Origin of the sequence: Bacillus cereus group sp. BfR-BA-01347, from assembly GCF_022663835.1 — a bacterium.
GTDB classification, from domain to species: Bacteria; Bacillota; Bacilli; order Bacillales; family Bacillaceae_G; genus Bacillus_A; species Bacillus_A thuringiensis_K.
The window spans coordinates 57,672-173,014 of sequence record NZ_JAKUGG010000014.1 but is presented as its reverse complement, the minus strand read 5'-3'; the positions used below and the strand labels follow the sequence as shown (position 1 = coordinate 173,014).

Sequence of the window (115,343 nt, the reverse complement as noted above, 5' to 3'; positions counted from 1 at the left end):
CCTAATTAAATTGACATAAATTGTCCCCTTCCCTTGACCATCCTATGTGATGGTCTATTTTATTTTCCAAACACAAAATAAGTCTATCTACACTTAAACAAAAAATTCAGAAAATATTGTAAAATTAAGTATTTTTTCGGTATAATTACTTTAGAAAGAAATTTCGCAAAAACAAAAGGGGGATTTTATTGAAACAAACAAAAGCAATCTTAATCGCATTATTTCTAGGTCTAGTTGTTGGACTCACTCTAAATTTAGCTGCTCCATCTATCTTTGAGCCACTAAATCAATATGTGTTCAACCCAATTGGTCAATTGTTTATTCGACTTATTAAAATGCTAGTTGTTCCCGTTGTGTTCATTTCTATCGTACTTGGTGCTGCCGGTCTTGGAGATCCGAAACAACTTGGAAGAATCGGTTTAAAATCAATTTCATTCTTCCTCGTAACAACTGCGGTTGCCATCTCTATAGCGGTTACATTTGCACTTATTATAAAACCAGGAGCTGGCGGTAATTTTAAAACAGAAGGCCTTAAGTATGAAGGTGCAAAAACTGAAACATCTTTCGTCGACACATTGCTAAATATCGTACCAGATAACCCAGCAAAAGCGATGGCTGACGGAAACATGTTACAAATCATTGCCTTTGCCGTATTGATTGGACTCGGTATAGCTATTTTAGGAAAACGAGTTCAAGGTATCCATTCATTACTTGAACAGGGCAACGAATTAATGATGTATCTTGTTAATATCGTTATGAAATTAGCCCCAATTGGAACATTCGGTTTGCTCGCTTCATCCGTTGGTAAAATGGGTCTTACAGGCGTCGCTGCGATGTTCAAGTATATGATTGTCGTTATGTTAGTACTCATTATTCACGGGGTCTTTGTATATGGCGGCTTATTAAAGGTATTAGCAAAAGAAAGTATTGTTCGTTTCTTTAAACATTTCGGACCAGTAATGGCAATTGGATTTAGTACATCTAGCTCTAATGCATCGCTTCCATTTGCAATGAAAACAGCACAAGATAAACTTGGCGTTCCAAAAGCGATAAGCTCATTTGTACAACCACTAGGGGCAACTATTAATATGGATGGTACTGCCATTATGCAAGGGGTAGCCACTGTATTTATCGCTCAAGTATACGGTGTTGAACTTACATTACCCCAATTAGCTATGGTTGTATTAACTGCTGTACTAGCTAGTATCGGTACTGCTGGTGTACCTGGTGTTGGACTTGTAATGCTTACAATGGTTTTAAATCAAGTAAATCTGCCAGTAGAAGGCATCGCTTTAATTATCGGTATTGACCGTATTCTAGATATGTCTAGAACAGCTGTAAACATTTCTGGCGATGCAATTTGCGCAATGATTGTCGCAAAATCAGAAGAAAAATATAATACGGATCAATCGGCAGCATCTTAAATCAAAAAAGGAGTGAATTATTTCACTCCTTTTTTGATTTACTCCCTTTTTTAGAACGATATTCTTTTCCTTTATTATCATTACCAGTTTCAAATTCAGTGCTAAATTCCTGATTAAATTGGCCGGACTTTGGTGACCCTTGATTACCGCTCCCTTTACTACCGTTACGATTCGTCATACTTCTCCCTCCTTCCTTGTATTAGTAGTATGGCGCTCTATCTTTTTTCATACACATTTTATTTATTAACATCTATTACACACGAAAGAAGATCTCCCATATATAAGGAAGATCTTCTATTTCATCACGTAAACGTTTTCTTGTTTATAATCACTTAAATAAGTTTTTGGGAAATTGAAATCATTACATTCATTTCATCTTCTGAAAGTGCAGAGAATCTTTCTTGTAAATATTGTTTTTTCGCATCTTCCATTTTCGAAACTAAATCTTTCCCTTGTTCTGTAATCTCTAAATACACAACTCGGCGATCTGATGTAGAACGTGAACGAGTTACAAAACCTTTATTAATTAATTTTTCTGTAACAGCTGTAATATGACTATTCGACACATTTAATTCATTTGCTACACGCGATACCATTTCTTTATTCGTACGATTTAATATTCTCAGAACGATGAATTCATTCCACGGTATGTAACCACCGAATATTTTTCCAATATCATTACGCAACGTGCGAAACATAGCAAACACATTTGTCGATAGTTCTTCCATTAATTGCTCTCGATTTTGAGACAACTTTGACAGCTCCTTTTATTTCATTTAGTTAAATAAAAACCTTATTAATAATTTTACATGAAATCTTACTTTTTGTCACCTTATTTTCCCATAATTCGTAGTTTTTTAATATGTATTTCATGATAAAACGAAGTCACCTTTCAGAAAAAGGGGGTATTTTAATGCATGAGAAGGAGAGGTTCTCAAATCTCAGCCTAAAAGATAAAACAATTATCATTAGTATTATTGCTCTTTTTCTCATTATAGTTTTTGCATTTATATTTTTTGTATATGTAGGAATCTTTCAAATTACAGGTATAGCGTATAGTTCACGTACTACTTTACTTCTCTTTTTTATTAATCACTTTCTTAGATAGTATTACATTATTTATTTTCAGTTTCTTCAAAGCGCTGCTATATCCATTGACTCAAAACATGCCAAATTTGATTTCTATCACTCTTTTCTCATTCATTGAAATTACACTAGATTGGTTCGTCATTCATACTGCTGATGATTGGATAGAAAGCGTACAAATGTCTAACTTAACTGAATTATGTGTCGTACTATTCTTTTTTCTATTAAATAAATTATTAAGTGACAAGAAAGAGTAAGAATACAAGTTTTTCTATATAAAAATTGGTACAATGAAAGCAAATCTTACTAAAGAGGTGTTAATTATGAACTTACAACAATGGGCTGATAAAGGTATGTCCTTTGATACATATGTGAATGAAATGAAAGTAAACCAATACGAACTACTACACATTTACAATAACTTTTTAATTCCAAATGAATTACTTCCTGTATTAGAAGAACGTCAAAATGATGGCTGGCGTGTTATCGTATTAACTGCTGATTGGTGTGGCGATGCTCTTTTATGCGTACCTGTTATGAAACGCATTTCTGAAGTTGCAAATATTGATATGAGTTTATTAATTCGCGATGAAAACTTAGAATTAATGGATCAATATTTAACAAATGGAACAGCACGTGCGATTCCAATCTTTATTTTCATTGATAAAGACGGAAATGAACAAGCTGTTTGGGGACCACGCGCTCCAAAAGTACAAGAATTAGTAACTTCAATGCGCGCTACATTACCTGAAAAAGAAGATCCAACATTCGAAGAAAAACAAAAAGAAATGTATGCTAATTTCCGTGCTACATTAGCTGATGATACTTCTCTTTGGGAACATGTAATGGAAAACATGATGGAAAAAGTAGTAAAATAAAAACCTGCCGAGCTCGGCAGGTTTTTTATTTTACAAAATTATAATCCTTTTTTCTGAGAATATGCGGCATCTACGCACTCTGCTAGACGCTCTATCTCCCCCATATAGACTCCACGAGTCATCCACCCAGTCAACTTATACATAATCTTATATAAAAAATTATTCGGTTCAAATTCTATAATTAAAGTAAGTGATGTGCCTTCTTCATCCTCTTCTAACATATAAGTTGCGACTGTATAGCCTTGCTTCATTTCACATCCAATTGATACGATATAAGGTGCTTCACACTCTAAAATTTCTGCCTCAAACTCATATATTTTCTTACCCATCTTTTGCACAGATATATATTTATCCCCTTCACGAGGATTGTTTATATCTACATTTGGAGGATACCTGTTTTCTACCATAAAGGTACTCCATTCCAATATCTTCTCATCATTATTTACATAATCAAAAACGACATCAATTGGTGCTGGAATTACTATTTCTATTGCAAAACTCACTAAACTGCTCCTCTCAAATACCCTATAAATTTTATTTATCCCGCTATTTGCCGGGCAGTAAGACCCCCACCTCAAAATTCAGCGTAAGCAAAGAAGTTAGGTGGGGGGCGGGCTGCCCGTAAAAGCCCGATTGGTTTAACTAATAAAATCATTATGTCATATTTTACATAGTGAAATACAAGTAAATGAGAGCGAAAATTTTATTTTCTCCTCCTATAAAAGAAATCCCCTATAGAATAGACTTTTTTCAAGTGTCTATTCTATAGGGGATTACCGATAATTTATTCTTACATAATGAAGAAATAGAATACCGCAGCTAAAATGAAACGATAATAAGCGAACGGTGTTAGTTTTACACGAGATAATAATTTCAAGAATGAAACAATTGCAAGCATCGCAACAACGAATGCAGTTACAAATCCTGTTACAAATAGCGTTATATCTGCTGAGCTTAATACATCCCAGCTTTTAATTAAATCTAAGCCACTTGCAGCTACCATCATCGGTACCGCTAAAATGAACGTATATTCAGCTGCCGCTGTATGCGACACGCGAGCTAATAAACCACCACTTATTGTAGAACCAGAACGAGAAAATCCTGGCCAAAGAGCTAAACATTGGAACATTCCAATTGTAAATGCCTGTTTATATGTGATTTCATCTAACGTTCTTGCTGTACTTGGTTTCGAAAACTTCTCAGCAACAATCATTAAAATACCACCGGCTACTAAGCTAATAACAACTGGTCCTGGACCAAATAAAACCTCTTTAATAGTGCTATGGAATAATACGCCAAGTACCCCGGCAGGAATCATCCCGATAATAATATGTAATAAATTTAACGATGGTCCGTCTGTTACTTTACCTATTCCAACTAACGACCATAGACGCTTCCAAAATATAACAACAACTGCTAAAATCGATCCCAATTGGATAACAACTTCAAAAACTTTCGCTCTCTCATCGTTAAATCCAATTAAATGTCCTGTTAAAATCATATGTCCTGTTGATGATACTGGTAGAAACTCTGTTAACCCTTCAACAGCACCCATGATTAAACCAATTAACCAATCAGCCACAAGTAGTGCCTCCTTAATAACAAATAATATGTAATTTTTTCACACCTTATCATAATACCTTATCCCTTTTCAAAGTGCATCCTTTTTTTATTGGCTTCATATGTTGTAGGCGCGTATTTCTTTTCTAATCTTTGATTAAATTGTATGATAGTAAGAGTTTGTTTTTTTATACGGAAAGGGGATTTTATGAAAGAAACTACTTCATTCTCACAAAAGTTAAAGCAATTTGTATTACTATTTTTTCCGATTTTCGTAACGCAAATGTCATTATTTGCGATGAGTTTTTTTGATACAACAATGTCAGGACATGCAAGTCCAACTGATTTAGCAGGTGTTGCAATTGGAACAAGTATATGGATTCCAGTTAGTACGGGGTTAACAGGAATTTTAATGGCTACTACTCCCATTGTTGCACAGCTCGTTGGATCCAAGAAAAAAGAGGACGTTCCCCACGTTGTCATACAAGCAGTTTATTTAGCAATTTGTGCTAGCTTCGTTGTTATCCTCATCGGTTTCTTCGTCGTTTCACCTATTTTAAATGGCATGCGCTTAGAAGAACCTGTGGAACGTATTGCAGCGCAATTTTTAAGTATTATCGCAATAGGAATTATACCTTTATTCACTTACACTGTTTTACGTGGATTTATTGATGCATTAGGAAATACTCGAACAACGATGATTATTACATTACTATCATTACCAATTAACGTAATATTGAATTACCTATTAATTTTTGGTAACTTCGGTTTCCCAAAGCTTGGTGGTGTCGGAGCAGCAATTGCTTCCACTGCAACATATTGGTGCATTTTAATTATTACAGTCATTATTATTCAGACGAAAGAGCCTTTTGCCTCTTTCAACATTTTCAAACAATTATACCGACCTTCTCTTTCGAGTTGGACAGCATTCTTAAAACTTGGCGTCCCTATCGGATTTGCTATCTTTTTTGAAACAAGTATTTTCGCTGCGGTAACGCTCATGATGAGTAATTTTAGTACGACAACTATTGCAGCTCACCAAGCAGCTATGAACTTTGCTTCCTTGTTATATATGACTCCGCTAAGTTTAGCAATGGCAATGACTATTGCGGTTGGATTCGAAGTTGGAGCAAAACGTTACAATAATGCAAAACAATACGGACTGATTGGAATTGGATTAGCCCTTGCCTTTGCTTTATTATATTCGATTCTTCTCTACTTTTTTGATGATCAAATTGCTTCTATTTATACGACAGATGCAAAAGTTCATCATTTAGCAAAAGAATTTCTTATCTTTGCAATTTTATTTCAAATTTCAGATGCAATTGCAACCCCTGTACAAGGAGCTTTGCGTGGTTATAAAGATGTAAATGTTGCTCTAATTATGACTTTAATTGCTTATTGGATAATTGGTCTACCACTAGGTTACATATTAGCAACGTATACAGAATGGGCCGCGAAAGGCTATTGGATCGGTCTTATTATCGGTCTAGCATTTGGCGCTGCCTTCCTACTTATCCGTCTTTTTCAAGTACAACGAAAATATATAACACAAAACAGCCGCTAATAATAAAGCGGCTGTTTTCTTTATGCATATTTTTTCTTGTAACGTATACGATAATGAAAAAGAAAGGTGGATACATATGGACGAAAAAGAAAAAAAGCAATCATTCGATGAAGAATTTGCCCCTGAAATTTCACCTGGGTATCGGCAAGATGTACATAAGCCACCTAAATATAAAAACACTTCGTTTTTAATGGGCATTACCATTTTCGCTGCTGTATTACTCATACTTATCATTTTCGTTTATTTTTGATGAAAGGTGGCTTATTATATGAAGAAACAAGATTCCAATCGTTCAAAAAGAACTGTTAAAGCACAAAAAGAATATGCAGGAGATTCTGTTCATACCCTTAAACAAGTCGAGCAAGGAAATTTATATATTGCTCAAAAAGAACTTGGTCAACAAAATGAAAATCTTTAAAGGCCCTTGATTCCTTGAGGGCTTTTTTATTCCGCATTAAGTAGTACATCTCCAAATGTTCTATTCAGCAATGAATTTCCTTTATTGTATGCGCTGCTTTTGTTCTAGCACCATAAATATATTATTAACCTTTACAATTTTCACTTCATAATTCAATTTCATTTCGCTTCTCTTACCATTTTCAGTACCCACAACATACGCTACAGCTTGATAGAGAAAACTCTCATCTGTCTCTTCACGTATCTCCTCGTTTGTAAATTTATACTCTAAATCTTGAAAACGATTTGGATCATAATTTCCCATTAATTGTTCATACCCTCTATTTAAAAATATTTCTTCACCTTTTCGTTTTACATCTTCTTTATTAGTAAACTCAAATACTGATAGTTGCTCGGTCACAAAATACTCTCCTACCTTTTGCATTTCATTATGAGTTAAATTTTCTATACTTTTGTTCTTTAACTCCTTATTTAATTCGTACTGATCAATCGGTTTAAAGGTAGCAAAAACCTCCTCTTTATATGACCAAAACAATACAAAAGCGATACATAGAGAAATGATTAACAGTCTTTTTTTCGTAATACTCCCGCCCTTCTTCATAATGATAGCTATATTTTAACATATAGAAAGAAAATTCTGATATCATAAAGTAGAATAACTTAACTCAGAAACGAGGAACAATTATGGACTCTTACAAACATTATATAAAAGAAGCTTTGCCTAATCTTTCTATACATTCATATAAACAAAATGAAGAAGGATGGGATAATGTAGCAGTTATAGTAAATGATGAGCTACTGTTTCGTTTCCCGCGAAAACAGGAATATGCAATGCGAATTCCACTAGAAAAAGAACTATGCACAATTCTCACTCAATCACTACAAGAAATCGAAGTTCCACAATATCAGCTAATTTATAAAAATGAATCTGATGAGGTTCCTCTTTGTAGTTACTATACTCTCATTCATGGTGAACCATTAAAAACAGAAACCGTTGCCAAACTGGAGGATACGGAGCTTCAAGCAATTATTACACAATTAGCTACTTTCCTTGCGGTACTACATAGTATTCCTTCACACCAAGTTACAACGCTATGTTTCTCTATTGAAAAAACATGTACCTACTGGAAAGAGCTACAAACAAAATTAAACCAATATCTCACTACTAACCTTACTTCATTACAGAAACTAGCCTTAAATCGCTTATTTGAAAATTTCTTTGCATGTTTAGATACGTCCACTTTTCAAAACACAATCATTCACGCTGATTTTACACATCATCACATTTTATTTAACAAGCAGAACAAAAGCATTTCAGGTGTTATCGATTTTGGTGATGCGCAAATTGGCGATCCTGCTTTTGATTTCGCAGGACTATATTATGATTTCGGACATGAGTTTACTACATCTGTATATGAACAGTACAGTACACTTATTTCTCATCATGACCCATTACTCATTCATCGCATTACTATCTTTTATCAATACAGTCCTTTACTACATAATATTATTTATAACTTTGAGTCAGAGAATGAACTCGAATTCATTACAGGTACAGAACAGCTAAAAACGATATTACAGGGATGAGATTACATTCTCTCCCTATATACTCTCTCCTCATACATCATTAACTTTTTATCCATTTCAACAATAACTTTATACAATTGAAATGCCTGTAAAATTTGCAGTTGAATTTCAAAAGGAGCATTTTGTTCTTTTAACCATTGAAATACTTTTGTTTCATCTTTCATTGATTATTCCTCCCTTTATCCCGCTATTTGTGGGTAGCCCGATTAGTGAGGACTGATAATCAGTGGGTGATGGACACCCCCCCCACTGATTAAAGTTTCACTTTATTAAAGTCTGCTACAAATATACCGTAAATGATGAAAAGCTTTTCATGTCAATAACAAAAAAGGATGCAAAGTTGCATCCTTTAATGAACTATATTTTTCTTCTGTTTCGCTTCTTTCTTTACTTCTTCGCCTTGACATTCACTACGAAACGCACAACTTATACACTCAGAACGAAAATGACGCTCTGTATAATGCTCCGGTTGTTGCAACATTTCTTTCATTCTAGATAAATCAGCCATTCCAGATATAATATCTTCCTGTTTCGGAATGTACTCATACTTAGTTCCTTCTATTAAATTAATAACTTCAATTTTTCCTGGAAGAACGCCGAAAGCTTTATAACTGAATACTGTCATTAGCTTCTGACAAAGAGCAAGCATTTCCTCATCTGCATCGACAACATACTTTTTAATTACAAACGACTCAGCACTCCACTCACCAACTTCAAATGTCAATGACATGTGGACACCTAACTCTTCCATATATGTTTGAAACTTCTCGTATAAAAACAATGGTGGTGTCTGACTATCATCCTTTTCAACAAACTGTAATAAGTGATCCGTTAGCTTCGCTAATACAATATAGTACTCCGTCTTCGAAGCAAACATATTAATCCTTACTTTTTTCCAATACTTTTCTATTAATATTAAAAGTACAATTTTCGTTTGTTGACCCGCAGGTAGCGTGTAATACTCGTTAATAATTTGATTGACAATCATTTGTGCTATTTGTTGCCATTCAAATGAAGAAGGTTCTCTTCTTTTTATATGACGAAAATAAAATTTATGCGGACAACGCATAAAATCATACAAATGATAATCTGTCATCGTTTTGATTGAGATTTTCTCATGCACTTGCTCTTCATCTCCCTTCTGCCATTAAGAAAGGTGTTTTACAAATTCAGCTCCAAACTGTAAACATTTTTCTACATCTTCATCTTCTGGCGTTAATTCTACTTTTAGTCCTTCTAACACAACTGCTGCCCCGCGCTCTTGTAGCTTTTCTATTAAAATGTCAACTGCCACTCCGTATTTCGGATAAGCCGAATCACACGATCCGAATACTGCTGCTTTTTTCCCAGTTAAATCAATAGAATCCATTGCATCATAAAAATCTAAGAAATCATCAGGAAGATCACCATCTCCCCAAGTGTATGCACCTAAAATAATTCCATCATACTGTTCTAATATAGAAGCTTCTGGTGAATCCATAATATCAATAACTTCAATTTCATTTTCTGTTTCACGAATTACGCCGGCAATATGGTCAGCCATTTCCTCTGTATTTCCACTCATACTTGCAAAAATCATTACTAACTCACTCAACTGAACCTCTCCCTTTACTTTGTATCTCTTTTTCTGTTTGAATGCTCTTCTTCTCATCTACATATTCAGACCGAATTACATTTCTTTGCCATTCCATATGCTGATCAACATCTTTATTTTTATCTTTTAATCCCCTCCGCAGAAGGTGAAAATTTTTTCTCATTAACATGTCGCATCCATCCCATTGATAATAATTATCAATTTCAACTACATTTAGATTAATTGACATTGATTATCAATGTCAACAACTATTTTTAAAAAAATGATTAAAATGTACAAGCTTGTCCGTTAGCTATTCATATACTATGAATGAGCATAGTTCTTTCTCAGCCCTCTCTGACGGAAAGAAATAAAAGCAACTGCAATAGAGTGCAGTTGCCTTTTTTTGTTTTTCTATGATTTTAGTAATCTTATAGTCGTCTCTAAAAATAGCTCCACTCCACAAATTAATGCTGATTCATCCACGTCAAATTTCGGATGATGATGTGGATAACAAGTATATATATTTTCATTACCTGTTCCTAATTTAATGAAACAACCGGGTGCTTTTCTTAAATATGCTGAAAAATCTTCCCCACCCATAGAAGGTTCAAGCTTCACAACACGCTCATTCCCAAACAAATGTAGTGCACTTTCTTCTACTATTTTCGTAATATATTCATCATTAATAACCGGATCATATCCATATCGATACGTATATGTATACGATCCTCCATGTGCTTCTGTAATTCCTTTCACAATTTTCTCGATTTTCCCTTCTGCTTCCCCCCTCAATGCTTGATTAAATGAACGAACGGTTCCCATTAAAGTTGCTGTACTAGGAATAATATTGTCAGCCGTTCCCCCATGAAATTGTGTAACTGAAATAACCCTTTGCATAAAAGCACTCGTATTTCTTGATACGATATGTTGTAAATTTGTAATAATCTGTGCTCCGATAGCAATAGGGTCTATCGTTTCTTCTGGCCGCGCCGCATGTCCTCCTTTGCCTTGAATTTCAACTGTAAATACGTCTGGTGCCGCCATCATCGGCCCATACGCAATTCCTATCTTTCCGCTTTCTAATCCAGACATAACATGTAAACCTATTACATAATCAACACCGTCCATTACACCTGCCTCAACCATTTCTTGTCCCCCACCGGGATACACCTCTTCTGCGTGCTGAAAGAATAGACGAATCTCACCTGCAAAATCTTCCTTTATATTTGATAGCACCTCTGCTGTGCTTAATAAAATAGCTGCGTGAGCATCGTGCCCACATGCATGCATCATTCCTTTATTCACAGATGTATAAGATTTACTTGTCTCCTCTTGAATTGGCAAAGCATCTATATCAGCTCGAATCGCAATTACTTTCCCTTGCTTCACACCTCTTTTAATTGCTAGTACACTATACTTCGTCGGTCTCGTTACTTCAAAAGAAGAAAATGAGCATAATGTATCATATATAAATTGCGAAGTTTCTTTTTCATGAAATGATAATTCCGGATACTTATGGAAGTGCCTTCTCCATTTCACGATATTTTCTTCCGAAATTAGATTCTTCCACACTCTATTCATGATAATTTCCTCCTTTTCAAAATAACTAGAAATTTAAAAGTTTACTCCATCTTGAATGATTAATAAAAACAAATACTGTATTTTTACGTATTCTTATAGTCCACTTTTATGTATTCACACAATCTCCTTTCTATTTACATGTCAAACCCATTACAAATTCATGCTGAATGTAATATAATTGCTAAGTTAGGGATTTTCTTTTTTAGTATTTAGTGCTAATATCAAAAAAGAGCCTTTTGACTTATTTTTACCTAAAATGTGGGATTTTGTTTTTTTCACAATAATGTAGGACATGATACCTACAAAGAGCTATTATTTCATTAAGAGAGGGAAAGACATGGAAAGATTAAAAGAGATATGGTCTCGACCACTCACACAATGGGTTGCAAAGACGGTTTATTATCTTGCAATTTTATTTGCATTACTTTGGTTGTATGGATTCCATGATACAAACACAAGTACATTTATTTACAATGAATTCTAGGGTGGGAACGTTATGAAGTTATTAGAACAAATTGAAAAGTGGGCTGCAGAAACGCCTGATCAAACCGCTTTTGTTTGGCGAGATGCGAAAATTACGTACAAACAATTAAAGGAAGATTCTGATGCGTTAGCACATTGGATTTCTTCTGAGTATCCAGACGATCGTTCACCAATTATGGTGTATGGCCATATGCAACCTGAAATGATTATTAACTTTTTAGGATGTGTAAAAGCTGGACATGCTTACATTCCTGTAGATTTATCTATCCCAGCTGATCGTGTACAACGTATTGCTGAAAATTCTGGTGCGAAATTACTTTTATCGGCAACAGCAGTAACTGTAACTGATTTACCAGTTCGCATCGTAAGTGAAGACAACTTAAAAGATATTTTCTTTACTCATAAAGGGAACACTCCAAATCCTGAACATGCGGTAAAAGGTGATGAGAACTTCTACATTATTTACACATCAGGAAGCACAGGTAATCCGAAAGGGGTTCAGATTACTTATAACTGCCTTGTTAGCTTTACAAAATGGGCTGTAGAAGATTTCAACTTACAAACAGGGCAGGTATTCTTAAATCAAGCACCTTTCTCATTCGATTTATCTGTAATGGATATTTACCCATCATTAGTAACAGGTGGTACACTTTGGGCAATCGATAAAGATATGATTGCGCGTCCAAAAGACTTGTTTGCTTCTTTAGAGCAATCGGATATTCAAGTATGGACTTCCACACCTTCTTTCGCTGAAATGTGTTTAATGGAAGCATCTTTCTCTGAGAGTATGCTACCGAACATGAAAACATTCTTATTCTGCGGTGAAGTGTTACCAAATGAAGTGGCTAGAAAATTAATTGAGCGTTTCCCAAAAGCAACAATTATGAATACTTACGGTCCAACAGAAGCTACTGTCGCTGTAACAGGTATTCACGTTACAGAAGAAGTGCTTGATCAATACAAATCACTTCCAGTTGGCTACTGTAAATCAGACTGCCGCCTTCTTATTATGAAAGAAGATGGAACGATTGCACCTGATGGTGAAAAAGGTGAAATCGTAATTGTCGGTCCAAGCGTAAGCGTTGGATATTTAGGAAGCCCTGAATTAACAGAAAAAGCATTTACTATGATTGACGGTGAGCGCGCCTATAAAACAGGCGATGCTGGCTATGTTGAAAATGGTCTTCTATTCTATAATGGTCGTCTTGATTTCCAAATTAAGCTGCATGGTTATCGAATGGAATTAGAAGAAATTGAGCATCACCTTCGTGCGTGTTCTTACGTAGAAGGTGCAGTTATCGTTCCAATTAAAAAAGGTGAAAAATACGATTATTTATTAGCGGTTGTTGTTCCTGGAGAACATTCATTTGAAAAAGAATTCAAATTAACATCTGCAATCAAAAAAGAACTCAATGAGCGATTACCAAACTACATGATTCCACGTAAATTCATGTATCAATCTTCTATTCCAATGACACCAAATGGAAAGGTAGATCGCAAAAAATTATTGAGTGAGGTTACAGCATGACCGCATATGGATCATTTTATTTTTTCGCTATAGTGGGCATTTTATTAATACCTACTATCATAGCTGGATTAAAAGGTAAAATGTTGCGTAAATATAATGCAGTATTAACATTAGTCATGATTGCTATTATCTTCTCAGATAAACCGAAGCAAGCGATTATGTTAGCCGCATTTATTATTTGGCAATATGCCCTAATTAAAGGCTATTTACTTTTAAGAAAACAAAATAATAGTACATTCACATTTTGCATAGCTGTTATTTTATCGATTTTGCCTCTTATTTTGGCAAAAATCGCACCGTTTGCATCGTTTTTACCTGAGTTAAAACTTGTTGTTTTTCTAGGTATATCTTACGTAACATTCAGAGCAGTTCAGATGGTATTTGAAGTTCGTGATGGTTTAATTAAAGAGCTTTCTTTCTTTAACTTCTGGGAATTCGTTTTATTCTTCCCTGCGATTTCAACAGGACCTATCGATCGTTACCGAAGATTCCAAAAAGATATTCAAAAGCCACCTAGCGCTGAAGAATATCAAAATTTACTATATACAGGACTAAATCGTATTTTCCAAGGTTTCTTGTATAAATTTATTATTGCTTACTTAATAAAGCAATATTGTATGGACCCAGCATTCGCTCAACACGATACAATATTTTCAAATATGATTTACATGTATAGCTATAGCTTATATCTATTCTTTGATTTTGCTGGTTATAGCTCTTTTGTAATTGGTGTAAGTTATATGATGGGAATTAAAACGCCAGAAAACTTCAATAAGCCATTCCTTAGTCGTAATATTAAAGACTTCTGGAACCGCTGGCACATGAGTTTATCATTCTGGTTCCGTGATTTTATTTACATGCGTTTCGTCTTTTTTGCAACGAAGAAAAAGTTAATTAAGAACCGTTACACAATTTCGTATATCGGTGCATTTTTAAACTTCTTCATTATGGGAATTTGGCATATCCAAGGAAGCGCTGTTGCGCAGTATATTATTTATGGTCTATACCATGCCGCACTGTTTATTTTATTCGATATTTTCGAACGAAAAAACAAAAAGCATAAGTTTTGGCCAAACAATAAATTTACACGCATCCTTGCGATTGTAATTACGTTCCACGTTGTATGTTTCGGTTTCCTAATCTTCTCTGGACACCTTAACAGATACTTTTAATGCACCCTTCTTATTCCATTAAGAAGTTGCACATATAATAATTTCGGATATAAAGGAGATTTTAAAAATGGCAGAATTCAAAGAGCAAGTCTTAGATATTTTAGAAGAAGTATGTGAAAACGATATTGTGAAAGAAAACTTAGATGTTCAATTATTTGAAGAAGGTATCCTTGATTCTTTCGCTGTAGTATCTTTATTAGTTGAATTCCAAGAGCGTTTAGATATTGAAGTTTCTATTTCTGATTTTGACCGTGACGAGTGGGCTACACCAAACATGGTTATTAAAAAGTTGGAAGAAATCCGATGAACAAAGCAAAATTTGGTCCGATGCTTTTAGCATTGGCCCTTTTTGCTGTATTCTTACTTATTCCAACGCGCTTCCTACTTCCACTTTTAAGTGATGAAAAAGTAGAACAAGCTGCTACTTCTTTAAAAGAAGAAAAAATTCAAAGTATGATTTTACAGCAAAAGATGTTAGCAGATCCAAAATATCTTCCGATGTACGGTTCATCGGAATTCGCACGTATGGATGCTTTCCATCCATCTAATTATTTTAAAGTAAAGCCTGAAGGATTTACGCCATTCCTTCTTGGACGCGGCGGAACACAAGACCTTGTACATGTGTTAAACTTCGCATCTACAATGGATCAATTGAAAGATAAGAAAATGGTATTCGTTCTTTCTCCGCAATGGTTTGTACCACAAGGTATTGACGAAACGCACTTTGCACCTAACTTTTCAAAACAACAAGGTTACCACTTCATTTTCAACAATGATTTAAAACCTGAAATGAAAAAACAAATTGCAAAGCGTTTATTAAACTTTGAGATTGTAAAAAAAGAAACTTTATTAAAAATTTCGCTTGAAGGTATCGCTTATGATGATACGAAGTATAAAGTAAAAGCACTTGCTGCTAAACCTTTTGCTTATATTTACCGTAACATTTTAGATCGTAAAGATTTATTTACAGCTATGTTTAATATTAAACCGCACAAAGAGAAGCTTGACCCTTCATTAAAACAAATGAACTGGGAAGAGGCTCGTAAACATGCAGATCAAACAGGTGCAGCAGAATCTGGATCTAATGAATATGGTATCGAAGATGGTTACTTCAATAGCAAAATTAAGAAAAAATTAAAACAACGTGAAGGTTACTTAAAAAATGATGCTTATGACCAATCGCCAGAATATGAAGATTTACAAATTGTACTTGATTTATTAAAACAATCTGGTGCAAAACCACTCTTCATTTCTGTTCCTGTCAAAGGTCCTTGGTACGACTACGCTGGCTTCCCAAAAGAACGCCGCGAAGCATACTATAAGAAAGTTCATGAGCAAATTGAAAAAGCTGGGTATCCAATTGCCGACTTCTCAAATCATGAATACGATAAATACTTCTTAAAAGATCATATGCACTTAGGTTGGAAAGGCTGGGTTTACATCGACGAAGCCATCCAACAGTTTTATAAAGCAAACTAATGAAAAGACCGCTTGAATTACTCAAGTGGTCTTTTTGTATATATTTTGTAATTGTTCGATTGCATTCTCTGCTTCTTTCATAACTCGCTCCACTACATGCTGAGCTGATTCGATTCGAGCTAACGATGCTGCCTGTCCTGCCCAAAGCGACATATATCCTTCCTTATTTTGCTTCGCTGCCTCTTTGCGTATTTTAGAAGTTAATACGTTTTGCACTGGATACATGGGAAGCCCTTCTTCTTTTCCTTCATGTCTCTCTATAAATTCATTCCGAATACCGCGTGCATATTTCCCGGAAAACGCACGAGTTACAGTTGTGCTCGTATCTGTACTATGTAAAACCGCTTCTTTATACACATCGTGCGTAATACTCTCTTCACTTGTTAAAAAGGCTGATCCCATTTGAACACCTTCTGCTCCTAGTGCCAATGCCGCAACAAGCCCTTGTCCGTTCATTACACCACCTGCTGCGACAATTGGGGTATGCGGAACAGCCCCTACTAACTGAGGTATTAACGCAAACGTACCAATCATAGCATCTCGTTCTTTCCCAATAAACGTTCCTCTATGCCCTCCTGCTTCGCTACCTTGCCCAATAATAATATCTACTCCTAGCTCAGCAAGTACTTTCGCTTCCTTCACATGGGTAGCTGTTCCGATGACTTTTATTCCACTTCTTTTTAAATCATTTATTTCTTCTTTTTCTAACGTTTGAAATGCAAAGCTAACGACCGGTACTTTTTCATCTAATAGCACTTGTAATTGTTCCTTATAGCTTTTTGGAAGCTTTAACGTTCCTTCTACTTCTATACCTAATTCTCTATTCACTCCGCTTAGTAATACTTTCGCCTCATTTACCTTCTCTTCTTCTATTTGTATCTCTTTCGTTACAAGTAAATTAACACCGAAAGGCTTATCTGTTAGTTCTCTTATTCTATAAATCGCTTCACGAATTTGTTCTGGGCTCATATAGCCCGCTCCAAGCGTCCCTAATCCTCCGCTATTACTTACTGCTGCAACAAGTTCTGGCGTCGTAATCGCGCCTGCCATACCGGCTTGAACAACGGGATACTCAATTTTTAATATGTCTGTTACTCGACTTGTAAACATCATTTTCCCTCCTATTTCCCTTATATCTTCTTTATTTGATAAGCTTTCCCCTGCTTTTGCAAGGGTTGAACTTCATATGAAGCGAATATATTGAAAGAGAAGGAGGCTGAGCTTAATGATTTATCCAAATGCATTAAAACAAGGTGATACAGTAATGATCATTGCACCATCTGGTCCACCTACAATCGAAAATGTATTAAAAGGTGTGAATGTATTACAAGAGATGGGGTTATCCGTAATAATCGGGAAGAGCGTTTACGAGAAATATGGATTTTTAGCCGGAAGTGATCAAGTTCGGCTTGACGATATACATGAAGCATTTACAAATAATGAAGTGAAGGCCGTTTTCTGTGCACGAGGTGGTTACGGAAGTGCTCGTCTCCTCCCTCACATTCAATATGAAATCATTCGGCAAAACCCTAAAATCTTTTGGGGATATAGCGATATTACAGCTTTACATACTGCTGTTTCACGTTATGCAAAGCTTATAACATTTCATGGTCCGATGATTGAAGAACTAGGAAAAGGTATTGATTCCCTATCTTTATCCTCTTTCAATCAGCTATTCCATCCGTATTCAACCATTTTATCTGCATCAGAATGTATCGTACCTAGCTCTCACAGTACAGTTACAGGTACGTTAGTTGGAGGAAATTTAGCTGTGTTAACAAGTATAATTGGCTCGCCCTACGAGATAAATACGGACAATACACTTTTATTACTTGAAGACATTGGTGAAGAACCGTACCGCATTGACCGTATGTTAAATCAGCTACTTTTATCTGGAAAGTTTAATGAATGCAGGGGCGTTATTTTTACAAGTTGTCACGACTGCACTCCTTCAAAGCCATCTCAATCATTGCAAGCAATATTATATGAATATTTCGCACCATATCATATACCGGTCCTATTCGGTTTACCAATTGGACATATAAGTCCAAACATTGGGATTCCTCTTGGAGCTACAGCTACAATAAGTACACATAATAAAACACTCTCTATTGCTTCCGGCGTAGCCACCCCGTGTTCAAATTAAAAAGGAAAAGCGATTACGCTTTTCCTTTTATTTATAATAGTTAAAAATTCGTCCAGATGCGATATCTGCAATTTCTTCTGGAATAAATGTTTTACTTATATCAGTGCCAACATTTAATACAGCTGTAGCATCTTTCTCAATGCTACCAAATAACTCTTTCCCACGTATCTTAATAAGGGGCGTTCCTTCTGGCAACACATCTTTTACAAATTCCATTTGTGTAAAGAACGGAACGATCCATCTACCTTCTCCTTGGAAATGACGCAAACGAAGTATTCCTTCTGTTGCCCCGTCCTCTGCTTCTAGTGAACCAGCAACATAAAACTCAGTAGATAAGAGCAATTCATAAAATTCCTTTTGCTTCTGTTTATCATCACCTGCTACAACAAGTACCTCTTCTAATTTCTTTACTGAAATTTGCTCCATATGATGCCACCCCTATTTTCAAAATGATTGTACTTAGATTATACGAAATATTCTTATTTTTTTCTACATAATTCGCAATTATTTTCTTAAAATAATTTTAATACTTCTTTTGTCGTCACAATCGTAGCAAACTCTTCATGTAAATTTACAAGTGTCATATTGTGAATATCTTCTGCACTATACTCCTTACCATCTAAACCTTTACGGTTAAAAGTAGCCGTTGCATCACTCACTAAATACGTTGTAAATCCTAAATTCCCTGCCATTCGTGTCGTAGTTTCCACGCAATGATTTGTCGTTAATCCTACAACCACTACTGCATTACATTTGTTCTTTCTTAATTGCTCTTCTAAATTTGTCCCAATGAACGCGCTGTTAACGAATTTCTGAATAACCACTTCACCAAGTAGTGGTTGCACTTCTTCTTTAAAGTTTACCGTTTCCGCTCTCTCATAAAACATTGACTGAGCATTTTCTTTATTTACATGTTGAATATGAAAAACTGGTCGTTTCCTTTTTCTCCATTCTTCTAATAAAATTCTCATGTTTTCTTCAGCAAAAATATTATTTCTCTCGCCCCAATCTGGTAATTGAAACGCCTTTTGTACATCGATTATGATAAGTGCTATTTGATTTGTCATCATTTCCCCTTAATTTGGCTGTAATTGAAATAGAAAACCAAGTTGTTGTGACGCAGTAATAAAGCAAACATAGGCGCAAAGCTCTACAATTTCTTTTTCTGTCCAATATTGTTTTAATACGTGAAACATAGTATCATCTATTGCTTTTCGGTCATGAACAAATGTATGCGCAAAAGTAACGGCTACGCCAATCTCCTCTGCCTTTTGCACATCATCAGGTCTTCCCTTTGCCATACAGTACGGACATTCATTCCCATACGCTAATGTTCTTCTCACTTGCTCCTTCAACTCTGCTGAAAGAGTTCCTTTATTGTACAGTGTATCTTCTAACGTACTCCACGAATGTAATATATCCGAATTATGCCCTAATAACTTTTGAAACTTTGTATCTCCTACATTTGATAATGAAATTCTCTCCATCATTTCCCCTCCTATTTCCTTCTGTTTTATTGTAAAATAAATAACGTTCACTTTACATTTCATATGAATCTTAATTTATATTTTTCCTTTACAAAAATCATTATTTTACTGGAGGTATATTTACAAATGCAATTAGACCGTGTTGATCGAAAAATTTTAAATGAATTATATAATGATAGTCGCCTTTCGATGCGTGAATTGGCGAAACGAGTAAACTTATCTGCTCCGTCTACTTCAGAACGTGTTCGTAAGCTCGAAAGCGAAGGTGTTATTCAAAAATACACAATCGATATTGATTATAAAAAGGCTGGACTCGTTTTAGATTGTATTTTAGAAATTACTTTAAAAAATGGTGATACAACACGTATGCAACAATTTATTCAGTCTTATCCATCTGCAAGTTTTTGTTACCGAGTAACAGGAAGCTTATGCTACATTGTAAAAATTTCTGTTCCTTCACTCGTTGAACTTGAAGAATTTATCAATGATGTTTCTTCATATGCAACGACCGTTTCTCATATCGTATTATCAGAAGTATCTCTTACTCCTGATATTGAACATATCTTCCCAGAAGATTAATTTATTTTTATTCATAAAATATAAAAAAACCCCTTACAATAAGAATAAAAATAATATATTATGTATTAAAATACATAAAGTTCGAGAAAGGGGCTTTACATTGAAAATCTGGTTTTATGAAAAAACGGCACAATTAGATGACTTGCTTGGTATTTGGGACAATGTTCCAACCATCCCGCGAATTGGTGAAAAAGTGGAGATTTTAAAGACGGTCCGCACTGTTACAGATATTAAATATGTAAAGAACGGTAATAATTTTCGAGTGGAAATTATTACAAATTAAAAAGTAGCTCCTTAGGAGCTACTTTTTAATTATCTACTATGTGCTTTCTTTATAACGATTTTATCTTCTTCTACAGATACTGTTACATAATCATTTTCTTCTAACCTAAGCTTATTTACAGCCTCATCTGGTAACTCTATGGCCATCAATCTATCGGTTACGATCACTTGACTATACACTTCATTCTCTTGTGATGCATTCACTACTTTTTGCTCATTTATAAAACGTACTGGTGGCACGCCAACTTCTTTTACTGTACGCCATTGTTTCCCAATATAAGGAATTAACCAAAGTAATCCGACAAGCGTAAGACCGATACCAATCCATAAATTACTTTGCGCTTGTAATTCAGTAATTGAGATTGTACCACTTTCTTCTCCACTGAAAAATTGTATACTTGTTGCAATCAAATTATTTAGAGCGTGCACAGCTATATTCGTCCATATATTTTTTGTCTTTATGTATAAAAGACACATAACCATACCAAACATGAACGCACCAATAACATCAAAATGTCCTAGGCCAAAAATAATTGAAGATATAATTACAGCTTTTTTAATTCCCCATTTATAAGCCATTCGCTGTAAGAAAAATCCCCTAAAAATAACCTCTTCCATAATAGGTGCTAACACACATGCTGAAATGAAAGTAAATATCGTCATATATACGTTACTCGTATTAATAACATTTCCGTCTTCTAGCATAGTAACTAAGAAATTCGGTAACGTATGTGCTAATATGTAAAATTGAATCTGAGATATGCCAACTGAAAAAATCATCCCCATTATCGTTGCTAATACAATTAATCCCCAAGGTAAACGTCCTGGCTTATCAAAAAAACTGTTGAATACAACATTATTTTTATTTGTTTTTACGTATAGCCAAAGTAACGGAAATACAAAAAATACAGTTATTTGTGAAATAACCTCCATCGTATTCTCAGAAACATTTGCTAGACCTAATGGGATCATTATAAGGAGCACCCCTATAATCATCCATCCAAAAAAGCTACGTAGCCTTATACGTGAAAATGCATAGTGCATATAAAACACCCCCAAAGATAGTAAAAATACAATAAAACTTTAATCAGTACTTTATAGGCAATCCTTTCCCTATAAATAGCAGGATAACTAAATTATAATATGAATATAGTTGAAACTCTTCCTATTTTTCTCAAATCATTTCAAACAGCATATCTCTTAAAATACCATATCGCTGTTCTTCAAGTTTCAATCTAAGTGAATTTTATGTAATAAAAATCCCCGTTTTTACAAGCGGGGATTTCTTTTATTATAATACGTCACGTTTTTGGAATAATGCACTTGATGCTACAAGTAATACAACAAAGTATGCAGCTATAAGTAATAATGAAGTTGTAAATGTAAATTCTGTAAATGTAGGTTCTACTCCCCCACTAATTAATTTATTGCTGTCGTAAGCTCTTAAATCCAAATGGCTGAATACTACAAACTTCGCTACACCTTTTGCAAACATCATTAATACCATGTTAATTGTACCTTGTAAGAATAATAGAAACATCGTAATAATTATTGGTAATACAGACTTTCTAAACACATTTGCTAAGAAAAATGCAAGTGTTGCAAAGAAAAATGGTGATAGCAGCTGATATAATATTGTTTTTAAAACAATTCCTAACGTTAATTCAGTTTTACTACCGTCCATTACAATTACACCAATAATCAAAGCAATTAACGTACTAGCAAATACGATAAATAACATCGTTAATAATACTGTAATATATTTAGAAAATAAAATTGTCATTCGTTTTCTTGGACGAATTAATAATTGCTTAATCGTTCCTTTTTGGAATTCATCTGTAATTGTACGAGAAGCTATTGTAATTCCAAAGATCGTTGTGAATATCATAATTAAGCCGATATTTGAACTCGCAAAATCTAAGTAAGATCCACTTAAGCTACCAGCGTCGCCCCATTTCGCCAATACTACTGTTCCTAAAATCTCCAATAAAGCAATTACACCTATTAAAATATACATACCTTTTTTCGCATGCAACTTTAAAAATTCATTTTGAATTAATTTAAACATTACGCTTTCACTCCCCCAGTAATCGCTAAGAACTCATCCTCTAACGTTTTATTTTGAACAGTAACTCCGTATACAAGCACATCAGCATGAACAAGTTTTTTTACAAGTTGCGGAATGTTGTCTTTTGTTACAGATGCTACAATTACATTCCCTTTTGCTTTGCCTTTAATGATTTCATTCGCTTTCTGAACTTCATCTACTTCAAACGCTACAACGACTGCCTCATCATGTTTCACTTTTTCATGTAAGTTGTACTCTTGAACAAACTCACCTTGTTTAATAATAACGACGCGATCACACATTAATTCAATTTCACTCAATAAGTGACTTGATACGATTACAGCAATATTCTCTTCTTTCGCTAAACGTTGTAAATAATCACGAATTTGGCGAATACCAGCTGGATCTAATCCATTTGTCGGCTCATCTAAAATTAAGATTTTCGGCTGATGAAGTAATGCTTGTGCAATTCCTAAACGTTGTTTCATACCAAGTGAATATGTTTTCACCTTTTTATGAATCGCATGCTCTAATTCAACAAGCTTTATAATCTCAGCAATGCGCTCTTTACTAATTGGTGTAATGGCCATGTTCGCAAAATGCTTTAAGTTTTGCATTCCTGTCATATAATCATATAGTTCAGGATTTTCTACAATCGCTCCAATTTGCTCTAGCGCCTTTTCACGCTCCGAGCGAATACTATGTCCACAAATTGTAATATCGCCCTCTGTCATTGAAATAAGACCTGTCATCATACGGATCGTCGTCGTCTTACCGCTACCGTTCGGCCCAAGGAATCCGTATACTTCTCCTTCACGAACCTCAAATGATAAACCACGAATAATTTCCGTTCCACCAATCTTTTTTCGAACATTCTCTAACTTTACTACTACGTTTCCCAATGCTGATTCCTCCTTTAGACTTCTAGTTTTTTATCGATAATATAAGCAATTACATATATTATTAGAGCACTAACCATTACCATGAAACTTATATTAAAAATGTTAAATCCATTTTCTTGAAACATATTAATAAACAGACTCTTGCTTTCACTATGATATTCTACTCTTCGTAATACTTGGAAAGCTGGAGCTAATTTTCCTAGCAAGGTTGTCGCTAAAGTAATCGCTATATTTATTACTAGAAAAATAATAACAATTAGTATATTTTGCGCCTTTTTCTTTTTCGTAAGTAACTTAACTAGAGTAATTACTAATATAATTTGTAACACACTAAACAAAAACTCAAATAAATCACTTATCATATATATTAAATTATTAATTATGCCTACTTGCATAATCTCTTTTGCCTCTACATATACAGAAGTCGTAGGAAAAGCTAATACATAACTTACGTAGAAAAGAATTCCACATATCCCATACCATATAGCCATTGCAATAAATGAGAAAATAAGCATAGAAATTACATATTGTTTCCCAGATATTGCTGTAAGTCGTAACATTGGATTAGTCAGTAAGCGTGAATATGATTTCATTGTTTGTATAAACATATAAACAATATAAAAGAAAAATATAATCATAATGATTCCAAATATGCCCTCTTGTCTACTGATAGCCGCATCACTTTTTCTTACAATCATTTGTGAAAATAACACAGCTTCAATTAGCACAAAGAGTAAAAAAGTAACAATATATCTTTTCTTATTTACATTCCATAAATAGGAAAGTACTGACTTCACTTACTAAACACCTCCTTAAAAAATTCATGAACTGCTTTTCCTCTCTGAAAACGAATTTCTTCTACATTTTCATATAGAACCATTTCTCCATCTTTTAAAAAGATCACTTCATCAAAAATATTTTCAATTTCATTTATTAAGTGAGTGGAAATTAATATCGTACAATCTTCCCTATAGAACTGTAGAATTAGATCCAATACATGTTCTCTAGAAAGAGGATCAATCCCGCCCAATGGCTCATCCAGTACATATAGCTTCGCTTCTCGAGAAAACGTTAAAATAATCTGCAGCTTCTCAACCATACCTTTTGACAATGCTGTAATTTTTTCTTCTAACGGTATTTTAAATTCTGCAATCGTATCTACTGCTTTTTGAATATCGAAGTCTTTATAAAAATCTCGGTAAAAAAATAAAGCATCTTTTACAGTCATCCAATCATCAAAGACTGGCTTATCGGACATAAATGAAACGATTTCTTTCGACTGTAACCCTACCTTTTTACCATCTATTGTAATCCTACCTTCAGAAGGATATTGCAAGCCTGCAATCATTTTCAATAACGTCGTTTTCCCGCTCCCGTTATCTCCAACAAGCCCAACGATTTTCCCTTCCGTAATCTCTATGTTTAATTCACGGATCACTGCTTTTAATCCATATCTCTTCCATAAGTTTTCTATTTTTAATAGCTTTGTCATTGGCTCTCCTCCCTCTTATCATGTAATGAAGAACGAAGAATTGTAAGAATTTCTTCTTCTGAAAAACCTAAATTGTCCATTCCATCTATAAAAGAATGAAGTAATTCTTTCGCCATCTCTTTTCGCAGCTCCATAATTTTCTCCCCTTCATTCGTTACATACCGTCCCATTCCTCTACGTGTTACAACAACTCCATCCCGTTCTAGCTCTTGAAATGTACGCTGAATCGTATTTGGATTCACTTGTAATTCACTCGCTAATTCACGGACAGAGGGAATTTTATCACCAGGCAATAAATGTCCTGTTACGATCTCTTTTTTTATGTATTCCATTACCTGAATGTAAATTGGTGTATTTGGAGAAAACTCTATTTTCATTTCTTCCCTCCTTTCGTATCGGTGTACTAGTTAAATAATACACCGATACAAAAGGTTTGTAAATACCCATTTAATTACAAAAAAGTTCTATCCGTTAAACGAATAGAACTTCCCAATATAAATCGCTATACAAAATAATAGTGTTATGTAAACAAAATTATAAAGAAAAACTGTCTTATCAATGAATAAGACAGTTTTTCTTTATAATCCTATATTAAAAGTTAAACACGAAGTCATCGTCAGCTAACTTTTCAACGTTCGTTGCTTTTACGTAACCATTTCCTTTTACAGAGAAGAAATCATGGTTTTTCGTATCTGTACGTAAACCATTTAAAACGATTGGGTTAATTTCTTCTTCTTCAAACTTCGGCTCAAGTCCTAAGTTCATAAGCCCTTTATTTGCATTGTAACGAACGAAACGATTTACATCTTCTACAAGACCGATAGAAGTGTAAATTTCTTCTGTATAGGCCATTTCAATTTCATATAGTTCCATTAATAACTCTTGTGTTTCTTTTTGCACTTCTTGTTGCTCTTCTGCAGAAAGTTCTGCGAAGATTTGTTGTGCTAAAATACCGACGAATACGCCGTGAATTGACTCATCACGAATTATCAAGTTGATAATCTCACCACTTGCTGTTAGTTTTCCTTGACCAGCTAAGTAAAGTGGATAGAAGAATCCGCTATAGAATAAGTAACTTTCTAAGAACACACTTGCTACCATTGCCATGTATAACTCTTTTTTTGTTACTTCAGGCTTTAATAAACGACGATAGTAACCAGTAATAATACCAGCTTTTTTCTCAAGTAACGGATGATTGTCTACCCAGTCAAAAATATCATCAATCTCTTCTTCTGTAGCTAACGTTGTGAAAATGTGACTATAACTTTTCGCATGTACTTCTTCCATAGCTCCCATGAAAGCTAATACACTTTTCGCTTGTAAATTTTCAAGATGAACAAGTACAAGTGGCATTCCTTCGCCACCTTGTTTCGTATCTAAAAGTGTTAAACCACCTAATACACGCTTATAAGCAATTTGCTCTTCTTTCGATAATTGCACCCAAGTATTTTTGTCAGACGAAACCGCAATTTCTTCTTCTGTCCAAAACTGAGCGATGTTTTGCTTCCAAAACATTAAACTAAAATCATCTTCTTTTTTGTTCCAGTTTACCGCACGCATTAAATCGCCCCTTCTCTAAATATGATAACTAAGCATGAGCAGGGTTCAGAAAACCCTGCTCATCATGTCTCACTTTTTATATTAAACGGTACAAGCCACACACTCTTCCACGCTTAATTTACGTGTTCTCGTATAATACAGACTCTTTAAGCCTTTTTTATGTGCATAGATGTAGTAACGTGCTAATTCACGTGTTGAAATATCACTATTAACGTAAAGAATTGTACTAATTCCTTGGTCAATATGTTCTTGAATTTCTGCGATTAAATCAATTAATTTAAACTGATTCATATCGTAAGAAGATTTATAGTACCAGAACGTATCTTTTGATAAATACGGCATTGGATAATATGTTGTCGCGTTCGCATATGTTCTTGATTCGATTTGACTTACGATCGGCATTACGCTTGAAGTTGCATTTTGAACGTAACTGATTGATTGTGTTGGAGCAATGGCAAGACGATATGAGTTGTATAAACCATTCTTTTGCACTTGCTCTTTTAAACTTGTCCAATCTTCTTTTGTTGGAATATGAATTCCTTCAAATAGTTGCTGAACTTTTTCAGTTACTGGGCTGTAATCTGTCGTTTCATACTTTTCAAAGTATGTGCCATTCGCATAATCAGATTTATCGAAGTCTTTAAATGTCTCGCCTTTTTCTGTAGCGATTTCCATACTTTTCTCAATAGAATAGTAATTTAACATCATAAAGAATGTACGAGCGAATTCTTTCGCTTCTGCACTTTCATAAGCGATTTTATTTTTTGCTAAATATCCGTGTAAGTTCATTGCTCCAAGTCCAACTGAATGAAGCTCGTCATTCGCTTTTTTCACAGTTGGTGCATTCGGAATAATCGTCATATCAGAAACAGCTGTTAAAGCTTCCATTCCCGCATGAACTGCTTCACGAATTTCTTTATTTTCCATTACGTTTACGATATTTAACGATCCTAAGTTACAGTTAATATCACGACGGATAATGTCATCTGTACCGTAATCATTTATTTCTGAAGTTTCTTGAAGCTGGAAGATTTCTGTACATAAGTTCGACATCTTCACAGTTCCAATATCCTTCAATGGATGTTGATTATTTGCATTTGATTTAAACATTAAGTATGGGTAACCAGACTCAAGCTGAATCATGGCGATTTTAATAAGCATATCACGTGCACTAATATCTAGTGGCTTCTTCTTCACTTTCGGATTGCTCATTAATTCATCGTACATTTCATCAATGTCAATATCATCTAAATGCTTGCCATATTCTTTATAAACCGTATAAGGCGCGAAAACGTGGAAAGGTTCGTTTTTCTCAGCAAGCTCAAAGAACTTACTTGGAACGATAATTCCGATTGATAGAGACTGAATACGGCTCTTCTCATCGGCATTTATTTTTTTTGTATCAAGGAATTCAATAATATCCCAATGGAAAATGTTTAAATATACTGCACCGGCACCTTTTCGTTGGCCAAGCTGATTCGCATATGAAAACGAATCTTCAAGCAATTTCATAACAGGTACTACACCACTTGCAGCGTTGTCGATACCTTTAATTTGCTCACCACGTGCGCGTAGCTTAGATAAGTTTAAAGCTACTCCCCCGCCGATTTTTGATAATTGCATCGCAGTATTAATGTTAAAGCCGATTGAATTTAAACTATCGTCCATCTCTAACAAGAAACAAGACACCATTTCTCCTCTTCTGCTTCTTCCCGCATTTAAAAAGGTTGGTGTCGCTGGTTGGTAGTTTTGTTTTACAATCATGCTTGCGAATTGTCTTGCTTTCGAAACATCACCGCGTCCTAAGTATAATGAAACAATTGCTACACGATCTTCATAGCTTTCTAAGTATTGTTTTTGATCATTCGTTTTTAACGCATAATCTTTGTAGAACTTAGATGCTGCCATATAAGATTGGAACTCGAAGTTTTCACCATAAGCGATGTTATATACTTCCTCTACTTCCTCCAAGCTATACTCGTCCAGAACGTTGTAATAGTAATCATGTTCTTTCATATACTCCATTCGCTCTGCCACGCTATTAAAAGGAACGGTATTCTCTCTAGCTTCTTCCATAAAGACTTCTAATGCCTCTTTATCTTTATGAAGCTGATAAAAACCGTCCTGCATTTGCGTGATTTCATTATTCAGTTCAATGTGTCGCAATCTCCCGCACCCTTTCCTTAAAATATTCTACATCGTTATTTGTTCCAGATAACTCAAATTTTGATACAATAGGCACTTCATATTTAGTAGAAATCTTGTCAGCACTTGCACCGAACATGTCTCCCCAGTTACGATTGCCGCTTGCAGATACGCCTTTTAATTTTTCATTATTGCGCTCTAAAAAGTCTAAAACACGTTCTGGTACATTGCCAAAACCTGTTGTATACGTAATAAGAATAAAGTCTTCATCTATTACTAGATCTTCATCAATTTGAACGGCCGGCATATTTAATTTGTGAATGAAACGCTTCACGTTTCCTGTCATAGAATCATATGCAACTAACATTTCCGACCCTCCCTCTCAAATCTATATTCTCTATATGTTGTTCTTGATTTCTCTATATATTGTATTACGTTTCAAAATAAGACACAAGATATATGTATAAATTCTTTCTTTTTTTAACTTTTACTTTTCGACATGATAGCCGTTTTTTTTCAATACAATGACTATGAAACAACATTCTAAAACTCATGTCAATAAAGTGCTTTTCAAAAAAGTTGTCAACGAATTTAACCTTATTTTTAAAAAAGTTAACAATATATTTTGTCATAAAACGGTAGATGCTGAAGAAATATATTTCTCCAGCATCACGCAAAAAAGAACAGATATGAAACTATAATCTGCTCTAAAAAAAGATTACATTTATCAAATTTACCTTATTAAATATATTATACATATACTTTCGTTTCTCGTTACATACTAAAAGATAACTATTATAGAAAAAGATTATTATTATGGAACTTCAATTTATTTATGAAAAGTTTATTCAGATTGCTCAATGCGCAAAATATCTTTTACAAATATATGATGCGGATTTTCATCTTTATCAATCATTGTACATACAGGAGCCTCTTCATCAAAGTATACAATCATTCCTTCTACGTACTGATATGTATGTTGAACTTGTACAGTTACTTTAATTTCTACTGCTTCTTCATATGCTCTTTTTATTTTCTGAAGCATTTTTGCTGAACATTTTCTTTTCTCTGGATACATAACCATTCCCATAAATCGATTGCCGGCTCTATCTTTCCACATATAATCCCAATGTGGTAAAATGCCTTGTTTAAAATCGCCCATAATTCCCCTCTCCTTTATCTTTTATTTATCCCGCATTAAACGTCCGATTGGTGAAGGCTACTAATCAGTGAGAGATGCCCTGCTGATCAAAATTCCTCTTTATGAACGTGGCGTTTCTGAATATGTATAAATCACTTGCCCGCCTCGCTGTGCGTTACCAATGAAATGTTTAAAGTCTTCTCGATTTACTAAAACTTCTCTGAACGTATAAAATACATCTTTCGTAACAACATACTCCTTTATTTCACCATTTTTCAGCTGATCCAAAATTGTATTTGCTAATTCTTTATCCATGTATTTCACCTCTATGCAATATTTTATTTTATCTTATATTCTATAGGTCAACAACTGTAAAATTATCCAGATGCTATACCTTCATTTCATTTTCATTATTTTTCAAAAGATATCTCTTTAGTATATGTCCACTAAATATCATATACTAACATAGCTACTTCTCTATATCAAACATTTCGACATTCAATTATGCAAAGTTTCACACCGCTATGCTACAATATATGAATAGAACTAGGAGGGATACTATGATTCGGAAAGCAAAAAAGACAGATGCGAAACTGGTAGCACCTTTATTGTATAACGCTCTGCACGAAATTGCTGAAAAAATCACAGGTAGCACAGTTGAGACAGAAGTATTACTAGGACTTGAAACATGGTTCTCAAAAAAGAAAAATCGACTGAGCTATGAAAACTGTTTTGTATATGAGCAAGACGGGGGTGCAGTTGGAGTTATTGTCGCTTATCACGGTAGTGAAGCAACACAGCTTGACGCACCAATTGTACATCACTTAAGAGAATTACATAAAGATGAATCAATTACGTTAGAAAAAGAAGCTGAGCTTGATGAGTATTACATTGATACATTATCAGTTTCAAGTGCACACGGCGGAAAAGGTATCGGTTCTAAATTAATTGAAGCTGCCGAAATCTATGCAACTGAAAAAGGGCATGAAAAAATCGCTTTACTTGTTAATTTAGAAAACACACGCGCCTATTCATTATACGAAAAGTTAGGTTATAAAAAAGATGAAATTGTTATGCTAGTAGGCGAACCTTATGCTCATCTCGTAAAACCATTAAACGTCAAAATTTCTATATCTTAAAAAGAAAGCACACGATTTATATAAATCGTGTGCTTTTATGTTAAATTCGTATTTAATATATTTCCATCCATCGCCTCGTGAAACGTATATGTTGTACATCCCCATGGCTTTCTATGCAAAATAGGAGAACCAGACCATCCCATTGCCCTCAGCTCCGCTCCAATCATCGAATTAAAATAATTATGACCTACAAGAGCAATACTTCCATGTACGAGAGCATAACGATGTAACAGGTAAGCCGCTTGCCTTGCCCTCTCTCTTACTTCCTTATAGGACTCAACACCTTTATGGTAGCCAAGTATCCATAATGTTCGTCCAATGAACATCCATACCTTAATTTTGCATTTCAACCACTTCGGAGCAAAAAAGCATGAAGGGACTTCAGCTTCTCTAAAAAGAGAATTTTGCATAAAAGATAAAGAATCCGTTAATTCAGCTGCTGATTGTACAGCACGCCTTTGATCACTTGTTAAGACAAATTTCGCTGCTTCAATTGCCTCTATTGTTTCTATCGGCATTTTAGCTTTTTGTATCATTGACTCGGAATCATACTGTTTCATCCATTCGTGAAATGAAGTAATTGTCATCGGTTCTCTTATACGACCTAAACAACCATGACGAATAAAAGAAATCTTCATTCTCTTCACTCTCCATTCATCACTTACGAACTTTATTATGCACTAGTTCTAAACATCATACCACGCAAGAAAATAAAGTTATATACCTTTACATCTCCCCACCACTATCATGTGTTATCGAAGCATGGATACCATCCATCCCATCAAAATATGTACTCGTATCATATTGACGAATCTTTTTTAAATGCATATAAGAAAATAAAAATAAAATTAAAGCTATAACACTCCCCACAAATTCAAACATCATTTTACCGCCTCTAATTTCTCCCACTTCAGTAGGTTATTCTACTTTTTCATTATACCTCGATATAAAGATTCCCGCATTTTCGCTATTTTTTTCAAATAACATGGATTTTTTACATATTTTCTTACAAAAAGTGAATATTTTTCGAATTTTTACTTTGGAAACATTTACAAAGTAGGAAATATGGTTCAAAATAGGAGGAAATAAAAAAACCCAAATTTATTCTTTTTTTGGGAAAACTGTAACAAGGAGAGTTGCTTATGCAGATCGCAGAAACTGGAGATATCATCGAATTTAAAGGTGGAATGCAAGGCCGTGTTCAAAAAGTAAATCAAAACTCTGTTATTGTTGATATAACAATTATGAAGAATTTTAGAGAACTAGATATGGAACCTCTTACAGTTGTAAGTCATAAAAACTATACTGTCATTAATCAAAATGCATAATATAATAGAAAGAAAGGGCCTGTATAGTATACAGGCCCTTTCTTTCTATTAACGATTATCAATTGTTTCCGGATATAGATCGTGGTTCATCATGCGGTAGTCAGCCATTTGTTCATACTTCGTCCCTGGGCGACCGTAGTTGCAGTATGGATCAATTGAAATGCCACCACGTGGTGTAAATTTCCCCCATACCTCAATGTAACGTGGATCCATTAATTTAATTAAGTCGTTCATAATAACGTTCATGCAATCTTCGTGGAAATCACCATGATTGCGGAAACTAAATAAATACAACTTTAAAGATTTACTCTCTACCATTTTTTGCTCTGGAATATAGCTAATATAAATTGTTGCAAAATCTGGTTGTCCTGTTTTCGGGCATAAACTTGTAAATTCAGGACAATTGAATTTTACAAAATAATCACGATTTGGATGATTATTATCAAATACCTCTAATATTTCTGGGCTATATTCAAATAAATATTTTGTATTTTGATTTCCTAATAATGTTACATCTTTTAAATCTTCATCTAATCTTCCTGCCATTTTTAAACATCCCTTCTCATTATACACCGCGTTTATTTCCCCATACTAACGCATGAAGCTGAGGCAATACTTTTGCATCATTCATCTCTTTACAATTTACAGCTTTATCAATCAGCCACTCATACTTATCTAATAATTTTTTAATAAGCATCGCATCATCCACTGTTTTTGTATCATCGTTTCCTACTTGCAAGAAAAATGGTACCTTTGGATAACGTTCGTGCATCTTAACTGCATATTCAAAATCATAATCATCGAATACTACTACTTTTAAACTAATATCTTTTCCTGCTAGTTTCTGAATCATAGCATCTAACTTCTGAAAATCTGTTTTCATCGTCGAACTTGGTGGTTTTGGCGAAATTGTTACCTCATCAATTTCAAGTAACCAATCTTGCCACTTACTCCCTTGTGTTTCAATTGCCGTTCGCATTCCATTTTCTTTTAATATAGAAAGAAGAAACTCAATATTTTTCAGTAATGCCGGATTTCCACCTGAAATCGTAACATGAGAAAAATTTTCTCCTCCAATTGCAACAAGCTCACTCCAAATATCTTCTGCTGTCATCTGTCTAATTTGATCTTTAGCTGATCCATCCCACGTAAAAGCAGAATCACACCAAGCGCAGCTATAATCACAACCAGCTGTACGGATAAACATTGTCTTTTGCCCTACAACCATTCCTTCACCTTGAATAGTCGGACCGAATATTTCTAAGACAGGGATTTTACTCATCGAGCATCCACTCCCGTCTTACTTCCGCATAACTAGTCGGTGTCTCAAATAGACGAACGAATTCAACGCAAGCTCCCTTATATTCGTTCACACGATTCTCTTTTGTTAGTGCTTCTGCCATCTTTTCATAAATCCAAACGACCATATTTTCAGCAGTCGTATTCATTGCTGGTAACGTTTCGTTTAAATAACGATGATCTAAATGAATTTCTATTTCATTTTTCCAAATTTCTTTTATATCTCCAAAGTCAATTGCAAGACCTATTTCATTTACATATCCACTAATTCCAAATACAACTTTATATGTGTGACCATGTAAGTTTTTACATTTCCCTTCATAACAGTGTAAATGGTGTGCTGCATCAAATGTAAATTCCTTACTGACCATTACTCTTTTATTATGATATTTGAGTTGTTTACGCTGAATATCCTTGTCCATTTTTTGCAAATTCTCTACGATGCGAAATCCAAAAAAGTTATCCATTAGTTGTTCGCTCCTTCGCGTTCTTGCAGATACGTATCTAATCCTGCTTTACGAAGTTGACATGCTGGACATTCACCGCAACCATCACCAATGATTCCGTTATAACATGTTAATGTTTTTTCTCGAACAAACTCAAATGCTCCAAGTTCATCTGATAATTTCCATGTTTCAGCTTTATCAATCCACATAAGTGGCGTGTGAATGACAAACGGATAATCCATAGATAAATTTAATGTAACATTTAACGATTTCACAAACACGTCACGGCAGTCTGGATAACCGCTGAAATCAGTTTCACATACACCCGTTACAATATGACGTGCTCCCACTTGTTTTGCTAATACAGCAGCAAATGATAAGAAGAGTAAATTTCGTCCATCTACAAATGTCGATGGCAATTCACCTTCTTCATGTGTAATCTCCATATCCGTTCTCGTTAACGCATTTGGAGCAAGTTGATTTAATAGACTCATATCTAGTACCGTATGCTTTATTCCTAGCTCTTTCGCAATTTCCGCTGCACAATCAATTTCTAGCTTATGACGTTGATTGTAATTAAACGTTACAGCTTCTACCTCTGCAAACTGCTCTATTGCCCAAAATAAACATGTTGTACTATCTTGTCCTCCACTAAAAACAACAACTGCTTTTTCTTTTTTCATTACACTCATTCTCCTTCTCTACTATAAATAAGAAGAAAGAACGTTCTTGAACTGTCACAATAAAAAAACAAAACAATACCTAAGGATATTGTTGTTTCCATAGTTTTTTATAGAGGGAGTTCGCGAACCTCTCCCGCGCGGTGCACGGAATTTCTTCTTTCATTGACACAGCTTATTGTAACATATTGTATACTAGCGTAAAAATTTCTGATTTTTCGGTTATTTTTCATTTCATTTCTTTCATTTTATAGTATGATTAATTTAATATAAGAAGAGAGGGGGCATCCCACTGAAATCCTTTATTATTTATCTCTTTTTAAATATATTATTCATCCTGATTACAATGCTCGTATATCATTTATTTTGGAATCAAAAAGGGAAACGCTCTCCTAAATTAAATTCAGCTATATTTATTGTACTCTGTTGCCTCGCTACCGTACTCTGTATTACATTTGCAGCAAAAATAAATAATGGTTTTCAATTTGATATGCGCCATATTGTATTAATTGTCGGTACATTAACGGGAGGGCCTATTGCTGGTGGTTCTATCTTAGTTGTATTAAACATATATCGCTTATTATTAGGTGGGGTAGGTGTTTTCCCATCTCTTATCGGTTCTGTTCTTCTATTTATTGTTCTACTATTAACATATAAATTTTTCAATCGAACTTCTAATCGTATAAAAATAACACTTGCTATTATCTACAGTCTCACATACGGATTTAGTTGGATACCCTTCTTCCTTTCCAAGGTTACAAATAAGACTGATTATATACCGCATATTATTGTGTATGAGTTATGTTCAATGCTTGGTACAATCCTAATTTTATATTTACTACACATATTACAAACTCAAGTTCGTCTCCAAAACGAACTTATAAATGCTGAAAAGTTTCATTTAATTGGTGAAATGGCAGCATCTATCTCTCATGAAATTCGCAATCCATTAACTTCAACGAAAGGGTTTTTACAACTGTTACAATCAGATACATGCACTGAGCAGGAACGAAAATTATATATTGACATTGCCATTAACGGCATCGAACAAGCAAATCATGTTCTTACAGATTATTTAACCTTTGCCAAACCTAGCATTGAAAAAGAGCAAACATTACAGTTAGAAGAAGAATTACTACATGCATTGTCGTTAATTACACCGCTTGCTAATTTAACAAATGTACGTACTCATTATATAAAGCAAAGCACTTCTTTTTTTATCGCTGGAGAAAAGCAAAAACTAAATCAATGTTTATTAAATATTTTAAAAAATTGCATTGAGGCTATGCCAAAAGGCGGTGATCTTTATTTCACATTAGTTCCTGATCATAAGCATATTCAGTTATATATAAAAGATACAGGAGTCGGTATGGATTCGGAACAAGTAAAACGTCTTGGCTCTCCTTTTTATTCAACGAAAGAAAAAGGCACTGGACTTGGAATGATGGTCGTATTCAGTGTTGTTCAAGCTATGAATGGAAAAATTGATATTATAAGTGAAAAAGGAATCGGTACAACCTTTTTATTAACGTTTCCACTCATACAAAAAACGTGATGAAATACTCATCACGTTTTTTCTGTTCCTTCAACTAATTCAGCAAAAGCTTTCACTTTTCCGTGTGGTTGTTGATTTTCTTTACGTGCTTTCCAGGCGCGCTCTTCTTCTCGCTTCTTCTTAGACATGTTTTTTCAACTCCTTCTTTTCTTTCTCCATGTAGTATTCCAAAATAAGAAAGAAAACTATGCACGTATCAAAAAAGAAGTGGTTTCCCACTTCTTCCACTTTAGCGCTGCAAAATTGCATGTTTCGCCTCTTTTAACTGCGTAAGATGTCTTTGTTCATGCAAATCAAGAAATTGAACCCATTGATACAAATTCAGATCATTAAAAACAGGATGCTTTAATCCATTTTCAAATAGATCTTTTTCATCTATAACACTATGAAGTGCGTGTAATAGTTCTTGTCGTGAATGTTCTAGCAATTGAATTCCTTGCTGTTTTTTCATTAAAGTTTCTGTTGGTTGCATTTGCTGAGGAGCTTCTCGTTTATGTGTGCGATCAAGCGTAAGTTGGAGGTCTTTAAATGGAGTCATGTTTCTTTCATTTTTTTGTAAAGCATATACAAGGGCAGACGTGACAGATTGTTCAACTAAATGCAAGTGGTGTAAAATTTGAATAATACTCCATTTATCACGGCGTGGCTTTACATTCACTTCGGTGTCATTTAACATTTCAATTTCTGATAATAGCGTGCTTCGAGTAGACTGTAATGAGTTTACTAAACTTTCTAAACTTACATCCATATTAGATTGAAGCATACTTGTTCCCCCCTTTTGTTGGTCAAAAGAGGTGCTCCTTATTAGAAACACCTCTTTAGTATTCTGAATTTTCTTTTATTATCTCATCATTTTCCCATTATGTCGATGTTAAACATGTGAAAAAAAGTGCATGTTTTTTACAATTTTGTGTCGTCAATCGCATGTAACCATGCTTCAATTTCTGTAATAACACTTTTCACACAGCCTTCGGCAAATGGTGATGTTAAATTTGCAACTTCTACTAATTCTAAGAACGATTTACTTCCACCTTGTTGGCACAGATTCACATAATCTTCCCACGCCTCTTGTCTATTATCTCTTGCACGTTTCCAAAATTGTAGCGCACAAATTTGAGCAAGCGTGTAATCAATATAATAGAACGGTGAGCTATAAATATGCCCTTGACGTTGCCAAAAACCACCGCGCTCTAAATAATCATTATCCTCATAATCACGATGTGGTAAATATTTCTTCTCTATGTTACGCCATGCTGTCTTACGCTCTTCAGGTGATGCTTCAGGATTTTCATATACATAATGTTGATATTCATCAACAGATACACCATAAGGTAAAAACAGAAGTGCTGAACTTAAGTGAGAGAAGTAATATTTATCTGCATCTTCTTCAAAGAATAGCTTCATCCATGGCCATGTAAAGAATTCCATACTCATAGAGTGAATTTCACATGCCTCATATGTTGGCCAATTATATTCTGGAATTTCAAATTTACGACTTTCATATACTTGAAAAGCATGACCCGCTTCATGTGTTAATACATCAATGTCACCAGATGTTCCATTGAAGTTTGAGAAAATAAATGGCGCTTTATAATTCTCAATATATGTACAATATCCGCCACCAGCTTTTCCTTTTTTCGCAACTAAATCTAATAAATCATTATCTAGCATGAAATTGAAAAATTCATCTGTTTCAGCCGATAACTCTTTATACATTGTCTTTCCATGATCAACAATCCAATCCGCATCTCCTTTTGGAGTTGGGTTACCTGTAGCAAACTCATAGTTTTCGTCGTAATAAGCTAACTTCTCTACACCGATACGTGCTTGTTGTCGCTTTCTTAATTCCGTTGTAACGGGAACGATATAATCCAGCACTTGCTGACGGTAATTAGCCACCATCTCCGCATTATAATCTGTACGGTACATTCTTGCATATCCAAGTTCAACAAAGTTTTTGAAACCTAAAGATTTTGCGATTTTCGTTCTCACTTTAACAAGCTCATCATAAATACGATCTAGTTCTTCCTCATTTCCAGCTAAAAATCCGTAGTATGCTTCACTTGCTGCTTTACGTTCGCTTCTTTCTTTTCCTTGCATAAACGGAATCAGTTGCGATAACGTTCTTTCTTCTCCAGCAAAGTCAATTTTTGCAGATGCTAATAACTGTGTATATTGCGATGATAATTTATTTTCTAATTGTAAATCTTTCACGACTTCATCTGAATATGTTTTTAAATCACATTCTGCTAGAGCAAATAATTGTTTTCCATAATACGCCTCTAATTCTTCACGAAATGGAGAATTAATGAGTGCCTTATAATATTTTGTACCATATCCTTGTACAACTGGAGAGAATTCATCAAAGAAATCCTGCTCCTCCTTATAAAAAGTATCCGTCGTATCAACAGAATGGCGAATGTAACAAAGGTTTCCCATTGTACCGAAATCGTTGCGAATTTCATTAATTGAATGAATGACTTGTTTTTGTTCTTCTACAGTTTTTGCGTTATCAAACTTCTCTAAAGCAACAGTAAATTTCTCTTTTAACTCTTCAATATTTGGGCGTTTATATTCATAGTCTTTAAATGACATGAACGAGCCTCCTCTCCATTACATACCTTTATTATAATTCAATACGTATTCTCGAATTCCCTCTTAATTTTCAACAAAATTCGGCAGTGACTGCCCTGAGTTCATTGCAAATAAAAAAGCCTTGGATTTACTTATCCAAAGCTCCTTTGGAACATATTATTTTTCATACTTCCCAATTTTTTTTAATAAATCAAGTAATTCATCTTTTTCATCTTTCGTTAACATTTCAAAAGACTGATGTATAACTTTCTCATGCCCCGGAAAAATAGAAGCAATAAAGGTCTCGCCAGACTCAGTTAATTGCGCGTAAATAACACGTCTGTCATTCGGACATGGGATTCTCTTTACTAATCCCTTTTTCTCCAGCTTATCTACAACATATGTAATGCTGCCACTAGCTATTAAAATGCGCTCACCAATTTGCTGAAGTGGTTGACCGCCTTTATGATATAGCAGTTCTAATACAGCAAATTCAGTTGGATTTAACCCGTTACTTTGTATAGATTTATTTGTAGTATCCATAACAGAACGATGTACACGAGATAATGCAATAAATACTTTTAAAGATTGAGAAATATCTTCTCGTTCATTATTTGATGTCATACAACTTTCAACCCTTCACTTAAATTCTCAGCAATAAAAAGAAAATGCCACTTCATACTTCATGTGAATTCCGAATGAACATTCACTCATTCATTTCCTCTCCCCTAATATATTAAGAATCATTCTTGAATAAAAACATGACAATTTTAACATAGTTTATATATAATGATAATAAAAAAAGAAGGAGTACCACATTTGAAAGTCAAATTCCAAAGCATAATTATATATATATTGCTTGTTATCCTACCGACAATAGGGATTGGTGCTACATTTTATTCGTATCATACATATAAAATGAAACAGGAAAACAAATTATCCGCTCATACAGTTCTCTTTTTATATAGAGATTATTTGGATCATCATCTTGGTGAAGCAATTTCTGCTTTAGACATGCTTGCAAAAGTTGTAGGCACCGAGACTGGTAATATAAATGGCATTAAACAAATTGTACATGATACAGATGGAAACGATGCACGCTTTTCTGGTCTATATTACGCTACACCAGAAGGAGTCATTACAATCGCATCTGAAGATGAATCAAAGCCTATAGATGTTTCAGACCGTAAATATATTCAAGACGTGCTCCAAACTAAAAAAACCACTGTATCATCAGTCATTACTGATCGCGTTCTTGGACATAAAGCTATTATGATTGCTGCTCCCATATTTAATAAACAGAAGGAGCTCTCAGGATTATTATTAGCTAGTTTACGCTTTGATTACATTTCATCTTCTTTAAATGCCATTAAACCACAATACCATTTTGAGGTAACTGATAAACATGATGTAGTTTTTCTAACCGATGATAATAACGACACAAGTGATACGCATTCTAATATGCTTACTACCCCACTCCAAAGATTAAATTGGAAGGTCTCTGTTTCTCCATTACCTATTCATCAAAAAACCTTATACCAGTGGGTTACAATAGAGTGTATCGCTACTTTATTTTTAATGTCTATTTTATTTTTACTTGTTCAATACATGTTGTTAAAACGTCAAACAAAACTTGAAAGACAACAAAATGAACTACAGAAAATTGAATTAGTTGGAACTTTTGCAGCGAGTACAGCACACGAAATCCGTAATCCTCTTACTGGAATTAAAGGACTCGTCGCTCTATTAAAAGAGAAATATAAAGATGAGCAAGATCAGTTCTACTTTTCCGTAATTGAACAAGAAATAGAGCGAATCAATGAAATTGTAAGTGAATTTCTTATTCTCGGAAAGCCAACCGCCATCATCGAACAAACATATGATGTAAGAACAATTCTAAATGAGATAGCATTAATTATTCAATCTGAGGCGAATTTACATAACATTGTATTCCATTTACATTTGCCAGACCATCCTGTTCATATCCGTTGTTCGAAAGACCATATGAAACAAGTGGTTTTAAACATTACAAAAAATGCAATTGAGGCCATGACTTCTAGTGATACACTAACCATTGTAGTAAAAAACAATGAAACACACGCACAATTGCAGATTACAGATACTGGAAAAGGGATTCCGCAACATATTCAAAAACACCTCTTTCATCCGTTCTTTACTAATAAAGATACTGGAACAGGTCTTGGACTTGTCATATGTAAACGAATTGTAGAGATGTATAATGGGCATATTTTTATTGACAGTACAGAAAACGAAGGAACGACAGTTCATATCGAAATTCCGTTACACATAGTATAATTATCCTTATCCTATAAGGGTAATTATACTTATTTCATAAAACCAGCCACAAGCATTCGCCAAAAATTATTTGATTTTCCTTCATACCCGATTTGGAAAATAGGTATTTTTATAATTGAAAACCATTTCGGTGTTTGTTTGTCTTTATAACATTGATATTGTAAAATAAGCTTGTCCAATTCTTGACTAACTTGAATTGTCTCCCTACTATTTAACCCACTTGTTAATCCTAGTTGAATCATTTCTTCACGTTTCATATGAATATCACGTGAAAGCTTTTCTAATGTGTACTTCCTTTTTACAGTAAACATCCATATCCCCCTTATTATACTTCCATGCTCTTAACTTCACTTCTCCATTGACTTTTTTAACTACTTAATCATATGCAAATTTGAAGAATCAGAAATTTTAACATTTTCTCCCTGTAATTTACAAATCTTTACCCTCACTTTGAGAATTATTACAAATTATTCTATCTTTGTAAATACATTCGCAATAATAGACATTTTTTTCATCTTGTTTTTTTATAAATTCTACGTAAACCGGGGATTCTTAATTTTCCACCTACTTTTCTTCGACATTTTTTGTTTAATTTATATAAAAAAGCAAAACATAATGATGATTGATAAAGTGAAACTTTAATCAGTGTTTTTTGTTCAGCCCCCACTGATTATTAGCATTCACCAATCGGGTAGGCAGTGAATCTCCCACCTATCCAGCCCAATGTTGAGGTGGGAGTCTTACTACCACAAATAGCGGGATAACAATAGAAAGGAAATATTTATATGCGAAAATATACGATTGCATTATTCATCATTGTTTTGTTTTTACCGTCCTTCTTATTTCCTATTCAAGCAAATGCTCATACGAATAAAGTTGCTATTGTCATTGATGATTTCGGTAATAATATGAAGGGGACTAATCAAATGTTATCACTTCCCATTCCACTCACTGTTGCTGTTATGCCTTTTCTTCCTTCCACAAAAGAAGATGCAATAGCTGCCCATAAGAAAGGCCATGAAGTTATTATACATATGCCAATGGAACCTATAAAAGGCAAAAAAGAATGGCTTGGGCCGAAAGCAATTACAACTGATTTAAGTGATGAAGAAATAAACAACCGACTTGAACAAGCGATTCAAGAAGTACCGCATGCAATTGGAATGAACAATCATATGGGCTCAAAAGTAACAGCGGATGAAAGAATTGTTCGCCTTATACTTGCTGCTTGTAAAAAACACGGTTTATTTTACTTAGATAGTAAAACTAACCCTAATAGTGTCGTCCCAAAAATCGGAAAAGAATTAGGAGTTCCTATTATTGAAAACCAACTATTTTTTGATGATGTGTATACAGCAAGGCATATTTCAAAACAAGCCCAATTACTCATCAAAAAAATTCAAGAAAAACCTATTATGGTAGCTATCGGGCATGTGGGTCCTCCAGGTGAAATTACATCACGCGTTATTGAAACTTCTATCCCTAAAATTCGTGAGCATGCAGACTTTATTTTCTTATCTGATCTAGCATTATCCCCGCCTCCTGTTTCAAAATAAAGTTCATTACTCACATAAAGTGAAACTTTAATTAGCCCTCACCAATCGGGCTTTTACGGGCAACACCCGCCCACCTAACTTCTTTGCTTTCACCAAATTTTGAGACATGGATTTTACTGCCCACAAATAGCGGGACAAAAAAGTACCTATCTATATATAACAGATAGGTACTTTTCTTTTTAACTTAAATATAATCTACGTGACTCACTCTGAATCCTTTTTTCTCTATTTTTCCGATTAATTGCTTTAATTTTGTTTCATCTAACTCATCTGATATATTTACAATAACGCGGCGGATATATTGATCACCGTTATCTAGCGTAAATAGGCCACCAATATTATATGCTTTTAACAATGTACCAAGCTCTTTAATCGTTCCTTTACAATCTTGTGTTGCAATTGTTAATATATAACCACCTGTTCGCATACCAAATGAATCTTCAATAACATCAAATATATTCGAATGCGTTAACATACCAACAAATTCATTATAATCATTTAGCACGGCTAAAAACGGAAGCCGACGAATTACATAAAAAGCTCTGAAGAAGGAATCCTTTTCAAAAATAAATGCATTAGAATCAGCGAGCATATCTCCTGCACTTACATGCTCTAATCCGCTATTGCATTTTTTTTCTAATAAATCTACTTTATAAATAATCCCCGTGAATTTCTTCTCATCTTCTGCTAATACTGGGATGGCTCGAAATCCCGTTTCGTTCATCATTTGCAGTGCCTCTTCACCAGAATCATTTATCTTGCAAAATGTTACTTGCTGTTTTGGCAGAAAATGATATTTAACTCGCAAAATATGTTCCTCCTTACATGTCAACATGTAATCTATATATAATAAGGAGACCTATATTTTATGAGTGAAATTATTTTTAAAACGCTTTCATTTATTATTAACTTGTAGCCATGTCACATCCATTTTTATATAACAGAGCTCCTTGCACCCTTAATCATTAATAACTTTACATGATAGTTCATTAAATATTCTATACCCTCTAACCATTTTTTCGCTTCTTCTGGCGTTTTTCCCCACACAATCATGCCATAATTATGAACAAGAACTACCCCTCCACCTTCAATGAAATTCGGAACATTGCTTTCTAATAAATCAGCGAATTTTTTTTCATCTTCTACAATTGGAATTGTCATTTCTGTTATACCTTCTTTTCCGAAAACACGCTCCACACTGCGTTTATCGAACGTTACTTCTCCTTCTTCCCCATATAACTCTGATATTAAATGACTATCTACAGTCTGCACTTGTAAAATACATCCTGCACTACTTTTTTTATAAATATCCGCATGCATAAATGACTCTGCAGCTGGTTTTTCTTCATTTTCAAATACTGACTCGCACATGCAATTTACGACAATAAAATCTTCTTCCGAAAATAGCCCTTTATCTCTTCCCTCAACGTTTACTAAAAATGTTAACGGCTCTTTTGACGTACATAGCGATAAGCTAATTTTGGTACCATAAAACCAATCACGAAGTGCCAATTCAGATTTCACATCTTTTAATTCATTCCATTTCTTCAGAAAAAATAACATTTCGTCACCCCCGGCATAATATTCATATAAGGTTCGAATCCTTTCTATGTAAAAGGAGTATTTTTTGATTATTCTAAAAATTTAATTGAATTATCACATGAGAACGCTTTTTTGTCAATATAGTTTCGTCGTTCTTCTTTAAAATAGGCTATTCATATGTCTATACTCCTATCTATTTCCTATTTCATTTTGTACATAAAAAATGCGCTATTCTTTAATTAAAGAATAGCGCATTCTCCTCATTTTTTATTTCTTTATTGCATTATATAAAAATTGCGCATATTGTTCACGTGTTACGAAATTATCTCCTAAAAAATTCCCTTCCCCGTCACCTTTTGATATTTTATTATCTACTAAAGCTTTCACATACCCTTTCGCCCAATGGTCATTTGGTATATCTTGAAAATTCTCTGTACTATTTTCATTTTCTTTTAACTGAAATACTCTTTGTAGTACTACTGACATTTCATATCGAGTTAATACTCCATCCGGACGGAACATACCATTTCCATATCCTGTCATAATTCCAGCTTGAACCACTGCATCAATAGCCGTTTCATACATATTTCCTTTCGTATCTGTAAATGCCGTTTTTGGTTCTAGATTATTTTCTAATTTTAAATACCTTTGTATTAGAAGTGCTACTTGTCCACGAGTAATGTTATCACCAAATCCAAATTCACCATTTCCATAGCCTATAAATAATTTTTCTTTCGCTAAGTAATTAATTGCTTCTTCTGACCAATGTCCCTTTGGTACATCTTTAAATTCTACCACTTCTGTTTTCTCATCTTCTTTAGATGTATTACCGTCTTTACTTTCTACTACATTTTGAATAACAGATCCTGTAAAGAAGATTCCTGTATCCGCGAATGGATCTTTCACACCAAATTCATATACTTTCTCACCTGGTGTACTCCATTTCACTACACCATTACTATACGTACCATTATCGCTCTTCAGACGGATTTTCGTAGAAACCTCACCATCTTTTTCATATACAGGTACTTTTACTTCTTTATTTACTTCTGTTTCCTCTAAAAATACTTTTTGATTTTGGACATTAATATAAGCCGTCTTACTTAGTTCTATAACTGGTCGGACATCACGGATTTCATTTGCAACAAAACTTAGAAATATTAATTTTTTCAAATTGCTAACTGGTGATAAGTCTGAAATATAATTCGCTTCTAAATCAAGCTTTTGTAAGTTTACTAAACTTGATAATGGAGTAATATCTTTTAATTCATTATTAGGTAAATCTAATTCTGTAAGCTGAGTCATTTTAGTAAGTGGTGTCACATCTTTAATTTGATTTTTCCCGACAAATAATTTATTTAATTGCTTCATTTCATCAATACCCGATAAATCTTTAACATTATTACGCGTTAATACTAAGTCTTTTAAAGGTAATGAATATAACGGTTTAATATCTTCAATTTGATTACCTGCTAAAGTTAAGTATGTTACATTTTTCAAAGCGCTTAATGGAGCAACGTTCTTAATTTTATTATTTGCTAAATTCAAGTAATCTAGTTGTTCCATTTTCGCTAATGCTGTTACATCTTCTATTTGGTTGCCTGATAGATATAAACTTTTTACATTTTTCATTTCAGTTAGTGGTGCAACGTTTGTAATTTTATTATTACTTAAATCAAGGGATTCTAAATTATCCATCTTAACAAGTGGCGTTACATCTGCAAATTCATTACCACGCAAAGCTAAATGATTTAATTGCTTTAAGTTCGCAAAGAACGACGGATCTTTTATCTTCGCATTCGCAACTGTTAAAGATTTTAAATTTGGCATATATTTTAATGCACTATAATCAAGTATCTCATTTGTATTTAAAAACAAATCCTTTACTTGTAATAACTCATCTTTCGTAATTGGTGTATTTAAATCTTTTCTATTAAATACTTTTTTATTAACAAGCTCTCTTAATTTGTTATCTGTTATCATATTTTGATTATCAACTGGATTATCCGTTTCCGTATTGCCTGAATTAGAGTTATCATCTGGTTTCTCTGTTTCTTTGTTACCTACAGTTGGATCTTTAATTTCAAATTGAACTTGATATTTGTGATCATATCCAATAGCCGGAATAAGTATATGCATTTGCATATTGTTCTTCTTCTCAAACTCGCCAATTTCAAATTGAACTACTTTCGTTCCATTCTTCCTCTTATCTTCTGACAAAACTTTCACATCATGAAATACACCTGGCTGGTTTCTATCTTCTATTCTAAGATATTGAAAATAATCGCTATCTTGCATTGTTACAGTGACAACTTTTTTGCCAGCTGCAATCGTTACTTTAGGATCTTTTATATATTGAGAAACCATAGATGGCTCGTCTTTTTGGTCCTTATATATTTTAATCTCAGTATCATACGTGCGATCACTCGCTGCTGCTACCGATTGATTTGCTTCAACTTTTAATGCCGCTAATGCTGGAGTAGAGTACGTAGCAAATGGAATTGCTAATGTTGTCGCTACTACTAGCGCCTTCATATAATTTTTTTTCAAAATAATATCCCCTATCATATATAATTTTCTTAATTGATAATACTTATCAATTACTCACAAATAAATGATAATGAATATCATTATCATTGTCAATGAGAATATTACATTAAATTTATATTTTTAAAGATAAAAATAAAAAAAACCCTTTATTCAAAGGGATTTTTTACCTATCGTATGAAGAATTTCACTTTTTTCCTTCTCATTGATGACACCGATTTTTTGCAAAATATTCGCGTACAATACAAGTTTATTATATATTCGTTCTGACATGTTCTCCCTTCTTTCCTTCGACCAACTTTTTTTGTATTGGTAAATTATATGAAAGAGGTGAGAAAATGTGTCCACTTTTTGCATAAATGCAAATCTTTTATTTTACGATTTGCAGACAATAAAACTCCTTCCTAAAAATTAGGCGGGTGTTTATGTGCTTTCACTGTATTTAACAAACTGTCCACTGAATATTATGCTTCATAAGTTCTTCTTCAAAGCTATATGGCATTTTTTTATCACAAATTACGTGTTGAATACGCGAAATTGCTGCTATACGATAATTCCCTTTCACGCCTACCTTCGTATGATCACATAAAATATATGTTTTCTCAGCTAATTTCATCATCGCCTCTGACAGTTTCGCCTTTTCCAATTCAAAACTAGAAACTCCAAAACTAGGTAATAATCCATCAATCGAAACAAATGCTTTATGAAAATGGAATTGCTGGATGACTTGCTGCGAAATAGATCCTGATACGCGTGAATGCTTTGGAGATACTTTCCCACCAATAAATAAAACTTCACCGTGAAACATCTTTTTATTAATAGAAGAAATTAATTGTGTCGCTACTGGAAATGAACTTGTTACAATCGTTAAATTTTTACGATGTACAAGATATGGCACCATTTGAAGTGGTGTACTTCCGTCATCAATTGCAATCACATCTCCATCTTCCACAAACGTTGCTGCTTTATACCCAATTCTCTTCTTCTCTTCTATATGCAGCATCTCTCGTTCTAACATTGGTGCCTCTACTCCAGCGCCTGGAAGTTGAACAGCTCCACCATACACTTTTTTCAGCTTCTTTTCACGATCTAATTCTTCTAAATATCGACGAATCGTTTCTGTTGATACAGCAAATTCTCTCGCTAATTCTGAAACCTTTACTTTCCCTTTAAATTCTACCTTTTCAAGAATGGTTCGCTTTCTTTCTTCTCCTACTACAGACATAGCTTCACCCCATTTATATCTCCCTCATAAACTTCCTTACTTATACAAAGTTATAATTTTCTTTGTAAGTAGCAACTTCTTCATGAATATGAATACCACGCTTTGCTAGCTCATCAAAAATCAATTGTGGATTTTCAAAGGCTTCTTCAGGCGTAACAACACCCACCCTATTTACATTTCCATTTGCAATTAACTCTGCAGCAATCCCAAATGGAATACCGACGTTTCTCGTATACGCTCTTAATTTTTCCCATCCTACAACAGAACCATCAGATAACGGGTGTGTATGATATAACACATGTCTTTGCTTCTCATTATTTTTCATACCTATTACTTCTACATGAAGTGCATATCCATAAAGCTCTGTTTCTTGTCCTTCTTTCGATTGTAATAAATACTGCGAAATACAATCCATAATACCTATTTCTTTCCCGTTTATTTCAATCTGATCATTACGCAATATGCCGTAATCATATAAAGCACGTACAAGTTGCATATTTTGCTTTGGCCAAGTTCCTCTCGTCTCTATCAGTTTGACACCTTTATTTTCTAGTGCCTTTGCTAACGTAATCGTTTCAGAATGCGGAATGATATACTGCGTTGCCTTACCATAAGGCGCTGGCAATTCTATTTCTCTCGGACGCGCAAACGGAAGTACTTGCTTAAATTCACCATTTTCATACACTATACGCGATGGTAAATGTGGATCATATTCATATGTCGTTGTCTCTGTAATTGAAGCAGAAAAAGCAATCGGACGATACGAACCGTGACTTACACGGACGGACTCTACAGTATCCAGTTGATTTGCTGCATGCATTGCCATCATTTGCGTTACACCTGGCGTCATGCCAAATCCAGGTAAACATGTTTTTTCATTTTGAACAAATATAGCATGCGATTCATTTTCTTCACCAAATCCATTTAAGTTCACACCGTGACAGCCTGCTTCTGCAATACAGCGAGTCGACAATCCGTTTAGTTTTATCGTCGTACCGTCCATTACAATGTCATAACCAATCATTTTTGCAACCGTATCCTCGTGATTCGTTACATCTACTTTTACAAAATCAACACGAGGGTCGTTGAGCCATTCTACTACTTTACGGCCCTCTACCTCGTTAAAATCAGCTACAGTAATCGTCTCAAAAGATGAAAATTGAACTAAATCCAAAATAGCTTCGCGACAAATTTTACCTGCTCCACCTAAGCAAAATACTTTCACCCAATAACAGCTCCTTTAGCAATACTATCAACTAAGCGATTAATATCTTCTTCATGTACATCACCGATATTTCCAATGCGAAACGTATCTACTTTCGAAATTTTTCCAGGGTAAATAACAAATCCATAACGCTTTAATTCGTTATATAACTGTTGAAACTCAAACCCCTCTTTTGGATAAATGAAAGATGTAATAATAGGAGATTGATATTCCTCATCTACTAGTGGCTTAAATCCGATTTCTCCCATTCTATTTACTAGTAGTTTTTGATTGTTGTAATATCGATTGTAACGCGCTCTTACTCCTCCCTCTTTTTCTAGTTCAAGTAGTGCTTGATAAAAAGCATGTACAACATGTGTAGGTGAAGTAAAACGCCATTTCCCATTTTGTTTTTCCATCGTTTCCCATTGATCATATAAATCAAGAGATAAAGAGCGTCCTTGCCCTTTACACTTCAATAATTCATCACGTTTTGCGATTACAAATCCGAATCCAGGAACCCCTTGAATACACTTATTCGCACTACTAATTAAAAAATCAATTTGTAAATCAGCAATGTCTATTTCAATCCCGCCGAAACTACTCATCGCATCAACAATTGTAACCTTTCCATACTGTTGTCCTAATTTACATACATCTACAATTGGATTTATAATTCCTGTCGTCGTTTCACAATGAACAACTGCAATATGTGTAATCTCTTTATCTTCTTGCAATAACTTTTCTACTTCTACAATATTAGTAGGTTCCCACTCTTCTGTTTGACTGATCACTACATCAATCTGTAACATCTCTGCCATTTGAACAATGCGCTTACCGTACGCACCATTTGTACAAACGAGGAGCTTCCCATTTCCCGGAATAACAGAACCAATTACTGCTTCAACTGAAAACGTACCGCTTCCTTGCATTAACACTGTTGTATATTTCTCTTCCTCCTTCGTCGCTAACGATACAAGTTTAGCTCTTACTTCTTGCACCATCGTATTATATTCATCATCCCACGTACACCAATCGTATAGCATAACTTCTTTTACTGATTTTGTTGTCGTTAATGGTCCTGGTGTTAATAATAAGTAGTGATTTTCATTCATGATCCCGTGCCCCTTTTATGAAATAATAAGTTCTTGTTTCTCGATATGTTCCATTACGTTTTCGAGCTCCTGCATCGTTTCAATCGTAAAATGAGCCCCATTTTCAACAAACCGATTACGAACTATTTCAATTTTTTCACGAAGCTCTACCGAATCCATACTCTCCACTTCCTCTTCCGTTAAACCGAGCTCACTACTTCCAAGAATTACACCAACTGTCCACATTCCAGCATTTCTACCTTCTTTCATATCTGATACTGTGTCCCCTACTTTTATCATATGGTTCATCGGATACACACCAAGTTCCATTGCATTTTTATAGCACATCCATGGATATGGACGGCCTGCTGGAACATCATCTGGCGTAACAAGAAAATCAGGTTTATATCCTTGTAACGCTGCTTCCTTTGCTACAATTTCCATCATTTCTCTCGTATAGCCCGTTGTTGAACCGATTTTAATGCCTCTCTCACGTAAAGAAGCGATTACTTCTTTTACCCCATCAATCGGCGTAGCATAACTTGGTAAAATAGAAAAGAGAATTTCTTCAAACTCTTCATACATCTCATGAATGTCTGCTTCTGTTGGTAATTGACCGAAGACACGCTTCCACTCATCAGCAATACGAGGCATTTCTGTTAGTGCCCTTACATGATCTATTTTTAATAATCCCATTGGCTTACGTGCTTCTTCTGCTGTAATTTCAACGCCGCGTTTTTGAAAAATCTTCATGAATACTTCTAGTGGTGCAAAACATCCGTAATCAACCGTCGTACCTGCCCAATCAAAAATAACTGCTTCAATTTTCATTCTGTCCATCACCTTTCTTACTTATCTTTTTTGCCATTGTGAAGTTCGGTTACGAAGTGCTTTCGTTCCCCGTTCATATACAACTCTCACTACAATATTTGTAACAACAATAAGTACACTCATTGCAGCTGCTGGCGCTACATTTCCTGCATCATCCATATTTACGATTGATACGGCAGCTAGTTTAAAATCAGCTGCATATAGGAATACAACTGCCGATACAGTTACCATTGAATTTACGAAGTAGTACATTACCATTTCTAAAATTGCTGGTAAACACATTGGTACTGTTACTCGGAAGAATGTTTTATAAAACGGAATACCCATCGACTGCGAAACAAGCTCAAACTCTCGGTCTAATTTCTTTAAGGCAGTCGTTGCCGTGACAAATGTTACAGAATAAAAATGAATGATATTTACTAGTACTAACACAGCAATTGTTCCGTATAAAGAATGAAACGGATTCGTTACTGATAGTCCCAGAATTTGAATCGTTGGTTGACTAAAGAAAAAGACATATCCTAATCCGAGTACTAAACCTGGTATCGCTAAAGGAACGATAGAGAAAAAGTAACCTGTTTTTCTGAAAAATTGTAGCTGGTCTATTTTCTCAATTGCATATGCGAATACAAATGTGAAAATCGCCCCAATAACTGCTGTAACTGCTGAAACAATTACGCTATTTTTAAATGCTTCAAGTCCATCTCCTGTTAAACTCGAAAAATTAAAATGCTCAAATGTAAAACTCATATTATATGGCCATACTTTCACACTTGCAGCAATACCAACTGCAACAAATAATAGAATGATCATAAGTGTAATCACACTACAATATATGAATGAGATGACATCTCTTTTCTTATTAGCTATTATTCTGTATGGTACTGCTTTTGAAGATAAGAAATTTGCCTGCTTTCTTTGCGTAATACGATCAACTACAAATGCGAATATAGCTGGGATTAATAAAATCATTCCGACAGTTGCACCCATCGGCATATTTTGCTGTCCAATTACTTGCTTATATACGTCAGTAGCAAGCACATTATATTGACCACCAACAATTTTTGGTGCCCCAAAATCAGTAAAACTAAGTGTAAACACAACAAACATTGCACTAATTAATCCGTACTTTACACTAGGTAAAGTAACCGTGAAAAATTGCTTTGTTTTACTCGCCCCTAACATATTAGAAGCTTCATATAAACGATAATCAGATCCTTGGAAGGCAATTAGCAATATAAGAAAGGCTTGCGGAAATGTATACATAACTTCAGCTATTACAATTCCTACTGGGCCATATAAAGGGATTTGTATACCTTCAAATAAACCAAACATTCCTTTCGTTACTAGCCCTTGATTACCAAATAAATATGTAAGTGCTATACCGTGCATCATCGTTGGTGCGAACAATGGTAATAACGCTACATACTGAAATACACGCTTCCCGAACACATTCGTACGAGCGATCGCATAGGCGTAAGCGAAAGCAAGTGTCACTGCAATAATTGTTGTCGCACCCGAAATCCATATCGTATTTTGCAATGATTGAACTAGCGTTGGAGTTGTGAAATATTTACTGAAATTCGCAACTCCAATGAAAGCTCCATCTTTATCATAAAAAGCTTGTGTAAACAATTGTAATAGTGGTAATACAAGCATGATCAAAAAAGCGAGGAGCATACCAATAATTAATAGTCTTTGTATCCACTCTTCTTTACCGATACGTCTCTTAATCTTTTTTTTCGTACTTTCTACCTTGAAATTTTCTAACATCTCCATCTATACAATGACCTTCTTTCCATATGACAACATATGATTTTCTGAGAAAGAGATTTGAATCGACTTTCCTTTTCTAATAGCGGTTTTTTCCACTTCTGATGCCAATATATCCACTACAATTTTCTCGTTATAAAGATGTGTTTTTTCTTCTACGACTCGCACTTCTGTCCGATATACAGATCCTCGGAATTCCATGCTTTCCACAACCGTTTTAATACCGTCCTTTTGTACAATTGTTACATGTTCAGGACGAATTGCATGTTCTTCATTATTTTTCGAAAAGAAATTAATAGAACCAATAAAATCTGCCACAAACGGATTGGCTGGTCTTTGATAAATCTCCTCTGGTGTTCCAATCTGCATAATTTCCGCATGATTCATTACAACAATTTTATCAGCCATCGTTAATGCCTCTTCTTGATCATGCGTGACCATAATAGTTGTTACTCCTACTTTTTCTTGCAAATCACGCATTTCTCTACGCAACTTTTCTCGCACTTTTGCATCTAAAGCAGATAACGGCTCATCGAGTAACAAAATATCCGGAGACAGAGCGAGCGCACGTCCAAGTGCTACTCGCTGCTGTTGTCCACCAGACATTTGAGCAGGATATTTATCTTTTACATTCAGTAAATCAACTAGTTCTAACGCCGATAGCGCCTTCTCTTTTACTTCTGCTTTTCCATACTTTTTTGTCTTTAAGCCGTATTCAATGTTTTCAAGTGCTGTTAAATTCGGAAATAATGCATATGATTGAAACACCATTCCGAAATTCCTCTTTCCAGGAGGTAATGCTGTAATATCTTTTCCATTCACAGCTATACTACCTGTTGTCGCCTCTTCTAGCCCTGCTAAAATTCGAAGCAATGTTGTTTTCCCACAGCCACTTGGGCCTAATAAACATACAAACTCATTTTTTTTCACAGTAAAAGAAATATCCTTTAACGCTGTAAATGCATCAAACTGTTTTTGAATGTGTTGAATTGATAAATATTCGCTCATTTTTTCTCTCTCCCACTCACTTACTTTTTCGGTTCTGCTTTTTGGCCAAACTCTTTTTCCCATTTTTCTAAAATTTTGTCGCGATTTTCTGCTGCCCACTTAAAGTCATTCTTTTTATATAATTTTTCCGTCACATCTTTCGGGAATCCATCTGGAAGTTTATAATCATTTTTAATTGTTGCAAATCCATTTTTCTCGAAGTATAACTTCATTACATCATCAGTAATTGCCCAATCTAAAAATGCTTGCGCTAATTTTTCATTTTTTGCATTATCTTTTTTAATAAGTGCGTTCGCTTCTACTTCCCAACCTAATCCTTCTTTCGGCAATACAACTTCAACTGGTGCACCTTTTTGTTTCTCCTTTAAAGCACTATAAACCATCGATACGCCAACTGGATATTCACCTGCACCTGCTAATTTCGCTGGTTTTGAGCCTGAATGCGTATAAGTTGCTATATTATCATGAAGTTTCTTCATGTAATCCCAGCCTTTATCTTCACCCATAATTTGTAGCCATGCAGAAACTGTTAAAAATCCTGTTCCAGAAGAAGCCGGATGTGGCATAACAAGCGTTCCTTTATATTCTGGTTTCGTTAAGTCTTCGTATGATTCTGGCATCGGTAAATTTTTCTTCTTTAATTCTTCTTTATTTATAGCAACCCCCGTCATAAATGCAGTATTTCCTACCCATTTTTCAGGTTGTTTGTCATCTTTAAATTGCGAAAGAACGCGGTCCGCTCCTTTTGGAGAGTACCCTTTTAACATATCTTTTTTATCTAAAGCTAATAGACTTGATGCTGCAGTTCCCCATACAACATCTGCTTGTGTATTTTTTCCTTCAGCTAGCAATTTCGCAGTAATAACTCCTGTTGAATCACGTACAATGTTCAATTTCACATCAGGATATTTCTTTTTAAAGGAATCAAGATAAATTGGTACAAGCTCTTCTTCAATCGCTGTGTAAACAGTTAATGATCCAGATAATTTGTCATCTTTCACTTTCGCTCCAGCACTTTCTTCCTTCTTTGCACCACACCCCATTAATAACGAAAATACCATTCCAGTCGCTACAGCTTTAAAGATTGTTTTTTTCACTGTTTCTCTCTCCTTTTACAAATCTTATGTACAACTCAAATATAAACAACTAGTGTAAAAGCAGTATTAAACCAACATTAATCTTTTGTTTGTTGTTTGTTTTTGTGTAATACGTTGCTACTTCTATGTTTTTTCGCATTTTTCTGCTAATAAAAAACACTAAATTTACAAATAATTAAAAAACCCTTTATAATCCCACAAAAAAATGAGGCGTTTGTAAAAAACGCCTCATTTTTATTTCCCTTTTTTTGAATTACGATTTGCATACTTCGCGCTATTTTCTCCTTCATACTCTAATGCAAATTCTGCATCTGGTAAGCTTTCTTTCGGAGTTTTATTATTGTTAATTGCCGCATTTTGTTTCACTTTTCTTTTTACCAATACATTCACCTGCTCTCAAGAAATCACTTTCTACTCTAGTTTGAAGCAAGCTGAAATAATTATTACTGGCAAGTGTTAACAAGTACATAAGAGGCGTTAGATGGAAATACTACATATGAAGAAATCATTATAAAAAGGAGCTCGTATTTTGAAGAAGCAAGATAAAATTCAGTCACCCATTTTAGATGAAACGCTCCCGCATCAAATGAATTTTCCATCTTTTAAAGGAACAGGAAAAACGATGCAACAACCTTTTTTGAATCAATATGATGTTGTAATTGGAGACAGTAAATATAATTCCGAGAACAGTCCGCTTAACAATTGGAGTGATGAAGTAGATCCTGCCATTATGGCTGGAGAAGAATGGATCCATCCCACAAATGATATTGGGTGGATTTCAGAAGAAAATCAAGAGTTGCTAAAAAAAGAAGTAGATAATAAAAAGGATGCTTTTATGCATCCTCAATTTGGCATTAACGACTAAAAAACCATTCTACCTAACATAGGTAGAATGGTTTCATACTATCCAATAATAATCCGCTCTTTCGGATATTTATAGCGAGGTGGCTGTTCTCTTCCGCCACTAGCTAGTATAAATGTTAAAATACCAACGCGACCGATAAACATAAGCACAATGAGTACAATTTTACCAACAGTTGTTAAATCTGGCGTAATACCCGTCGATAGTCCTGTCGTTCCGAAAGCAGAACAGACTTCAACAATTAGACTCATAAGCGGTACATCTTCCGTAATAGATAAAATAAATAATGCTGTAGCACATAATAAAATACCCATTGTCATAACGACAGATGCTTTCAGCACATCCTCTTCATGTAGCTGACGTTTGAAGACTCTAACCGTTCTCCCGCCTCTCGCAAAATTGTATAGCGATAATATACTAACAGCAAATGTTGTTGTACGTATTCCGCCCCCAACCGAACTTGGAGATGCCCCTATAAACATTAATATACTCATAAATAAAAGCGTCGGTTGTGACAATTCACGTATATCCATCGTAGCAAGTCCACCACTTCGCGTCGTCACAGATTGGAATAATGTATAAAATACAGTTTCATGCCATGACTTTCCTACTAAAAAATGATTTCTCTCCAGTAAAAAAATCATAATTGTACCAACAACAACGAGTGCAAAAAATGTTGTTGTCGTCAATTTTGTAAATAATGAAAAACGAAATAATTGTTGTCGCCTTTTACTAAGAAATTGCTTTACTTCCATTAGCACAGGGAAACCAATCGCGCCTAAAATAATTAGTAACATATGAATCATTTGAACAATATAATCTTTTTTATATGGAATTAATGATTGTCCTGTTAAATCAAATCCGCCGTTCGTAGTCGCACTAACAGCTGCAAAGAAACCGTGAAAATAAGCTTCTTGCCAAGTCGGAAAGTAAAGTAAAAATCTTGTACCTAATAGGATTGCTCCAATAAGTTCTATCGAAATAATTACAATTAAAATAGAACGCATCAATTCTACAAGACCCGATAAATTTCCTTGATTATGATCTGCCATAATTAATCTTCTTCTTTGCAAACCAATCTTTTTTCCCGTAATGATCCAAACAAATGTACCAAGCGCCATAATTCCTAAGCCGCCTAATTGTAGAATAAGGGCTAAAACAATAATTCCTGCTGTAGTAAACGTATCTGAAATCGTAATAACAGACAGTCCCGTAACACTTACCGCACTAACCGATGTAAAAAGCGAATCTATAAATGTCCATTTCACACCAGGCTTCGTAACAAACGGTAAACTAAGCAATATCACCGATACAACTACCGCTAATAAATAAAACAAAACGATGAGTTGTACAGGACGTAATTTTTGTAAAAACTTTTTTATATCTCTCATTCCATCACTTCGCTACCTTTTTTCTATCGATTAAATAAAGAAAAATCTTTACTTTCTTTATTTGTAAATAACTGCTCAAATAATTTGGCAAATACCATTCCATACACAGTTCCATTACCTCCGTGCAATAATGCGTAAAATAAATTATGTATCTTCTTATCTTCTTTTAAAATAGGTAGACCATCATGACTACTACCAAATGCTGCTGCCCAATAATACTCTGCTTGTATATTCTTATACTGTGGGAACATCTCTCTTACAATGTTAATAAGGATATCACGCTTACGCAATAGTTTCGTATCACCAATCGGTTGAATTTGCATCGCTTCATCTAATCCGCCTACCATAATGCGGTTTTGAAACGTCCGAAAATATAAGTAGGGACGTGCTGTTTCCCAAATTAACGATCGCTCATGCCAGCCATCAAACTGATCTATTTCATTTGTCACAACTGCATAAGATGCCTCTACTGTTGTATTTTTTTCTTTCTTTCCAAAAAGCGCTTCATAGCCCGTCGCCATAATAATATTCTTTGCTACAATTTGATTTCCTGTTTTCGTGTAACAAATTAAATCATTTTGCCGTTTTTTTATATGTATTGCCTCTGTATGTTCATATATATTAGCTCCCATTTGGTTTGCTTTATGCAAAAGACTATGCGCTAGTAAATACGGATTCACCTCAGCATCACCGTGTGTATACAATGCCGCTTGTTTTATAAAAGGATAACGTTCCTTAATATCAGATTCTGTAAAATACTCAACAGGAAATCCATAATTCTGTAACGTATTGTACTCCTCTTGTAAAAATGAGACATCCTCACTTTTACTTGCATAATATAAACTACTTCTTGGCATAAAATAGGGATCAATATCGAGAGTAGGTACCACTTTCTCCATTGTTCGTAACGCTTCGTAACACAGTTTATATGCTCGTACCCCTTTTTCTTCACCAAATGTATGGATAAGTGAGGTTAACGATTTATCATGAAGAAACTGTAATAAACCTACATTTGCAAATGTACTACCACATGCTATTTCTCTTTTTTCAATAAGCATTACACTCATACCGATTTTCGCTAAAGAATACGCTATATGAGCACCGGCTTCGCCACTTCCGACTACGAGCACATCACATATCATATCATTTTCTAACAGTGGATAACAAGGTACAGAAACTCCTGTATTCCAAAACAACTTACCCGTCATAAGTTTCATAATTATACTCCTAAAATATAAATTTCTCCTTTCTATGTTTTGTTATTTTTCATAAAAAAATCCAACTAACATAGGCTAGTTGGATTTTTTTATTTTTAATTAGAACGCTCTTCAAGCCAATTTCCAATCGTCGGATATGTTTGTTTTACAGCTGTTCCACCGTAAACGATAGACATATGCCCTGTTGGTAAACATACATATTGTTTATCTGTGCTAGAAATATGATCTAGTAATGCTTCTACTTGACATGGCAAAGCGATATGATCACGTTTCCCGGAAATATTTAAGACATTCGCCTTAATATTTGCAAGGTCTACCTTTTGTCCGCGAATAACGAGTTCACCCTTAACCAATTTATTATTTTGATAAAAATCACGAATCCACTGTCTGTATGATTCACCTGGGAACGGAATACCATCACCAACCCACTTTTGAACCAATCTCCAGCTTTCGACGAAGCGCTCATTCTCTGAACGATCTACTAAAGCAACATATGGACCAACAAAGTTCGTAATTGGCTTTAACATTTTGTTTCCGAAATCAATCATTTCTGGCGGAATATTTCCAAATGTATCAACGGCTTTATCTAAATTGAAATATTTCTCATCTAATAAAGGACCATACAATCCTGTTTCAGAGAAATCAAAAGGACTTGTCATGAAAATCAAATTACGAATTGGCATGTGCGGATGAAGTGCTGCATAAATAGAAGTTAGCGTTCCACCCATGCAATAACCAAGTAAAGAAATCTCGTCCGATTTTGCAGTTCGCATTACTTTTTTTACTGCTTTTGCAATATAATCAAACACGAAATCATCAAATTTCAAATGACTATCTTCTAAACCAAATGTGCCCCAATCAAGCATATACACATCAAAACCACGATCCACTAGATATTCCACTAAACTATTTCCAGGAGTTAAATCCATAATATATGGTTTATTAATAAGAGCATATATTAATAGAATTGGAACTCTTTGTGTTTTTTCTTGTTTTGGAATGTAGCGATAAAGCTTCGTCTTATTCTTCGTCCAAATAACCTCTTTCGGCGTTAATCCTACTTGCGGCTCTGGTTCACGTAATAAAATTTCACTCGCCCTTTTCACTCGGCGGTACGCTTTTCGGTACTCTTCTGGGTATAGCTCTAATTGCTTTTCCCATTCTGTTGCGAATGTAGTCATTTTTTTATCTCCTTTTTGGTCGATTTTCTTCTTAAAAAAAGAAGTGCATTCCTGCTATGGATATGCACTTTTTTCTTACTTCATTACATATATAATCCGCCGTTAATGTTTAATTGTTGACCTGTGATATACGCACCATCACGGCATAGGTATACTACACCTTTTGCAATTTCATCAGCTTGACCAAAACGTTTTTTCGGGATTTTTGCAACAATTTTTTGACGTACTTCTTCTGGTACTTCTGCTACCATTTCAGTATCAATAAATCCTGGGCAAATAGCGTTTACAGTGACATTTGTTTTTGCAAGTTCTAACGCTAATGATTTTGTAAATCCTAACATACCCGCTTTTGCTGCTGAGTAGTTTGTTTGGCCAAATCCACCTGCTTGACCAATAATAGAAGAAATGCTAATAATTCTTCCTTCTTCCGCTTCCGTTATGTATGGAAGAACCGCGCTTGTCGTATTAAATACGCTGCTTAAATTCACGTCAATTACGCGCTCCCAATCTTCACGATTTAACTTTTTGAATGTACGATCTCTTGTAATACCAGCATTATTAACAAGAATATCAACTTTACCAAAATGATTCACAGCTTCTTCTACAAGTCGGTTTGCATCTTCTACTTTAGAAACATCCGCTTGCACTGCATAAACGTCATGCCCGTCTTTTCCTAATTCATTTACTAAATTTTCAGCTGCTTCTTTACTGCTATTATAGTTAATAACTACTTTCGCTCCCTCTTGTGCTAATGCTACTGTAATTGCTTTTCCAATTCCTTTTGCTCCACCTGTTACGATTGCTACTTTTCCATTTAATTGAACCATTTCTTTTCCCCCTTAAATGAATTTGTGAACGATTGTTATGAATCATTTTGGTACTCATACTATAGAGTCCATATATAATTATGTTTCGCTGTTTATACGTGAAAAGAGATTCTCCCTCTCTCTTTTACCTGTTATAAACAAGCGTTTTTATCATTTTTTATTTTCTGGTTTATTCGCAGGCTTTACCTCTTCTTTTACAGGTACTTGTAGTTTAGCTAGTACTGCATTTTGCTTTTCTAGCAATTCTACAATTTGATCTACTTTTGTTTCAAGCGTACGAATATCTTGTTTTACTTTCGTCACATCACGCTTTAATGTAGGAGCTTGTCCTAAAGAATCTACTTTCTCTTCTAGAAACTCCTCAATGTTATCTACTTTATTTTCTAAGTTAATAACAAGCGTAGCCACTCTTGCGATATCTTCTTTCGTCGGCACATTTACTTGTTCTAAATAGTTTTTTGTCGTATCATTTAATGCTTTTTGATAAAACAAATTCAAATCTAGAACGCTGCCCATCCAAGCAGAATATTCTTCTGTTTTAATTGTTTCATTGAGCGCTTTTCCCCAAAATGTTTCGGTTTGTTCATAAGCATTTTTCCATGCTTGTAGTGGATCGAATTTTTGATCAATCACTTTACCTACACTCCCTTTTTCGTTTTTGAAACAATTCAACCTATTCACTATTTTCTAATATTCTGAATAAAACTTCAAGTCTATATTTTATTTTTTCTATTTTCTAACAAATGTGTTGACTTTAAAAACAGATAGGTGTAAATTGCACTTATAAGCAAAAAATTCCATCTAACTGATTCATGAGGTGATGCACAATCATGCTACAAAATGAACCAGAACAACGCGAAAGTTTGGAGAGCAACCAAGCGAAACAACCAAACTCCATGCCAAAAAACTTCTTAGTTCCCTTCTTACTTCTCTGTCTAAAAGACTGGAGTCTTCATGGTTACAAACTTATTCAAATGCTAATGGATATCGGCTTTTCTTCTGTTGACCAAGGTAATGTTTATAGAACACTACGCAAATTAGAAAAAGAAAACCTTATTTCTTCTACTTGGGATACAAGCGATGGAGGGCCGGCAAAAAGAATTTATTCTTTAACTGAATATGGAGAGCAATATTTAACAACATGTGCGACTTCTTTTGAACATTATCAAAATATGTTGCGAACGTTTTTCACGTTATACACCAATGCATTCTTTCCATTTTCTACTTCTCCAGAAAAGGATGAAAAGGATTCTTCATCTTCACCTGGTGGTACAGCAGAGTAATCTGCGTTCACAATATGCAAAAAAACATTTGGGGGTCAAACAATGGAAACTAAACCATACGAATTAGTCGATGCATTTTGGAAAAACTGGTCTCAATCACTTTCCCTTTTCTCTTCAGCTGGAAAACAGTTAGAGCAACTTACTTTAGAAACATTAAAACAACAACAAGACGCTTTGCATAAATTAACATCAGGAGTAGATGAACTAGAAAAAGAACTGCAACAACTCACTGCTCAGTTCAATAACCAATATACAGATTACGTGAAACAATTAACTGGAAACTCCTTAAATGATCAAATTAACGAATGGCAAGACAAGTGGAAGGAACTTTCTGCTCATATGCATCAGCTTACCGTTTCTCCTACAAAAACTTCTTTGTCAATTCTTACACAAACAAGCGGTCAATTTGAAGAAACAACAAAACAATTTATTGAGCAACAACAATTACAACGTGAAGAGGCTCAAAAACAGTTAGAGGGTTTTTTGGAAGAGTTCAAGTCAAAACAGTTGGAACTCGCAAAAAAGTTCGAGGAAAACTCAAAAAATCTATTTACTTCCATCAAGTAAGAAAAATGTGGGAGCTAACCGCAGCACAAACAAAACTCTTTCTTCCTCCTACTACATCAAGATGGCTAACATTTTTCGATATGGAAAAGAAGGAGGACAAAATGAATCCATTTCAAGAAGCACAAACTGTTCCGGAGCTTCGCTATGATGAGATTCAAGTCGGTGATCAAGCATCCCTTACAAAAACAATTACAGATGAAGATGTTATCAATTTTGCAAAATTGACTGGAGATGTGAATCCTATTCACATTTTAGATTCTTTTGCAAAAACGACAATGTTTAAAGAACGTATTGCTCACGGAATGCTCGTCTCGAGTTTTATTTCTACCATCCTTGGAACGAAACTCCCAGGCAAAAATACGATTTATTTATCCCAAAATGTTTCATTCCGTGCCCCTGTCAAAATCGGTGATACACTTCGCGTTGTGGCAGAGGTTATTAAGAAGCGTGACGATAAAAAAATCATTACGTTGCAAACAAACATATATAATCAATCAGATGATATTGTCGTGGAAGGAACAGCGACAATACTAAAAAAAGAGTAGCAAATTTGCTACTCTTTTTTCTATCCAAGAACTTCTAATCGCACCGATTACTTCCGCGTATGAGTACGTCGTTTCCACATAAAATAACGTTACCAGTTTAGATAAGAACTTAGCTGAACTGGACTACTCATAAGGATGTGTATCAACATGGTAAAAACAAACAAATTATTAGTTCCAGGTGCAGAACAAGCGCTTGAACAATTTAAATATGAAATTGCACAAGAATTTGGTGTAAGCTTAGGATCTAATACAGCATCTCGTTCTAACGGTTCAGTTGGCGGTGAAGTAACAAAACGTCTTGTTGCTTTAGCTCAACAACAACTACGTGGATAATAATATAACATATGGCTTAGAGGCAGATATTCTCTGCCTCTTTCTATTTTTAACATACATAATCGTACTTTTTCACATACTAGTAAAAGCAAACTGAAAGGAACGATATGTAACATGAAACGGATTAATATTCGCATGAGTCCTCCCCGTGTTCTTACATTGGCTTTTATTATGTTATCACTTATCGGTACATGCTTATTAAAGTTGCCAATTGCTACAACAACGTCTATCTCATGGCTAGATGCTTTATTTACAACCGTTTCTGCTTGTACGGTTACAGGGCTTGGTGTGGTAGACACTGGGAAGGTATTTACCTTATTTGGCCAATGTGTCATTTTAACACTTATACAAGTAGGCGGACTGGGCATTATGAGCTTTGCTGTCTTAATTGCGATTATGCTCGGAAGAAAAATCGGTCTTCAAAATCGGATTTTACTGCAACAAGCATTAAATCAAACGAATATCGGCGGCGTCATCCGTCTTGCCAAAGCATTATTTTTATTCTCTTTTACAGTCGAATGTATCGCTACTATAATTCTTTCTTTTGAATGGGTACCCAAATACGGGGTTACGAAAGGGATCTATTATAGTTTTTTCCATTCAATCTCAGCCTTTAACAATGCTGGCTTTTCTGTGTGGAGCGATAATTTAATGTCCCATTCTCATAGTATTCTTGTCAATCTCGTCATTTCCTCTCTCATCATTTTAGGTGGAATTGGTTTTACAGTAATCGTAGACATAAAAAGAAAGAAAAACTTTAAAAACCTTACACTACATTCAAAACTTATGCTCTCTTCTACTCTAATCGTCAACATTATTGCTACCCTTTTTATTTTTATATTCGAGTTCCATAACTCCCTTTCTATGAGAGGTTTTACCCCATTTGAAGAAGGATTGGCCTCTTATTTTCAAGCAATTTCAACGCGAACTGCCGGGTTTAATACAGTTGATATTTCTACATTATCAAAACCTTCCCTCCTATTAATGATGCTCCTTATGTTTATTGGTGCTGGTAGCGCTTCAACTGGTGGTGGGATTAAGTTAACAACATTTTTAATCATATTTTTTGGCGTATTTAAATTTTTACAACAACAAGAGGATATTGTCGTATTTAAAAAATCCATTAAAGATACTCTCATTGTCAAATCATTAACCATTACTATTATTTCCATTTCATTTATCTTTTTTGCTATTTTAATTTTAAGTATTACTGAGCGAGTTCCTCTATTGATGAGTGCTTTCGAAGTATTTTCAGCATTTGGGACTGTTGGCCTCAGTATGAATTTAACACCCCACTTAACTATAATCGGAAAAGCTATTATTATCTTTATGATGTTTTTTGGGAAAATGGGTCCTTTAACATTGGCTTTTTCATTTGCTCGTAAAAAGAACCCGAAAATAAAATATCCGAATGAAGATATTTTAACAGGTTGACAACCGTATAAATTATCCATATAATGAGAATACAATAACATATCTCCAAAGGGGAGTAGCGTCCAAGAATATTTCTTGGAAACAAAGTCGTCATTACGTAGAACTTAGTTCTTCCGGCTTTGTTGGCATTTTTTATTACATATGTCTAGCAAGACCTTTGCCTATTAACGGCAGAGGTCTTTTTTGTATTCATTTCCAGATTCTTCCAAAGTTAATAGGCAGGAGTATGGGGAAACTAAATAGTGGGGAAATTCTTCACTTATTTAGAACTTATAGAAATGAGAGGAGAATGTACATGGATGTATCATTATTATTGGAGTATGGTTGGGTATTACTCATCCTAATTGCACTTGAAGGGATTTTAGCGGCTGATAACGCTCTTGTTCTTGCAATTATGGTAAAACATTTACCAGAAGAAAAACGAAAGAAAGCACTATTTTATGGATTAGCGGGGGCATTTGTTTTCCGATTTGGATCGTTATTTATGATTTCGTTCTTAGTCGATGTATGGCAAGTGCAAGCAATCGGTGCCATCTACCTTATGTTTATCGCTGGTAATCACTTATTTAAAACATATGTTAAAAAGAATACAGATGAAGAAACAGAAGAAAAAGAAGCAAAGAAAAAACAAGAGAACTTTTGGTGGACTGTATTTAAAGTTGAGGTTGCTGATATCGCCTTCGCAGTTGATTCAATTTTAGCTGCTGTTGCACTAGCAATGACTTTACCAAAAACAGGATTAGGTACAATTGGTAGTCTTGATACTGGGCAATTCGTTGTTATCTTTGTAGGTGGACTTATCGGATTAATCATTATGCGATTTGCAGCAACTGCTTTCGTACAGATTTTAAAACGTAAACCAGGACTTGAAACTGCAGCATTCTTAATTGTAGGTTGGGTTGGTGTGAAGCTAGCAGTTTATACATTAGCACACCCTGCATTAAATGTAATACCACATTCATTCCCAGAATCCACTCCGTGGAAGCTTACATTCTGGATTGTATTAGTCGGAATCGCAGTTGGTGGTTGGTTCTTCTCAAAAGAAGTAGAAGTAAAAGTAGAAAAGAATTTAGACGAAAAAGCGCTGTAATTACAGCGCTTTTTCTTTTTCCGTTCTTCCTCTCAATGTCCAGAAAAAATTCCATTATACTACCTTTTGTAAACGTTTTCTTAATGTATGTATGTCCTTTTTGTGAAACATTGCACAAACTTATTGAAAGTGAGAACAATTCCATGTACTTTATTCATATAAGGAGTATTTATAGAAGATTTACTAAAGGAGCGTATTACTCATGCTAGAACAAGGACTAGATTATGTTGTCAAACTGGCTAAAAACAAAAAGAAAATACTAGATACAAACCCAATGCAATATTTCATTCGTGCTGCACTTGCGGGTATTTATATCGGTTTTATTATTGTACTATGTTTTAAATTAGGTAACTTTTTTCACATTGCAGATTCACCAGCAACGTATTTAGCTGCTTCTATGTTTTTCGGGATTGCTCTCGTACTTATTATATATGGCGGTGCTGAATTGTTTACTGGAAACACAATGTACTTTACTGTAGCAACTTTAAGAAAAGAAACAACGATTTCTGATACACTTCGTAACTGGGTTGCTTGTTATGCAGGTAACTTAGCCGGCGCGTTATTCTTTGCCTTACTATTTTACGCAACTGGAATTTTCGAAGCAATTGATCACGGTCACTTAATGAGTAAAGTCGTTGAAGGAAAGATGAACACACCTACGATGCAGTTATTCTTTAAAGCTATTTTATGTAACTGGCTCGTATGTCTTGCTTGTTTCTTACCTTCTCAGGTTAAAGGTGACACAGCAAAAATAATGGTCATGATGCTACTTGTTTTCACATTCTTCTTATCTGGCTACGAACATAGTATTGCAAACTTATCACTCTTTGCTTTATCTTTAGTTTCACCGCATCCTGAGACAATTTCTTTTTCAGGTGCTATTCATAACTTAATTCCTGTTACAATCGGTAACATTATTGGTGGATCAGTATTTGTCGGTATGGTATACCACTACTTAACAAAGAAAACACCTGACGTTCAACAGGAAAAAACTGAAATCGCAACAGCTCAACAAGAAGAGATTATTCCTTTACAAGCACATATGAAACATTAAAAACTCCAAAGTTTTACTTTGGAGTTTTTAGCTTCCCACGTATTTAACTAAAAGGTGAGGATTAATTTCTCCTTCTTCCTTTCCCTTATCCATTCTCTGTTTCATCTTATGCATACCGATGACATCATTCGTATGAAGGTGAATTTCATTTACATATAATCCCTCTGTACAAAAAGCTTCTACAAAATCTAGTCCATTTTTTGCTCCCCAGCCCATATTATAATCAAGGGAAAGAATATTCACATCATAATCCCGAACCATTTGCAAGGCACATTCTACTGTAGTTGCGGACACATACCCGAACGGGCAACTTCTTTGATCATCCATATATACGTTCATTTTCGATTCACTCTCTAATTTGAATAAGCGGCTAATACATAACACATTGCCCCAAGACTAATAAAAGGACCAAATGGAATTGGCTTTCGTACTTCTATACGTTTTAATCCGATACCAATCCCCAAAAAACAAAGACTAAAACAAGATGCTAAAAATAAAACGATAAAAACTCCCTTCACTCCTACTATAAAACCAAGTAACGAAAGCAGTTTTATATCTCCTCCGCCAAGCCCTTCTGGATATATCTTTTGCATGCAATATAACAAAATAAATATAACACCACTACCAGCTATACTATCTGTCCAAGTAACTAATTGTACAAAAACACTTTCGAGAATGAGTAAAACGGCAAACGAAATTAAAATACAATCAGGAATTAACATATATAAGTAATCTGTAACTGAAATAATAAGAAGTAGCGAAAAAAGGGATAAAATGATAATAAGCTCTCGTTCTATTCCAATCATATAAACTGTAAGAAGAAATATACCTCCTGTTATATATTCAAATGTTACATACATAATTGGAATTTTCCTCTTACAATTCGTACAATAGCCTCTTTGTATATAAAATGAAATGATGGGGATTAGTTCTTTTGTCCTTAGCACATATTTGCAATAATCACAATGTGAACGCGGGGTAATAATAGAAACACCTAATGGAACCCTCATCGCAACTAGCATAAAAAAAGAACCAAACACCATCCCTGCTAACAGTGCATATAAATAAGTGAACATCCCTTCCTCTCCTTTCCCAAAAAACATAGCAAAAAAAGGAGAGAACTTCTACTTCATATTATCCTTTATTCTACTAAAAAAGCAGGCCATTTTCTGGCCTGCTTTCCCCTCTTTTATACGATGAAATATACTGCTTTTAATGGTCCATGTACTCCGACAACAAGATTCATCTCAATGTCAGCCGAGTTACTTGGTCCTGTAATAAAGTTAATACAAGATGCCGCTGTCTCCCCATTTTCTACGCGTGAATTCATATCCTGAACTGCTTGTGTAATACGAGGCACAAGTGTTTCACGTGGAATAATAGCAAAATATACAGTCGGTAAAAAGTGTAAAGAACGTCCTTGCCCTTTATGACTTTGTACAACAATTGTACCAGATTCAGCTAATGTATAATCACTAAATGCAATACCAATATTCGCTTTTTCAGCTAAACGCATATTTTCGTCTTTTCTCTCTGGATCCCATACGTTCACTTCAACGTCTCGCTTTGGAAGTTCTTCTTTAAATAAAGATGTTAAACCATATGCATCAAAACGCTCATCTGCTGATAATAAAATAGGTCCCTCGCCGTTTTCCATAATTACTTTTTGAAGGTCTTCACCTAAACTGTCATTTGTCGTTTCTACTACAGTTGTATGAATGTTTGTACATTGCTTTTTAAACACTTCTAGTAATTCTTCTTGTGAATAATCTTTTAACGTTTCTATATTCACATTACTTTTCCATACTGGACGCTCTACACCTTCTGTTTTACGAGCGCGCCCAAGTTCTTTTGCAATGTTATCTAGAAAGGCATCACGGTTTTGAATTAATCCTGTCATTATTTGTCCCCACCTTTCTTATGATCTTTATACCAATCACGGAATCGTTCTTTACTTGGAGCTGGGAATTCACGAATATCTGTCCAGTTTTTAAGTGGCCCAACACCTTTTGATACACGGTTACCAGATGTAAATGGACTCATTGCTGCTGGCGCCATTTTTGATCCCATTTTATATAAAGCTGCTGAAGATGCACCCATACTAAACATTTTCATTGCTAATTTTTCTGCAAGTGGAGCACGTCCTTCTTGCTCAACGATAACTTGACGATGTTTTAATAATAAATCATGCAATGGAATTTTTACTGGACAAGCTTCTGTACATGCTCCGCATAAACTAGAGGCATAAGGAAGCTCTTTGTAATCATCATATCCACCTAAAAGTGGTGTTAATACCGCACCAATTGGTCCTGAGTATATAGAACCATATGAATGTCCACCAACATGACGATATACAGGGCATACGTTAACACAAGCAGCACAACGAATACATTGCAATACTTGGCGGAATTCAGATCCAAGAATTTGAGAACGACCATTATCGACCACAACTAAGTGGAATTCTTCTGGGCCATCTACTTCCTCTTCTTGAATTGGTCCCGCTACCGTTACATAACTTGTTAACTTTTGACCTACTGCACTACGACATAGTAAACCAACTAAAACATCTAATTCTTCCATTGTAGGAACCATACGTTCCATACCCATTACTGCAATTTGTGTTTTCGGAATCGACATGACAAGATCGGCATTACCTTCATTCGTTACTAAACAAAGAGAGCCAGTATTTGCAACAGCAAAGTTACAACCAGTTACACCAATTTCTGCATCCATAAATTTCTCACGAAGTTGTTTACGAACAAACTTTGTCATTTCATACGGGTCATCAGAATTTTCATAGCCTAACTTTTCTTTAAATACATCGCGAATTTGCGTTCTATTTTTATGAAGTGCAGGTGCAATAATATGTGAAGGTGGATCGTTATCTACTTGCAAGATATACTCTCCTAAGTCACTCTCTAACACTTCACAGCCAATCTCTTCAAGCGCATGGTTCATACTGATTTCTTCTGTTACCATCGACTTTGATTTTACTACTTTTTTCGCTTGTTTCTTTTTGGCAACATCTTGAATATACTTTGCAGCTTCCTCTTTCGTCTTCGCAAAGTACACGTGTCCGCCTCTTTTTGATACATTTTCACTTAACTGCATTAAGTAATAATCCAGATTTTCTAACGTATGTTGACGAATTTGTTCACCTAGTTCACGCCACTCTTCCCAGTTTCCTAATTCATCTGCAGCTTTTAAGCGATTCGTATATAAACGCGTTTGTGCAGAAGATACTGCTCCGCGCATAAACGAATCTTGAATTCCATCACCAACACGATCATTAAATTTTTTCTCACTGATTTTCATAGACATAGCTTATGTTCCCCCTTCATGAGCGACTATTCAGTACCTCAGCAATATGCATTACTTTTACTTCTTTTCCTAAACGCTCAATACGTCCGCCAATGTTTAACAAACACCCACAATCTGCACCGATTAAATAATCTGCACCTGTTTCCATGACACTATCTACTTTTTCGTCTACCATTTGCTCAGAAATTGGAGTCATCTTAACTGAAAACGTTCCCCCAAACCCGCAACAATTTTGCACGTTTGGCAAATCTCTCACAGTTAATCCTTTTACATTTGATAATAAAATTCCTGGTGCTTCTTTTACTCCAAGCATACGCGTCATATGACATGATTTATGAATAGTAGCTATCCCTGGTAAACTTGCACCAACATCTGTAACTTTTAAAACATCTACAATAAACTGTGTAAATTCATAAGTTTTATCAGCAATTTTTTGTGCACGTTTAGCCCACTTTGGATCATCTTTGAAAACATGCGGATACTCATGAAACATTGTCGCACAAGAACCAGATGGCGTAACAATATATTCTGCATCTTCGAAAGTTTCAATCATATGTTTCATCGCTTCTTTTGCTGCTTCTACATGGCCGCTATTATAAGCAGGCTGCCCACAACAAACTTGTGCTTCTGGAAATTCAATTTCACAACCTAAACGCTCCAACACTTCAACTGTTGCTTTGCCGACGTTTGTTTCAAACATATCAACTAAACAAGTAACAAATAAAGTAACTTTCATAATTATTACTCCCCCTTTTTACAACTCCACCAACAAACATATGGTCATCAGATGACTAATAAAAGAAGAAGTAGGCTCAACCATGGCCTATCCTCTCCCTCTTCTAAAGAAAACGCTTACTTAATCTCTCTCTATTTTATCAAAAAATTTGATTTTTAAAAGATTAAATTACGAATTTATATCGTTTTTACCTGTGACAATATGTTCTACATTTGTTAAATGATCTAGCATTGCTTGCTGCGCTAATTCTACATCTTGCTTTAACACTGCATCATATATAACTTGATGCTCTTCTATAAGTCGTTCTGATGTTGTTTGTTCACCATATAAAATAATGCGTCTTGATTCACCAATTGTTTCAGCAATCATCTCTGAAACGTGATTCATGAGTTCAAGCAAAATGTTGTTATGCGAAGACTCCGCAATTCCCATATGGAACTGAAAATCTGCTTTTTCACCAGCTTTTTCATCTCCAATGCTCTTTGCCATTTCATCTAACCAATGCTTCATATTTTTCAAATTCTCTTCCGTACGTTTTGCCGCAGCTGCTCGAACTGCCCCCACTTCAAGCACCTTTCGTACTTCTAACAAATTCAAAATATCTTCTTTCTTCATTAATAATCTATTGTTTAATGATTTTGTTAATGAAGAAGAATCGAAATTCTTCACATATGTACCTTCTCCTTGTTTCATCTCAATTAAGCCCATCGCTCTTAGCGCACTTAACGCTTCACGAACAGCAGATCTGCCAACTTGAAACTGCTCAGCTAATTGATGTACAGGAAGTAGTTTGTCACCAGGTTTTAACGTACCATTTTTAATCATTGTTAAAATAGCTTCAGATACTTCTTCGTAAATTTTTTTCGGTTTAATCGATTTGTACTCCAGTTAAATCACCTCAGTATCTTCCAAACAACAATTGAAACGATTTATAAGAACTTTGCATCATAACTATTTTAGAACGAATTGGTAAGAAGTACAAATGTTTTGTTCATAAAATCGTCAAAATTTCGATATTTATTATATATTAATTTATATCTTTCTGTATAACTATTGTCTCCTATACAAAAAAGCATGCCCTAAATATTAGAACATGCTCCCCTCATCCTGTACTTTCAATTTAATAATAACCGTCGTCCCATTTCCTTTTTCACTTTCAATTCGCCACTGTCCATCATGTATATGAACAATTTGTCTTACAATAGCAAGACCTAAACCTGTTCCACCATGTTGGCGACTTCTCGCTTTATCAACGCGGTAAAAACGTTCGCCAAGATTTTCTAAATGCTCCGTATCAATACCGATTCCCGTATCTTTTATGTTCAATTCACAGTAATCATCTATCTGCCTAAGCGTTATCACAATATCCCCATTTGGATTCGTATACCGTATCGCATTATCTAACACGTTATGAAGTACTTGCTGCATACGATCCTCATCAATCATTACAATAATTTCTGGATTTAAATTTGTTGAAATGCGAATTTTCTTTTCTATAAATTTAATCTCATACGTATCTAACACATCTTCAATCAGTTGTGAAAAAACGATAGGTTGTTTCTTTAACGGAAAATGTTCCCCTTCTAATTGTGCTAAATCTAACAAATCATGAACGAGACGCTGCATACGATCTGCTTCTTTATGAATGAGCTGTGTTACTTTTTCCTGCTGTGGTCCCTTCGCTACACCATCTAAAATAGCCTCGCTATATCCTTTTATATAACTCAGCGGTGTTCTTAGTTCATGTGAAACGTTAGCTAAAAATTCCTTACGCTTTACATCTTCTGTCTCTAAAGAATTTGCCATTTTATTAAATGCTTTTCCTAATCGTCCAATTTCATCTTCGGAAGAAATCGTAATTCGTTCTGAGAAATCTCCCGTAGCTAAATGATTAGCAACTCGTTCCATTTGCGAAAGTGGTCTCGTAATAGCAATAATAATCTTTCTACCAATCCATATTGTCAGTAAAGTTATAGCAAGTGCTAACGGTGCCAAAATAAGGCCCATATCATATATTAAGTCTTTTATACTTTTTAAAGGAATATAAGAATATACAATGCCAACTAATTTTTTATTTTCTAAAACAGGGATGACAACCCCCATAATATTACGTTCAAAATGTTCCTCATATCCTATCTTCGTCACAGTTTTCCCATCTAATAATGCTTGCCTGTCCCCTTCACTTATAAGAGAATGATGATGCACATCAAAAGGTAAACATGCGCTTAAATCACGTGGGTTCGATACGAAAAGAACGTCTGAACTAGATATTTGATCAAATGCTCTTACTTTCTCTTCAAAAGTTGATATGCCTTCACGCTTATCATATTGCGCAGCAAGACCCTTCCCCTCCGTTACTAATGAATCTTTTAAATTATCAACGTATAGTTTTTCGTACGAGTATAAAGATACAAAATAAAGAAAAGAAACTGTTACAAATACTGCACATACTACTGTCAGCCAAAGCTTCTGTATCATCGTAAACATACGTTACACCTCAAATTTATAGCCTACACCCCAAACAGTTTGAATGTAGTTTCCACTTTCTCCAAGTTTCAAACGCATCGTTTTCACGTGCGTATCTACTGTTCTTGTACTTCCGGCATAATCATATCCCCATACCTTTTCCAGCAATTGTTCTCGGCTAAATACTTGTCCCGTATGTTGGCAAAGAAAATAGAGTAAATCAAACTCTTTTACTGTAAGAGAAATCGGCTCACCATCCGCCTCAATCTTCCTACTTTTTTCATTAATCAGGATCGGTCCAAACTGAACCTCCTCTTGTTGTTCTTGCTTTGTATAACGTCTTAACACAGCTTCCATACGAGCAATTAATTCTCCAGGGCTAAATGGCTTTACAATATAATCATCTGCTCCCATACGTAAGCCGTTCACCCTATTCCACTCTTCACCTTTTGCTGTTAAAAATATAATTGGTACATCTGACGTCTTTCTAATTTCTTTACAAACTGAAAGTCCATCCATCTCTGGCATCATAATATCTAGTACAACGAAATCATAATGATTCGTCTCTAATTTTTGTAGAGCTTCTTTTCCATTTTCAGCTTCTCCCCACTCGTACCCGAAATTATCTAAGTACATACCAACAAGCTGTCTCATATCACTTTCATCATCTACAACTAGCACCCTATATTTACTCATTGTCCTTCCCTTCTCTCTCTATGAGTTGAAACGGCCCTTTTCCGACTTTAATTGTTTGTTTTATTTTCAAATTCTTCATATCTATGATGCACAATTCATCACTATCGTAGCTTGCTACGTATCCTTCTGCTCCGCTCTTCAAAAATGCAAATGGGTTCGATCCTACTTCTACAGAAGCAACCTCTTTATACGTACCAACATCAAACTTTCTAAGCGTATTCGAACCGTGACTCAATGCATATACATACTTATTATCCTTCGTTATATTCACAGGCATAAACGGAGCGTGTAAAGAACGTACCATTTCTCCGCTCTGCAAAGAATACACTAATACTTTCTCATTCACTTGATTTCCATCACCATGCCCGCCAATCCATATTTCTTTTCCATTCGGACTAATTGTCGCTCCCGTTGACGCTGGGGGAATCATAAAGGATTGGATTACTTCTTTTTTCTTTGTATCAATTGTCGTTAACTTCGTATCATAAAAGTTTAGTACAGATAACTGGTTATCGTGCTCTACCATCGTTATTGGTCCTTTTCCGGTTGACACACTCCCTGCCTCTTTCCCTTTTACCGTAAAAAACCTTACCTTTTGAGCCTTTTGATCAGCAGCAAATAATTGTTTTTTATCTGCTGATACGACCACATTTACAATGCCCTTTCCAGTTTTATATTTTTCCACTTGCCTTCCTTCCGCTAGTGAATATACATACATATATTCTAATTGCTTACCGTATACAAGTATTTCATCGCCATTTGGAAGCAGTGTGATTCCGGCCATTGGCTCATTTAGTTCCCATGTCGTAATTAACTTTTTATCCTTTTTATCAATAAAACTAATACTGCCTTCTTTTATATTCGTAGTTATAATAACATTTTTATCTTTAGCAATTGGTGTATATGAACTTCCTTGACACCCTACTAATAGAAATAAAAAACAGAGAAGAAAAACATACTTTCTCAAAAGATTCCCTCCATCTTCAGATGATTTCGTTATAATTGTAAAATAACAAATAAATGTGTGGAAAGTGTGAAATTTCCCTTTCTTACTCAATTTACATATATAATGTACAACAAATAGAATTTGAGGTGTGTCAATTATGCTATTTCCTGATTTAGCGAATAAAATTGTACGAGAAGTACGCAGACTAATTACAGAAAATATAATTATCATTAATATAGAAGGCGTTATTATCGCAAGTACAGATACAGAAAGAATTGGACAATTTCATGAAGGTGCACTCCGCTGCGCCAAACAAAAGAAAACCGTCATCGTTACAAAAGAAGATGAAAGGCGATTGCAAGGTGTAAAGGCTGGGATGAATCTTCCTTTATTATTTCATGATGAAGTAATTGGTGTCATTGGGATTACAGGAGAACCTGAAAACATTTCACGCTACGGAGAAATATTGCGTAAGATGACCGAATTATTAATTCATGAAAACTACTTTTTAGAGCAACTAGAACTTGAGCACCGTTCTTATGAAGCTTTTGTCTTTGATTGGCTTCAAAATACAGAGTGGTCCCCGAGTTTTCTTGATCGCGCAAAAACACTTGGCATTGATTTATATAAGAAAAAACAACTTATTTTGTTTTCTATTGGCAAAAATGACACGATGCTCCAGCGTAAAATATGGCAACACATACGTAATATTTTAACAAAAGAGCATCTATTTGTTCGCTGGGGAAATGATCGTTTTATTTTATTTACAGCAATGAGCTCCAAAGAGCAAACTTATCAATTTTTAAAACGATTAAAACAAGACTGCGAAACTTTATTTTCTATTCCTTTATATATAGGGATTGGACAAACAGTTACCTCAAACAATATGAGCATATGTTACGAACAAGCATTACGCGCTCTTTCTGTATCATTGGAAACGAAAAAAATTGTATTTAATGAAGATTTACGTTTAGAAATGTGTTTACAAGATATTTCTGCCGAAACGCGTGAACAATTTCTAGAGCGTACCATCGAAAACTTATTATCATTTCCTGAGCTTATGCACACTTTACGCTTATTTATCGATTATAACCAATCTTATAAACAGACGGCTAAACAATTACATATACACATTAACACATTACATTACAGGCTAAAAAAGATTGAAGAACATACAGGACTTGATCCAAAACAATTCAAAGACTTAAACGTTTTATACTTCGCACTTCTCCTATTAGATAATCATATAAAAAAGAACGATAAAATAGATTAATCTTTAGATGATTATACATAGAAAGAATCCCTCAACTTTTTTATCATTATAATGAAAGCACTGTTACCACGTTGTTTATTATAACTAAACACGTTAACAGTTTGAGGGGGATTTCCAATGTTAGAAAAACAAATTATTCATTCATTCGTATCTATTGTTGGCGAAGATAATGTAGATACATCCAATATGGGGCGTTTAACTTATAGTTATGATGCTACTCCAAACTTCCAAGCAATGCCTGATGCAGTCATTGCTCCTCGTAATACAAATGAAGTAGCTGAAGTGTTAAAAGTATGTAACACTCACAAAATTCCTGTGTATGTGCGCGGGTCTGGAACAAATCTTTGCGCAGGAACATGTCCACTTGAAGGCGGTATCGTCCTTATTTTCCGCCATATGAACAATATTTTAGAAATTGATGAAGAAAACTTAACAATTACTGTACAAGCTGGTTTCATTACACTTGATATTATTAAAGCGGTAGAAGAAAAAGGTTTATTTTATCCACCAGATCCAAGCTCGATGAAAATTTCTACAATCGGCGGTAATATTAATGAAAACTCAGGTGGATTACGCGGTTTGAAATATGGCGTAACACGTGATTATGTAATGGGGCTTGAACTTGTCTTACCAAATGGTGATATTATTCGCACTGGTGGTAAATTAGCAAAAGATGTAGCTGGTTACGATTTAACTCGTTTATTTATCGGTTCTGAAGGAACACTTGGCGTGGTAACAGAAGCTATATTAAAACTTGTTCCTATGCCTGAAACAAAGAAAACAATGCTTGCATTATATGAAGATATTAATGAAGCTGCACGTGCTGTTTCTTCTATTATTGCAAATAAAATCATTCCAGCAACACTGGAGTTTTTAGACCAACCGACAATTGAAGTAGTAGAAGAGTTTGCACAAATCGGTTTACCTACAGATGTAAAAGCAATTTTATTAATCGAACAAGACGGTCCGCCCGAAGTAGTCAATCGAGATATTGAAAACATGGCTAATGTTTGCCGCTCTATGAATGCAGTTGATGTTCGCGTTGCAAAAGATGAAACAGAAGCAGATGCGCTTCGTACCGCTCGCCGTAGTGCTCTATCAGCGCTCGCACGACTAAAACCTACTACAATATTAGAAGATGCAACTGTACCACGTTCACAAATCGCTCCTATGGTTGAAGCTATTAATGCCATTGCAAAAAAATATAATATTCCTATTTGTACGTTTGGACACGCTGGTGATGGTAATTTACATCCAACTTGTATGACAGACGCTCGTAATGCAGAAGAAATGCACCGAGCTGAGCAAGCTTTTGCTGAAATATTTGCGAAAGCAATTGAACTTGGTGGCACAATTACTGGTGAACATGGTGTTGGTGCAATGAAAGCTCCATATTTAGAAATGAAATTAGGTAAAGAAGGTATTGCAGCTATGCAAGGAATAAAGCAAGCTTTCGATCCAAATAACATTATGAATCCTGGAAAAATGTTCGCGAAAGACACTCGAAAAAGAGTGGTGGTTGAGCGATGACCACATTAAATAAAGAAAATATTCAAAAAGAATTTAAAGAACGATTAAGTGAAGATGAATTACTAAACTGTATGCGATGCGGTTTTTGTTTACCTACTTGTCCTACCTACATTCAATCCGGATATAAAGAGTCACATTCACCGCGCGGACGTATCGCATTAATGAAAGCAGTCGTTGATGGTTTAATCGAACCAGATGAAGATGTTGAAAATACATTAAACGTTTGTCTTGGTTGCCGTGCTTGTGAGCCTGTTTGTCCATCTGGTGTAAATTATGGACATTTATTAGAAGAAGCTCGTGATATTATTAATCAAAATAAAAAATTCTCAGTGCCAGTGAAAGCTGTTCGAAAAGTCGTTTTTGAAGGATTATTCCCCCATCAAAATCGAATGAGAACATTAACTGGACTAATCGGATTTTATCAACGTTCTGGTTTACAAACGCTAACACATAAAACAGGGATTATGAAGTTATTCCCTGAAACACTTGCAACGATGGATCTCGTTTTACCCAAAGTCCCTAAAATGAAAGCGATGAAAGATCGTCCTTCATTTTTACCTGCAGAAAGTACAAAGAAAAAACAAGTTGCATTCTTCACAGGCTGCTTAATGGATACGATGTTTTTAGAAACAAATAACGCAACGATGAAACTTCTTCAATTAGCTGGTTGTGATATCGTTATTCCGAAAACACAAAGTTGCTGCGGTGCATTGCATGGACATGCTGGTGAAAAGAGTGGAGCAAAAGAATTAGCAAAGCGAAATATAAAAGCATTCGAAGATTTAAACATCGACTATATTATTACGAATGCAGGTGGTTGCGGAGCTTATCTCGTAGACTATGATTATCTTTTAAAGGATGATCCGGATTGGGCTGAACGTGCTAAGCAGTTTATTTCTAAAATTAAAGATATTACTGCTATTCTAGTAGAACTAGATTTCCATAAACGTAATGACTTACGACTCACGCCGCAAGTTATTACGTATCAAGACTCTTGTCATTTACGCAATGTTATGCGCACATCTTCTGAACCTCGTATGTTACTAGAGGCTATCCAAGGTGCAACATACCGTGAAATGAAAGATGCCGACCGTTGCTGTGGTTCTGCTGGTATTTACAATATTGTTCATTCAGAGTTATCAATGGCATTTCTAGATTACAAAATGGACCGTGTGCATGAAACAGACGCAGCAACCATTGTTACTGCAAATCCAGGTTGTTTATTACAAATGAAATTGGGCATTGAGCGAGAAGGGCTTTCTCATAAAATAAGAGGAATTCACATTGTGGATTTATTATTAGAAGCAATTGAAACTAACTCGTAATAACTCGTAACATACGTAATAATAGGAAAACGGCTATCTCCTTCGTCTATGTAAAGAGATAGCCGCTTTTTTGTCTGCTACAACATTAAAAATATGTTACTTTATTATAAAAAAGAACAACAGAAACATTACAGTTTTGTAAAAATCAATCCATTATATTCCTCAAAAAATCGCTCAAACCATTGATACAATAGGATTCTTCATTTTCTATTTAGGTAACTTTATCCAAAAATCCCCTCTTAAAACCAAGTATAAAAACACTATAAATTCCTTTTATACTCTATATTTCTCTTATTTTTGTTCCCTTCTTCTCTTAGGATAAATTAGGTAATTTTAAAGTCTATGAATTTTTTTCCATCTTTTTTCTCGCAAATTGTATGCTACGATGAATTTGTCAGTCAGACAGGCTGTCAAAAACAAATCGTGTGAAAACAAATTAAAACTTTATATAGGGGGACACACATCATGAAAAAGCGTGTTTTATTATCTGTAGCTGCTGCAACAGCTCTTACTTTAGGAGTATCTTCTCTAGATGCACAAGCTGCAACAGTACAACCATCTAACTTAAAGGTTCAAAATATTCAGCATTCAAAAGTGATGATGAAACAAATGAGCCAACAAGAATTACAAGCATTCTTACAATCTATGGGCGTTGAATCATTAGCACAATGGCAACAAGGAAACTTCCAACCAAACTGCTTCATTCCTGGTCAACAACCTACTGAAAATGTTGTAACTGAGCAACCAACTGCTAAGCCAGAAACTCAAAAGCCTGCTGAACAAAAACCAGTTGAGCAAAAGCCTGCTGAACAAAAACCAGTTGAGCAAAAGCCTGCTGAAGAAGTTCAAAAACCAGAAGCTCAAAAACCTGCTGAAAACAACAATACTCAAAAACCTACTGAACAAAAACCTGCTGAGCAAAAGCCTGCTGAAGAAGCAAAATCTTTAAGCGAGTTTGAACAACGTGTTGTTGAATTAACAAATGCTGAGCGTGCAAAACAAGGCTTACCAGCACTAAAAGTCGATACTGAATTAAGCAAAGTAGCACGTATTAAGTCTGAAGATATGCAAAAAAACAACTACTTTGATCATAACAGCCCTACATACGGGTCTCCGTTTGACATGATGAAGAAATTTGGCATTTCTTATACATCTGCAGGTGAAAACATCGCTCAAGGCCAACGTACACCTGAAGAAGTAGTACAAGCTTGGATGAACAGCGCTGGACACCGTGCAAACATCTTAAATAACGGCTTCACTCATATCGGTGTTGGTTATGTAGAAAGCGGCAACTACTGGACACAACAATTTATTACGAAGTAAATAGATTAAAAGAGTCTTCTCATAATGAGAAGACTCTTTTTTAAGTTTCATAGCTTTCTATTATGTATGAATAGAAAATATATAACATAAACAACATAGATCCACAGCTTATTACACTAAGCAATACATAAAATCCCCACTCTAAGTTCAAAAACAATGAAAACAATATGCCACATGCCATCACTTGAAAAATCCGTCTACTCACTAAACGAATTTTTTGTAATTTAATTGGGTCTTTTTCTTTGCCTTTTATTTTCTTAAATTCTTTACTCAGCATAAAAAGAAACATACTAATCCCAATCGTTAATCCTGTTTGAAAGGATATCAAATCCCCAAAATTAATAAAGAGGATAAGCATATGAATAAACAACATAAATAACGTAATTTTCTTTATAAATCCGCCTATAATACCATGCTCTCTTTCATTAAACTTAAATATATTATGTGAAATAATATACAAAAATCCATATGAAAAAATAATAAAACAGGGAATAAATGCTACAACAACTTGTTTACTCATAAACTCGTTTGGCTCACCATTTACATTCCAATGTACTGCCATACGATTTGGTAAATAGGGATAAAGACATAGAGTAAGTAAAAGACAAGCGAAAAATATTCCAAGTACATACTTATATTTGATCAAGTGATTCTCACCTCTCTTTTCTCTTAACGGCTTCGCTTCTTGTAGAGAAATCCCTGCAAAAATCTACTTTTTTCAAGTTAAAACTTATACTTTACGCATTTTCTTTTTGAAATTCTTTTATTTTATTATTTAACTTTGCAGGAAACGGCACATCAACTTCAATCGCTTCTTTCGTAATTGGATGCAAGAAATTTATCTTCATCGCATGTAATGCTTGACTGGACATATATTTTGTTTGTCCACCATATAATACATCCCCAACTAGTGGATTACCATTATGACTCATATGAACACGAATTTGATGTGTTCTACCCGTTTCTAATTGTAACGTTACGAAAGTCGTGTTTTGCTTCTTAAAATACTTTTCTACTTTATAATATGTGATAGCTTGGTCACCTTTTGGAGAAATACGACGCCTTGTAGCATGATGGCGATCCCTTCCGATAGCAGCATCAATCTTTCCTTGTTTCTTCTTTACTTTCCCTTCAACGAGCGCAGCATACGTTCTTTTAATTTTTCTTTCCATTAATAGACGATCCATAATTGCACCAGCAATTCTATGCTTAGCAAACACGACACCACCTGTCGTATCTTTATCTAAACGATGAATATGACGCACCCTCGTCTCTAAACCTTGCATTTGAAAATGAAAAGCAACAAGATTTGCAAGCGTCCCGGTTCCACCTTTTTCAGCAGGGTGTGTGTCCATTTGCTCTGGTTTATTTACGATAAGTACGTGATCATCTTCGTATACTACATGTAATTCACCATATTCTGGATCTACACCGTACTCTTCCTCCGCAAACATATGGACTTGTAACTTATCGTTCTCTTTTAAAAGCTCATTCCATCTTCTTTGTTCCCCGTTAACCGTAACACCTTTTTCCATACGAAGCTGATGTAATAGCTTTTTCGGTATTTCCCATTCTACTTTTAATACCGATTCAATACTTATACCATTCCATTTAGCTGGAACGGTAATTTCACACCATTCGCCCTTTTTCTTTGTTTCCATACTGTTTATCACCTTATTTCTATTGATTCTCTCATTGTAACGGAAAACACACTTTGATGCACCGTCAAAAATAGAGGACAGTCTTATAATAGACTGCCCCTCAAGCTCTAAGTCTTTTCATTTCTAACAATACTTCTTCAGCTTTTTGTTCATACGATAAATCCTTAAAGAAATCCGCCAACCTTTTATAATCATTGTAAGCATCTAATAAATCGTCCATCTTTTCTATTTTCATCACTTGTTGTTTTTGTTTCATTTTTACTGGATAGCGATAACCTGATACTTCTTGTATTTTGTAATACTCATCCTCTACTTGAACGACCTTTACAAGTTCTTCCTCTTCTGCATCCATCGTATACCCGTCAAATTCTCTAAGTAGTTCATAAATGATATGAGTCCATTCATCTTTTGGATAAAATCCTTTTTCTAGCCGATAACCGACAATGCGATACATATGCCCATCGTTCTCGGCAAACTGTACTGTATCATTTAACTTAAACTTAAAATAACGAAACATTGCCTTCACCTACTTATTATGTAATGTTCTTATCACATACTATTTGCAAAATGTAGGCTTTGCTATTCATAAAAAATGCTCATCAATATGATGAGCATTTTTTACAATGATTTTTCTCGTTTTTTTCGAAATGGTAACCACCAGTTCCAGTCTCCAAATAACTTCATTAAGCTTGGTACGAGCATAAGACGAATAATTGTTGCATCAAGAAATATTGCTAACGCAACGCCAAGACCCATCTGCTTTACTGGTAAAATATCAGTAAATGCGAATGCACCAGTTACAACAATCATTATTAAAGCGGCTGATGTAATGATTCTACTTGTTGAAACGAGCCCTTCTAACGTTGCTTGATCGTTATCTCCTGTTTCTTCATAGAGCTCATGAATACGTGAAATAAGAAATACTTCATAATCCATACTAAGCCCAAATACGAGGCCAAAAATGAAGATTGGTAAGACAAACAGAACCGGACTCGTTTCTAAACCGAAATGACCACCTTCAAATAACCAAACAACAATTCCAATAGTTGCACTTAAACTAAGTATATTCATAACAATTGCCTTAATTGGAATGAGTATAGATCGGAATGCAAATAATAATATAACAAAGGTCGATCCAAATATAACAGACATACCAATTACTACTTTATCTTTAATTTCATCTTCTAATTCTTGTTGAAATGTCGTCATTCCGCCTAGATAATAATTAACATCCGTTTCTTTATAGTTCTTTTTAAAGTCACGCACCCACTGTTTTGCAGTCTCTGTACGTGGTTTTGTTTTCAAAAAGATTTCTATCGTCGTCTTATTCCCTTGCGTGTATGCTTCAAATACAGGAGTTAGTTTCGCTGATTCTGGTGACTGTAATATTCCAACAACTTGATCTACTTTCATTCCAGTTAACCCGTCGTATAAACTTCTTACTTCATGTACTTTCTTATCATCTTTTAACTTTTGAACGACTTCTTCTATCTTTTGTAGACTTTCTTTTTCTTTCATATCTTTTTTCGTCTCTACAACTAACGTAACATCAGCGTGTGTTTTGACAGTTTCATTAAATGCTTCTTCATACTTTTCATATGCAATTCTTGTATCACTCTTTTCAGGTAAAGCTTCAACACCAGGGAACTGCAAATTAGCTGTACGTAACGGTAATAAGCAAATAACAATAAATGTTGTAACAACAATAATCATTGCAATTGGATGTTTCATCACAAATTGTGCAAATTTACGCCATGCTTTTGCCGGCGTATGTGCTACTTGATTCTTTTTTAATATTCTTTTACCTATTAACGATAATAGTGCTGGAAGAAGTGTGAGTGAGAATAAAATGCTCATAATGACAACAATCATTCCGCTAATCGCTACAGATTGAATATAATCTATCTTAAAGAAAAACAAACCGGATAACCCAACAAATACACATAATCCTGAAAATACAATCGCACGTCCTGCCGTTTGATATGTAATTGCTATCGCTTCTTTTACCGTTCGTTTAGCAACTTCCTCTCGAAAACGGTTCACAAATAATAGCGCAAAATCAATAGATAATGCAAGTCCAATCATCGGTGCAACGTTTAACACGAAAATAGATAGTTCTTTATCAACACCGATGAAATACAATATCCCCATCGTACTAATAACACTAAGCGCCCCATTCAAAATCGGTAAAATTGATGCCAAAAGACTCCCAAACGAAAATAGTAATACAAGAAACGCAATTGGTAATCCAATCATTTCTGCTACTTTTAAATCATTTTGCGTTCTTTCATTAATCTCTTGATTAATTTTCGGAAATCCTGTAGGTGTTAATTTTAATGCTACATTACTTTCTTTCTCAATCTCATCAGCAAATTGTAATGTCTTTTCCATTCTTTCTTTATTTGTTTTCCCGGAAAATAAAATTGTCGCATAACCGATGTCATCTTGTAGCATTTCTTTATTTTGGATTGGGTGATGGAAAGATTCATAGTTCTCTTTCTCTTGAACATTCTTTACAATTTCATCTATTCGTTTTTTAAATTCCTCATGCGAAACATCTTTATTTTTCTCAAAAACGAGCAGAAGCGTATCTTGAGACTTCTTAAAATCTTTATCTAAAATTTCTTTTGTTTTTTGATAGTCGCCTTCCGTTTGGAAACCATCGCCACCTAATACTCCCGGTAGCTTTGGAGCAAAAATCCCAAGTGCGATTGCGAGCAACAGTAGCGCTACAATTACTGTATAACGAGACTGATACAAAAAGGCTCCTAACTTCCCCCACTTATCAACTTTATGTACATTTGTCTTCACACATTTTCACCTACTTTAAATGATTCAATTGTCACTTATACTGTATCACATCTTGATATAAACAAAAAACGTCTGGAAAAACTATAATGATAGTTTTTCCAGACGTCTTTCTATCTCTCTTTATTAAGCCCTAATCTCTCAGTAAGTAAACGATGGTAGTAAATCGCGATAATTAACAAAATACCACCTACGCAGTAACCAGCTAAAATATCAGTTGGGTAATGTACATTTAAAATGACTCTACTTAATCCAATCGATAGAATTACTATACCCATCAAAATTATTGTGACACATTTCCCAGCTACGCTTTTCAAATTAGCAGCAATGATATAAGTAAGAAATCCAAATGTCATAATCGATAGCATTGCATGTCCACTAGGAAAACTATATCCAAGTGCATCTAGCGCTTCATTTAATGACGGACGTTCTCTCTTTACAATCTCTTTTATCCCTTTATTCACAAGATGTGTTATTAAAATTCCCATTGGATATACAATCATCGCAGCATAATAACGCTTCTTCCAAAAAACAAGCAAACTTATAACGAGCGTAGCGACTATCCCAATTGCTGATCCCAATTTTGTAAAGTACGAGAAAAATGTAAGAGAACTTTCCGTTTGCAGCCCTCTTACTAATCCACGGACATATGTATCCATCACTGTAACGCCACCTGCATGTACGCGCCAAGCAACAATACCAAATACAGCAAATAACAAACCGATACACATTACCTCATACTGATGTAACTTCTTCAAACGATTTCCTCCTACTATGAAAAAATGCGATTTCTACTTTAGAAACCGCATTTCCTTACTTATTTACCTTTTGTTTTTAGCTCTGTCCAGTAACGATCATAATCTTTTAACTTATCGTCCACATCAACAAGCCATTCTGTACGATCTAACTCTTCTTTCGTTAAGAAGATCATGTGATTATCACGGTATTCTTTACTATGAAGAGGATGAGCTTTTTCATTTGGATTACTGTAACCAATTGACTCGTAGTTTTTCACACTTACTTTTTCATCTAGTAAGTAGTTCATAAATTTCTCAGCAAGCTCTTTATGTTTTGCACCTTTTGGAATTGCTAACGTATCAGCCCAAATTGTGCCGCCTTCTTTTGGTACAACATATTCTACATCTTTATTATCTTTTGCGATAAATGCTGCATCTCCAGACCAAACTGTTCCAATCCAAGCATCTTCTGTAATGAATTTTTGTTTAATGTTATCTGTATCAAATGCTAATAAGTTTGGAAGCAGCTTCTTTAAATCATCTGCTGCTGTCTTTAATTGTGCATCGTCTTTCGTACTGTTTGAGAACCCGTGCTTCTTAAGACCCATTCCTAATACTTCACGAGAATCGTTTAGTAACGTTACACGTCCTTTATATTTCTCATTCCATAAGTCAGCCCAGCTTGTAGGTGCTTCTTTCACATACTTTTTATTGTATGCAATCCCTGTTACACCCCAAGTGTACACTAAAGAATATTTATTCTCTGGATCAAACGCAGGTGTTTTGAAATTAGAAACCATGTTTTCGATATTTGGGATATTCTTTTTATCTAACGGCGCTAATAAGTCCATTTTCGCCATTGTTTTAACCATGTAATCAGACGGCTGGATTAAGTCATACTTTGCACCACCAGCTTGTAATTTTGCAAGCATTTCTTCATTACTTGCGTACTTGTCATAGTTAATTTTCACATTATACTTTTTTTCAAAATCTTTTAGCACTTGCTCATCAAAATTGTCAGCCCAGCTATAAATATTTAATTCTTCTTTCTTTTCACCACAACCAGCAAGCACACCAGCAACAAGGCTAAAGCTAATTGCTGCGCCAGCTATTCTTTTCATTAATTTCATCGATTTATTACCCCCTTGTACTTTCTATATCGTTCGTATTATAAAGGAAGGTGTCCTCCAGAGTTTTCTTCACCATCTGCACCTTTGTTCCGGAAGATTTCAGATAGAACCATTAATCCTACGATAGCAACAATTAAAATTGTAGAAAGAGCATTAATTTCTGGTGATACTCCGCGCTTAACCATACTGTAAATGTATAGTGGCAATGTTGTTGATCCTGGTCCTGATACGAAGAAACTAATTACAAAATCATCAATTGATAATGTGAATGTTAATAATGCTGCTGAAATAACTCCCGGTGCAATTGCTGGGAACGTTACATAACGAAACGTTTGCCAAGGGGTTGCTCCTAAATCATTTGCAGCTTCTTCTAAGTCACGTCCCATACTTGAAAGACGCGCAGCTAAAATAACAACAACAAACGAAATACTAAATGTAATATGTGCAATAATAATCGTTGTTTGTCCAAGTTCCATTCCTAACTGACTGAAAAGAATTAGTAAAGATAATCCCATTAAAATATCCGGAATTAAAATTGGTAAATATACAAGGCCATTAATAGCCCCTTCGAAACGATATTTATAACGATGTAAAGCAATTGCAAAGAATACACCAAGTACCGTTGTCACAATCGTTGTTATAACTGCAATCGTAATACTATTTACAAATGCATCAATAACATCTTGTTTTTGAAATAAATCTGTATACCAATGGAATGTAAAACCTTCCCACTCCGCATTAATGCGAGAGTCGTTGAAAGAATAGACCATTAAAACCATCATTGGAAAATACAAGAATAACAAAATTAACCAAGAATAGGAAACTAAAAACTTCTTCATCTTTGCCTATTCGCCTCCGTTCTCATTATATTTATATACTTTCGTTGCACGATAATATAAGTAAATTAACAGAACAGAGAATAGAACAACGATAATCGATAACGCGGATCCAAACGGCCAGTCACGTGCACCTAAGAATTGGTTTTGAATAACGTTTCCGATTAATGCTACTTTCGATCCGCCCATCACGTCTGATACAACAAACATTCCGATAGAAGAAACGAATACTAAAATAGAACCAGTCGCAATTCCTGACATCGTCATCGGCACTGTTATATTCCAAAATGCCTTTATTGGTGTTGCTCCTAAATCATAAGCCGCTTCTAGCTTACGCTTATCCAGCTGCTCAATTGCTGCATACACTGGTAAAATCATAAATGGTAATAAAGAATAGACCATTCCGAGTATTACAGAAGGAGTATTATATAATAAATTTAACGGTTCACTAATAATGCCAAGCTTTAATAACAACGTATTCACAAGACCTTGTGAACGTAAAATAACAATCCATGCGTATGAACGAACAAGAAAGTTAATCCAAAACGGGATCGTTGCCAATAATAAAAGAATAGAGCGGTATTTGCGGTCAACAATTGTAATTGTATAAGCAAACGGATAACCAATTAATAAACATATTACTGTCGTAATAACTGCGATTTTAACAGTTTCCCATAACGTTCCTAAGTACAATGGGTCAAACACACGGGATATATTCTCCAGCGTAAATTGCATTTCTACTGTCCCGTAAGCTCCGCGCTGCATGAAGGCGAATCCTAATACGAATATGAGCGGGATTAGGAAGAAAATTAACAGCCACGCGACTGTAGGTAGTGCGAGTAATTTCCCTTTTTTCAATTTAAGGTCACCTCGTCCTCTTGCTCCCAGCCTACATATACATTATCTCCAATGCTCCACTGCGCTGCCTCTTCAGCAGTTTGATATGCCATTAGTAATTCTGATGTTTTCTCATCACGTACATAAAGCTTCTCCATATTTCCGACAAACTCAATATCTTCAATATGTCCAAGATGGTATTCTTTTAAAATTGGTTCTTCAACCGAACGTACTTTTACATTTTCAGGGCGAATTGCTACATAGCCTTCCCCGTTTTTCACAATATTATTTTCACCGATGAATGTCGCAACGAACAATGTTTTTGGCTTATTATAAATTTCTTTCGGTGTTCCGATTTGTTCGATATGTCCTTTATTCATAACGACGATACGATCGCTCATGCTCATTGCTTCTTCTTGATCGTGCGTTACGTATATGAACGTAATTCCTAAATTACGTTGTAAGTTTTTCAATTCACGTTGCAAGTCTTTTCGTAACTTAAAGTCAAGCGCTCCAAGTGGCTCATCTAATAGTAATACACGCGGATTATTTACAATCGCTCTTGCAATTGCAACACGCTGCTGTTGTCCACCAGAAAGCTTCGCAGGTTTACGATTACGGAACTCAAGTAACTGCGTTAAACGCATTGCCTCTTCAGCACGCTCTTTCTGCTCTGCTGCTGATACTTTCTGCATTTTCATACCAAAACATATATTCTTCTCTACTGTCATATGTGGGAATAGTGCGTAATGTTGGAACACTAGGTTCATATGACGTTTATATGGCGGCAAATCGTTAATTCTTTCATCATCTAATAAAAGATTCCCTTTAGTTGGAGTTTCAAATCCTGCGATCATACGAAGTAAAGTCGTTTTCCCGCAGCCACTCGGCCCTAAAATTGTTAAAAACTCTCCCTCTTTAATATCTAAAGAAAGAGGTGGGATAATCACTTGATTTCCAAAATGTTTTTCAACTGCTTCAACTTTAATAATCTTTTTCATTTTCCCGTCCTATCTACCTTAAATTTTAAATTTTTATATTCATGAATAAATATTTATGTTCTATAGACTATTTTTTGTTTCGATCCAAACAAAAATGGTTATTTAGCAAGCGTTCGTTTCTATTCTTTATGTAGTATGTTTGATTCATTTTCGCATGATACATAACGTCGAACAGAAAAACCCCTTCCATTGCGAAGGGGCTTTTATCATACGGCTACGCCTACTGATAAACACCATCATCATTTTAACAACTTTCGTATGAATTTTAAAGCACTTTTTGTAGAAGAGTAACGAATTTTCATGTCGAATGCTGTAGATTGGGCTAAAATGCTTTTATAATGTGAAAAAGTCCGAAAACTTTCTTTCCCATGATAACCCCCTAATCCACTACTTCCAACACCCCCAAAAGGTAAATATGGCGTGGCAAGATGATAGACAACATCATTAATACAGCCTCCACCATATGAAATATTACTCGTCACTTTCTTTTGTACTTCTTTATCTTCAGAAAATACATATAACGCTAACGGCTTCGGATGTTGCTGGATTGTGCCAATTACATCTTCTATATTGTCGTACTCTATGATTGGTAAAATCGGACCAAAAATTTCATCTTCCATAACAGCATCTTGCCATGTAATATCCGCTAGCACTGTCGGTTCAATATGTAATGTATCTTTCTCATAGTTTCCACCAATTACGACTTGACCATCTTGTAAAAATCCACATAATCGTTCAAAATGACGCTCACTTACAATACGCACATAATTTTCATTTTTCAAAGGTTCTTTACTATACTGCGCTGTAATTTCATGTCGCAGTGCCTCAATTAGCTTTTCTTTCACGGAAGAATGCACGTACATATAATCAGGCGCTACACACGTCTGCCCTGCATTTAAAAACTTACCCCAAACAATTCTTCTTGCTGTCATCTCTATCTTTGCATCTTTATGTACAATACAAGGACTTTTCCCGCCAAGTTCTAAAGTGAGCGGCGTCAACTGTTTCGCTGCTGCTTCCATTACAACTTTTCCAACGCTAACACTACCAGTAAAGAAAATATAATCAAACGGTTCCTTCAGCAAAGATGTACTCTCTTCAACGCCACCTTCTACTACCGCTACAAGCTCTTCTGGAAATAATTCATCTAGCATTCTCTTAAGCACTTTTGAAACGCTTGGCGTTAACTCTGACGGCTTTAAAACGATTGTATTTCCAGCTGCCAATGCTCCTACAAGTGGTGCAATTGCTAATTGAAAAGGATAGTTCCACGGTGCAATAATAAGCGTCACACCATACGGTTCTGGCACTACTTTTCCTTTTGATCCAAAATGAGTCAGTGCTGTTCGAACTCGCTTCGGTTTACTCCACGATGACATATGTTTCAATTGAAAGGAAATTTCTTTTAATACATATCCAACTTCCGTTGTAAACGACTCGTGAACTGACTTATTTAAATCTAATTTCAATGCCTGAAATATTTCTTCTTCAAAATGCTGAATGCCTTCATAAAGCTTCTTCAAATTATTCTTTCTCATTTCGATGCTTCTCGTATGACCTTTTAAAAAATATTCCTTTTGCCTACTTACAATAGAGGAAATACTCATTCACTCACCTTCTCCCACTATTTTTATCCAATTCTTTCATTATTTATATAGACTTCATATATAACAAATTTCTATTCTTAAAGTTACATTATATATGACTTTTTCAGCTATATAAAATTCATTGCTCACAAAAAAACTACCGAAAGAAAATCTCTCGGTAGTTTCACAGTATTAACGATATAAACGAACAGCACCTGCAGAATTATCATCAGCTTGTCCTACTACTTCAAACTTCAGACCAAGCTTCGGTAAAATACGTCCTGCATCTGGAATCTGTTGATTAATATACGTTTTAGAATCATCAAACTTCGGTACACCCGCTAAACCATCATACGTATACGTTCCACGCGTTGGAGATACAACTTTCCAAGCTGGCGTTTTATCGAATGAGAACGCCGCATCAGCGATTTGGAATCGTGTACTACTTTCCACTGTCGGTTTACCATTTAAAGTTCCTACAATTGCTTCTGGATGAGAATCAACTACACCTAGGAATCCGTGTCCTGGATGTACACCTACCCAGTTATCTGTGTAAGCTGAATCTGCATACCATACGACCATACCACTGTTATACTCTGGACCACGAGCAAATTTTAACGCGTTATCTGAACCAGCATAGTTTCTCCACTCAACATAATAGTTATGGCTCTTCTTCTCTGTTCCGTTAGAAACAGCAAAACCATCTAATTTGAATTGTGATGTACCTTCTGCATCATCAGAGAATACTACGTTACCATCTACTGTTAATGAAGCATTATCAAGTAGGAAACCATTTAATGCTAAACCACCATCAGTAATGTAATCAAATGTTAATTTTACTTTCTTACCTTTGAATTGGCTTAAATCATATGATTTGTCAATCCATTTGCCATTTGTCGAATCTGCATTTCCACTATTAGCTTTCTCACCAAGTCTTTCAATTAACGTTTGTTGACCATCTTCTGTTACAGCGTGTACTTCAAGGAAGTCATACTCTGCTTCAATTTCATATAATGATTTGAAGTCAAATTTTGCAGTCGTTGCATTTGTTAAATCGAACAGCGGTGTTTCCATCTTCGTATGAAGATCATCACCTTTTGTGCTGTAGTAATACTGTTTTCCGAATGCCGGCTCAATTGTTTTTATATCTTTATCTGGTAAGTTAACACGAATCATACCCGGACGGTTAGATTTCGTAACACTTTGGTCTAAATATGTTGCTAGGCCGATACCTTTATTTAATTTCTCATAATCTACTTCTACGATATTTGCCCAATTACCACCGATTGTTTTTTGGAAAAACTCTTTATTTTGTGGTGAGAAACTTGTTGGCGTGGTTCCAGCAATTTTACCTGCCCAGCTTCCGCCACTCATAATAGACCAAGCTTGAACTGGTTCACCATCTCCGCTATATTGTGTATCATACTCATCTGGTAAACCTAAATCATGACCATATTCATGTGCGAATACACCAACAGCCCCATCTTCTGGTTCAATTGTGTAGTCGAACGCTGCCATCTTTCCACCCCAATATGGAACTTTCGCTTGTGTACCTTCAATTGCAAATGGTTTTGGTCCAACTGTCCAGCGATGTGACCAAATTGCATCATCACCTAACTTACCACCACCTGCTTCTTGTCCAACACCTGCATGAATAATCATTAAGTGATCAATTAAACCGTCTGGTTGATTTTTATTTCCATCACCATTTACATCATATTGATCAAATTGATCAAACTCTGATAGATCAAGACCGCTATCTACAGCTGCTTTTAATGCATCTTTTACTAAATCACGTGGTCCTTTTGGTCCTTTATTATCATGACCACCGCTAGCAGCATCCGCACCGTAATCAGCAGCTTTACCAGGAACTGTTAACCATTTTGTAACTGTTCCATCTACAGTGTAACTACCACCAGATTGCTCTTCATAATATTGTTTAAATGTTTCAATTTTACTTCCATCATCTAACGTGAATGGCTCGTCACCGAATAACATTTTTTCATAGTGTTCTTTATTAAAGTCTTCCGAATACATATAGCCAGGCTCTTTATCAATATTGTTATGTTTAAAGTCAGCGTACTCTACAAGTAAAACGAGTACTTTATCTTTACGCACATCACCGTTATACGCTTTTTGCTTTGCTGGAGATGTTGGTACTTTACCATTTAATCCGCCTTTAACTGGTCCTGTCGCTGCAGGTGTTCCTGTTGCAGGGTTATCTAATTTTTCTTTCGTGTCTGCTTTCGCATCTTTCACTTTCTTTAAAAAGTCAGATGCTTCTTTCGTAAGTTGATCCCCATTCGGTACTTCTTTCCCAGGATTTTCACCCTTTTTGTTCTCTACATACTTTTCGACAGCTTTCTTTGTTTCTTTCTCTGAAGCTGACGAATCAATTACCCCACGTTTTTTTAGCGCATCTGCTAAACGTTCTTCCGGAATTAAGTGATCATCAACTGGGCTCGTAGCTGTTTTATTCGCAGGCGTTTCAGCATATGCAGATTGAGTGCCAGCTCCGAATGAAAGGCCTAATACAGCTGTTAAAGCGATTGATGACAAAACTTTGAACGGTTTCTTGTTCATCCCATATTTCCTCCCCTAATAAATAATATGTATTACAAATTGAATTTTATTAAAAATTCAATATTTTTTCAATATTTAGTCATATTATGTAATATTTTTAATATATTTGTAAAAATTTCATAGTTAGCATACGAATATATCACAATTCAACAATGTTTTCTGAAAATATTGAAAGTTTTTATCGAACAATTTATAATTTCCATAGAGGGAGTTTAATGGGGATTTTATCTTTGTTTCATCTACACAATATTTGATAATTCACTATATAAAACACAAAATCCGATTGCATTATCATGTATTCTGTAGCAGCAATTATGACCGATAATTAGGGAGGAATTACATTTGTACAAAGATAAGACAGACGCACTGGATCAAGAATGGATTGATTTAATACTTGAAGCTCTAGATGCTGGTATCGCCATGCAAGACATCGAGCAATTTTTCCAACGTATGAAGCCATCCAGTCAGGCTCAATAGGTTTGTTCTTTTTAACGAAGTTTATGTTATAATAATGACATCATAAGACAACTACATATTGATAGAAAGGTGCGCAAATATGATTGGAGAACGTATAAAACGCCTTCGTTTACAAAAAGGTATTTCATTAACTGAACTTGCCGAAAAAGCTGGCGTTGCTAAATCTTACATTAGTTCTATAGAACGAAATTTACAAAAAAACCCTTCCATTCAGTTTCTTGAAAAGATCGCAGCAGTTCTACAAATTCCAGTTGATACTTTACTTCATGATGAAACAACAAAGGAAACTAACCTAGACTCCGAATGGACACAACTCGTTAAAGATGCAATGAACTCTGGTGTCTCCAAAGAACAATTTCGTGAATTTCTTGAATTTACAAAGTGGAAGCAAAATCAAAAATAATAATAGAAAGAAGTGCTTACAACCAGCACTTCTTTTTCTTTATAAAAAAAAGCGGGGGATACCCGCCTTTTTTATTATCTTTCTTCCCCAGCTTCTTGGTTAGCATTGAATGTCCATTCTAAATTCAATGTATCACCTTGGAAGATATTTTGGTCTTTTCCATCATCTACAAATTCAAATTGTACCCATAGATAATCCTCTGTACCAGCTTCTAATCCACCTTTTTCTCCCCACTCAGGAGCGAAGATATCTTTAGCTAAAAGATCTGGATCAGCTTTTTGTAAGTCTGCTAAAGTTGTTTCGTATACAGGCTCACTTTGTTTGTCCCAGTTCCAAAGGAATTTTACTTTAACGTGCTTACCAAAGTCTTCACCTGCATTATCACCTTTTGCATCTTTAACAGTATACTTTGTTGCTAATTTAACGTCTTTAATAGTTAACGAACCGCTGTTTTGTAATAAGAACTCTTTCTTAACAGAATCCCCTGGTTTTAAATCTTTAATATCTACAAGCGTCTTAGGGTTTAATGTAAGGTCTAACGTCCCAGCTGCAAATGTATTGTTTGATACTTCTTTATCACTAAAGAATGCAAATGTTCCTCCACCAATTAAAGCTAACCCCAATGCTGCTGATGCAACTCCCATACCTAATTTCTTTTTCAGACTCACAATCAATTCCCCCTAGCTTTTTTTATATTTTTATCACTTATTTTTCAATAAGAGATGTAAAGAAAACTATATTAGCTTAGCCAATATGTGTTCTTTTTTAAAAACCTTATGTTCATTATAACGAACAAACCTATATAAACACAACACATATTTATTAATATTTTCAGTTATTTTTATTTCTCAATATTATTTAGACTTTTCAGAAAAAATAATGATAATTTATAACTTTTTTCACACTCAAATCATTTAATACTATAAGAAAAAAGAAAAACAAAGAGGTGAGGGCTAACGTTCCCTCACACTCGTATAAATATTACTAGTCTTGCTTATTCGTTCGCTCTCTCTTACACCACATTCTTATTTTCTGGCTGTTTCACTAAAGCAGTTACTCCGCTTTCTTCTGCTCTTCTAGCTTTTTCTGTTCTTCCAATTTCTTTTGCTCTTCTACTTTTTTCTGTTCTTCCACTTTCTTTTGCTCTTCTACTTTCTTTTGTTCTTCTACTTTCTTCTGTTCTTCTACTTTCTTTTGTTCCTCTACTTTCTTTTGTTCCTCTACTTTCTTTTGTTCTTCGGCTTTCTTTTGTTCTTCGGCTTTCTTTTGTCCTTCCGCTTCAATTGCAACGTTTAATTGTTGCTGAAGAGCCTGGATTTGCTCATCAATAGCTTTCAAGCTAATTTCTTTCTCAATATAGTCACGCTTCTCTTTGATACTGCGGAAGCCTTCATTTACATATATGGACACTTGCTGCATCGACTCATCTTTATTTACCTTTAATTCTTCTTGTATTTGATTGTAAGGAGCTTCTATTTCAGTATATACATTTTGCAGGGCTTCCTTCTCAGCAACAATTTTCTCACGCCCTTGTTGCCATACAGAAATCGCCTGTTTTATTTCTTCAATAGAAGTTGCTTTCGATTTCCCCTTCATCGTTCCATACTCACGCTCAATAAACTGTTTATGTTTTTCAGATTGCTCTTTTAACGTATTAACTGTTTTCGGAAATATAATTGCTGTAGAAAGCGTCGCTTCTACTTTCGTTTCATGAATGAACGCCGCTTCTGTATGCGTCATAATTTGAGATCCTAAATAAAACGTAATAGAACACATACACGGCAATATAAGCATCTTTTTAAAATTACGCGGTCTTTTCAGCATCTTAATCTCTCCCATCGAACGTTACGTTCTTTATACAGAACATTACCTATATTATAGTAAAGAACTATTAAAATTGATAGACAAATACTAGAAAAATAGAAAAAGGGCTATCCATGTGATAGCCCTTTTTATTATTATCTTTCTTCACCTGCTGTTTGTTGTGCATCAAACGTCCAATTTAATTGTAACTTATCACCTTGGAATTGATTTTGATCTTTTCCATTATCAACGAACTCAAATTTCACTTTGAATTTATCGGATTTACCTGCTGAAATACCTTTTTCATCCCAGAACCAAGCCGATAAATCATTATCTACAGCTGTAAGTGTGTCACCTTTTAATTTATCTAAAGTAGTTTGTTTCACAATTGTCTCATGTTTATCTACATTTTTTAAGAATGTTACTTTAATATGTTTACCAAAATCATCTTTATTATCTTTCTTTACATCTTCTACATTATAATCTGTTTTCAGTAGAACCTTTTTAATATTTAAAGAACCTTTATTTTCTAGTTTAAATTCTTTTTCAATTGTATCCCCAGGTTTTAAATTCGATACGTTAACAACCGTTGATGGATTTAATGCTAAATCCAGTGTTCCAGCCGCAAATGTATTGTTTGACACTTCTTTATCACTGAAAAATGCAAATGTTCCTCCACCAACTAAAGCTGCTCCTAATACCGCTGATGTAATACCCATTCCTAATTTTTTCTTTAAAGTCATGTCCATATCCCCTTAATATATATTTGTTAACTTCCTAAACGGAAAGTATAACCAAACGAACTAGACGGATTGTTCTACTTTTTTATCTTTCTTTTCTCCGTCAATGCTACGAATAGCACCAAAAATAGAAATCGCGGAATAACCAAGTAAAAAGACTCCTGGAATAATAAGAAGTAATGCTGCTCCCGCTTTTGAATTCGCATAATTCAGTAAATAACCAACATACGGAACTGTAATATCTGCATACTTTCCAACTACATTTTCTGCAAGTACTGGCTCTAAATCTGGTCCGTTGTTGTTATCCCCTTTTGTTTCATACATTACTTTTCCATTTGTATCTTTCACACCGATAATACGGTGAGTGATAATTTTTTGATCTTTCTCTTTAAAGGTAATAACATCACCTTTTTGATATTTAGAACCATCTTTGTTTGGTTCTATTGCAATGATTGATCCTGTTAAAAACGTCGGCTCCATTGATCCTGAAAGAACGCTCTTAAATTGATATCCCATCACTGTCGGATCACCACCGCTTGCTTTTGAAGAAATAACTACAAAAGCTAAAAAAACCATCAATGCAAATAAAACAAATGAGATCGCGTTGCTAATTATCTTCCATATTAATTTCATCGTCTCTCTCCCTCTCCGTTGTTTTATATTATTTGAAGTATGCAATATCCACTTTGTTCTTTAACAAGAACACAAGTAAATGATATAACGAACTTTAAGTTATTGCAATAAGAAAATTTACAATTATTAGTTATTTTAAGTATAGAAAAAAGACTGTGCCAAAATTTTACACAGTCTTTTTATTAGTAATTTATTTACCTTCTGATTTCATTCCTTTTGTATTTCGGCGCAACACTACATATAAAATTGCTCCAAATAATACAATCGCACCTATCCCAACACTTATTACTTTCACATTTGAGTCTTTTACTTCAGGCATAGTTGTATCTTTTTTAGGCATCGTAAAAGTGACATCTTCTGTTGAAAGAACATTTACCGTCGCAATTGTTTGATTATTTTTCGTAATATCAACTGCACCAACTACCTCACCACGATGTATTCCTTTATGATATAAAGATTCTTTATCTAATGAAGCCGCCCGGAAAATAGTTTTCACATTTTTCCCTTCATCTTTCTTAAGCATAAGCTCCGCACTTTGTTCCAACTCAGAATTAACATCTTTATTTAAATATGTTGTTTTTTGATGCCAATTATGTTTATCAAGCACCATTTGCTTCGTAAATTGACCGAAAGAATATTCCGCCATCTGCTTCAAATCTTCATAAATTTCAGGTCTTTGAGAAGCCATTACTACGCTTATAATACGATTTCCATCTTTCTCATTTAATAAAACAAGTGTATTACGTGCTTCATTCGTAAACCCTGTCTTACCGCCAATGCTATATGGATTTTCAAAAAAATTAGATTTATTAAAAATAGACACCGTCTGCCTAGACGTCGTAACTGTCGTTCTTTTCGTATTCATCGCTTGTAAAATTTCAGGATACTTTTGCACACCCTTCGTAATCATAGCCATATCATACGGCGTCGTATAATGGTTCGGATCATGCAATCCATTCGGTGTTACAAAGTGGCTATCTTTCGCCCCCAATTGCTTCGCTTTCTCATTCATCATATTAGCGAAATTCTCAACACTCCCGCCAATCCGCTCCGCAATCGCATACGACACATCATTCGCACTCAGCACCATTAAAATCATAAGCGCAGTATTTCTATTAATTGTCTCTCCAGGTTGAAACTCAATTTGATAATTACTCTTCTCTTGATCTAATGCTAATTGTGAAAATGTAAATTGATCCTCTGGCTTTGTATGCTCCATGAGTAAAATCGCTGTTAACACCTTCGTCGTACTAGCAGGAAATGCGCGGTGATATGCGTTTTTGTCATACAAAACATCTCCTGTTTTTGCATCAATTGTCGTTGCAAACTGACTAAAAACATTCGGTCCTTCCACAGGTGGTGGTGCAACTTGTTCTGGATTTACTCCAATATTCGTCTCAGCACGCAATGTCATAGGTGTCAAAAAAAACGAACAAATAACTGTAATAAAAACCAAAATTTTCTTAAAATTTACCATATGACTCTCCCTTTTCCATTTACTCCTTAACAAAATAATAAATCTACCAATCATATGTAATTTGTATTATATTGGAAGAATTTTCACTATTTTTTACTATATCATACTTTTACGATGAAGAACATAAATATACAATAAAAATAAGAAGGAATTACTCTTTCTTATCCTTCTCATCAATCAACGAATCTATTAACTTTTGACTAGCTTCCTCGGGCGTAATCTCATCTGTTATTCCCATAAACGACCAACCTTTAGAATCAACCCACTCAACAAACTCTTGTAAAAATTCATCATGTGTAACATCCACATCAAGAATCGATCCATTAATCGAAATCGTTCTATTTTTAGACACACGCATCTTGAACGTTTTTCTTACCATTACAACTTTTCTCCCTCTACTTCTGAATATTTATAAAGTGAAACTTTCATCAACCCTCACCAATCGGACTTTTACGGCCATCCAGACTCCAACCTAACTTCTTTACTTTTGCTGAATTTCGAGGTAAGGGATCTTACTGCCTGCAAATAGCGAGATAAAATAATCATGTATCTCTGTTATACATGATTTTCAGTAAATTGTAAAAAGGATATATTGGCCAATTGGCATATTGAAACTGAAAATCTATCATTCTGCAAAAATATCAAATGATATGTAATTGATCATAAATGACTAAATAGATTCACATAAAAATAAAATAACTTACATTTTACCACACCAAATACAAATGACTTTCTTACAATGGAATGGAGTATACTAGAAGAAAACTTAAAATGAGGAGGAACCTCATGACGCGTTGTACGTATTGTAAAACGAAGTGGACAATAAAAGATGTATGGGCAATACTCGTGACATTTGAAAAGGATTGTCCGTATTGTTTTATGAGACAATATCTATCAAAGAAAACGGTGAACGCTATGCCAGAACTTATAAGCTTACCTTTACATTTCTTACTCCCTTTTCTTGTTGATTTGAGTGCTGAAGGTCCTTTGGATTGGTATCGTAAATAATATAACCACTACATCCAAAGACTACTTTCTACTAAATTCGCTTCTCATCATTATTCCTTCATACATTACTAGCATAATCGCTTATACTTTCCCTTTTGAAGATTCTCTAACTCAGCAGGAAGAGCGTCCCCTGAACAAGGTTTATCAATTATGACTTTAATAAACGATGATATATGCATACTGTTAAGCATAAAAAATTAGCATTAAGTTCCACTCAAATATTAATTGAAACCCAACACTCCATTTAATCTGTAATCTAGAATACAAGCAGTGTTTTTTATTATGCATTTTTGCATACAGTATTATTTTCTCTTGTAAATAGATAATAATGTTATATAATAAAACCAACATTTTACCAATAAAAGGTAATAATAAGTGGTGGAATAAGTAAATAACCAAAGCGTATTAACAGATTTGTTCTATGTAAATCATGATACATATATAGAATCAAAACTATGAAATTTTATCTTGTGATTAGATTACTACAAGATGAAAGATTCATAGCGAATACACTTAAGGAAAAAACGTTCCATTAGATTAATATGATATCTATCGAACGAATTGAGAATATACTTAGGGGGAATTTCAAGTGAAAACATTTGGTAAAGTATTATTAACAGGAGCTTTAGCTTTAGGCGGTTTAACAGCTATGAACATTGATACACCAAAGGCACATGCTGACGGAGCAAGCGAGTTCTGTCGTTATATTTGTGGTCCTAGCGAAACGTTGAATGGCTTCACAATTCAATTACACGCTACAGAGTACAGCTACGGCCAAAATATGATTGCAAAAATCACAAATGATAGAGCTGAAGATGTGCGCTATCGTGTAACTATTGAAAAGAAATGGGCAAGTGGCTGGGGTTACTATGAAACTGACTTCAATTTTGGCTCCGAATTACCAGCTGGAACAAACGAAGAATTTTACAATACAACTGGTTTTGGGGGACAACTTCCAGAAAACGGGGAATATCGTTACAAAGTTAAAATTACAAATGCTGACGGTTCTGTAGATACAATTTATACAGCTTCAATGACACTTACAGGAAGATAGCTCATGAACGAGCTCCATTATTTATACTTGTATTTTTGATGATATCATTGATAATTGCGGTGATATTATTATTATTGAAATAAGCTCTTCTGGGCTTATTTTTTATATACAAATTGGAATAATAATATTCAGAAAATTACATCTTTACACTATTGAAGTTTGTTGCTATTATAAGAATACGTCAAATGTTACAATATTCAACAAATTATATAAATCCTCCGATTACACGAATGAAAACACATTGCTGGTCGTAATATTTATAGTTGGGATCCCGTAGCTCAGCAGGGAGAGCGCCACCTTGACAGGGTGGAGGTCGTGAGTTCGAGCCTCTCCGGGGTCATATAAAAAAGAGACACCATATCAACCTTCTACGTGATATGGCGTCTCTTTTTTATCTCATTCAATTACTTCCCACCAAACATCTTCTCCAAAGACTTCGCATTTGCAAACAATACTTCTTTCAAGTTATCGTCAGCAACGATTTTATAGTCGCCATCTTTGTCTTTCTTTAAGTTCAATGTAACTTCGCGAGTTGCCATTGCTGCATCTTTATCTGTTAAGTTTTTGATGATAGTTGAGGTCATTGTTTTTTCGATTGCTTTTTCAGATTGTTCTTTGTCTTCACTAAATGCGCTAGCGAAGGCCATTGGCACAACTTCTCCCACTGCTTTTGTTACAGCAACGGATAGATCAGCAGATGTAATTTTCACTTTCACTTCTGCTTTGTCATCCTTTTTCGATACTTCTTCTAGCTTTTCAAATTTAAAGTTCTTTGTAATTGCACTTAGCATTGCTTTTGCCTCAGCATCATCTGTTTTTTCATTTAGTTTATTAAATTCCTTGTCACTCTCAACAAATGTACGAGCTTTTTCTACATCACCTTTTTGTATCGCTGTTAAAAATTCTTCTGTAGTATCTTTCGGATTTGCACACCCTGCTAAAACACCTGCTGTTAATCCTACTACCATCATTAATAGCAATAATCTCTTTATCTTTTGCACACTCATTCTCCTCTTATCTTTTCTAGTAAGTCAGCATCATACAATATTATGAAACTTACATTACAAACATTTTTTAGTATAGCATTTATATGATTCGTTTCCTATTAACTCCCAAAAGATAAAGGACCTTGCAGCATTCCTACAAGGTCCCTCTTCTATCAATCTATATCCGTAGCACAAATGAACCACATTTTCTGCTCCCTACTACCCGCCACCATCCACATACTCCAATCAAAAATCATAAGCAATAACCAAAGTGATATATTAATATCAGTAAATAATAAATATAAAATGTAATCTCTCTTTTGTATTGCTCCTCTATTCATCAAAATGTAAGCGGCACCGATAGGAGGAAAAAGACAAATATTTTTCTTAACGACCACGGATACAAAGTTACTGTCTGCATATGAATCTCCTTTTCATCATAATACTTGCTTCAACATCGGTCTCACTACCCTATATTCATCACTATAAGTTTCCTTTATAATTAAAGGCGGGTAATCACTTTTTTCTTCCTCAATCATTGTGAATACTTCTGTTTTCTCTTGTAATGTATTAGATTCTCTATCTTTAGTAGGTTTTTTACTTGTTTTAATTTTCTTTGTTACTTCGCCAAGTTTTTGCCCAACTTCTTCTACTTTGGCAGGTTCATTCGTAACATAGTATTCTTGTTCGTCCCATACTAATATAGGTGGCACTTGTTCTCTTTTGTTACATATTATATAAGTAGTACTAGCTACCAGTAGTATACAAGTTAATAAATAGAAGATAGTTCTTTTATTCATATACTACACTCCTTATCTATCATTTCATTGGATTATATAACACAAATTATTTACGGTAAATGGATTTGGTGGTAATTTTTAGGTTGAACAATAAAGAAAAACCTTACCGAAGTAAGGTTCCGTTTTTACATTCTATAGTGACTGATTAATTAATACGATCATTACAATAATTGCTATAAGCATAACAACTAAACAGCCGATTAATTTATAAAATCCTCGCTTCGTTAACGTCCCGCCTTGAACGTCTTTACGAATAAATAAGAATACGGCTAAAAATAATACAAGCCCAATGCCAAAAGCATACATCATTTGCATATGTTAATCTTCCTTTCTCTCCTCCATCTTAATATCTTTTTGCTAAAACAACAAATGAGATAAAGACGGTACTCATTGTAAGTGCCATAAGTATATTCAATAATATAGAAGAAACTTTTTTAAATTTCAGCACGTCTATTTTGAAGCGAAACACGGAACACTGTAAATAGCTGTTACTATATCTCCTCACTTCTTTTTTTAAAATTTAATATCTCCATATTTGTTTTATCCTTTTAAAATATTTCATTTATTTCTTTATTCCACGAAATGCGTTATTTGTTTTACGGTGTTTTTCGTCATATTTATAGAAACTAACTGTTTATGAAGCATTTTTTATGTTTAGCAACTTTTTTTGTAGAAATCCTTCACTTTCCTTTCAATATTTAACACTATCTAAATAAAGTTTACGGTAAATTCATAATTTTTTATTTTTTATACTATATTCCGTTATATTGTTGTATAATATCTATGAAAGCGCTTATTATTTCAATATACATAATTCAAACTATTTTTATCGAAACATTCTAACTATTATACCTATATTTAAATGCAACAATTATAGCTATTAGTATAGGCATACCAAATATATCCACCCCATTTTTCTGTAAAATTACTTTATAACATGAAAGATTAACTTGGGTGATAAGTTATTGTGAATGTTTTTTTACAAAACAGATAAGTAATAGTGTTTGGTATTATGTAAATTATTGTAATAACATAAGAGTAAAGAAAACATTTACATTGATTACTGATTCATTACTTATTGAAAAAGAGCAAAATGCACCTTTGTATGGAAAAGGATTATATGCATTGGGAGGTTTAAACAAATGACGAGGAAGAATACAACGACAAACCCTTGGGCCAAGTTCCACGGTCCGAACCTTGGTTATGTTATTGAGCAGTATGATCTTTACGTAACTGGAGCAGGTTCTGTTGATCCGGAATTACAAGAGCTTTTTGAAATTTTTGGAGCTCCTTCGTTTCAAGATGATGTCGTAACAGGGGACAACACAGCAACACATTTTTCTCCTCAAAACACAGGTAACATTGAAAAAATTCTTAAAGTCGTTCAACTTGTTGAGCAGATTCGTTCTTTCGGGCACACGTTGGCTCACATCAACCCGATGGAAGATGCTGCAAATGGACAATCTCTTCTTGAGAAAGCAATGAACGAACTGAGCAATGCTGACTTGAAAGCGATTCCAGCGAAAACAGTATGGCCAGATGCACCAGAAGGTATTCACACTGCACTTGATGTAATTCATAGATTAAAAGACGTTTATACAAAATCTTTAGCTTATGAATTTTCTCATATACAAGATAGTGAAGAACGCGCGTGGTTGCATCAAATGGTGGAATCAAATTCATTGCGTCAACCACTATCAAATAAAAAACGAACTGCTCTTTTAAAACGTTTAACAGCTGTTGAAGGTTTCGAGCAATTCTTGCATAAAACATTCGTTGGGCAAAAACGTTTCTCTATCGAGGGCGTTGATATGCTTGTACCTGTTTTAGATGAAATTGTTCTAGAAGGTGCTAAAAACGGCGTAGAGGATGTCATGATTGGTATGGCTCACCGCGGTCGCCTAAGCGTACTTGCTCACGTATTAGAAAAACCATATAGTCACATGTTTGCTGAGTTCAAACATGCAAAAATAGAAGGCGCAGTAGCCAATTCTGGCTGGACTGGCGACGTGAAATACCACCTAGGTAGAGAACAAGTCGTTAGTAACGAAGAAGTTAGCACTCGCGTTACATTAGCAAATAACCCGAGTCATCTTGAGTTCGTGAATCCTGTAGTAGAAGGTTTCGCACGTGCTGCTCAAGAGAATCGTAAAAAATCTGGTCTTCCAGATCAAGATACTTCAAAATCATTCGTAATTTTAGTTCATGGTGATGCTGCATTCCCTGGTCAAGGTATTGTATCTGAGACACTCAACTTAAGCAGATTGAACGCGTATCAAACAGGCGGAACGATTCATGTTATCGCAAACAATGCAGTTGGTTTTACGACTGATAGCTATGATTCTCGTTCTACGAAATATTCAAGTGACCTTGCAAAAGGTTTCGATATTCCGATTGTTCACGTGAACGCTGATGATCCGGAAGCTTGTCTTGCAGCTGCTAACCTTGCGATTCAATATCGCATGTTGTTCAAAAAAGATTTCTTAATCGATTTAATTGGTTACCGCCGCTACGGTCATAACGAAATGGATGATCCAGCAGTTACGCAACCACAAGTGTACAAAAAAATTAAAAACCATCCAACTGTAAGAGCAATTTATGCAGATCAATTACAAGCTGCTGGTGTTCTAAATGCAGATGAGGTTGAAACAATTACACAGTTTACACAAGAGCAATTAAAATCCGACTATGCACAAGTACCACCAGCTGATACGAGTGATGCAACAATTCACGTTAAAGTACCAGATGTTGTTGCAAAAGGTATTCAGTCAATTGATACTGGTGTTGAGATTGACTCACTTCGTGCAATTAATGAAGGTCTACTATCTTGGCCAGAAGGCTTTAACGTATATCCGAAAGTGAAGAAAATTCTTGAGCGCCGTAAAGATGCTCTTGAAGAGAACGGTAAAATTGAATGGGCACTTGCTGAATCATTAGCATTCGCTTCTATTTTACAAGAAGGTACGCCAATTCGTTTAACTGGTCAAGATTCACAGCGTGGTACATTCGCACACCGTCATATCGTATTACACGATACTGATACAAATGAAACATATTCACCGTTACATCGCTTACCAAACATTAATGCTTCGTTCTCTGTTCATAACAGTCCGTTATCAGAGGCTGCTGTTGTTGGTTACGAATATGGTTATAACGTATTCGCTCCAGAAACTCTTGTTATGTGGGAAGCGCAATATGGTGACTTCTCAAATACTGCGCAAGCATTATTTGATCAATATGTTTCAGCTGGAAGAGCAAAATGGGGTCAAAAATCTGGTTTAGTTCTTCTATTACCACACGGTTATGAAGGTCAAGGACCAGAGCACTCTAGTGCACGTCCAGAGCGTTTCTTACAGTTAGCTGCTGAGAATAACTGGACAGTTGCAAACTTAACGAGCGCGGCTCAATACTTCCATATCCTGCGTCGTCAAGCATCTATCTTAGGAACAGAAGCTGTTCGACCATTAGTATTGATGACGCCGAAGAGTTTATTACGTCACCCACTTACGCTTTCAACTGCTAGTCAGTTAAGCGAAGGACGTTTCCAACCTGCTTTAGAACAAGAAAACCTTGGCATGAAACCAAATAAAGTAAAACGTCTTGTTTTAAGCACAGGTAAAATGGCAATTGACTTAGCAGCAGAAATCGAGTCTGGTAAACATGAGTACAACTTAGACGAAGTTCATGTCGTTCGTATTGAGCAATTGTACCCATTCCCTGCTGAGAAAGTTCAATCTATTATTAAACGCTTTAAAAACTTAGAAGAAATCATTTGGGTTCAAGAAGAACCTCGTAATATGGGCGCATGGCATTACATGGCTCCAATTCTGTTCGAACTTGCTGGAGATAAAGTGAAAACAGGTTACATTGGACGTCCTGATCGCTCTAGTCCATCTGGCGGCGATCCATTCGCTCACAAAGCTGAGCAAGAACTAATTGTTGCACATGCTTTAGATGTGAAGTATAACTTCCGTCAAGATAAACAAGAAATTGAAGTTTACAGCAACTAAAAAGTAACAATGAAGGTTTCTAGCTTGTTCCTTGGGCAGAATATCTGCCCAAGGCCAGGCTAACAAATGGAGATTACCGAAGACAAAAGAAGAAAAAACACACCGTTAGGCAAATAAGGGGAGGACATTTAAAATGATCGAAATTAAAGTACCTGAGCTTGCAGAATCTATTACTGAAGGAACTATTTCACAATGGCTTATCAACGTAGGCGACAAAGTTGAGAAAGGTGGCAGCGTTGTTGAGCTTGAAACTGATAAAGTCAATGTAGAAATCATTGCAGAAGATTCAGGTATTGTATCGAAGTTACTAGGCGAACCTGGAGATACAGTTGAAGTTGGAGCAACTATCGCAATTTTAGATGCTAATGGAGCACCAGTTGCAGTAAGTACACCTGCACCGGCTGCTGAGCAACCAAAACAAGAAACGGCTGAAGCACCGAAAGCTGCGGCACCAAATGGTGAGCAAACTGCAACACTACAAGGTTTACCAAATACAAACCGTCCTATCGCATCACCAGCTGCTAGAAAAATGGCTCGTGAATTAGGAATCGACTTAAACGACGTACGTAGTACAGATCCACTTGGACGCGTGAGACCACATGATGTACAAGCTCATGCTGCAGCACCAAAAGAAGCACCAGCTGCTCCAAAGAGTCCAGCTCCTGCTCCAGTTGCAAAAACGGAATTCGAAAAACCAGTTGAGCGCGTGAAAATGTCCCGCCGCCGTCAAACAATTGCAAAACGTCTTGTAGAAGTTCAACAAACATCTGCAATGTTAACAACATTTAACGAAGTTGATATGAGTGCGATCATGGAATTACGTAAAGAACGCAAAGATGCTTTCGAGAAAAAACATGATGTACGTCTTGGCTTCATGTCATTCTTCACAAAAGCAGTTGTTGCAGCATTAAAACAATTCCCACTATTAAATGCTGAAATTCAAGGTGACGAGCTTATCATTAAAAAATTCTATGATATCGGTATTGCAGTAGCAGCTCCAGATGGATTAGTTGTTCCAGTTGTACGCGATGCTAACCAATTAAACTTCGCTGAAATCGAAAGCGAGATTCGTGAATTAGGTAAAAAAGCACGCGATAACAAACTTTCATTAAAAGAACTACAAGGTGGTACATTTACAATTACAAACGGTGGTGTATTCGGTTCTCTAATGTCAACACCGATCCTAAATAGCCCTCAAGTTGGTATTTTAGGAATGCATAAAATTCAAGTACGCCCAGTTGCAATTGATAACGAGCGTATGGAAAACCGCCCAATGATGTACATTGCTTTATCTTACGATCACCGTATTGTAGATGGTAAAGAAGCAGTTAGCTTCCTTGTTGCTGTTAAAGATATGCTTGAAGATCCAAAGTCATTATTATTAGAAGGTTGATAGATTAAAAATCTATTAAAGGCTGTAGAATGATTCATTCTACAGCCTTTTTTTATTGTGTTCATACGGGACAAATTTCATGACATAAGGTAATAATGTATGCCTAAACGTAAGGAGGATTAAAATGAATAACCTTCCAATTCATGCAAAACTTAAAGTAAATAAGGATACTTTCTTCCTCCCCGATTCAAACGGGGGTGTCTATTTTCGAAATAACGCCAGTTCATTTCGCATGGACGGTGATGGAATTTATGACTGGATTGAAAAATTAATGCCAATGTTTAACGGGAATTATTCTTTAGCAGAAATAACCGATGGCCTCCCTCTCCCCTATCAAAATCGAGTATTTGAAATTGGAGAGATTTTATATGAAAATGGTTTCGTTCGCGATGCAAATCAAGATGCACCTCATGAATTAAACAGTACATTACTCGACAGATATGCTTCACAAATTGAATTTTTAGAAGCTGATTCTCATTCAGGTGCTTTAAAATTTGAAACATACCGCGGAGCAAATGTCCTTGTACTTGGCTCCGGAGATATGCTTACTTCTTTAGTTTCTTCTTTATTAGAATCTGGTTTACCTACATTTCATTACCTCGTTACAGATCGAGATGAAACAAACTATGACAGAATACATGAGCTAATAGAACGTGCATATGAAGTTGATAATAGTGTACTCCTTCAAGAAATCGATACTACAATTGACCGTCCCTTGCATGAAGTATTCGAACCTTTTGATTGGATTTTATATGTTTCTCAAAATGGAGACATTGACGGTTTAAAAACAGTTCACACTATTTGTAGAGAAACGAAAAAGAATTTTATACCAGCTATTTGTTTATCAACACTCGGTATAGCTGGACCTGTCGTAACGGAAAATCGTGATGAATGCTGGGAATCCGCATGGCATCGGCTACATGAAACGACTTTGCAAAATGAAAATTCATCGGATTCCTTCTCACCAATTACATCTGCCATGTTAGCAAATGTAATCGTTTTTGAATTGTTTAAACATGTCGCGGATGATTCATATCGTGAAAAAGAATCACAATTCTTTTTATTAAACTATGAAACACTTGAAGGAACATGGCATCCTTTTATAAAACACCCTCTTGCAACTGATGAAAGTTTTACAATTGATACGATAGAAAATCTTTCTGAAAAACTTGAGCATCGGTCGAACCAACATACTTCAACTGATGTATTCCGATTTTTTGACTCATTAACTTCTAAAGAATCCGGTATATTCCATGTATGGGATGAACAAGATTCATATCAATTACCGTTATCACAGTGCTATATTCAAGTAGCCAATCCACTATCAGATGGCCCAGCTCCCCTTCTGCCTCTTATGACTCGCAGTGGATTGACTCATAATGAAGCACGCCGAGAAGCTGGTTTAACAGGAATTGAAACATATGTAGCAGAAATCATTCACCGCCTTATTCCTGAACATAACGATATCGGTATCGGGGCTGGAGAAACGATGACAGAAGGATTTTACCGGGCACTACAACAACATTTAAACAATAAATTGTATGAGCGGCAATCACATATGCTAGAAGAACTTACAACGATTGATTTAACTGATATTCACGATAAACATTGTAGATTTTATTACGATGCCCTTGCTACAATTCATGAAACACCTAAAATCGCAATGAGCGAAGAGATTCTTAGTTTTCCAGTCGTTTGGGTTGGTATAAATGATAGATGGTACGGTGCATCTAATATTAATATGACGTTAGCGTTACGGAACGCACTACAACTATCACTGCTCCACATTCAAAGTGAAGAGACTCCTTACAGAGCTAATATCTTGCCTGAATCGTCTATTATTTTATATGACACGGATTCTTTTAGAGTGGAAATACAAGCGGAAGAAGACATTCCAAGCGTACAATCTTTACAACTCGCCTTACAACATTTAGAAGAACATAATTTTTACCCATTCGTATTTGATTTAGCAATTGAACCATTTTTGAAAGAAAGCTTAGACGGTGTATACGGAGTATTAATTGCAAAGGAGGACGGTCTATGACTCAAAATATATTGCTTATAGGAGATGGCCTTCTTGCAGACTATGTACATGATCAATTATGCAAACAATATTCCATCATTCGCCAGCATACCCTTACAGAAGAACTTCCTGAAAATATTCATCTCGCTCTCGTATTACATGATGGATCTCCTTCTACTATTCATCATGATGCTGAGCTAATTTTTCGGTCAAAACATATCCCGTGGCTACGTGGTTTTACTTCATTTGGCGAAGGTATTATCGGTCCTTACATTCATCCTCTTGCGCCCGGATGTTCCCATTGTTCTGATGGACGCCGTTTTATCGCTGGCTTTGATCAAAAAGAAATGTGGGAACTACAGCGGAAATATGCCTTTAAAGCAGATAATGTAACGAGGCGTGATGTACGTGCCACCCAAAATGGAATGTTGCAAATGTGCCATATTATTTGCGCAGAAACAGAAAAAATATTAACTCATAACCATTCCTCTTTAGAAAATGAACTTATTTTACTAAACTTACAAACATTACAATGTACGCGGCATTCTTTTCTTCCAGATCCTCTCTGTCCTGTATGTAGTAATTTACCTGATGATACTGCGGATGCGGCGGAAGTTTCTTTACAACCGAGTTTAAAAGTAAGCACCGAAACGTATCGCTGCCGTTCCATTCATGAATTAAACACATTTTTAACAAGAGACTATTTAGATTATCGGGTCGGTATGTTGAACGGCAAAATACAGCATTCTTTATTACCATTCGCTGACGTCATTATAAACATGCCATTAATGTTTGGAAATGAAGGTGTTGCAGGCCGAACTCATTCATTTGCAGTGAGTGAAGCAACTGCCATTTTAGAAGGTTTAGAACGATATTGCGGTATGTCGCCTCGTGGAAAAAAAACAAATGTGCATGGTAGTTTTCATGATTTAGAGGAACATGCACTAAATCCCCTCACACTCGGTGTACATACAAATGAACATTACAATCGTAATAATTTTCCATTTAAACCGTTTGATCCTGATTATGAGCAAAACTGGGTATGGGGATATTCTTTATCACAAAACAGACCGCTTTTAGTTCCTGAATCAATTGCTTATTACAGCCTCGGTCATCGAGATGCTTTCGTGTATGAAACATCAAATGGATGTGCAATTGGCGGTAGTTTAGAAGAAGCGATTTTTCACGGCATTTTAGAAATTGTAGAGCGTGATGCCTTCTTACTCACTTGGTATGCCGAATTACCTCTTCCCCGCCTTGATCTTAATTCAGCAAATGATACAGAATTACAATTAATGATCCAGCGGTTACGTACGATTACCGGATATGAATTATACGCTTTTAATGCGACGATGGAACACGGCATCCCGAGCTTATGGGTAATTGCAAAAAATACGCGTGAAAATGGAATGAACGTTGTTTGTGCGGGAGGCGCTCATTTAGATCCTATTCGAGCCTTAAAAAGCGCCATTCAAGAAATAGCAGGCATGTTACTTATAACAGACGATGAGCTCGAGCACAAAAGAGAATACTACGAAAAATGCTTACAAGATCCTTATTTCGTTAATAAAATGGAAGACCATAGTATGCTGTATGGATTGAAAGAAACGGAAGAACGTCTTCACTTCCTTTTACGAGAAGATGCACCGGTGCAAACGTTCCAAGAAATGAATGTATCACAATCATTTGATATGGATTTAACATCCGATCTCCACCAACTTTTAAATCGTTTGCATCAATCTAATCTGGAAATAATTGTTGTAGATCAAACCGTTCCCCTTATAGAAAAGAACGGACTATACTGTGTAAAAGTTATTATTCCAGGCATGTTACCGATGACGTTCGGACACCATCTTACTCGGGTTACAGGATTGGACCGGGTATATACCGTACCGATGACACTTGGATATACAGACGAACCTTTAACGAATGAAAAATTAAATCCACATCCACATCCGTTTCCATAGTAAAGGAGGGATTTCATGCAGCTAGATACTTTTTTACATCATCTCCATTTCTCTATCGATGAAATTATGCCGAATCATGAGGTGGACTGGAAAGACGCACCGCTTCCTTATAAATTATATCGAAATGTACCTACCATCCCGCTCTCCTTAGAAATCCCGTTATCTTTATCGAACTCTTCTACTACACCTACTCTAAATGAGATTGGTTATTACCTTTGGTATTCATTTGGTGTAACACAATTATGTCAGCTAAATAGCGAGAGAAATGTATTACGTAGATCCATTCCTTCAGGCGGTGCCTTATACCCGAATGAATTGTATATCTATTTAAAGGTTGACGATTATCCAGACGGCATTTACCATTATGACGCCGCACATCACCGACTTATTTTACTTCGCGAAGGAAATTTCGATTCTTATTTAACAGACGCACTCGGTAATCGCTGTAATATACATGATTGTTTCGGTGCTGCATTCGTATCGACTATGTTTTGGAAAAACTTCTTTAAATACAATAACTTTTCATATCGACTTCAAGGATTAGATAGCGGGGTTCTCATTGGACAATTACTAGAATGTGCAAAACAGTTCGGTTATACGAACGGCGTATACTTTCAATTTCTAGACCGTGCACTGAACCATTTACTCGGATTGTCAGAAGGTGAAGAAAGTTTGTATGCCGTTATTCCTTTAAGTACAGAGCCAGAAACTAATTGGTTTCACAATGATTACCGTGAAAATAAAACAGTTACTTCTCATGAGTTGTTGCAACAAATTCCGCCGCTCGCACATGAACATTTCATTCGCTCAAAACATGTAGATGAATATCCGATGATAACAAAAATAAATGAAGCTTCTATGATCGAATCGACAGCACACTTCCAAACACTACATCATGAAGAGCACTATCAACATAATACGTACGCTGTACAGCTACCAAAAGTAGAACGGTTATCGTATGATTTCTTGCAACTTTGCAGAAAACGATATTCTCCTGATGCGGACTTTATTTTAACGAAATGGGATGCAGCCGAGCTCGCTACTTTACTACAAGAAGCGAGTCTCTCCTTCCCCTATTACAACGATCTTGACGGTAAGTATACAAATGAAAATACACGCATCTCCTTATATGGATGTTTTTATAACGTGAAAAATATTAAAAACGGGGCTTACGCTTATAACAGTAAAACACATTCCATACAACCAATTCGATATGGAGACCTTCGCTACCCACTTCAGTCTAGTATGACGATGGATAACGTTAACCTTTTTCAAGTACCACTTTGCTTACATGTAGTCGGAAAGAAAGATTACTATACACGTGCATTAGGCTATAGAGGATACCGCATTCACCAAATGGAAGCAGGTATACTCGTTCATAAACTCATTTTCGCTGCAACTGCTATGGGGATGGGCGGGCATCCGTTACTAAGTTTTGATACAAATTCATGTGATCAATTGTACGGTATTGATGCTGGGAATGAAACATCTCTTATTCAAGTTCCAGTTGGGGCATATCGGGCGCGGAATTGGTTAAAAGGGGCTTTGCATAGTTAAAAGCACGCCGATGGACGGCGTGCTTTTTTACTAGATTAACTTAAAAATACTCTTAATTTGTCTAGCAAATAACCAATTTTTCGTACCGTAGTTATCATTTAAACTATCTAAATTAATAGATTGTCCATTAGCAAACTTTAATTCTAACGTAGTATTTTTGTCATTTGTTTTTAAATTACTATTGGTAATGGCATCATACTTTAATTTTTCAATCTCAACATATTCGTCTTTTTCTTGTCCAATCACGACATGGTCTTGGAAGAAGAAAAAGACTTCTACTTTTTTACCGAAACAAAATACGTTTTTCGTATAAATTAATGTCGCGTTATCAAGTCCGACACATACTTCTTTCATTTCTTCCACAACGTGTCCAAAGTCTTCTTCATGTCTTGCATTTGATTCAGCAATCCATTCTTCGATTGTTTTCATGTTAATTGCCATACTGCGCCCCCTGGTTCGTTCATTGCTTCGTTTAAAAAATAAATACTATATGAAAATATAAGCGATACGTACGATGTTTTCAAGGGGGCACGGTATATTCAAAATAAAGTGAAACTTTATTTACTCCCTCATTGTAAAAAAAATAGCACTTTAAAAAGTGCTATTCCGCTCTCCTTGCCGCTTGCTGAATTGGGTCCCACACGCTGTTATATGGTGGTGCATAACTTAAGTCGACATCTTCTAAATCATGAATACTCATTTTATTGAAAAGCGCCATCGCAATCACATCAATACGTTTATCTACGCCTTCTTCTCCAATTACTTGTCCACCTAATAATTGTTTCGTGTCAGAACGGTATAGTAATTTTAAGTAAAGTGGTTTCGCATTTGGATAATAGCCTGCCATATTTGTGGAATCTACTTTGACTGTTTTATACGGGATATGTAGTCCTTTTGCTTCTTTTTCATTTAAGCCTGTTCTTGCAAGCGTCAAATTCATAAATTTAATAATGCCTGTACCTAACGTTCCTTTAAAAGCTCTTCGTTTATCCAGCATATTCAGCCCGGCAAGTCGCCCTTGTTTATTTGCAGTTGTTCCAATTGGAATATGGTCATAAATTTCTTTTATCACGTGATAA

At 35.1% G+C, this 115,343-nt stretch carries 123 protein-coding genes, 1 tRNA gene, 3 pseudogenes and 2 riboswitches (1 of these 129 only partly in view); of the genes and pseudogenes, 42 read left to right on the top strand and 85 right to left on the bottom strand.

What is annotated here, in order from left to right; genetic code table 11:
* Positions 1–188 precede the first annotated feature (188 nt).
* Positions 189–1,424 carry a dicarboxylate/amino acid:cation symporter gene (locus MR143_RS20525; protein WP_000814805.1) on the top strand — a complete coding sequence of 412 codons (1,236 nt, stop codon included), beginning with the start codon at positions 189–191 and terminating at the stop codon, positions 1,422–1,424.
* Positions 1,425–1,446: 22 nt separating this feature from the next.
* On the opposite strand, the gene MR143_RS20520 is transcribed toward MR143_RS20525, so the two are convergent.
* Together MR143_RS20520 and MR143_RS20515 are read right to left on the bottom strand one after the other, a co-directional pair.
* On the bottom strand, positions 1,447–1,602 hold the full coding sequence (locus MR143_RS20520) for a hypothetical protein (protein ID WP_000184928.1): 156 nt from the start codon (positions 1,600–1,602) through the stop codon (positions 1,447–1,449).
* A 154-nt stretch (positions 1,603–1,756) separates the two neighbouring features.
* Positions 1,757–2,176 (bottom strand): MarR family winged helix-turn-helix transcriptional regulator, encoded by a 420-nt coding sequence (locus MR143_RS20515; RefSeq protein WP_000081444.1) that lies wholly within the window; start codon positions 2,174–2,176, stop codon positions 1,757–1,759.
* 161 nt (positions 2,177–2,337) lie between these two features.
* On the opposite strand from MR143_RS20515, the pseudogene MR143_RS20510 reads away from it, so the two are divergent.
* Together MR143_RS20510 and MR143_RS20505 are read left to right on the top strand one after the other, a co-directional pair.
* Positions 2,338–2,767: pseudogene (locus tag MR143_RS20510) on the top strand (YrvL family regulatory protein).
* A 33-nt stretch (positions 2,768–2,800) separates the two neighbouring features.
* Entirely contained in the window at positions 2,801–3,388 is a 588-nt protein-coding gene (locus MR143_RS20505) for a thioredoxin family protein (RefSeq protein ID WP_003300531.1), read from the top strand.
* 38 nt (positions 3,389–3,426) lie between these two features.
* Here MR143_RS20505 and MR143_RS20500 read toward each other — a convergent pair whose 3' ends face one another.
* Complete coding sequence (locus MR143_RS20500; RefSeq protein ID WP_000006434.1) at positions 3,427–3,891, bottom strand: SRPBCC family protein; 465 nt, start codon at positions 3,889–3,891, stop codon at positions 3,427–3,429.
* A gap of 287 nt (positions 3,892–4,178) precedes the next feature.
* The gene (gene uppP / locus MR143_RS20495; protein ID WP_000796266.1) at positions 4,179–4,970 is read right to left on the bottom strand and encodes a bacitracin resistance undecaprenyl-diphosphatase; all 792 of its coding nucleotides are present in this window, start codon (positions 4,968–4,970) and stop codon (positions 4,179–4,181) included.
* Positions 4,971–5,156: 186 nt separating this feature from the next.
* Here uppP and MR143_RS20490 point away from each other — a divergent pair, with 186 nt between their 5' ends.
* The 3 genes from MR143_RS20490 (at position 5,157) to MR143_RS20480 (ending at position 6,933) form a co-directional block, all read left to right on the top strand.
* The gene (locus tag MR143_RS20490; protein WP_074594821.1) at positions 5,157–6,515 is read left to right on the top strand and encodes an MATE family efflux transporter; all 1,359 of its coding nucleotides are present in this window, start codon (positions 5,157–5,159) and stop codon (positions 6,513–6,515) included.
* Positions 6,516–6,591: 76 nt separating this feature from the next.
* On the top strand, positions 6,592–6,765 hold the full coding sequence (locus tag MR143_RS20485) for a hypothetical protein (protein ID WP_000343558.1): 174 nt from the start codon (positions 6,592–6,594) through the stop codon (positions 6,763–6,765).
* Positions 6,766–6,783: 18 nt separating this feature from the next.
* A complete protein-coding gene (locus MR143_RS20480; RefSeq protein ID WP_000743735.1) occupies positions 6,784–6,933 on the top strand; it encodes a hypothetical protein in 150 nt (49 codons plus the stop codon).
* Positions 6,934–7,014: 81 nt separating this feature from the next.
* Here the strand turns inward: MR143_RS20480 and MR143_RS20475 are convergent, their stop codons facing one another.
* Positions 7,015–7,533 carry a biotin transporter BioY gene (locus tag MR143_RS20475; protein WP_089149032.1) on the bottom strand — a complete coding sequence of 173 codons (519 nt, stop codon included), beginning with the start codon at positions 7,531–7,533 and terminating at the stop codon, positions 7,015–7,017.
* Between the two features lie 83 nt (positions 7,534–7,616).
* On the opposite strand from MR143_RS20475, the gene MR143_RS20470 reads away from it, so the two are divergent.
* Complete coding sequence (locus MR143_RS20470; protein ID WP_000378987.1) at positions 7,617–8,519, top strand: aminoglycoside phosphotransferase family protein; 903 nt, start codon at positions 7,617–7,619, stop codon at positions 8,517–8,519.
* A gap of 2 nt (positions 8,520–8,521) precedes the next feature.
* Here MR143_RS20470 and MR143_RS20465 read toward each other — a convergent pair whose 3' ends face one another.
* The 5 genes from MR143_RS20465 to amaA all read right to left on the bottom strand — a co-directional run bounded on the left by MR143_RS20465 (position 8,522) and on the right by amaA (position 11,676).
* Positions 8,522–8,683 (bottom strand): hypothetical protein, encoded by a 162-nt coding sequence (locus tag MR143_RS20465; RefSeq protein ID WP_000651086.1) that lies wholly within the window; start codon positions 8,681–8,683, stop codon positions 8,522–8,524.
* A gap of 185 nt (positions 8,684–8,868) precedes the next feature.
* A complete protein-coding gene (locus MR143_RS20460; RefSeq protein WP_000544573.1) occupies positions 8,869–9,642 on the bottom strand; it encodes a hypothetical protein in 774 nt (257 codons plus the stop codon).
* Between the two features lie 24 nt (positions 9,643–9,666).
* Positions 9,667–10,113 carry a flavodoxin gene (locus tag MR143_RS20455; protein WP_199717703.1) on the bottom strand — a complete coding sequence of 149 codons (447 nt, stop codon included), beginning with the start codon at positions 10,111–10,113 and terminating at the stop codon, positions 9,667–9,669.
* Complete coding sequence (locus tag MR143_RS20450; protein ID WP_000929023.1) at positions 10,106–10,282, bottom strand: hypothetical protein; 177 nt, start codon at positions 10,280–10,282, stop codon at positions 10,106–10,108. The genes MR143_RS20455 and MR143_RS20450 overlap by 8 nt, the downstream gene beginning before the upstream one ends.
* A 224-nt stretch (positions 10,283–10,506) precedes the next feature.
* Positions 10,507–11,676 (bottom strand): N-acyl-aliphatic-L-amino acid amidohydrolase, encoded by a 1,170-nt coding sequence (gene amaA / locus MR143_RS20445; RefSeq protein ID WP_001082782.1) that lies wholly within the window; start codon positions 11,674–11,676, stop codon positions 10,507–10,509.
* Positions 11,677–12,013: 337 nt separating this feature from the next.
* Here amaA and MR143_RS20440 point away from each other — a divergent pair, with 337 nt between their 5' ends.
* From MR143_RS20440 to dltD, 5 genes are all read left to right on the top strand, one after another.
* Positions 12,014–12,160, top strand: coding sequence for a teichoic acid D-Ala incorporation-associated protein DltX (locus tag MR143_RS20440; RefSeq protein WP_000440293.1), 147 nt, complete (start codon positions 12,014–12,016; stop codon positions 12,158–12,160).
* A 12-nt stretch (positions 12,161–12,172) separates the two neighbouring features.
* Positions 12,173–13,687, top strand: coding sequence for a D-alanine--poly(phosphoribitol) ligase subunit DltA (dltA, locus tag MR143_RS20435; RefSeq protein WP_000770505.1), 1,515 nt, complete (start codon positions 12,173–12,175; stop codon positions 13,685–13,687).
* A complete protein-coding gene (gene dltB, locus MR143_RS20430; protein WP_000127930.1) occupies positions 13,684–14,859 on the top strand; it encodes a D-alanyl-lipoteichoic acid biosynthesis protein DltB in 1,176 nt (391 codons plus the stop codon). Before dltA ends, dltB begins: the two co-directional genes overlap by 4 nt.
* Before the next feature lie 67 nt (positions 14,860–14,926).
* Positions 14,927–15,166, top strand: a complete 240-nt coding sequence (gene dltC / locus MR143_RS20425; RefSeq protein ID WP_000807310.1) for a D-alanine--poly(phosphoribitol) ligase subunit DltC — start codon at positions 14,927–14,929, stop codon at positions 15,164–15,166.
* Positions 15,163–16,338, top strand: a complete 1,176-nt coding sequence (gene dltD, locus MR143_RS20420; RefSeq protein ID WP_001030268.1) for a D-alanyl-lipoteichoic acid biosynthesis protein DltD — start codon at positions 15,163–15,165, stop codon at positions 16,336–16,338. Before dltC ends, dltD begins: the two co-directional genes overlap by 4 nt.
* A 21-nt stretch (positions 16,339–16,359) precedes the next feature.
* Here dltD and MR143_RS20415 read toward each other — a convergent pair whose 3' ends face one another.
* Positions 16,360–17,448 carry an NAD(P)H-dependent flavin oxidoreductase gene (locus MR143_RS20415; protein ID WP_000495284.1) on the bottom strand — a complete coding sequence of 363 codons (1,089 nt, stop codon included), beginning with the start codon at positions 17,446–17,448 and terminating at the stop codon, positions 16,360–16,362.
* Positions 17,449–17,563: 115 nt separating this feature from the next.
* On the opposite strand from MR143_RS20415, the gene MR143_RS20410 reads away from it, so the two are divergent.
* A complete protein-coding gene (locus MR143_RS20410) occupies positions 17,564–18,484 on the top strand; it encodes a S66 peptidase family protein (RefSeq protein ID WP_000640069.1) in 921 nt (306 codons plus the stop codon).
* 27 nt (positions 18,485–18,511) lie between these two features.
* Here the strand turns inward: MR143_RS20410 and MR143_RS20405 are convergent, their stop codons facing one another.
* From MR143_RS20405 to MR143_RS20395, 3 genes are all read right to left on the bottom strand, one after another.
* Entirely contained in the window at positions 18,512–18,910 is a 399-nt protein-coding gene (locus tag MR143_RS20405; RefSeq protein WP_000435263.1) for an SseB family protein, read from the bottom strand.
* Between the two features lie 86 nt (positions 18,911–18,996).
* Positions 18,997–19,551 (bottom strand): cysteine hydrolase family protein, encoded by a 555-nt coding sequence (locus MR143_RS20400; RefSeq protein ID WP_000184437.1) that lies wholly within the window; start codon positions 19,549–19,551, stop codon positions 18,997–18,999.
* A gap of 9 nt (positions 19,552–19,560) precedes the next feature.
* Positions 19,561–19,971 (bottom strand): carboxymuconolactone decarboxylase family protein, encoded by a 411-nt coding sequence (locus tag MR143_RS20395; protein WP_000439757.1) that lies wholly within the window; start codon positions 19,969–19,971, stop codon positions 19,561–19,563.
* A gap of 126 nt (positions 19,972–20,097) precedes the next feature.
* Here MR143_RS20395 and MR143_RS20390 point away from each other — a divergent pair, with 126 nt between their 5' ends.
* Positions 20,098–20,550, top strand: a complete 453-nt coding sequence (locus MR143_RS20390; RefSeq protein WP_001175505.1) for an Lrp/AsnC family transcriptional regulator — start codon at positions 20,098–20,100, stop codon at positions 20,548–20,550.
* Between the two features lie 100 nt (positions 20,551–20,650).
* Positions 20,651–20,833 (top strand): DUF3913 family protein, encoded by a 183-nt coding sequence (locus MR143_RS20385; protein ID WP_000707107.1) that lies wholly within the window; start codon positions 20,651–20,653, stop codon positions 20,831–20,833.
* Between the two features lie 29 nt (positions 20,834–20,862).
* On the opposite strand, the gene MR143_RS20380 is transcribed toward MR143_RS20385, so the two are convergent.
* From MR143_RS20380 to MR143_RS20330, 11 genes are all read right to left on the bottom strand, one after another.
* Positions 20,863–21,876 (bottom strand): CPBP family intramembrane glutamic endopeptidase, encoded by a 1,014-nt coding sequence (locus MR143_RS20380; protein WP_000558820.1) that lies wholly within the window; start codon positions 21,874–21,876, stop codon positions 20,863–20,865.
* 247 nt (positions 21,877–22,123) lie between these two features.
* The gene (locus MR143_RS20375) at positions 22,124–22,900 is read right to left on the bottom strand and encodes an ABC transporter permease (protein ID WP_000475437.1); all 777 of its coding nucleotides are present in this window, start codon (positions 22,898–22,900) and stop codon (positions 22,124–22,126) included.
* A complete protein-coding gene (locus MR143_RS20370; RefSeq protein ID WP_000528786.1) occupies positions 22,900–23,802 on the bottom strand; it encodes an ABC transporter ATP-binding protein in 903 nt (300 codons plus the stop codon). The genes MR143_RS20375 and MR143_RS20370 overlap by 1 nt, the downstream gene beginning before the upstream one ends.
* 14 nt (positions 23,803–23,816) lie before the next feature.
* Entirely contained in the window at positions 23,817–24,599 is a 783-nt protein-coding gene (locus MR143_RS20365; RefSeq protein WP_000843923.1) for a hypothetical protein, read from the bottom strand.
* Positions 24,596–25,294 (bottom strand): ABC transporter ATP-binding protein, encoded by a 699-nt coding sequence (locus MR143_RS20360; RefSeq protein WP_000163898.1) that lies wholly within the window; start codon positions 25,292–25,294, stop codon positions 24,596–24,598. The genes MR143_RS20365 and MR143_RS20360 overlap by 4 nt, the downstream gene beginning before the upstream one ends.
* Positions 25,291–25,671 (bottom strand): GntR family transcriptional regulator, encoded by a 381-nt coding sequence (locus MR143_RS20355; RefSeq protein WP_000687512.1) that lies wholly within the window; start codon positions 25,669–25,671, stop codon positions 25,291–25,293. The genes MR143_RS20360 and MR143_RS20355 overlap by 4 nt, the downstream gene beginning before the upstream one ends.
* Positions 25,672–25,885: 214 nt before the next feature.
* On the bottom strand, positions 25,886–26,854 hold the full coding sequence (gene nrdF / locus MR143_RS20350; protein WP_001203025.1) for a class 1b ribonucleoside-diphosphate reductase subunit beta: 969 nt from the start codon (positions 26,852–26,854) through the stop codon (positions 25,886–25,888).
* A gap of 81 nt (positions 26,855–26,935) precedes the next feature.
* On the bottom strand, positions 26,936–29,020 hold the full coding sequence (nrdE, locus tag MR143_RS20345; RefSeq protein ID WP_001215839.1) for a class 1b ribonucleoside-diphosphate reductase subunit alpha: 2,085 nt from the start codon (positions 29,018–29,020) through the stop codon (positions 26,936–26,938).
* Positions 29,007–29,366 carry a class Ib ribonucleoside-diphosphate reductase assembly flavoprotein NrdI gene (nrdI, locus tag MR143_RS20340; RefSeq protein WP_000959447.1) on the bottom strand — a complete coding sequence of 120 codons (360 nt, stop codon included), beginning with the start codon at positions 29,364–29,366 and terminating at the stop codon, positions 29,007–29,009. The genes nrdE and nrdI overlap by 14 nt, the downstream gene beginning before the upstream one ends.
* Before the next feature lie 477 nt (positions 29,367–29,843).
* On the bottom strand, positions 29,844–30,161 hold the full coding sequence (locus MR143_RS20335; RefSeq protein ID WP_000502202.1) for a hypothetical protein: 318 nt from the start codon (positions 30,159–30,161) through the stop codon (positions 29,844–29,846).
* A 99-nt stretch (positions 30,162–30,260) separates the two neighbouring features.
* Positions 30,261–30,455 carry a hypothetical protein gene (locus MR143_RS20330; protein WP_000356683.1) on the bottom strand — a complete coding sequence of 65 codons (195 nt, stop codon included), beginning with the start codon at positions 30,453–30,455 and terminating at the stop codon, positions 30,261–30,263.
* Between the two features lie 245 nt (positions 30,456–30,700).
* On the opposite strand from MR143_RS20330, the gene MR143_RS20325 reads away from it, so the two are divergent.
* A complete protein-coding gene (locus tag MR143_RS20325; RefSeq protein WP_000619539.1) occupies positions 30,701–31,279 on the top strand; it encodes a GNAT family N-acetyltransferase in 579 nt (192 codons plus the stop codon).
* A 35-nt stretch (positions 31,280–31,314) separates the two neighbouring features.
* Here MR143_RS20325 and MR143_RS20320 read toward each other — a convergent pair whose 3' ends face one another.
* A complete protein-coding gene (locus MR143_RS20320) occupies positions 31,315–31,917 on the bottom strand; it encodes a histidine phosphatase family protein (RefSeq protein WP_000703095.1) in 603 nt (200 codons plus the stop codon).
* Between the two features lie 88 nt (positions 31,918–32,005).
* Positions 32,006–32,161, bottom strand: a complete 156-nt coding sequence (locus MR143_RS20315) for a hypothetical protein (RefSeq protein ID WP_000461432.1) — start codon at positions 32,159–32,161, stop codon at positions 32,006–32,008.
* A 260-nt stretch (positions 32,162–32,421) separates the two neighbouring features.
* On the opposite strand from MR143_RS20315, the gene MR143_RS20310 reads away from it, so the two are divergent.
* Entirely contained in the window at positions 32,422–32,607 is a 186-nt protein-coding gene (locus MR143_RS20310) for a YkvS family protein (RefSeq protein WP_001165082.1), read from the top strand.
* A gap of 48 nt (positions 32,608–32,655) precedes the next feature.
* Here the strand turns inward: MR143_RS20310 and queF are convergent, their stop codons facing one another.
* From queF to queC, 4 genes are read right to left on the bottom strand one after another with little or no spacing between them, the layout of a single operon-like run.
* The gene (queF, locus tag MR143_RS20305) at positions 32,656–33,153 is read right to left on the bottom strand and encodes a preQ(1) synthase (protein WP_002163902.1); all 498 of its coding nucleotides are present in this window, start codon (positions 33,151–33,153) and stop codon (positions 32,656–32,658) included.
* A 19-nt stretch (positions 33,154–33,172) separates the two neighbouring features.
* Complete coding sequence (queE, locus tag MR143_RS20300) at positions 33,173–33,889, bottom strand: 7-carboxy-7-deazaguanine synthase QueE (protein WP_000036275.1); 717 nt, start codon at positions 33,887–33,889, stop codon at positions 33,173–33,175.
* Positions 33,882–34,373 (bottom strand): 6-carboxytetrahydropterin synthase QueD, encoded by a 492-nt coding sequence (queD, locus tag MR143_RS20295; protein ID WP_242280900.1) that lies wholly within the window; start codon positions 34,371–34,373, stop codon positions 33,882–33,884. The genes queE and queD overlap by 8 nt, the downstream gene beginning before the upstream one ends.
* Complete coding sequence (gene queC / locus MR143_RS20290; RefSeq protein WP_000711595.1) at positions 34,373–35,035, bottom strand: 7-cyano-7-deazaguanine synthase QueC; 663 nt, start codon at positions 35,033–35,035, stop codon at positions 34,373–34,375. The genes queD and queC overlap by 1 nt, the downstream gene beginning before the upstream one ends.
* A 93-nt stretch (positions 35,036–35,128) precedes the next feature.
* Positions 35,129–35,172: riboswitch (PreQ1 riboswitch) on the bottom strand.
* Between the two features lie 206 nt (positions 35,173–35,378).
* Between queC and kinB the strand changes: the two genes are divergently transcribed.
* Positions 35,379–36,587, top strand: coding sequence for a sporulation sensor histidine kinase KinB (kinB, locus tag MR143_RS20285; protein ID WP_002163901.1), 1,209 nt, complete (start codon positions 35,379–35,381; stop codon positions 36,585–36,587).
* An 11-nt stretch (positions 36,588–36,598) separates the two neighbouring features.
* Here kinB and MR143_RS20280 read toward each other — a convergent pair whose 3' ends face one another.
* The 4 genes from MR143_RS20280 to MR143_RS20265 form a co-directional block, all read right to left on the bottom strand.
* Positions 36,599–36,715 (bottom strand): DUF6254 family protein, encoded by a 117-nt coding sequence (locus MR143_RS20280; protein ID WP_000038355.1) that lies wholly within the window; start codon positions 36,713–36,715, stop codon positions 36,599–36,601.
* A 101-nt stretch (positions 36,716–36,816) separates the two neighbouring features.
* Complete coding sequence (locus tag MR143_RS20275; protein WP_000941971.1) at positions 36,817–37,350, bottom strand: DinB family protein; 534 nt, start codon at positions 37,348–37,350, stop codon at positions 36,817–36,819.
* Between the two features lie 137 nt (positions 37,351–37,487).
* Complete coding sequence (locus tag MR143_RS20270; RefSeq protein ID WP_000008580.1) at positions 37,488–39,182, bottom strand: M3 family oligoendopeptidase; 1,695 nt, start codon at positions 39,180–39,182, stop codon at positions 37,488–37,490.
* Positions 39,183–39,338: 156 nt separating this feature from the next.
* Positions 39,339–39,785 carry a MarR family winged helix-turn-helix transcriptional regulator gene (locus MR143_RS20265; protein WP_000203347.1) on the bottom strand — a complete coding sequence of 149 codons (447 nt, stop codon included), beginning with the start codon at positions 39,783–39,785 and terminating at the stop codon, positions 39,339–39,341.
* A gap of 195 nt (positions 39,786–39,980) precedes the next feature.
* On the opposite strand from MR143_RS20265, the gene MR143_RS20260 reads away from it, so the two are divergent.
* The gene (locus MR143_RS20260) at positions 39,981–41,477 is read left to right on the top strand and encodes a DUF3149 domain-containing protein (protein ID WP_000865055.1); all 1,497 of its coding nucleotides are present in this window, start codon (positions 39,981–39,983) and stop codon (positions 41,475–41,477) included.
* A gap of 29 nt (positions 41,478–41,506) precedes the next feature.
* Here MR143_RS20260 and MR143_RS20255 read toward each other — a convergent pair whose 3' ends face one another.
* A complete protein-coding gene (locus MR143_RS20255) occupies positions 41,507–41,788 on the bottom strand; it encodes an aspartyl-phosphate phosphatase Spo0E family protein (RefSeq protein ID WP_000495534.1) in 282 nt (93 codons plus the stop codon).
* Between the two features lie 474 nt (positions 41,789–42,262).
* On the opposite strand from MR143_RS20255, the gene MR143_RS20250 reads away from it, so the two are divergent.
* Positions 42,263–43,033 (top strand): divergent polysaccharide deacetylase family protein, encoded by a 771-nt coding sequence (locus MR143_RS20250; RefSeq protein WP_001234108.1) that lies wholly within the window; start codon positions 42,263–42,265, stop codon positions 43,031–43,033.
* Positions 43,034–43,217: 184 nt separating this feature from the next.
* Here the strand turns inward: MR143_RS20250 and cbpA are convergent, their stop codons facing one another.
* The 11 genes from cbpA to MR143_RS20195 form a co-directional block, all read right to left on the bottom strand.
* Complete coding sequence (gene cbpA, locus MR143_RS20245) at positions 43,218–43,841, bottom strand: cyclic di-AMP binding protein CbpA (RefSeq protein ID WP_001264205.1); 624 nt, start codon at positions 43,839–43,841, stop codon at positions 43,218–43,220.
* Between the two features lie 125 nt (positions 43,842–43,966).
* Positions 43,967–44,596, bottom strand: a complete 630-nt coding sequence (locus tag MR143_RS20240) for a class II aldolase/adducin family protein (RefSeq protein WP_000896006.1) — start codon at positions 44,594–44,596, stop codon at positions 43,967–43,969.
* Between the two features lie 246 nt (positions 44,597–44,842).
* A complete protein-coding gene (locus MR143_RS20235; RefSeq protein ID WP_000742636.1) occupies positions 44,843–47,125 on the bottom strand; it encodes an NEAT domain-containing leucine-rich repeat protein in 2,283 nt (760 codons plus the stop codon).
* A 439-nt stretch (positions 47,126–47,564) separates the two neighbouring features.
* Positions 47,565–48,347, bottom strand: a complete 783-nt coding sequence (locus MR143_RS20230; protein ID WP_000117668.1) for a DeoR/GlpR family DNA-binding transcription regulator — start codon at positions 48,345–48,347, stop codon at positions 47,565–47,567.
* 40 nt (positions 48,348–48,387) lie between these two features.
* The gene (locus MR143_RS20225; RefSeq protein WP_000862178.1) at positions 48,388–49,572 is read right to left on the bottom strand and encodes a saccharopine dehydrogenase family protein; all 1,185 of its coding nucleotides are present in this window, start codon (positions 49,570–49,572) and stop codon (positions 48,388–48,390) included.
* Positions 49,569–50,666, bottom strand: coding sequence for a 2-aminoethylphosphonate--pyruvate transaminase (gene phnW / locus MR143_RS20220; protein WP_001004777.1), 1,098 nt, complete (start codon positions 50,664–50,666; stop codon positions 49,569–49,571). Before phnW ends, MR143_RS20225 begins: the two co-directional genes overlap by 4 nt.
* Before the next feature lie 15 nt (positions 50,667–50,681).
* A complete protein-coding gene (gene phnX / locus MR143_RS20215; protein WP_000687400.1) occupies positions 50,682–51,476 on the bottom strand; it encodes a phosphonoacetaldehyde hydrolase in 795 nt (264 codons plus the stop codon).
* A 21-nt stretch (positions 51,477–51,497) separates the two neighbouring features.
* On the bottom strand, positions 51,498–53,255 hold the full coding sequence (locus tag MR143_RS20210) for a putative 2-aminoethylphosphonate ABC transporter permease subunit (protein WP_000425507.1): 1,758 nt from the start codon (positions 53,253–53,255) through the stop codon (positions 51,498–51,500).
* Positions 53,256–54,257 carry a putative 2-aminoethylphosphonate ABC transporter ATP-binding protein gene (locus tag MR143_RS20205; protein WP_000006188.1) on the bottom strand — a complete coding sequence of 334 codons (1,002 nt, stop codon included), beginning with the start codon at positions 54,255–54,257 and terminating at the stop codon, positions 53,256–53,258.
* Between the two features lie 20 nt (positions 54,258–54,277).
* On the bottom strand, positions 54,278–55,354 hold the full coding sequence (locus tag MR143_RS20200; protein WP_000750900.1) for a putative 2-aminoethylphosphonate ABC transporter substrate-binding protein: 1,077 nt from the start codon (positions 55,352–55,354) through the stop codon (positions 54,278–54,280).
* Between the two features lie 234 nt (positions 55,355–55,588).
* Entirely contained in the window at positions 55,589–55,735 is a 147-nt protein-coding gene (locus tag MR143_RS20195) for a hypothetical protein (RefSeq protein WP_000240798.1), read from the bottom strand.
* A gap of 148 nt (positions 55,736–55,883) precedes the next feature.
* Here MR143_RS20195 and MR143_RS20190 point away from each other — a divergent pair, with 148 nt between their 5' ends.
* On the top strand, positions 55,884–56,219 hold the full coding sequence (locus tag MR143_RS20190; RefSeq protein WP_000743724.1) for a DUF3905 domain-containing protein: 336 nt from the start codon (positions 55,884–55,886) through the stop codon (positions 56,217–56,219).
* Between the two features lie 38 nt (positions 56,220–56,257).
* On the opposite strand, the gene MR143_RS20185 is transcribed toward MR143_RS20190, so the two are convergent.
* The 5 genes from MR143_RS20185 to phaR form a co-directional block, all read right to left on the bottom strand.
* Positions 56,258–57,607, bottom strand: coding sequence for a TrkH family potassium uptake protein (locus tag MR143_RS20185; protein WP_001204712.1), 1,350 nt, complete (start codon positions 57,605–57,607; stop codon positions 56,258–56,260).
* A 23-nt stretch (positions 57,608–57,630) separates the two neighbouring features.
* A complete protein-coding gene (locus tag MR143_RS20180) occupies positions 57,631–58,824 on the bottom strand; it encodes an NAD(P)/FAD-dependent oxidoreductase (RefSeq protein WP_000772561.1) in 1,194 nt (397 codons plus the stop codon).
* Between the two features lie 95 nt (positions 58,825–58,919).
* Positions 58,920–60,005: a class III poly(R)-hydroxyalkanoic acid synthase subunit PhaC gene (gene phaC, locus MR143_RS20175; protein ID WP_000206336.1), complete on the bottom strand. Its 1,086-nt coding sequence runs from the start codon at positions 60,003–60,005 to the stop codon at positions 58,920–58,922.
* Between the two features lie 83 nt (positions 60,006–60,088).
* Positions 60,089–60,832, bottom strand: coding sequence for an acetoacetyl-CoA reductase (locus MR143_RS20170; RefSeq protein WP_000250407.1), 744 nt, complete (start codon positions 60,830–60,832; stop codon positions 60,089–60,091).
* A gap of 150 nt (positions 60,833–60,982) precedes the next feature.
* Positions 60,983–61,465, bottom strand: a complete 483-nt coding sequence (gene phaR, locus MR143_RS20165) for a polyhydroxyalkanoic acid synthase subunit PhaR (RefSeq protein ID WP_000566944.1) — start codon at positions 61,463–61,465, stop codon at positions 60,983–60,985.
* Between the two features lie 197 nt (positions 61,466–61,662).
* Here phaR and phaQ point away from each other — a divergent pair, with 197 nt between their 5' ends.
* From phaQ to MR143_RS20130, 7 genes are all read left to right on the top strand, one after another.
* Positions 61,663–62,115, top strand: coding sequence for a poly-beta-hydroxybutyrate-responsive repressor (gene phaQ / locus MR143_RS20160; protein WP_000939955.1), 453 nt, complete (start codon positions 61,663–61,665; stop codon positions 62,113–62,115).
* A gap of 42 nt (positions 62,116–62,157) precedes the next feature.
* Positions 62,158–62,682: a polyhydroxyalkanoic acid inclusion protein PhaP gene (phaP, locus tag MR143_RS20155; RefSeq protein ID WP_000448594.1), complete on the top strand. Its 525-nt coding sequence runs from the start codon at positions 62,158–62,160 to the stop codon at positions 62,680–62,682.
* Positions 62,683–62,783: 101 nt separating this feature from the next.
* Positions 62,784–63,227, top strand: coding sequence for a MaoC family dehydratase (locus MR143_RS20150; protein ID WP_001067916.1), 444 nt, complete (start codon positions 62,784–62,786; stop codon positions 63,225–63,227).
* Between the two features lie 147 nt (positions 63,228–63,374).
* Entirely contained in the window at positions 63,375–63,560 is a 186-nt protein-coding gene (locus MR143_RS20145; RefSeq protein WP_000241212.1) for an alpha/beta-type small acid-soluble spore protein, read from the top strand.
* A 114-nt stretch (positions 63,561–63,674) separates the two neighbouring features.
* Positions 63,675–64,994, top strand: coding sequence for a TrkH family potassium uptake protein (locus tag MR143_RS20140; RefSeq protein ID WP_000822325.1), 1,320 nt, complete (start codon positions 63,675–63,677; stop codon positions 64,992–64,994).
* A 38-nt stretch (positions 64,995–65,032) separates the two neighbouring features.
* A riboswitch (yybP-ykoY riboswitch) is annotated at positions 65,033–65,207 on the top strand.
* 82 nt (positions 65,208–65,289) lie between these two features.
* The gene (locus MR143_RS20135) at positions 65,290–66,084 is read left to right on the top strand and encodes a TerC family protein (protein WP_000383326.1); all 795 of its coding nucleotides are present in this window, start codon (positions 65,290–65,292) and stop codon (positions 66,082–66,084) included.
* 202 nt (positions 66,085–66,286) lie between these two features.
* A complete protein-coding gene (locus MR143_RS20130) occupies positions 66,287–67,138 on the top strand; it encodes a formate/nitrite transporter family protein (RefSeq protein WP_000893022.1) in 852 nt (283 codons plus the stop codon).
* Positions 67,139–67,165: 27 nt separating this feature from the next.
* Here the strand turns inward: MR143_RS20130 and MR143_RS20125 are convergent, their stop codons facing one another.
* The 9 genes from MR143_RS20125 to MR143_RS20085 all read right to left on the bottom strand — a co-directional run bounded on the left by MR143_RS20125 (position 67,166) and on the right by MR143_RS20085 (position 75,324).
* Positions 67,166–67,477, bottom strand: a complete 312-nt coding sequence (locus MR143_RS20125; RefSeq protein WP_001103769.1) for a cyclic-phosphate processing receiver domain-containing protein — start codon at positions 67,475–67,477, stop codon at positions 67,166–67,168.
* 14 nt (positions 67,478–67,491) lie between these two features.
* Positions 67,492–68,214, bottom strand: coding sequence for a prepilin peptidase (locus MR143_RS20120; RefSeq protein ID WP_000495722.1), 723 nt, complete (start codon positions 68,212–68,214; stop codon positions 67,492–67,494).
* A 113-nt stretch (positions 68,215–68,327) separates the two neighbouring features.
* A complete protein-coding gene (locus MR143_RS20115) occupies positions 68,328–69,038 on the bottom strand; it encodes a LutC/YkgG family protein (RefSeq protein WP_000147190.1) in 711 nt (236 codons plus the stop codon).
* The gene (locus tag MR143_RS20110; protein ID WP_000061927.1) at positions 69,038–70,459 is read right to left on the bottom strand and encodes a LutB/LldF family L-lactate oxidation iron-sulfur protein; all 1,422 of its coding nucleotides are present in this window, start codon (positions 70,457–70,459) and stop codon (positions 69,038–69,040) included. The genes MR143_RS20115 and MR143_RS20110 overlap by 1 nt, the downstream gene beginning before the upstream one ends.
* A gap of 16 nt (positions 70,460–70,475) precedes the next feature.
* Positions 70,476–71,195 carry a (Fe-S)-binding protein gene (locus MR143_RS20105; protein ID WP_000869142.1) on the bottom strand — a complete coding sequence of 240 codons (720 nt, stop codon included), beginning with the start codon at positions 71,193–71,195 and terminating at the stop codon, positions 70,476–70,478.
* Positions 71,196–71,363: 168 nt separating this feature from the next.
* Positions 71,364–72,053, bottom strand: a complete 690-nt coding sequence (locus MR143_RS20100) for a FadR/GntR family transcriptional regulator (RefSeq protein ID WP_269732695.1) — start codon at positions 72,051–72,053, stop codon at positions 71,364–71,366.
* A gap of 228 nt (positions 72,054–72,281) precedes the next feature.
* Positions 72,282–73,682, bottom strand: a complete 1,401-nt coding sequence (locus MR143_RS20095) for a sensor histidine kinase (RefSeq protein WP_000494792.1) — start codon at positions 73,680–73,682, stop codon at positions 72,282–72,284.
* Positions 73,683–73,685: 3 nt separating this feature from the next.
* On the bottom strand, positions 73,686–74,357 hold the full coding sequence (locus MR143_RS20090; RefSeq protein WP_000049882.1) for a response regulator transcription factor: 672 nt from the start codon (positions 74,355–74,357) through the stop codon (positions 73,686–73,688).
* The gene (locus MR143_RS20085; protein ID WP_001234143.1) at positions 74,350–75,324 is read right to left on the bottom strand and encodes a hypothetical protein; all 975 of its coding nucleotides are present in this window, start codon (positions 75,322–75,324) and stop codon (positions 74,350–74,352) included. The genes MR143_RS20090 and MR143_RS20085 overlap by 8 nt, the downstream gene beginning before the upstream one ends.
* A 136-nt stretch (positions 75,325–75,460) precedes the next feature.
* Here MR143_RS20085 and MR143_RS20080 point away from each other — a divergent pair, with 136 nt between their 5' ends.
* From MR143_RS20080 to MR143_RS20065, 4 genes are all read left to right on the top strand, one after another.
* Complete coding sequence (locus MR143_RS20080) at positions 75,461–76,576, top strand: CdaR family transcriptional regulator (RefSeq protein WP_000898646.1); 1,116 nt, start codon at positions 75,461–75,463, stop codon at positions 76,574–76,576.
* 117 nt (positions 76,577–76,693) lie between these two features.
* Positions 76,694–78,106, top strand: a complete 1,413-nt coding sequence (gene glcD, locus MR143_RS20075) for a glycolate oxidase subunit GlcD (protein ID WP_242280899.1) — start codon at positions 76,694–76,696, stop codon at positions 78,104–78,106.
* Complete coding sequence (locus tag MR143_RS20070; protein WP_000209646.1) at positions 78,103–79,431, top strand: (Fe-S)-binding protein; 1,329 nt, start codon at positions 78,103–78,105, stop codon at positions 79,429–79,431. Before glcD ends, MR143_RS20070 begins: the two co-directional genes overlap by 4 nt.
* Before the next feature lie 465 nt (positions 79,432–79,896).
* Positions 79,897–80,754, top strand: coding sequence for a CAP domain-containing protein (locus MR143_RS20065; RefSeq protein WP_242280898.1), 858 nt, complete (start codon positions 79,897–79,899; stop codon positions 80,752–80,754).
* A 40-nt stretch (positions 80,755–80,794) separates the two neighbouring features.
* Here MR143_RS20065 and MR143_RS20060 read toward each other — a convergent pair whose 3' ends face one another.
* From MR143_RS20060 to inhA1, 11 genes are all read right to left on the bottom strand, one after another.
* Positions 80,795–81,400, bottom strand: coding sequence for a DUF1648 domain-containing protein (locus MR143_RS20060; RefSeq protein WP_000598994.1), 606 nt, complete (start codon positions 81,398–81,400; stop codon positions 80,795–80,797).
* Positions 81,401–81,491: 91 nt separating this feature from the next.
* Positions 81,492–82,415 (bottom strand): RluA family pseudouridine synthase, encoded by a 924-nt coding sequence (locus tag MR143_RS20055; protein ID WP_000448352.1) that lies wholly within the window; start codon positions 82,413–82,415, stop codon positions 81,492–81,494.
* A 100-nt stretch (positions 82,416–82,515) separates the two neighbouring features.
* Entirely contained in the window at positions 82,516–82,932 is a 417-nt protein-coding gene (locus MR143_RS20050; protein WP_000490301.1) for a hypothetical protein, read from the bottom strand.
* A 101-nt stretch (positions 82,933–83,033) separates the two neighbouring features.
* Entirely contained in the window at positions 83,034–85,226 is a 2,193-nt protein-coding gene (locus tag MR143_RS20045; protein ID WP_000856442.1) for an MMPL family transporter, read from the bottom strand.
* Positions 85,227–85,336: 110 nt separating this feature from the next.
* The gene (locus tag MR143_RS20040) at positions 85,337–85,954 is read right to left on the bottom strand and encodes a phosphatase PAP2 family protein (protein ID WP_003300478.1); all 618 of its coding nucleotides are present in this window, start codon (positions 85,952–85,954) and stop codon (positions 85,337–85,339) included.
* Positions 85,955–86,040: 86 nt separating this feature from the next.
* Positions 86,041–87,090 carry a spermidine/putrescine ABC transporter substrate-binding protein PotD gene (gene potD / locus MR143_RS20035; protein WP_000772487.1) on the bottom strand — a complete coding sequence of 350 codons (1,050 nt, stop codon included), beginning with the start codon at positions 87,088–87,090 and terminating at the stop codon, positions 86,041–86,043.
* 38 nt (positions 87,091–87,128) lie between these two features.
* The gene (potC, locus tag MR143_RS20030; protein ID WP_000714192.1) at positions 87,129–87,929 is read right to left on the bottom strand and encodes a spermidine/putrescine ABC transporter permease PotC; all 801 of its coding nucleotides are present in this window, start codon (positions 87,927–87,929) and stop codon (positions 87,129–87,131) included.
* Positions 87,930–87,935: 6 nt separating this feature from the next.
* Positions 87,936–88,784: a spermidine/putrescine ABC transporter permease PotB gene (gene potB / locus MR143_RS20025; protein ID WP_000715490.1), complete on the bottom strand. Its 849-nt coding sequence runs from the start codon at positions 88,782–88,784 to the stop codon at positions 87,936–87,938.
* On the bottom strand, positions 88,781–89,764 hold the full coding sequence (gene potA, locus MR143_RS20020; protein WP_000720333.1) for a spermidine/putrescine ABC transporter ATP-binding protein PotA: 984 nt from the start codon (positions 89,762–89,764) through the stop codon (positions 88,781–88,783). The genes potB and potA overlap by 4 nt, the downstream gene beginning before the upstream one ends.
* A 239-nt stretch (positions 89,765–90,003) precedes the next feature.
* Positions 90,004–91,371 (bottom strand): aldehyde dehydrogenase, encoded by a 1,368-nt coding sequence (locus MR143_RS20015; protein ID WP_000028373.1) that lies wholly within the window; start codon positions 91,369–91,371, stop codon positions 90,004–90,006.
* 171 nt (positions 91,372–91,542) lie between these two features.
* The gene (gene inhA1 / locus MR143_RS20010; RefSeq protein ID WP_001035934.1) at positions 91,543–93,933 is read right to left on the bottom strand and encodes a M6 family metalloprotease immune inhibitor InhA1; all 2,391 of its coding nucleotides are present in this window, start codon (positions 93,931–93,933) and stop codon (positions 91,543–91,545) included.
* A gap of 342 nt (positions 93,934–94,275) precedes the next feature.
* Here inhA1 and MR143_RS20005 point away from each other — a divergent pair, with 342 nt between their 5' ends.
* Together MR143_RS20005 and MR143_RS20000 are read left to right on the top strand one after the other, a co-directional pair.
* Positions 94,276–94,410, top strand: coding sequence for an anti-repressor SinI family protein (locus MR143_RS20005; protein ID WP_000276219.1), 135 nt, complete (start codon positions 94,276–94,278; stop codon positions 94,408–94,410).
* A 79-nt stretch (positions 94,411–94,489) separates the two neighbouring features.
* Entirely contained in the window at positions 94,490–94,813 is a 324-nt protein-coding gene (locus tag MR143_RS20000) for a helix-turn-helix domain-containing protein (RefSeq protein ID WP_000578885.1), read from the top strand.
* Positions 94,814–94,887: 74 nt separating this feature from the next.
* On the opposite strand, the gene calY is transcribed toward MR143_RS20000, so the two are convergent.
* The 6 genes from calY to MR143_RS19970 all read right to left on the bottom strand — a co-directional run bounded on the left by calY (position 94,888) and on the right by MR143_RS19970 (position 99,845).
* On the bottom strand, positions 94,888–95,481 hold the full coding sequence (calY, locus tag MR143_RS19995; protein WP_000053710.1) for a biofilm matrix protein CalY: 594 nt from the start codon (positions 95,479–95,481) through the stop codon (positions 94,888–94,890).
* A 385-nt stretch (positions 95,482–95,866) separates the two neighbouring features.
* Positions 95,867–96,637: a DUF4047 domain-containing protein gene (locus MR143_RS19990; protein WP_242280897.1), complete on the bottom strand. Its 771-nt coding sequence runs from the start codon at positions 96,635–96,637 to the stop codon at positions 95,867–95,869.
* A gap of 134 nt (positions 96,638–96,771) precedes the next feature.
* Positions 96,772–97,359, bottom strand: a complete 588-nt coding sequence (locus MR143_RS19985; protein WP_000172854.1) for a CalY family protein — start codon at positions 97,357–97,359, stop codon at positions 96,772–96,774.
* A 60-nt stretch (positions 97,360–97,419) separates the two neighbouring features.
* Entirely contained in the window at positions 97,420–97,989 is a 570-nt protein-coding gene (sipW, locus tag MR143_RS19980) for a signal peptidase I SipW (protein WP_000767792.1), read from the bottom strand.
* A gap of 190 nt (positions 97,990–98,179) precedes the next feature.
* Positions 98,180–99,466: a D-alanyl-D-alanine carboxypeptidase family protein gene (locus tag MR143_RS19975; RefSeq protein WP_000247035.1), complete on the bottom strand. Its 1,287-nt coding sequence runs from the start codon at positions 99,464–99,466 to the stop codon at positions 98,180–98,182.
* A gap of 151 nt (positions 99,467–99,617) precedes the next feature.
* Positions 99,618–99,845 (bottom strand): hypothetical protein, encoded by a 228-nt coding sequence (locus tag MR143_RS19970; protein ID WP_000251856.1) that lies wholly within the window; start codon positions 99,843–99,845, stop codon positions 99,618–99,620.
* A 407-nt stretch (positions 99,846–100,252) separates the two neighbouring features.
* On the opposite strand from MR143_RS19970, the gene MR143_RS19965 reads away from it, so the two are divergent.
* The 3 genes from MR143_RS19965 to MR143_RS19955 all read left to right on the top strand — a co-directional run bounded on the left by MR143_RS19965 (position 100,253) and on the right by MR143_RS19955 (position 101,868).
* Positions 100,253–100,474 (top strand): hypothetical protein, encoded by a 222-nt coding sequence (locus tag MR143_RS19965; protein ID WP_000196288.1) that lies wholly within the window; start codon positions 100,253–100,255, stop codon positions 100,472–100,474.
* A gap of 589 nt (positions 100,475–101,063) precedes the next feature.
* The gene (locus tag MR143_RS19960; RefSeq protein WP_000846650.1) at positions 101,064–101,528 is read left to right on the top strand and encodes a hypothetical protein; all 465 of its coding nucleotides are present in this window, start codon (positions 101,064–101,066) and stop codon (positions 101,526–101,528) included.
* 267 nt (positions 101,529–101,795) lie between these two features.
* Positions 101,796–101,868, top strand: a tRNA-Val gene (locus MR143_RS19955).
* A gap of 64 nt (positions 101,869–101,932) precedes the next feature.
* Here the strand turns inward: MR143_RS19955 and MR143_RS19950 are convergent.
* The 5 genes and pseudogenes from MR143_RS19950 to MR143_RS33480 all read right to left on the bottom strand — a co-directional run.
* A complete protein-coding gene (locus MR143_RS19950; protein WP_001169497.1) occupies positions 101,933–102,529 on the bottom strand; it encodes a DUF4878 domain-containing protein in 597 nt (198 codons plus the stop codon).
* A 158-nt stretch (positions 102,530–102,687) separates the two neighbouring features.
* Positions 102,688–102,935: pseudogene (locus MR143_RS19945) on the bottom strand (hypothetical protein).
* A 16-nt stretch (positions 102,936–102,951) separates the two neighbouring features.
* Complete coding sequence (locus MR143_RS19940; RefSeq protein ID WP_002181770.1) at positions 102,952–103,314, bottom strand: hypothetical protein; 363 nt, start codon at positions 103,312–103,314, stop codon at positions 102,952–102,954.
* A 132-nt stretch (positions 103,315–103,446) separates the two neighbouring features.
* Positions 103,447–103,629 (bottom strand): DUF3976 domain-containing protein, encoded by a 183-nt coding sequence (locus tag MR143_RS19935; protein ID WP_001178294.1) that lies wholly within the window; start codon positions 103,627–103,629, stop codon positions 103,447–103,449.
* Positions 103,630–103,657: 28 nt separating this feature from the next.
* Positions 103,658–103,732: pseudogene (locus MR143_RS33480) on the bottom strand (permease); the annotation flags it as partial.
* Between the two features lie 724 nt (positions 103,733–104,456).
* Between MR143_RS33480 and odhA the strand changes: the two are divergent.
* The 5 genes from odhA to MR143_RS19910 all read left to right on the top strand — a co-directional run bounded on the left by odhA (position 104,457) and on the right by MR143_RS19910 (position 114,264).
* On the top strand, positions 104,457–107,324 hold the full coding sequence (gene odhA, locus MR143_RS19930) for a 2-oxoglutarate dehydrogenase E1 component (RefSeq protein ID WP_000197156.1): 2,868 nt from the start codon (positions 104,457–104,459) through the stop codon (positions 107,322–107,324).
* Positions 107,325–107,457: 133 nt separating this feature from the next.
* Positions 107,458–108,717: a 2-oxoglutarate dehydrogenase complex dihydrolipoyllysine-residue succinyltransferase gene (odhB, locus tag MR143_RS19925; RefSeq protein ID WP_000569894.1), complete on the top strand. Its 1,260-nt coding sequence runs from the start codon at positions 107,458–107,460 to the stop codon at positions 108,715–108,717.
* Between the two features lie 124 nt (positions 108,718–108,841).
* Complete coding sequence (locus MR143_RS19920) at positions 108,842–110,761, top strand: putative thiazole-containing bacteriocin maturation protein (protein ID WP_001061558.1); 1,920 nt, start codon at positions 108,842–108,844, stop codon at positions 110,759–110,761.
* Entirely contained in the window at positions 110,758–112,707 is a 1,950-nt protein-coding gene (locus tag MR143_RS19915) for a TOMM precursor leader peptide-binding protein (RefSeq protein WP_000192987.1), read from the top strand. Before MR143_RS19920 ends, MR143_RS19915 begins: the two co-directional genes overlap by 4 nt.
* 15 nt (positions 112,708–112,722) lie before the next feature.
* Positions 112,723–114,264, top strand: coding sequence for a SagB family peptide dehydrogenase (locus tag MR143_RS19910; RefSeq protein ID WP_001175551.1), 1,542 nt, complete (start codon positions 112,723–112,725; stop codon positions 114,262–114,264).
* A 30-nt stretch (positions 114,265–114,294) separates the two neighbouring features.
* Here the strand turns inward: MR143_RS19910 and MR143_RS19905 are convergent, their stop codons facing one another.
* On the bottom strand, positions 114,295–114,705 hold the full coding sequence (locus tag MR143_RS19905) for a DUF3908 family protein (RefSeq protein WP_000996782.1): 411 nt from the start codon (positions 114,703–114,705) through the stop codon (positions 114,295–114,297).
* A 160-nt stretch (positions 114,706–114,865) separates the two neighbouring features.
* Positions 114,866–115,343: the end of an FAD-dependent oxidoreductase gene (locus MR143_RS19900; protein WP_001110237.1), read on the bottom strand. Its footprint extends 857 nt past the window's final position; only the last 478 of its 1,335 coding nucleotides appear in the window; the start codon falls outside the window, past its right edge — the gene reads right to left on this strand; its stop codon occupies positions 114,866–114,868.

Excerpts from the sequence above, each read along its gene's own strand:
- MR143_RS20065 (WP_242280898.1), top strand. The coding sequence starts at position 79,897 with ATGAAAAAGCGTGTTTTATTATCTGTAGCTGCTGCAACAGCTCTTACT.
- MR143_RS20480 (WP_000743735.1), top strand. The coding sequence starts at position 6,784 with ATGAAGAAACAAGATTCCAATCGTTCAAAAAGAACTGTTAAAGCACAA.
- MR143_RS20125 (WP_001103769.1), bottom strand. The coding sequence starts at position 67,477 with ATGAACGTATATATGGATGATCAAAGAAGTTGCCCGTTCGGGTATGTG.
- nrdI (WP_000959447.1), bottom strand. The coding sequence starts at position 29,366 with ATGTTAGTTGCATATGATTCTATGACAGGAAACGTGAAGCGTTTCATT.
- MR143_RS20180 (WP_000772561.1), bottom strand. The coding sequence starts at position 58,824 with ATGAAACTTATGACGGGTAAGTTGTTTTGGAATACAGGAGTTTCTGTA.
- MR143_RS20055 (WP_000448352.1), bottom strand. The coding sequence starts at position 82,415 with ATGGAAACAAAGAAAAAGGGCGAATGGTGTGAAATTACCGTTCCAGCT.
- dltA (WP_000770505.1), top strand. The coding sequence starts at position 12,173 with ATGAAGTTATTAGAACAAATTGAAAAGTGGGCTGCAGAAACGCCTGAT.
- MR143_RS20490 (WP_074594821.1), top strand. The coding sequence starts at position 5,157 with ATGAAAGAAACTACTTCATTCTCACAAAAGTTAAAGCAATTTGTATTA.
- sipW (WP_000767792.1), bottom strand. The coding sequence starts at position 97,989 with ATGAAATTAATATGGAAGATAATTAGCAACGCGATCTCATTTGTTTTA.
- MR143_RS20310 (WP_001165082.1), top strand. The coding sequence starts at position 32,422 with ATGCAGATCGCAGAAACTGGAGATATCATCGAATTTAAAGGTGGAATG.
- MR143_RS20465 (WP_000651086.1), bottom strand. The coding sequence starts at position 8,683 with ATGAAAGATGAAACAAAAGTATTTCAATGGTTAAAAGAACAAAATGCT.
- potA (WP_000720333.1), bottom strand. The coding sequence starts at position 89,764 with ATGAAAAAGATTATTAAAGTTGAAGCAGTTGAAAAACATTTTGGAAAT.
- queC (WP_000711595.1), bottom strand. The coding sequence starts at position 35,035 with ATGAAAAAAGAAAAAGCAGTTGTTGTTTTTAGTGGAGGACAAGATAGT.
- nrdF (WP_001203025.1), bottom strand. The coding sequence starts at position 26,854 with ATGCGTGCGGTAAACTGGAACAAAAAAGAAGATGATTTTAGTTTAATG.
- MR143_RS20410 (WP_000640069.1), top strand. The coding sequence starts at position 17,564 with ATGATTTATCCAAATGCATTAAAACAAGGTGATACAGTAATGATCATT.
- dltB (WP_000127930.1), top strand. The coding sequence starts at position 13,684 with ATGACCGCATATGGATCATTTTATTTTTTCGCTATAGTGGGCATTTTA.
- MR143_RS20390 (WP_001175505.1), top strand. The coding sequence starts at position 20,098 with ATGCAATTAGACCGTGTTGATCGAAAAATTTTAAATGAATTATATAAT.
- MR143_RS20120 (WP_000495722.1), bottom strand. The coding sequence starts at position 68,214 with ATGTTCACTTATTTATATGCACTGTTAGCAGGGATGGTGTTTGGTTCT.
- MR143_RS20450 (WP_000929023.1), bottom strand. The coding sequence starts at position 10,282 with ATGTTAATGAGAAAAAATTTTCACCTTCTGCGGAGGGGATTAAAAGAT.
- MR143_RS19940 (WP_002181770.1), bottom strand. The coding sequence starts at position 103,314 with ATGAATAAAAGAACTATCTTCTATTTATTAACTTGTATACTACTGGTA.
- MR143_RS20105 (WP_000869142.1), bottom strand. The coding sequence starts at position 71,195 with ATGAAAGTTACTTTATTTGTTACTTGTTTAGTTGATATGTTTGAAACA.
- phnW (WP_001004777.1), bottom strand. The coding sequence starts at position 50,666 with ATGAATGAAAATCACTACTTATTATTAACACCAGGACCATTAACGACA.
- MR143_RS20240 (WP_000896006.1), bottom strand. The coding sequence starts at position 44,596 with ATGTTATTTTTTCTGAAGAAATGGAATGAATTAAAAGATGTGAAATCT.
- MR143_RS20405 (WP_000435263.1), bottom strand. The coding sequence starts at position 18,910 with ATGGAGCAAATTTCAGTAAAGAAATTAGAAGAGGTACTTGTTGTAGCA.
- MR143_RS20135 (WP_000383326.1), top strand. The coding sequence starts at position 65,290 with ATGGATGTATCATTATTATTGGAGTATGGTTGGGTATTACTCATCCTA.
- MR143_RS20520 (WP_000184928.1), bottom strand. The coding sequence starts at position 1,602 with ATGACGAATCGTAACGGTAGTAAAGGGAGCGGTAATCAAGGGTCACCA.
- glcD (WP_242280899.1), top strand. The coding sequence starts at position 76,694 with ATGTTAGAAAAACAAATTATTCATTCATTCGTATCTATTGTTGGCGAA.
- MR143_RS20395 (WP_000439757.1), bottom strand. The coding sequence starts at position 19,971 with ATGGAGAGAATTTCATTATCAAATGTAGGAGATACAAAGTTTCAAAAG.
- MR143_RS20080 (WP_000898646.1), top strand. The coding sequence starts at position 75,461 with ATGCTATTTCCTGATTTAGCGAATAAAATTGTACGAGAAGTACGCAGA.
- amaA (WP_001082782.1), bottom strand. The coding sequence starts at position 11,676 with ATGAATAGAGTGTGGAAGAATCTAATTTCGGAAGAAAATATCGTGAAA.
- MR143_RS20050 (WP_000490301.1), bottom strand. The coding sequence starts at position 82,932 with ATGTTTCGTTATTTTAAGTTTAAGTTAAATGATACAGTACAGTTTGCC.
- MR143_RS20040 (WP_003300478.1), bottom strand. The coding sequence starts at position 85,954 with ATGTGTATCGGTTTGTTATTTGCTGTATTTGGTATTGTTGCTTGGCGC.
- MR143_RS20210 (WP_000425507.1), bottom strand. The coding sequence starts at position 53,255 with ATGGAGATGTTAGAAAATTTCAAGGTAGAAAGTACGAAAAAAAAGATT.
- MR143_RS20185 (WP_001204712.1), bottom strand. The coding sequence starts at position 57,607 with ATGAGAGATATAAAAAAGTTTTTACAAAAATTACGTCCTGTACAACTC.
- odhA (WP_000197156.1), top strand. The coding sequence starts at position 104,457 with ATGACGAGGAAGAATACAACGACAAACCCTTGGGCCAAGTTCCACGGT.
- MR143_RS20315 (WP_000461432.1), bottom strand. The coding sequence starts at position 32,161 with ATGTTTGAATTTGTGGGGAGTGTTATAGCTTTAATTTTATTTTTATTT.
- MR143_RS20325 (WP_000619539.1), top strand. The coding sequence starts at position 30,701 with ATGATTCGGAAAGCAAAAAAGACAGATGCGAAACTGGTAGCACCTTTA.
- MR143_RS19965 (WP_000196288.1), top strand. The coding sequence starts at position 100,253 with ATGACGCGTTGTACGTATTGTAAAACGAAGTGGACAATAAAAGATGTA.
- MR143_RS20230 (WP_000117668.1), bottom strand. The coding sequence starts at position 48,347 with ATGTCTGTAGTAGGAGAAGAAAGAAAGCGAACCATTCTTGAAAAGGTA.
- MR143_RS19975 (WP_000247035.1), bottom strand. The coding sequence starts at position 99,466 with ATGGTAAATTTTAAGAAAATTTTGGTTTTTATTACAGTTATTTGTTCG.
- MR143_RS20250 (WP_001234108.1), top strand. The coding sequence starts at position 42,263 with ATGCGAAAATATACGATTGCATTATTCATCATTGTTTTGTTTTTACCG.
- MR143_RS20095 (WP_000494792.1), bottom strand. The coding sequence starts at position 73,682 with ATGTTTACGATGATACAGAAGCTTTGGCTGACAGTAGTATGTGCAGTA.
- phaQ (WP_000939955.1), top strand. The coding sequence starts at position 61,663 with ATGCTACAAAATGAACCAGAACAACGCGAAAGTTTGGAGAGCAACCAA.
- inhA1 (WP_001035934.1), bottom strand. The coding sequence starts at position 93,933 with ATGAACAAGAAACCGTTCAAAGTTTTGTCATCAATCGCTTTAACAGCT.
- MR143_RS20090 (WP_000049882.1), bottom strand. The coding sequence starts at position 74,357 with ATGAGTAAATATAGGGTGCTAGTTGTAGATGATGAAAGTGATATGAGA.
- MR143_RS20505 (WP_003300531.1), top strand. The coding sequence starts at position 2,801 with ATGAAAGCAAATCTTACTAAAGAGGTGTTAATTATGAACTTACAACAA.
- phaP (WP_000448594.1), top strand. The coding sequence starts at position 62,158 with ATGGAAACTAAACCATACGAATTAGTCGATGCATTTTGGAAAAACTGG.
- MR143_RS20205 (WP_000006188.1), bottom strand. The coding sequence starts at position 54,257 with ATGAGCGAATATTTATCAATTCAACACATTCAAAAACAGTTTGATGCA.
- MR143_RS20115 (WP_000147190.1), bottom strand. The coding sequence starts at position 69,038 with ATGACAGGATTAATTCAAAACCGTGATGCCTTTCTAGATAACATTGCA.
- MR143_RS19970 (WP_000251856.1), bottom strand. The coding sequence starts at position 99,845 with ATGGTAAGAAAAACGTTCAAGATGCGTGTGTCTAAAAATAGAACGATT.
- MR143_RS20140 (WP_000822325.1), top strand. The coding sequence starts at position 63,675 with ATGAAACGGATTAATATTCGCATGAGTCCTCCCCGTGTTCTTACATTG.
- MR143_RS20380 (WP_000558820.1), bottom strand. The coding sequence starts at position 21,876 with ATGCACTATGCATTTTCACGTATAAGGCTACGTAGCTTTTTTGGATGG.
- potD (WP_000772487.1), bottom strand. The coding sequence starts at position 87,090 with ATGAAATTAATGAAAAGAATAGCTGGCGCAGCAATTAGCTTTAGCCTT.
- MR143_RS20440 (WP_000440293.1), top strand. The coding sequence starts at position 12,014 with ATGGAAAGATTAAAAGAGATATGGTCTCGACCACTCACACAATGGGTT.
- MR143_RS20255 (WP_000495534.1), bottom strand. The coding sequence starts at position 41,788 with ATGTTTACTGTAAAAAGGAAGTACACATTAGAAAAGCTTTCACGTGAT.
- MR143_RS20015 (WP_000028373.1), bottom strand. The coding sequence starts at position 91,371 with ATGAGTATTTCCTCTATTGTAAGTAGGCAAAAGGAATATTTTTTAAAA.
- MR143_RS20110 (WP_000061927.1), bottom strand. The coding sequence starts at position 70,459 with ATGTCTATGAAAATCAGTGAGAAAAAATTTAATGATCGTGTTGGTGAT.
- MR143_RS20355 (WP_000687512.1), bottom strand. The coding sequence starts at position 25,671 with ATGAAAATAGAGTTTTCTCCAAATACACCAATTTACATTCAGGTAATG.
- MR143_RS20130 (WP_000893022.1), top strand. The coding sequence starts at position 66,287 with ATGCTAGAACAAGGACTAGATTATGTTGTCAAACTGGCTAAAAACAAA.
- MR143_RS20360 (WP_000163898.1), bottom strand. The coding sequence starts at position 25,294 with ATGACAAAGCTATTAAAAATAGAAAACTTATGGAAGAGATATGGATTA.
- MR143_RS20485 (WP_000343558.1), top strand. The coding sequence starts at position 6,592 with ATGGACGAAAAAGAAAAAAAGCAATCATTCGATGAAGAATTTGCCCCT.
- phaC (WP_000206336.1), bottom strand. The coding sequence starts at position 60,005 with ATGACTACATTCGCAACAGAATGGGAAAAGCAATTAGAGCTATACCCA.
- MR143_RS20280 (WP_000038355.1), bottom strand. The coding sequence starts at position 36,715 with ATGTCTAAGAAGAAGCGAGAAGAAGAGCGCGCCTGGAAAGCACGTAAA.
- MR143_RS20330 (WP_000356683.1), bottom strand. The coding sequence starts at position 30,455 with ATGGATAAAGAATTAGCAAATACAATTTTGGATCAGCTGAAAAATGGT.
- MR143_RS19990 (WP_242280897.1), bottom strand. The coding sequence starts at position 96,637 with ATGCTGAAAAGACCGCGTAATTTTAAAAAGATGCTTATATTGCCGTGT.
- MR143_RS19985 (WP_000172854.1), bottom strand. The coding sequence starts at position 97,359 with ATGACTTTAAAGAAAAAATTAGGAATGGGTATTACATCAGCGGTATTA.
- MR143_RS20415 (WP_000495284.1), bottom strand. The coding sequence starts at position 17,448 with ATGTTTACAAGTCGAGTAACAGACATATTAAAAATTGAGTATCCCGTT.
- potC (WP_000714192.1), bottom strand. The coding sequence starts at position 87,929 with ATGAAGAAGTTTTTAGTTTCCTATTCTTGGTTAATTTTGTTATTCTTG.
- MR143_RS20335 (WP_000502202.1), bottom strand. The coding sequence starts at position 30,161 with ATGGGCGATTTTAAACAAGGCATTTTACCACATTGGGATTATATGTGG.
- MR143_RS20170 (WP_000250407.1), bottom strand. The coding sequence starts at position 60,832 with ATGGTTCAATTAAATGGAAAAGTAGCAATCGTAACAGGTGGAGCAAAA.
- MR143_RS20000 (WP_000578885.1), top strand. The coding sequence starts at position 94,490 with ATGATTGGAGAACGTATAAAACGCCTTCGTTTACAAAAAGGTATTTCA.
- odhB (WP_000569894.1), top strand. The coding sequence starts at position 107,458 with ATGATCGAAATTAAAGTACCTGAGCTTGCAGAATCTATTACTGAAGGA.
- queF (WP_002163902.1), bottom strand. The coding sequence starts at position 33,153 with ATGGCAGGAAGATTAGATGAAGATTTAAAAGATGTAACATTATTAGGA.
- MR143_RS20375 (WP_000475437.1), bottom strand. The coding sequence starts at position 22,900 with ATGTTTAAATTAATTCAAAATGAATTTTTAAAGTTGCATGCGAAAAAA.
- dltD (WP_001030268.1), top strand. The coding sequence starts at position 15,163 with ATGAACAAAGCAAAATTTGGTCCGATGCTTTTAGCATTGGCCCTTTTT.
- MR143_RS20265 (WP_000203347.1), bottom strand. The coding sequence starts at position 39,785 with ATGACATCAAATAATGAACGAGAAGATATTTCTCAATCTTTAAAAGTA.
- MR143_RS19905 (WP_000996782.1), bottom strand. The coding sequence starts at position 114,705 with ATGGCAATTAACATGAAAACAATCGAAGAATGGATTGCTGAATCAAAT.
- dltC (WP_000807310.1), top strand. The coding sequence starts at position 14,927 with ATGGCAGAATTCAAAGAGCAAGTCTTAGATATTTTAGAAGAAGTATGT.
- MR143_RS19915 (WP_000192987.1), top strand. The coding sequence starts at position 110,758 with ATGACTCAAAATATATTGCTTATAGGAGATGGCCTTCTTGCAGACTAT.
- phnX (WP_000687400.1), bottom strand. The coding sequence starts at position 51,476 with ATGAAAATTGAAGCAGTTATTTTTGATTGGGCAGGTACGACGGTTGAT.
- queD (WP_242280900.1), bottom strand. The coding sequence starts at position 34,373 with ATGGATAACTTTTTTGGATTTCGCATCGTAGAGAATTTGCAAAAAATG.
- MR143_RS19910 (WP_001175551.1), top strand. The coding sequence starts at position 112,723 with ATGCAGCTAGATACTTTTTTACATCATCTCCATTTCTCTATCGATGAA.
- MR143_RS20400 (WP_000184437.1), bottom strand. The coding sequence starts at position 19,551 with ATGACAAATCAAATAGCACTTATCATAATCGATGTACAAAAGGCGTTT.
- MR143_RS20275 (WP_000941971.1), bottom strand. The coding sequence starts at position 37,350 with ATGCTTCAATCTAATATGGATGTAAGTTTAGAAAGTTTAGTAAACTCA.
- MR143_RS19935 (WP_001178294.1), bottom strand. The coding sequence starts at position 103,629 with ATGCAAATGATGTATGCTTTTGGCATTGGGCTTGTATTATTTTTAGCC.
- queE (WP_000036275.1), bottom strand. The coding sequence starts at position 33,889 with ATGAGTAAAATCCCTGTCTTAGAAATATTCGGTCCGACTATTCAAGGT.
- MR143_RS20070 (WP_000209646.1), top strand. The coding sequence starts at position 78,103 with ATGACCACATTAAATAAAGAAAATATTCAAAAAGAATTTAAAGAACGA.
- MR143_RS20150 (WP_001067916.1), top strand. The coding sequence starts at position 62,784 with ATGAATCCATTTCAAGAAGCACAAACTGTTCCGGAGCTTCGCTATGAT.
- MR143_RS20145 (WP_000241212.1), top strand. The coding sequence starts at position 63,375 with ATGGTAAAAACAAACAAATTATTAGTTCCAGGTGCAGAACAAGCGCTT.
- MR143_RS19920 (WP_001061558.1), top strand. The coding sequence starts at position 108,842 with ATGAATAACCTTCCAATTCATGCAAAACTTAAAGTAAATAAGGATACT.
- MR143_RS20270 (WP_000008580.1), bottom strand. The coding sequence starts at position 39,182 with ATGTCATTTAAAGACTATGAATATAAACGCCCAAATATTGAAGAGTTA.
- MR143_RS20475 (WP_089149032.1), bottom strand. The coding sequence starts at position 7,533 with ATGAAGAAGGGCGGGAGTATTACGAAAAAAAGACTGTTAATCATTTCT.
- MR143_RS20320 (WP_000703095.1), bottom strand. The coding sequence starts at position 31,917 with ATGAAGATTTCTTTTATTCGTCATGGTTGTTTAGGTCGTATAAGAGAA.
- kinB (WP_002163901.1), top strand. The coding sequence starts at position 35,379 with ATGCTCGTATATCATTTATTTTGGAATCAAAAAGGGAAACGCTCTCCT.
- MR143_RS20470 (WP_000378987.1), top strand. The coding sequence starts at position 7,617 with ATGGACTCTTACAAACATTATATAAAAGAAGCTTTGCCTAATCTTTCT.